This window comes from Shewanella aquimarina (assembly GCF_023349185.1).
GTDB lineage: Bacteria > Pseudomonadota > Gammaproteobacteria > Enterobacterales > Shewanellaceae > Shewanella > Shewanella aquimarina.
The window spans coordinates 1-100,095 of the sequence record NZ_JAKIKY010000016.1 but is presented as its reverse complement, the minus strand read 5'-3'; the positions used below and the strand labels follow the sequence as shown (position 1 = coordinate 100,095).

The 100,095-nt window shown below is 53.6% G+C and carries 87 protein-coding genes, 1 tRNA gene and 1 pseudogene; 39 read left to right on the top strand and 50 right to left on the bottom strand.

Going from position 1 to position 100,095, the window contains the following annotated elements; translation table 11 throughout:
* Nucleotides 1-543, top strand: a 543-nt coding sequence (locus L2731_RS17690; RefSeq protein WP_249254711.1) for a transposase, incomplete at its 5' end; no start/stop codon positions are given.
* A gap of 1,676 nt (nt 544-2,219) precedes the next feature.
* Here the strand turns inward: L2731_RS17690 and L2731_RS17685 are convergent.
* The 3 genes from L2731_RS17685 to amrB all read right to left on the bottom strand — a co-directional run bounded on the left by L2731_RS17685 (nt 2,220) and on the right by amrB (nt 7,989).
* Nucleotides 2,220-5,285, bottom strand: coding sequence for a putative Ig domain-containing protein (locus L2731_RS17685; protein WP_249254710.1), 3,066 nt, complete (start codon nt 5,283-5,285; stop codon nt 2,220-2,222).
* Nucleotides 5,286-6,620: 1,335 nt separating this feature from the next.
* Nucleotides 6,621-7,196 carry an AmmeMemoRadiSam system protein A gene (gene amrA / locus L2731_RS17680; RefSeq protein ID WP_249254709.1) on the bottom strand — a complete coding sequence of 192 codons (576 nt, stop codon included), beginning with the start codon at nt 7,194-7,196 and terminating at the stop codon, nt 6,621-6,623.
* Nucleotides 7,174-7,989, bottom strand: coding sequence for an AmmeMemoRadiSam system protein B (gene amrB, locus L2731_RS17675; RefSeq protein WP_249254708.1), 816 nt, complete (start codon nt 7,987-7,989; stop codon nt 7,174-7,176). Before amrB ends, amrA begins: the two co-directional genes overlap by 23 nt.
* Before the next feature lie 64 nt (nt 7,990-8,053).
* Between amrB and amrS the strand changes: the two genes are divergently transcribed.
* A complete protein-coding gene (amrS, locus tag L2731_RS17670) occupies nt 8,054-9,148 on the top strand; it encodes an AmmeMemoRadiSam system radical SAM enzyme (protein WP_249254707.1) in 1,095 nt (364 codons plus the stop codon).
* Here amrS and L2731_RS17665 read toward each other — a convergent pair.
* The 3 genes from L2731_RS17665 to L2731_RS17655 all read right to left on the bottom strand — a co-directional run bounded on the left by L2731_RS17665 (nt 9,130) and on the right by L2731_RS17655 (nt 11,935).
* Nucleotides 9,130-9,798 (bottom strand): class I SAM-dependent methyltransferase, encoded by a 669-nt coding sequence (locus L2731_RS17665; protein WP_249254706.1) that lies wholly within the window; start codon nt 9,796-9,798, stop codon nt 9,130-9,132. The genes amrS and L2731_RS17665 overlap by 19 nt on opposite strands.
* Nucleotides 9,799-10,008: 210 nt before the next feature.
* The gene (locus tag L2731_RS17660; protein ID WP_249254705.1) at nt 10,009-10,893 is read right to left on the bottom strand and encodes a tetratricopeptide repeat protein; all 885 of its coding nucleotides are present in this window, start codon (nt 10,891-10,893) and stop codon (nt 10,009-10,011) included.
* A gap of 307 nt (nt 10,894-11,200) precedes the next feature.
* Nucleotides 11,201-11,935 (bottom strand): EAL domain-containing protein, encoded by a 735-nt coding sequence (locus L2731_RS17655; RefSeq protein WP_249254716.1) that lies wholly within the window; start codon nt 11,933-11,935, stop codon nt 11,201-11,203.
* A gap of 375 nt (nt 11,936-12,310) precedes the next feature.
* Here L2731_RS17655 and L2731_RS17650 point away from each other — a divergent pair, with 375 nt between their 5' ends.
* A complete protein-coding gene (locus L2731_RS17650) occupies nt 12,311-12,700 on the top strand; it encodes a TonB-dependent receptor (protein WP_249254704.1) in 390 nt (129 codons plus the stop codon).
* Between the two features lie 188 nt (nt 12,701-12,888).
* Here the strand turns inward: L2731_RS17650 and pepA are convergent, their stop codons facing one another.
* Nucleotides 12,889-14,397: a leucyl aminopeptidase gene (gene pepA / locus L2731_RS17645; RefSeq protein ID WP_041510261.1), complete on the bottom strand. Its 1,509-nt coding sequence runs from the start codon at nt 14,395-14,397 to the stop codon at nt 12,889-12,891.
* Between the two features lie 220 nt (nt 14,398-14,617).
* Here pepA and lptF point away from each other — a divergent pair, with 220 nt between their 5' ends.
* Both lptF and lptG read left to right on the top strand, forming a co-directional pair.
* The gene (gene lptF, locus L2731_RS17640) at nt 14,618-15,730 is read left to right on the top strand and encodes an LPS export ABC transporter permease LptF (protein WP_249254703.1); all 1,113 of its coding nucleotides are present in this window, start codon (nt 14,618-14,620) and stop codon (nt 15,728-15,730) included.
* The gene (lptG, locus tag L2731_RS17635; RefSeq protein WP_239849775.1) at nt 15,727-16,785 is read left to right on the top strand and encodes an LPS export ABC transporter permease LptG; all 1,059 of its coding nucleotides are present in this window, start codon (nt 15,727-15,729) and stop codon (nt 16,783-16,785) included. Before lptF ends, lptG begins: the two co-directional genes overlap by 4 nt.
* Before the next feature lie 97 nt (nt 16,786-16,882).
* Here the strand turns inward: lptG and L2731_RS17630 are convergent, their stop codons facing one another.
* The 3 genes from L2731_RS17630 to L2731_RS17620 form a co-directional block, all read right to left on the bottom strand.
* Nucleotides 16,883-17,392, bottom strand: a complete 510-nt coding sequence (locus tag L2731_RS17630) for an RDD family protein (protein WP_144200947.1) — start codon at nt 17,390-17,392, stop codon at nt 16,883-16,885.
* A gap of 61 nt (nt 17,393-17,453) precedes the next feature.
* A complete protein-coding gene (locus L2731_RS17625) occupies nt 17,454-17,714 on the bottom strand; it encodes a DUF2960 domain-containing protein (RefSeq protein WP_239849777.1) in 261 nt (86 codons plus the stop codon).
* Nucleotides 17,715-17,723: 9 nt separating this feature from the next.
* Entirely contained in the window at nt 17,724-18,236 is a 513-nt protein-coding gene (locus tag L2731_RS17620; protein ID WP_239849778.1) for a GNAT family N-acetyltransferase, read from the bottom strand.
* 320 nt (nt 18,237-18,556) lie between these two features.
* Here L2731_RS17620 and L2731_RS17615 point away from each other — a divergent pair, with 320 nt between their 5' ends.
* Both L2731_RS17615 and L2731_RS17610 read left to right on the top strand, forming a co-directional pair.
* Entirely contained in the window at nt 18,557-19,192 is a 636-nt protein-coding gene (locus L2731_RS17615) for a YqiJ family protein (protein ID WP_239849779.1), read from the top strand.
* A 64-nt stretch (nt 19,193-19,256) separates the two neighbouring features.
* A complete protein-coding gene (locus L2731_RS17610; RefSeq protein WP_249254702.1) occupies nt 19,257-21,044 on the top strand; it encodes a flotillin family protein in 1,788 nt (595 codons plus the stop codon).
* A 109-nt stretch (nt 21,045-21,153) separates the two neighbouring features.
* Here L2731_RS17610 and L2731_RS17605 read toward each other — a convergent pair whose 3' ends face one another.
* The 4 genes from L2731_RS17605 to L2731_RS17590 all read right to left on the bottom strand — a co-directional run bounded on the left by L2731_RS17605 (nt 21,154) and on the right by L2731_RS17590 (nt 25,744).
* Nucleotides 21,154-22,653 (bottom strand): carboxypeptidase M32, encoded by a 1,500-nt coding sequence (locus tag L2731_RS17605; protein WP_249254701.1) that lies wholly within the window; start codon nt 22,651-22,653, stop codon nt 21,154-21,156.
* Nucleotides 22,654-22,788: 135 nt separating this feature from the next.
* Entirely contained in the window at nt 22,789-23,421 is a 633-nt protein-coding gene (locus L2731_RS17600; RefSeq protein WP_249254700.1) for a DUF2913 family protein, read from the bottom strand.
* A gap of 158 nt (nt 23,422-23,579) precedes the next feature.
* A complete protein-coding gene (locus tag L2731_RS17595) occupies nt 23,580-24,293 on the bottom strand; it encodes a peroxiredoxin-like family protein (RefSeq protein ID WP_249254699.1) in 714 nt (237 codons plus the stop codon).
* Nucleotides 24,294-24,445: 152 nt separating this feature from the next.
* Nucleotides 24,446-25,744, bottom strand: coding sequence for a DEAD/DEAH box helicase (locus L2731_RS17590; RefSeq protein WP_239849784.1), 1,299 nt, complete (start codon nt 25,742-25,744; stop codon nt 24,446-24,448).
* Nucleotides 25,745-26,062: 318 nt separating this feature from the next.
* Between L2731_RS17590 and L2731_RS17585 the strand changes: the two genes are divergently transcribed.
* On the top strand, nt 26,063-27,262 hold the full coding sequence (locus L2731_RS17585) for an EAL domain-containing response regulator (protein ID WP_239849785.1): 1,200 nt from the start codon (nt 26,063-26,065) through the stop codon (nt 27,260-27,262).
* Nucleotides 27,263-27,331: 69 nt separating this feature from the next.
* On the opposite strand, the gene L2731_RS17580 is transcribed toward L2731_RS17585, so the two are convergent.
* Nucleotides 27,332-29,119 (bottom strand): aminopeptidase P family protein, encoded by a 1,788-nt coding sequence (locus L2731_RS17580; RefSeq protein WP_249254698.1) that lies wholly within the window; start codon nt 29,117-29,119, stop codon nt 27,332-27,334.
* 348 nt (nt 29,120-29,467) lie between these two features.
* Here L2731_RS17580 and L2731_RS17575 point away from each other — a divergent pair, with 348 nt between their 5' ends.
* The 3 genes from L2731_RS17575 (at nt 29,468) to L2731_RS17565 (ending at nt 33,191) form a co-directional block, all read left to right on the top strand.
* The gene (locus tag L2731_RS17575) at nt 29,468-30,664 is read left to right on the top strand and encodes an MFS transporter (RefSeq protein WP_239849787.1); all 1,197 of its coding nucleotides are present in this window, start codon (nt 29,468-29,470) and stop codon (nt 30,662-30,664) included.
* A gap of 160 nt (nt 30,665-30,824) precedes the next feature.
* Nucleotides 30,825-31,613: an ROK family protein gene (locus L2731_RS17570; protein ID WP_249254697.1), complete on the top strand. Its 789-nt coding sequence runs from the start codon at nt 30,825-30,827 to the stop codon at nt 31,611-31,613.
* Nucleotides 31,614-31,952: 339 nt separating this feature from the next.
* Entirely contained in the window at nt 31,953-33,191 is a 1,239-nt protein-coding gene (locus tag L2731_RS17565; RefSeq protein WP_249254696.1) for a M24 family metallopeptidase, read from the top strand.
* Between the two features lie 132 nt (nt 33,192-33,323).
* Here L2731_RS17565 and bamJ read toward each other — a convergent pair whose 3' ends face one another.
* The 4 genes from bamJ to L2731_RS17545 all read right to left on the bottom strand — a co-directional run bounded on the left by bamJ (nt 33,324) and on the right by L2731_RS17545 (nt 36,543).
* Nucleotides 33,324-33,797: a BamJ family beta-barrel-assembly machinery protein gene (gene bamJ / locus L2731_RS17560; protein ID WP_249254715.1), complete on the bottom strand. Its 474-nt coding sequence runs from the start codon at nt 33,795-33,797 to the stop codon at nt 33,324-33,326.
* An 86-nt stretch (nt 33,798-33,883) separates the two neighbouring features.
* Nucleotides 33,884-34,234, bottom strand: a complete 351-nt coding sequence (locus tag L2731_RS17555) for a DUF1294 domain-containing protein (RefSeq protein WP_249254695.1) — start codon at nt 34,232-34,234, stop codon at nt 33,884-33,886.
* Nucleotides 34,235-34,461: 227 nt separating this feature from the next.
* Nucleotides 34,462-35,925: a hypothetical protein gene (locus tag L2731_RS17550; protein WP_249254694.1), complete on the bottom strand. Its 1,464-nt coding sequence runs from the start codon at nt 35,923-35,925 to the stop codon at nt 34,462-34,464.
* 141 nt (nt 35,926-36,066) lie between these two features.
* Nucleotides 36,067-36,543 carry a hotdog fold domain-containing protein gene (locus L2731_RS17545; protein ID WP_249254693.1) on the bottom strand — a complete coding sequence of 159 codons (477 nt, stop codon included), beginning with the start codon at nt 36,541-36,543 and terminating at the stop codon, nt 36,067-36,069.
* Between the two features lie 232 nt (nt 36,544-36,775).
* Here L2731_RS17545 and L2731_RS17540 point away from each other — a divergent pair, with 232 nt between their 5' ends.
* Both L2731_RS17540 and L2731_RS17535 read left to right on the top strand, forming a co-directional pair.
* Nucleotides 36,776-37,714, top strand: a complete 939-nt coding sequence (locus tag L2731_RS17540) for a polyprenyl-phosphate transporter (protein WP_239849792.1) — start codon at nt 36,776-36,778, stop codon at nt 37,712-37,714.
* Nucleotides 37,707-37,889: a hypothetical protein gene (locus L2731_RS17535; protein ID WP_249254692.1), complete on the top strand. Its 183-nt coding sequence runs from the start codon at nt 37,707-37,709 to the stop codon at nt 37,887-37,889. Before L2731_RS17540 ends, L2731_RS17535 begins: the two co-directional genes overlap by 8 nt.
* Nucleotides 37,890-37,924: 35 nt before the next feature.
* Here the strand turns inward: L2731_RS17535 and L2731_RS17530 are convergent, their stop codons facing one another.
* The gene (locus L2731_RS17530) at nt 37,925-38,269 is read right to left on the bottom strand and encodes a DUF3634 family protein (protein ID WP_041510279.1); all 345 of its coding nucleotides are present in this window, start codon (nt 38,267-38,269) and stop codon (nt 37,925-37,927) included.
* A 124-nt stretch (nt 38,270-38,393) separates the two neighbouring features.
* Between L2731_RS17530 and L2731_RS17525 the strand changes: the two genes are divergently transcribed.
* Nucleotides 38,394-38,564 carry a hypothetical protein gene (locus L2731_RS17525; RefSeq protein ID WP_249254691.1) on the top strand — a complete coding sequence of 57 codons (171 nt, stop codon included), beginning with the start codon at nt 38,394-38,396 and terminating at the stop codon, nt 38,562-38,564.
* A gap of 59 nt (nt 38,565-38,623) precedes the next feature.
* On the opposite strand, the gene L2731_RS17520 is transcribed toward L2731_RS17525, so the two are convergent.
* The 4 genes from L2731_RS17520 to aptA all read right to left on the bottom strand — a co-directional run bounded on the left by L2731_RS17520 (nt 38,624) and on the right by aptA (nt 42,756).
* On the bottom strand, nt 38,624-39,343 hold the full coding sequence (locus L2731_RS17520) for a TorF family putative porin (RefSeq protein WP_041510280.1): 720 nt from the start codon (nt 39,341-39,343) through the stop codon (nt 38,624-38,626).
* A 110-nt stretch (nt 39,344-39,453) separates the two neighbouring features.
* Nucleotides 39,454-39,819, bottom strand: a complete 366-nt coding sequence (locus tag L2731_RS17515) for a cupin domain-containing protein (protein WP_041510281.1) — start codon at nt 39,817-39,819, stop codon at nt 39,454-39,456.
* Nucleotides 39,820-39,874: 55 nt separating this feature from the next.
* A complete protein-coding gene (locus L2731_RS17510) occupies nt 39,875-41,365 on the bottom strand; it encodes a CoA-acylating methylmalonate-semialdehyde dehydrogenase (protein WP_249254690.1) in 1,491 nt (496 codons plus the stop codon).
* A 50-nt stretch (nt 41,366-41,415) separates the two neighbouring features.
* Entirely contained in the window at nt 41,416-42,756 is a 1,341-nt protein-coding gene (aptA, locus tag L2731_RS17505) for an omega-aminotransferase AptA (RefSeq protein WP_249254689.1), read from the bottom strand.
* A 246-nt stretch (nt 42,757-43,002) separates the two neighbouring features.
* On the opposite strand from aptA, the gene L2731_RS17500 reads away from it, so the two are divergent.
* The gene (locus tag L2731_RS17500; protein ID WP_249254688.1) at nt 43,003-44,499 is read left to right on the top strand and encodes an aldehyde dehydrogenase; all 1,497 of its coding nucleotides are present in this window, start codon (nt 43,003-43,005) and stop codon (nt 44,497-44,499) included.
* A 240-nt stretch (nt 44,500-44,739) separates the two neighbouring features.
* Nucleotides 44,740-45,600, top strand: coding sequence for a sulfurtransferase (locus L2731_RS17495; RefSeq protein ID WP_249254714.1), 861 nt, complete (start codon nt 44,740-44,742; stop codon nt 45,598-45,600).
* 69 nt (nt 45,601-45,669) lie between these two features.
* Here L2731_RS17495 and L2731_RS17490 read toward each other — a convergent pair whose 3' ends face one another.
* Nucleotides 45,670-46,974 carry an NAD(P)/FAD-dependent oxidoreductase gene (locus tag L2731_RS17490; RefSeq protein WP_249254687.1) on the bottom strand — a complete coding sequence of 435 codons (1,305 nt, stop codon included), beginning with the start codon at nt 46,972-46,974 and terminating at the stop codon, nt 45,670-45,672.
* A gap of 183 nt (nt 46,975-47,157) precedes the next feature.
* Here L2731_RS17490 and L2731_RS17485 point away from each other — a divergent pair, with 183 nt between their 5' ends.
* The 8 genes from L2731_RS17485 to L2731_RS17450 all read left to right on the top strand — a co-directional run bounded on the left by L2731_RS17485 (nt 47,158) and on the right by L2731_RS17450 (nt 55,969).
* Complete coding sequence (locus L2731_RS17485) at nt 47,158-47,706, top strand: cupin domain-containing protein (RefSeq protein WP_041510286.1); 549 nt, start codon at nt 47,158-47,160, stop codon at nt 47,704-47,706.
* A gap of 419 nt (nt 47,707-48,125) precedes the next feature.
* Nucleotides 48,126-48,887, top strand: coding sequence for a gamma-glutamyl-gamma-aminobutyrate hydrolase family protein (locus tag L2731_RS17480; protein WP_249254686.1), 762 nt, complete (start codon nt 48,126-48,128; stop codon nt 48,885-48,887).
* 6 nt (nt 48,888-48,893) lie between these two features.
* A complete protein-coding gene (locus tag L2731_RS17475) occupies nt 48,894-50,243 on the top strand; it encodes a glutamine synthetase family protein (RefSeq protein WP_239884124.1) in 1,350 nt (449 codons plus the stop codon).
* Between the two features lie 278 nt (nt 50,244-50,521).
* A complete protein-coding gene (locus L2731_RS17470; RefSeq protein ID WP_041510288.1) occupies nt 50,522-51,622 on the top strand; it encodes a polyamine ABC transporter substrate-binding protein in 1,101 nt (366 codons plus the stop codon).
* A gap of 99 nt (nt 51,623-51,721) precedes the next feature.
* On the top strand, nt 51,722-52,858 hold the full coding sequence (gene potA / locus L2731_RS17465) for a polyamine ABC transporter ATP-binding protein (protein ID WP_041510289.1): 1,137 nt from the start codon (nt 51,722-51,724) through the stop codon (nt 52,856-52,858).
* A gap of 10 nt (nt 52,859-52,868) precedes the next feature.
* Nucleotides 52,869-53,774, top strand: coding sequence for an ABC transporter permease subunit (locus tag L2731_RS17460; RefSeq protein WP_239849800.1), 906 nt, complete (start codon nt 52,869-52,871; stop codon nt 53,772-53,774).
* Nucleotides 53,771-54,598: an ABC transporter permease subunit gene (locus tag L2731_RS17455; protein ID WP_011864781.1), complete on the top strand. Its 828-nt coding sequence runs from the start codon at nt 53,771-53,773 to the stop codon at nt 54,596-54,598. Before L2731_RS17460 ends, L2731_RS17455 begins: the two co-directional genes overlap by 4 nt.
* 84 nt (nt 54,599-54,682) lie before the next feature.
* The gene (locus L2731_RS17450; RefSeq protein WP_249254685.1) at nt 54,683-55,969 is read left to right on the top strand and encodes an NAD(P)/FAD-dependent oxidoreductase; all 1,287 of its coding nucleotides are present in this window, start codon (nt 54,683-54,685) and stop codon (nt 55,967-55,969) included.
* A 229-nt stretch (nt 55,970-56,198) separates the two neighbouring features.
* On the opposite strand, the gene L2731_RS17445 is transcribed toward L2731_RS17450, so the two are convergent.
* Both L2731_RS17445 and L2731_RS17440 read right to left on the bottom strand, forming a co-directional pair.
* The gene (locus L2731_RS17445) at nt 56,199-57,146 is read right to left on the bottom strand and encodes an SPFH domain-containing protein (RefSeq protein ID WP_239884114.1); all 948 of its coding nucleotides are present in this window, start codon (nt 57,144-57,146) and stop codon (nt 56,199-56,201) included.
* 142 nt (nt 57,147-57,288) lie between these two features.
* Nucleotides 57,289-59,739 (bottom strand): EAL domain-containing protein, encoded by a 2,451-nt coding sequence (locus tag L2731_RS17440; RefSeq protein ID WP_249254684.1) that lies wholly within the window; start codon nt 59,737-59,739, stop codon nt 57,289-57,291.
* 241 nt (nt 59,740-59,980) lie between these two features.
* On the opposite strand from L2731_RS17440, the gene L2731_RS17435 reads away from it, so the two are divergent.
* On the top strand, nt 59,981-63,496 hold the full coding sequence (locus L2731_RS17435) for an ATP-binding protein (RefSeq protein WP_249254683.1): 3,516 nt from the start codon (nt 59,981-59,983) through the stop codon (nt 63,494-63,496).
* 38 nt (nt 63,497-63,534) lie between these two features.
* A complete protein-coding gene (locus L2731_RS17430; protein WP_239849805.1) occupies nt 63,535-64,002 on the top strand; it encodes a response regulator in 468 nt (155 codons plus the stop codon).
* 82 nt (nt 64,003-64,084) lie between these two features.
* Here L2731_RS17430 and L2731_RS17425 read toward each other — a convergent pair.
* The 5 genes from L2731_RS17425 to rpsU form a co-directional block, all read right to left on the bottom strand.
* Nucleotides 64,085-64,161, bottom strand: a tRNA-Ile gene (locus L2731_RS17425).
* A gap of 216 nt (nt 64,162-64,377) precedes the next feature.
* A complete protein-coding gene (rpoD, locus tag L2731_RS17420; protein ID WP_152619144.1) occupies nt 64,378-66,219 on the bottom strand; it encodes an RNA polymerase sigma factor RpoD in 1,842 nt (613 codons plus the stop codon).
* A 125-nt stretch (nt 66,220-66,344) separates the two neighbouring features.
* On the bottom strand, nt 66,345-68,072 hold the full coding sequence (gene dnaG, locus L2731_RS17415; RefSeq protein WP_249254682.1) for a DNA primase: 1,728 nt from the start codon (nt 68,070-68,072) through the stop codon (nt 66,345-66,347).
* Between the two features lie 97 nt (nt 68,073-68,169).
* Nucleotides 68,170-68,613: a GatB/YqeY domain-containing protein gene (locus L2731_RS17410; RefSeq protein WP_041510297.1), complete on the bottom strand. Its 444-nt coding sequence runs from the start codon at nt 68,611-68,613 to the stop codon at nt 68,170-68,172.
* Between the two features lie 6 nt (nt 68,614-68,619).
* Nucleotides 68,620-68,835 (bottom strand): 30S ribosomal protein S21, encoded by a 216-nt coding sequence (gene rpsU / locus L2731_RS17405; RefSeq protein WP_006080725.1) that lies wholly within the window; start codon nt 68,833-68,835, stop codon nt 68,620-68,622.
* Nucleotides 68,836-69,168: 333 nt separating this feature from the next.
* Here rpsU and tsaD point away from each other — a divergent pair, with 333 nt between their 5' ends.
* Nucleotides 69,169-70,182: a tRNA (adenosine(37)-N6)-threonylcarbamoyltransferase complex transferase subunit TsaD gene (gene tsaD / locus L2731_RS17400; RefSeq protein WP_239849807.1), complete on the top strand. Its 1,014-nt coding sequence runs from the start codon at nt 69,169-69,171 to the stop codon at nt 70,180-70,182.
* A 311-nt stretch (nt 70,183-70,493) separates the two neighbouring features.
* Here the strand turns inward: tsaD and plsY are convergent, their stop codons facing one another.
* Nucleotides 70,494-71,105 (bottom strand): glycerol-3-phosphate 1-O-acyltransferase PlsY, encoded by a 612-nt coding sequence (plsY, locus tag L2731_RS17395; RefSeq protein ID WP_239849808.1) that lies wholly within the window; start codon nt 71,103-71,105, stop codon nt 70,494-70,496.
* A 296-nt stretch (nt 71,106-71,401) separates the two neighbouring features.
* Here plsY and folB point away from each other — a divergent pair, with 296 nt between their 5' ends.
* The 5 genes from folB (at nt 71,402) to L2731_RS17370 (ending at nt 74,981) form a co-directional block, all read left to right on the top strand.
* Nucleotides 71,402-71,755 carry a dihydroneopterin aldolase gene (gene folB / locus L2731_RS17390; RefSeq protein WP_249254681.1) on the top strand — a complete coding sequence of 118 codons (354 nt, stop codon included), beginning with the start codon at nt 71,402-71,404 and terminating at the stop codon, nt 71,753-71,755.
* A 4-nt stretch (nt 71,756-71,759) separates the two neighbouring features.
* Nucleotides 71,760-72,251: a 2-amino-4-hydroxy-6-hydroxymethyldihydropteridine diphosphokinase gene (gene folK, locus L2731_RS17385; protein ID WP_249254713.1), complete on the top strand. Its 492-nt coding sequence runs from the start codon at nt 71,760-71,762 to the stop codon at nt 72,249-72,251.
* Between the two features lie 35 nt (nt 72,252-72,286).
* Nucleotides 72,287-73,087, top strand: coding sequence for an undecaprenyl-diphosphate phosphatase (locus tag L2731_RS17380; RefSeq protein WP_239849810.1), 801 nt, complete (start codon nt 72,287-72,289; stop codon nt 73,085-73,087).
* Between the two features lie 34 nt (nt 73,088-73,121).
* Nucleotides 73,122-73,946, top strand: coding sequence for a putative RNA methyltransferase (locus tag L2731_RS17375; protein ID WP_249254680.1), 825 nt, complete (start codon nt 73,122-73,124; stop codon nt 73,944-73,946).
* Nucleotides 73,947-74,039: 93 nt separating this feature from the next.
* Nucleotides 74,040-74,981, top strand: coding sequence for a L,D-transpeptidase family protein (locus tag L2731_RS17370; RefSeq protein ID WP_249254679.1), 942 nt, complete (start codon nt 74,040-74,042; stop codon nt 74,979-74,981).
* Between the two features lie 327 nt (nt 74,982-75,308).
* Here the strand turns inward: L2731_RS17370 and L2731_RS17365 are convergent, their stop codons facing one another.
* Nucleotides 75,309-75,575, bottom strand: a complete 267-nt coding sequence (locus tag L2731_RS17365) for an Lpp/OprI family alanine-zipper lipoprotein (RefSeq protein ID WP_011864811.1) — start codon at nt 75,573-75,575, stop codon at nt 75,309-75,311.
* Nucleotides 75,576-75,784: 209 nt separating this feature from the next.
* Nucleotides 75,785-77,026 (bottom strand): multifunctional CCA addition/repair protein, encoded by a 1,242-nt coding sequence (locus L2731_RS17360; RefSeq protein WP_249254678.1) that lies wholly within the window; start codon nt 77,024-77,026, stop codon nt 75,785-75,787.
* Between the two features lie 188 nt (nt 77,027-77,214).
* Here L2731_RS17360 and L2731_RS17355 point away from each other — a divergent pair, with 188 nt between their 5' ends.
* Nucleotides 77,215-78,963 carry an ExeA family protein gene (locus L2731_RS17355; protein WP_249254677.1) on the top strand — a complete coding sequence of 583 codons (1,749 nt, stop codon included), beginning with the start codon at nt 77,215-77,217 and terminating at the stop codon, nt 78,961-78,963.
* Nucleotides 78,963-80,063 (top strand): general secretion pathway protein GspB, encoded by a 1,101-nt coding sequence (locus L2731_RS17350; RefSeq protein WP_249254676.1) that lies wholly within the window; start codon nt 78,963-78,965, stop codon nt 80,061-80,063. Before L2731_RS17355 ends, L2731_RS17350 begins: the two co-directional genes overlap by 1 nt.
* Before the next feature lie 95 nt (nt 80,064-80,158).
* On the opposite strand, the gene nhaD is transcribed toward L2731_RS17350, so the two are convergent.
* From nhaD to L2731_RS17335, 3 genes are all read right to left on the bottom strand, one after another.
* Nucleotides 80,159-81,406: a sodium:proton antiporter NhaD gene (gene nhaD, locus L2731_RS17345; RefSeq protein ID WP_041510305.1), complete on the bottom strand. Its 1,248-nt coding sequence runs from the start codon at nt 81,404-81,406 to the stop codon at nt 80,159-80,161.
* Nucleotides 81,407-81,910: 504 nt separating this feature from the next.
* Nucleotides 81,911-83,197, bottom strand: a complete 1,287-nt coding sequence (gene hemL / locus L2731_RS17340) for a glutamate-1-semialdehyde 2,1-aminomutase (protein WP_249254675.1) — start codon at nt 83,195-83,197, stop codon at nt 81,911-81,913.
* A 27-nt stretch (nt 83,198-83,224) separates the two neighbouring features.
* Nucleotides 83,225-84,244: an aspartate carbamoyltransferase gene (locus L2731_RS17335; RefSeq protein ID WP_041510307.1), complete on the bottom strand. Its 1,020-nt coding sequence runs from the start codon at nt 84,242-84,244 to the stop codon at nt 83,225-83,227.
* Between the two features lie 422 nt (nt 84,245-84,666).
* Here L2731_RS17335 and L2731_RS17330 point away from each other — a divergent pair, with 422 nt between their 5' ends.
* On the top strand, nt 84,667-85,173 hold the full coding sequence (locus L2731_RS17330; RefSeq protein ID WP_249254674.1) for a 2TM domain-containing protein: 507 nt from the start codon (nt 84,667-84,669) through the stop codon (nt 85,171-85,173).
* A gap of 55 nt (nt 85,174-85,228) precedes the next feature.
* On the opposite strand, the gene L2731_RS17325 is transcribed toward L2731_RS17330, so the two are convergent.
* The gene (locus L2731_RS17325) at nt 85,229-86,938 is read right to left on the bottom strand and encodes a chloride channel protein (protein ID WP_249254673.1); all 1,710 of its coding nucleotides are present in this window, start codon (nt 86,936-86,938) and stop codon (nt 85,229-85,231) included.
* Between the two features lie 75 nt (nt 86,939-87,013).
* Between L2731_RS17325 and L2731_RS17320 the strand changes: the two genes are divergently transcribed.
* Nucleotides 87,014-87,931, top strand: coding sequence for a DUF6776 family protein (locus L2731_RS17320; RefSeq protein ID WP_249254672.1), 918 nt, complete (start codon nt 87,014-87,016; stop codon nt 87,929-87,931).
* Nucleotides 87,924-88,274, top strand: coding sequence for an iron-sulfur cluster insertion protein ErpA (erpA, locus tag L2731_RS17315; RefSeq protein WP_011864821.1), 351 nt, complete (start codon nt 87,924-87,926; stop codon nt 88,272-88,274). The genes L2731_RS17320 and erpA overlap by 8 nt, the downstream gene beginning before the upstream one ends.
* Before the next feature lie 148 nt (nt 88,275-88,422).
* Here the strand turns inward: erpA and L2731_RS17310 are convergent, their stop codons facing one another.
* The 4 genes from L2731_RS17310 to L2731_RS17295 all read right to left on the bottom strand — a co-directional run bounded on the left by L2731_RS17310 (nt 88,423) and on the right by L2731_RS17295 (nt 92,087).
* Nucleotides 88,423-88,896 carry a hypothetical protein gene (locus L2731_RS17310; RefSeq protein WP_415837075.1) on the bottom strand — a complete coding sequence of 158 codons (474 nt, stop codon included), beginning with the start codon at nt 88,894-88,896 and terminating at the stop codon, nt 88,423-88,425.
* A 61-nt stretch (nt 88,897-88,957) separates the two neighbouring features.
* Nucleotides 88,958-89,329: a DUF2750 domain-containing protein gene (locus L2731_RS17305; protein WP_249254670.1), complete on the bottom strand. Its 372-nt coding sequence runs from the start codon at nt 89,327-89,329 to the stop codon at nt 88,958-88,960.
* A gap of 113 nt (nt 89,330-89,442) precedes the next feature.
* On the bottom strand, nt 89,443-90,552 hold the full coding sequence (locus L2731_RS17300) for an anhydro-N-acetylmuramic acid kinase (protein WP_249254669.1): 1,110 nt from the start codon (nt 90,550-90,552) through the stop codon (nt 89,443-89,445).
* A 38-nt stretch (nt 90,553-90,590) separates the two neighbouring features.
* The gene (locus tag L2731_RS17295; protein WP_249254668.1) at nt 90,591-92,087 is read right to left on the bottom strand and encodes a peptidoglycan DD-metalloendopeptidase family protein; all 1,497 of its coding nucleotides are present in this window, start codon (nt 92,085-92,087) and stop codon (nt 90,591-90,593) included.
* Between the two features lie 126 nt (nt 92,088-92,213).
* Between L2731_RS17295 and tyrS the strand changes: the two genes are divergently transcribed.
* Nucleotides 92,214-93,410 carry a tyrosine--tRNA ligase gene (gene tyrS, locus L2731_RS17290; protein ID WP_249254667.1) on the top strand — a complete coding sequence of 399 codons (1,197 nt, stop codon included), beginning with the start codon at nt 92,214-92,216 and terminating at the stop codon, nt 93,408-93,410.
* Between the two features lie 112 nt (nt 93,411-93,522).
* Here the strand turns inward: tyrS and L2731_RS17285 are convergent, their stop codons facing one another.
* From L2731_RS17285 to mtnN, 5 genes are all read right to left on the bottom strand, one after another.
* Nucleotides 93,523-94,002 (bottom strand): nuclear transport factor 2 family protein, encoded by a 480-nt coding sequence (locus L2731_RS17285; protein WP_415837074.1) that lies wholly within the window; start codon nt 94,000-94,002, stop codon nt 93,523-93,525.
* Between the two features lies 1 nt (nt 94,003).
* Nucleotides 94,004-94,624, bottom strand: a complete 621-nt coding sequence (locus L2731_RS17280; protein WP_249254666.1) for a trimeric intracellular cation channel family protein — start codon at nt 94,622-94,624, stop codon at nt 94,004-94,006.
* Nucleotides 94,621-95,010 (bottom strand): DUF2721 domain-containing protein, encoded by a 390-nt coding sequence (locus L2731_RS17275; RefSeq protein WP_160793993.1) that lies wholly within the window; start codon nt 95,008-95,010, stop codon nt 94,621-94,623. The genes L2731_RS17280 and L2731_RS17275 overlap by 4 nt, the downstream gene beginning before the upstream one ends.
* A 115-nt stretch (nt 95,011-95,125) precedes the next feature.
* Nucleotides 95,126-96,109 carry a cobalamin biosynthesis protein CobD/CbiB gene (locus L2731_RS17270; protein ID WP_249254665.1) on the bottom strand — a complete coding sequence of 328 codons (984 nt, stop codon included), beginning with the start codon at nt 96,107-96,109 and terminating at the stop codon, nt 95,126-95,128.
* A gap of 37 nt (nt 96,110-96,146) precedes the next feature.
* Nucleotides 96,147-96,839: a 5'-methylthioadenosine/S-adenosylhomocysteine nucleosidase gene (gene mtnN / locus L2731_RS17265; protein ID WP_249254662.1), complete on the bottom strand. Its 693-nt coding sequence runs from the start codon at nt 96,837-96,839 to the stop codon at nt 96,147-96,149.
* Between the two features lie 522 nt (nt 96,840-97,361).
* On the opposite strand from mtnN, the gene L2731_RS17260 reads away from it, so the two are divergent.
* On the top strand, nt 97,362-97,832 hold the full coding sequence (locus L2731_RS17260) for a hypothetical protein (RefSeq protein WP_249254659.1): 471 nt from the start codon (nt 97,362-97,364) through the stop codon (nt 97,830-97,832).
* Between the two features lie 463 nt (nt 97,833-98,295).
* Here the strand turns inward: L2731_RS17260 and L2731_RS17255 are convergent.
* Both L2731_RS17255 and L2731_RS17250 read right to left on the bottom strand, forming a co-directional pair.
* Nucleotides 98,296-98,478 (bottom strand): annotated as a pseudogene (locus tag L2731_RS17255) (IS4 family transposase); the annotation flags it as partial.
* 444 nt (nt 98,479-98,922) lie between these two features.
* Nucleotides 98,923-99,441 carry a hypothetical protein gene (locus L2731_RS17250; protein WP_249254658.1) on the bottom strand — a complete coding sequence of 173 codons (519 nt, stop codon included), beginning with the start codon at nt 99,439-99,441 and terminating at the stop codon, nt 98,923-98,925.
* Nucleotides 99,442-100,095 lie beyond the last annotated feature (654 nt).

Below are 100,095 nucleotides of genomic sequence, written 5' to 3'. Positions count from 1 at the left end.
ACCCAGCTACTTGAAATGGCAACGATGGAAAAAAATCGTCTCCAAATCATGCCTAAAGAGCTTCATAAATCAATTAATACTTTGCTTAAATCACTTAACCTGCAAATAGATAAACTTACGGAAAAACTCGATAAGCTCGTAGCCCAGGTCAAAGAATGGCGCGTCAAATCGGAAATATTGACGAGTGTTCCTGGGGTGGGGAAAGTGCTTTCCTACACTCTGCTTAGTGAAATGCCAGAGTTAGGAAAACTAAACCGAAAAGAAATTGCCGCCCTAGTTGGTGTCGCTCCCATGAACCGCGAAAGTGGTTCTTACAAGGGTAAACGCAGGATCCGTGGTGGTCGCCACAGAATACGTACAGTCATGTTTATGGCGATGATGTCAGCCATACAGTGTAATCCTGTTTTTAAGCGCTATTACCAGCGTCTCAAAGCGGCTGGCAAAATGCCAAAAGTAGCACTGATCGCCTGCATGCGAAAGCTCATCGTGATCTTGAATACCATGCTTAAAAGCGAGGAGCTGTGGTGCGCAAAAAACGGATAAATATATTGACTAAACACCACAGTCACTTGTTATGTTTGATGCTTAGGTAAAATCGAAGCTTAGTATTTCACCTGTATCGTTTAGCTCATCCCAAACACAGCTTACTTTTGTTTGGCTATTGCAGTTGTTGCATGAAACTTTGCCGGAGGCAGAATATTGAGTTGTATGGTTGCCAGATTGTTCTGAGTCTTCAACTTTTAAGTCAGAGTGACTGAACTCGATCTCTTTTCCACACTCATCATTACTACACGTTATTGTTGGCATATTTTTATCCTTGAGTTTGATTTTAAAACATAACGATCGTGGTTCACGAGCCGAAGGTCTCGTGTAACGGCTTGTTCTTTACTTTCGGAGAGAGGAGGTTATTGCTACTCAATCCGTGAGTTCATATTCCATGCCCTTTGGGCTTATGTTAGGCCCCTGCGGCGTGAGGGAAGCATCGCTTCTTTACTTGAAGTCGATTGCAGGTCTCTTAAAAGCTTCGCTTTACGAGCCTTAGCAAGTGCCTTAAAGCTATCATAAATGAGGCATTTCTTCCATCGCGTTTGGCGCTATCTACTCCTTCGGCGAGACTTAAATGTCACTTCTATTTTTGCTAAAAATCGTCTACCGCAGGTCAAGAACAACTTATCAGTGAGACCTTGCAAGGTACGCTACCTTGTAAGGTAGGAGACCAAGCATGTAAATAAATGGGGCAGAGTAAACTTTTTGAGGGATTTGATTGGCGTATGGTGGTTGGCTTTTTCATTCCCTGAATGGCGTAGTCGATGTTTGATTCGAGTTGGCCTAGCTCTGTCCTTAAGTGGTGATACTTTAATCTAATTGGTTGGTTGTAATCAACATGCTGTGTCACATATTTGCCTGTTTTTTATCGAAAATAATAGTTTGTCTTAGGGATAATTCAGTGAGGTTAAATCGAAGAGACGTTGGATACGGGTGTAAGCACACTTTTGGCTCTCGGCGGCATGGACGCCGCCGTGAAGCCTCCAGGGACGGAACCTCGGCGTGCCAAAAGAGTGCTTGCACATCCCCCGCCGGGCAGGCGTTAGGTTACAGCGAAGGTGCGACCTTCAAATCTCCTGCCAATATCAATGCAGCCAAATGTTGCCTCCTAATCGACAACAATCGACAACAATCGACGCTAAATCGAAGAGACGTTGGATACCGGGTGTAGATACGCCGGTGACCTTCGGTTTCAGGGATGAAACCGCAGAGCGGCCAGGGATGGCGCACAGCGTGTCACAGGTGTATCTGCACAACCCCCGCCGGGCAGGCGTTAGGTAACAATGAAGGTTCGACCTTCAAATCCACTTTGCCAAAGACCACGACGTGAAGCGTTAACACTCAGTTTCTGACATTAACCACAATGTCCTCCATTCCCGCCGGGCAGGCGTTAGATTGCCATGAAGGTTCGACCTTCAAATCTCCCGCCAATATCAATGTGGCCAAAATCTCCTTCCCAATCGGCAACATTGAAGCCAAGTCGAAGAGACGTTAGATACCGGGTGTAGATGCATCTGCGGACGGCGATGATAAGCGGCAAATCCCCCGCCGCGTGTTGTGGCAAAAAAAATCCCCCGGGGTGGTGGGGGATTTGGGTGCCATTCAATCTAGGCAAAGGGAGTGCCTCTAACCTGATGAGCGTCTTGCCATCGAGCTAGAGGCCAAGGTTACCATTAATGGAATTTTCTACGGATGGCCAATGGGAGGAGCAGCAAGACCAGGTATCCCAGGCTACCGCCACCAGAACTCTCTTCTTTGACCTCGATTGAGAGGTTTGCGTTTGTGCTGAGTCCCATGGTGTCGGTGGCCGTGACCACTACGCTAGATTTACCCGAGATCTTGCTGCTACCGCTGAGTTGGCCTTGTGCACTTAGGCTGATACCCGATGGTAGGCCTACGGCTGTAAAGCTCAGGGCATGACCATCGGCGTCGGCAAATGCGCTGGCTAAATCGCGAGAGACGGCTTCGCCAGCTTTGAGTGACACAGCACCCAGCCCTGAGGCTGTTGGGGCTGAATTCACCTGGATGGTAGCAGACACAGAGGCCCTGGCACCTAAGGTGTCTGTAACTGTGGCGAGCACCTGATGTTCACCTGCCTGGGTGAGTTGTCCGTAAGCCATGCCGAGGGCATTTACCTCGAGCGCCGAGCCTTCATCCGTTGTAAAGGTTAAGTCCTGGCCCTCTGAATCGCTTACCGCATCGGCGAGGTTAAAGGTGATATTCTGCCCTGGATTGATCCAATAGGTGTCGATGGCTTCAACGACAGGGGCCGAGTTAGCAAAGAAAGGCAGGCTAATGCTGAGCGTCATATCTTTGCTGTCGGTCACCAGGATGTCGAGTTCGCCCGAGTCATGGCTTGTCGTGTCATAGGTGAGCACGCCCGACTCAGTGAGTTCGGCATCAGAAGGCAGGTTGGCAGAACTAAAGATGAGTTGATCATCATTGTCGGCGTCAAATACGAACTCACTGATATTACGCTCTACTTTCTCCCCTTCATTGGCTAGTAGGGGCATGAGCGCAGAGGTCAAAATTGGACTGGTGGCGATATCGGCCCGCATCAGTAGGTTGTTGGAGTAATTGAGGCTCGCGTTAAAGATCAGGTTCTGTTTTACCGAATCGTCATAGGCTATCTTCCTGGTATTTAAGCCTGACACCCCTAAGTCCTGAGCCATGATGCTCTCTAGCTGTTTCCAGACGCCGCTCTGTCTGTCGATAGCATAGGTGTTCAGATTATTATAATTAGCGTTTACGACGTAATCTTCAGATATGAAGGTTAAGTCATTGGAATAAAGCCCTGAAACAAAAGAGGTCGACATAAATGACAGGCTGAGATCGTCATTAATCTTATAACTCGAGACTGCGGAGTCGTTTATAAAATAGATGTTCTTGCCGTTTGTGATGATCGTTGCGTTGTCGGGGACCGAACCAGAGAGATCTATGCCTTCTTCAAGATCGACGTCCTTGTTCGCAATGTCCACACCGACGAAATAGAATTTAGTGTTTTCTCTGTCCCAGACATAGGGTTTTCCGTCGACGAAGCCTATGCTCCTATAGCTGTAATAGGTATTAAAGAGCGCTGAATCTAAGGTGTCGATAAAGGTCGGATTATTGTCCGCATCCAGGCTAAAGAATGCATAGCCGCCATCTTGTGACAGAAACGCCGCGACTCCACTGCTCGGGTCAAACTGGGCAGAATTACTGTTACTGTGGTAGTAAAATGGATTTCCCGATGCGGTCAGAGGTTTCATCTCTGTCGAAATAACCCCTTTATCATCGACCTCTAGGGCCATAAAGCGCTCATTTTGTGAATTCGGTGTAAAGTTAAAATATCTCCCCGCGAGGAGTATGTTGTTGCCTTTAACGACGACCCTATCTATGGACGGCGATGCACCGTAATCGAAACCCAATTGTTCCCAAGTCGTAGAATAGAGTGGGGTTTGAGCGCTTGCGTCGGCGAGCATTGAATAGATGCCTTGTCTATCAATAGCAACAATGATATCGAGTGACTCGATAAAGGCGATTTGGGTACTTGAATCGCCGAAAATCGGCATATTTTGTTGTCCATCGACTAGGGTATCTTTTTTGACAAAGTCATAAGCCGTGGAGCTGTTGGCAAAGAGTTCGGCCTTTTCATTCTTCATTCTCCAGCCGATTCCATCTGCGACAGTCAGTTGACTCAGGTAGACACTGGTGGTGACTGTGTCTTCCAGTGTAAAAGAGGGCGAAGCACCGTCATTGAAACGATAAATTTTACCAAGACTGTTACTTTTCTGAACAAATAGTTTGCCATCAATTAGTGTGATTGAGTTGCTATTTACATAGGTATTGAAAGTATTGTAGATGGTGTCACTGTAGCTGGCCGTTAACGTCTTATTCGTCTCATCTAAGTGGTAGACGTTAATATTACCACTCTCAGTTATAAATATATTCTTGGTATTAGGATCGAACTGGATGTTATTAATATTTTGATAGGTGCCGATCAGGGGGAGCCGGGCAATTTCAGTTGTCGAGCCATTTGTTGAGTCGAGTTTGAGTGCAATTAATGCAGAGGTCGAATCATAGGTGGTGCCACGGCCAAAAAGGAGTAAAGTTTGGTTGGCTTCATCATATTCAACTCCCGATACGCTCGAAGGGAGTTTATCGCTGTCGACTAGAATAAAGGGGCTTAGCTCTCCGGTGACTTTATCCCTTTTGGCAATAGATAGGTGATTTTGGTAACTATTCCAGCTGAAGAGATAGTTTCCATCATCAGAGATCTGGCTCTTGGTACTATAATCGATAGAATGAGTACCTATGCTGGTATAGGTAAATTTGGTTTGCCACACTTTATTATCAGAATCTAAGCTCATCACCTCTATCTGATAGTGACTGTCTTCCCTTTTCTTTAAATACATAAACTTGGCGTCGGGACTCAGAGAGATATTGTCGCGGTTGTTATAGTAATCCTCTTTTCCGATGCTCTGCTTACCCATATAGCTTATGGTGTTGTCATCGTTAGCAAAAAAAGTATGCAAATAATGATTGTCTACGCCAACGGCTAGTTTGTTCGATGCATAAAATTGATAGATGTCATGAATATGACCTTCATTAATTACGCCTGTATTTTCAACGGCCAGAGCATGCTGCATGTGTTCGGTGATAGCCGTTGTTTGGGCTTCGTTATAGACAACGCCGTAAGATTGAAATGAAGACAATAGGCCGAGAGCAGCCAACCAACAGAGAGGTTTAGTGGTGATCATATGGGGCAACATCCATTTATAGTAAAAATTCCTAAAGCACACCCAAAGTCAGTGTGCTATTTATTCGCCGCTTATATTAGCGTTAGCGATTATTTTGAGCATTTCGCTTTATTGAATTAGTGGAGGAAATGAACAGAATAATTGAGCGAGAAAAATACAGACTTACACACAAAAGTGCAACATTTTTAAATAAACTTGTTAACTTTAGTATTAGCTTAAATGTCTATGTCTCTAAACTCGAAAGGGCTAATTTTCCCTTATAACGCGATATTCCGGCTAAGTAGGTGGGATGGTGAATAACTGGGGCTTGAGCAAACCTTTAAAGGTTTTTATCGATACATGTTGCTAAGTCTTTTCATTCCCAGAATGGCATGGTTCATGTCTGATTCGAGTGGGCCTAGCTCTGTCCTTGATTGGTTGCACATTAAGCGATTGGTCAGGTAGCAATCAACATCTTCGGTGACATTTTTGTACGTTTTTTTCTTAAAAATAATAACTTGTCTCAATGCCACCCAATGAAGCTAAATCGAAGAGACGTTGGATACTCAGTGTAAGCACACTTTTGGCTCTCGGCGGCATGGCCAAAAATGTTCCCTACATTTTTTGGCATTCCCTACATCCATGTAGGTCAGTACCGCCGTGCCAAAAGCGTGTTTGGCTTTTTCTATCGATAACTAATGCAGCTAAATCGAAGAGACGTTTGATACCGGGTGTAGATACGCCGGTGAGCTTCCGAAATAGGGCCGAAAATGTTCCCGACATTTTCGGCATTCCCTCCATCCGTGGAGGTCAGATGATTTCGCAGAGCCTAAAGGGATTTATTCACGGCATCTCACAGGTGTATCTGCACAGCCCCCGCCGGGCAGGCGTTAGATTGCCGCGAAGGTTTGACCTTCAAATCTCCCGCCAATATCAATGCAGCCAAATGCTGCTTCCCAATCGACAACAATGAAGCCAAATCGAAGAGACGTTGGATACCGGGTGTAGATACGCCGGTGACCTTCGGTTTCAGGGATGAAACCGCAGAGCGGCCAGGGACGGCGCACAGCGTGTCACAGGCGTATCTGCACAACCCCCGCCGGGCAGGCGATAGGTTGCCATAAAGGTACGACCTTCAATTTCACCTAGCAAACGACCACAACGCTATGCGCTAACCTTCAGTTTCTGATATTAACCACAATGTCCTCCATCCCCGCCGGGCAGGTGATAGATTGCCATGAAGATTCGACCTTCAATAGTCTTGCCGAGTATCCAATCAGCCAGATGCTAAATCCCCAACCTATGCCAAATCCCAAGCCTACGCCAACTGCTACCTGGCCAAAGCAGCGCCGAAGGTCATGATGAAATGACCTCTGTGGTAAACCGGTGCAGCGTGATGGTGTCACGCCAATAATCTTGTGGCCAGCCGCCTTTCTGTTTCAGGGCATCGACAAAGTCCCTGGGGGCGGGCAGGCTCTGCCATACCGAGGGTAGAAACAGGGCGCGGCGCTGGCCGTCATCCATCAGCAAGCCATCGACATTGGGGCGTAGCGTGGATCGCAGGGCACCTTCGCCCTGATTGTCTATGGGGACGAGTGGCGAGAGGATGGAGATCTCTAGGCTGAGGGCGTCGCGCTCGTCATCTTGTAGCGGGGCAAAGCGGCGATCCTTAAAGGCGGCGCTATAGGCATTTTCACAGGCGCATTGCCACAGGGGATCGCTGGCATCCACCCGGCCTATGCAGCCTCTGAGTTCACCGGCTTTGTGCAGGGTGACGAAACAGGCCGCTGGCGTCAGCAGGGCCTCACTTTCTGGCGGTTGTGGCAGCACCAGGCGCCCTCGGGTTAGTCCCTGGTCTATCACCTGCCATATCAGATCGAGCAGGCAGGCTTTATCGCCGGCGCTGAGTTCAATAGAGGACGAAACTGGCATAGCCGACGACCTCTTCATTGTCTCTGGGGGCGCGATGTTCATTGTGCGCCATGATATCGCCCGAATTTGCGTGGCTGACACATTGGATCTGCCAGCCCTGTTGTTTGCCATAGTCGAGCAGGCCGTTGATGGCATGACAGCCGCAGGCTTGCTGGGACGTCAGGTGGGTGTCCAGGGCCAGAATTGTGCTGCGGGTCTCCTGGTCGAGGCGATTAGCCAGAGGATAGGGGTGGTAGTGGCTGAGGTCGCTGCTGACGACGACCAGGGGCGCGGGCCTATCGGGGGCATAGCTCAGGGTGGCCTTAATCAACTTGCTGATCGCCTCACTGCCAGAGTCGCCGACCACCACGGGCACTAGGCTAAAATCTGATAGGCAGTATTGCAGCAGGGGCAGCTGCACCTCCAGCGCATGTTCCTGCTGATGGGCGGTATCTGATTCTATGGCTAACCTTTGATAGAGTAGGGCCTCGACCAATTCGCGGTCGATGGCGACCTCGCCCATGGGGGTTATAAAGCGGTCGCTGCGGGGCAGGGCGGCGCCGCTGAGACCGACGTAGTGACTCGGCCCTAGTAGCAAGACTTTGTTATAGGCTGGTTTTTTGTTGGCAAGCAGGCGATAGGCGGCTGCGGCAATGGCGCCGGAATAGAAATAACCGGCATGGGGGGCGATGATGGCCTTGGGGACGATAGTGCTATGGTTAGGCTGGTCAAAATAATTGGCGATCTGCTGTATTAAATCACCAGGGTTATCGGGATAAAAACGCCCGGCAACCGCGGGTTCTCTGTACCTCATGGCTCTCTCCCGAGCGGTGCTCAACTATACTTTCAGTGTAGGCCATCGGCAGGGGGATCGCGCCATGAATCAAACGCCGCCGAGATATTTTCCCACCCAATATTGGCATGCCTTAGACGATGGGCGTGTCTGCTGTGATGTCTGTCCGCGCAAGTGCACCCTGCGCGAGGGCAAACGCGGCGCCTGTTTCGTGCGCATGCACCATCAAGGCGAGATAGTGCTGACCAGTTATGGCCGCTCTTCAGGTTTCTGCATCGACCCTATTGAGAAGAAACCCCTGAACCATTTCTACCCGGGCTCCAGCGTGCTGAGTTTTGGCACCGCGGGTTGTAACCTGAGCTGCCTGTTTTGCCAAAATTGGGACATGAGTAAGTCGCGGCAGATGGACACCCTGTGCGATAGCGCCATGCCAGATGAGCTGGCCGCCACGGCTCGCCGCCATGGTTGCAAGAGTCTCGCCTTTACCTATAACGACCCCGTGGTGTTTATGGAGTACGCCATAGACGCCGCCCAGGCAGCCCATGAGCTGGGGCTTAAGAGCGTGGCGGTAAGCGCGGGTTATATCTGCGAGGCGCCGCGTGCCGAGTTTTACCAATATATGGATGCGGCCAATATCGACCTTAAGGCCTTTAGCGAGTCCTTCTATCACAAGATCTGTCATGGTCAGCTGCAACCTGTGCTGGAGACCCTGCTCTATCTTAAGTATGAGACCCAGGTGTGGTTTGAGATAACCACCTTGTTGATCCCCGGCGAGAACGATAGCGACCAGGAGCTCAACGCCATGTGCCAGTGGCTGGTGGAAAACTTAGGCCCGGATGTGCCGCTGCATTTTAGCGCCTTTCATCCCGACTTTAAGCTGCTGGACAAGCCGGTGACGCCCCTGAGTACATTGCAACGGGCGCGGCGTATCGCCCTCAATCATGGCCTGCACTATGTGTATTGCGGCAACGTGCACGACCCAGATTCGGACGCCACCTACTGCGCCAGCTGTCACAAACGCCTTATCGAGCGCGACTGGTATCAGCTGGGGCAATATGCGCTGGATGAGAAGGGGGCCTGTCGCTATTGCGGCGTGCCGCTGCCGGGCCGCTTTGCTAAGGGGCGGGAAGATTTCGGTTCACGGCGCATCGCGGTGCGCATTCATCGCGATGAGGCCTGAGTCTCTTCGGGCTTGCTGCCGGCCTGCCTGGGCTTGAGCGCCACCCCACGTATGGTGGGTCGAGCCAGGGGCATCGCCTTACGCATGCTCTCACGGGTGATCGATTCTATCTGAAAGCCTGCGCGGCGGATCTGCGCCTCCGTCTCTCGGTTGAGGTGGCAGTTGCCCGCGATGCGGCGCCAGATGAAGTTGACCCTGTCTTGCCAGCGTCGCCTGCGGGTGCCCTTTTCTGCGGCGACATGTTCGAGAAACAGCAGGTGACCACCGGGTTTGAGCACGCGCCAGATCTCCGCCAGTGTCGCGGGCAGATCCACCACGGTGCAGCAGACCAAGGATACAAATACCCAGTCGATACTCTCATCCTCGCAGGCCAGGGCTTCCGCCGGGCAGTCCAGCACTGTGATATTGCTATCGGGTAGCTCGGCGACAGAGCGCTCCAGGCGGCGTCTCATGTCCACATCGGGTTCGGTCAGCACCAGCTCGAGCCCAGGCACATTGGGGTAGAGGGGCAGGCTGGCGCCGGTACCCGCGCCGATCTCCAGCACGCGGCCGCCGACCTGGCTGAGCAGGATCCGGCGCCAGTCGATGAGGCAGGCCTGCTCGGGCCCGCGCATGAAACTGTCGTAACAAAAGGCGATGATGCGAGACATCTTGGCCTCCGGTTCACACGCCGCGACCAAAGAGCACGGCGGCGTATCATGAATGACTTATTTAAGTATGGGCCCTGATGTGGAAAAGGCACATCTGTAGTCCACCTTTAGGCCTTTAAGATTATCTTTAGGCCTTTAAGGCTTTCTTTGGACTTTGGACTTTGGGCTTTGGGGCTTTGGGGCGCCGTTGTGCCCGATATCTAGCTGTATTTAGTTCTCGCTGGTGGAGATCAAGAGATCAAACCTTGGGTTGTTTCTCAGGTTGGCGAAGTCATCCTCGTTGGCGGCGACCTCCTTGAAGGAGACGCTGTTTTCGATGGCCTGCTCGAGGTCAGACAGGGCGCGCTCTTCCTGTCCCAGACAGGCGAAGGCGCAGGCGCGCTGATAGAGGGCGTGGGCGTTGCTGCCGTCGACCTCAAGCACCCGGTTACACAGGCTGAGGGCCCAGTTAAACTCGCGCATCTCCATGGCCGCGTCGGCCTTGTAGGTCATGGCCTCGAGATCGCCCGGGCGTATGGTGAGGATCTCGTTATAGACGGCGATCTTCTGCTCCGGGGTCTGGGCGCTCTGGGATTGCAGCCAGAGGGTATGGATCTCGTTGATGATCTCGATCTCGCGATTGTTCTTGGTGATGATGCGGCTCTTACGCTTGAGATCTTGCTCGAGCACCTTGAACTTCTCCTCATATTGCTCGGTGATCGACTGCAACTGTTCGGCGGCGAGCTTGGCGGTGTTGGTCTTGATCTCCCTGAGGGACTGCCAGCCGATGAAGGCGATCAAGGATGCCACACCTGCGATGATGTAGAAGAAGTAGGTGACGGTGACGTTGGCATAGTTGAGGGACTTGTCGGCCACCGCCAGCTCCCGGTCGGTGATCTCGATTGTCAGGCGGCGCTCGAGATCTTGCTGCTCCATCCTAAGGGCCTTAAGCTCGTCGAGTATGTAACGCTCCACCAGCGGCTTGTCTAAAATCGGCTGCTGAGCATGGGTCAAGGCGGGCTGTGGCGGGTCAATCTTGGCCTCGTTGGCCCCCTGGACTGTGAGCGTCGTGGCGAGTGAAATAATGGCGATTAACAGGCAAAGTAAGCGTGGCATAACAGATTTCCGTCTTTAATTTAGGTCGTTAACTTAGTGTGGGTCGTCCTAATCTAGGGTCACACTAACAACATAGGGCGTTTGATGCCAATCTAATTGCCAGACGGAAAAGGTCAATTAGCCGGGCTGTTGGTCCACTAGGCTAGGGCCTGTTTATCTTTCGCGTTCATTTTTGCAGGGTTCGTCTTGAGCACGTTCAACGCTTTGTTACTCGGTTTTTATATAGAATAACTATACTACAAGCCTCATGCCGCGATTTGAACGTGCTCAATTAGAACAAAATTTGTTCTCAAAAGGTCAACAGGCCCTAGGGGAAAGCCACTTCGGGCAGGCATTCGAAGCCCGGCTTCGCAAACAGATAGCCCTGCATAAGCTCAACGCCTGCACCTTTAAGCCATTGCATCTCGCCTGGTGTCTCTATGCCTTCGGCCAGGCATTTTATCTTGAGTTGGTGACAGATACCGAGCAGGTGAGTAACTATGACCTGCCGGGTCTCGTCTCTATCTATGTTACGGATCAGCTCCATGTCCAGCTTGATGAGATCGGTCTGGAAGTTGGCGAGCAGACCTAAGCCGGCATAGCCGGCGCCAAAGTCGTCGATGGCGGTCATAAAGCCAAGTTCCCGGTAGTATTCCACTACGCGTTTGACGTGCCCACTGTCGGTTATTTTTTCGGATTCGGTAAATTCGAACATGATCCGCTCCGTCGGGAAGCCATACTCTCTTGCGGCCGCCAGAGTGGTACGAATACAACGTTCGGGTTGGTAGATGGCGTTGGGCAGGAAGTTAATGCTTAATATGGATTCCAAATTTAGCTTGGCCGCCAGTGCGATAGCCTTGACTCGACAGGATTGATCGAAGGCATAGCGGTTGTCGTCATTCACCCTTGAGATCACCGAATAGGCGGCCTCGTTATTGGGGCCGCGCACCAGCGCTTCATAACCAAATACCTTTTGCTTGGCGATATCGACGATTGGCTGGAATGCCATAGTGAAATCGAAGTCGAGAGCAACATTTTTGCTACACTGCTGACATCCTTTCATTGTCAATTGCGATTGTACAGCTTCCATTGAGTCATCCTTTAGCGCGCACTGTCTATCGTCCAATTTGTGACTCAAGGTCGTCCTTTGGCCACGTTTTTTAGACGTTAATTAGCTCAGTATAGTTATCATTTTTAGATTTAATATGTCGGGATCCATTTGAAGCCTTCGCAAGACGGCGGCAGGCCACCAAGGATATCGCCGAGTTTATCTTTCGCCTAAACATCTCAACCCATTGTAATAATTAAACTTGTCGCCTCACCAGTCAAGGGGCGTCTATCTATTTCAGGTTACCCTGAGGAGGTGACCTTGCTGGCTTTGGCCTACACTGGGTAGATAGCCAAAGATTGTAATTCAGCACTCTGGGGGAGTGTTCTCATGGATAAACGATATCTCTTAACGGCCTTTAGCTACGCCCTGCTCGGGCTGATGTTAGGCCTCTACATGGCGGCCTCCCATGACCATGGGCAGCTGGTGACCCACGCCCACATCATGATGATAGGTTTTCTGATCTCCTTTAGTTACGCCCTCTGTTATCGCTTGTGGCTAGAGGAATCCTCGGGGTGCCACAAGGGGGGATTAGTCACGGCGCAATTTTGGCTTCATCAGCTGGGCACCCTAGGGGTGGCCATCGGCCTGTTTCTGCTTTACGGCGAGTTTGTAGCGCTGGAGGTGGTGGACCCCTTCCTGGCGATCGCTTCTTTTAGTGTGTTTGGCGGCGTGGTGTTGATGATGGTGCAGCTGCTTAAGGCCAAGCAGGCGGGCTAAGCAGGCGGGCTATGCAGGCAGGTTAAGTCGGCGGACTCAGCTGGCGGGCCAAGCTGGCGGGCCAAGCAGGGGACTAGGCTTCTAAATAAACCCATTTAGGAAGAGTAAATCCCATAAAAAAAGGTGAAGCAATTGCTTCACCTTTTTTGAGTTAAACATGCCATGAGGCAGTGTTTAAGGGGAGTGCATTACTCGCCCTGTTCAACGCCTGCGCGGTTGATCAGGAACTGAGTCAGCAGCGGCACGGGGCGACCGGTTGAGCCCTTGTTGGCGCCACTGTTCCAAGCGGTACCGGCCACATCCAGGTGCGCCCAGTTGTACTTCTTGGTGAAGCGCGACAGGAAGCAGGCTGCGGTAATGGCACCGGCAGGACGACCGCCCAGGTTGGTCATGTCGGCAAACGGGCTCTCCAGATGCTCCTGATACTCATCCCATAGCGGCATGCGCCATGCGCGGTCGCCACTCTGCTCGCCGGCGTTGAGTAGCTCGTGCGCCAGCGGGTTGTGGGAGGAGAAGAGGCCTGAGGCGTGTTTACCCAGGGCGATCACACAGGCACCGGTAAGGGTTGCAGTGTCGACGACCAGCTCAGGGTCGAAACGCTCTACATAGGTCAGCACGTCACACAGTACCAGGCGGCCTTCGGCGTCGGTGTTGAGCACTTCTACCGTCTGGCCCGACATGGTAGTCAGGATATCCCCTGGACGATAGGCGTTGCTCGACGGCATGTTTTCACAGCCAGCCAATACACCTACCACGTTGATCGGCAGCTTCAGTTCGCACAGGGCCAGCATGGTACCGATAACGCCTGCGGCGCCGCCCATGTCATATTTCATCTCATCCATGGCTTCGCCTGGCTTGAGTGAGATACCGCCCGAGTCGAAGGTCAGGCCCTTACCCACAAGCACGATAGGCTTCTCTGTGCTGTCTACCGCGCCCTTGTATTCCATGACGGTCATGACCGACTCGTTATGGCTGCCGCGGCCGACGGCCAGGTATGAGTTCATGCCCAGCTTGGCCATCTGCTCTTCGCCAACGGTAGTGACTGTGAGGTTTTCATGGTTCTCGGCAATTTGACGCGCCTGAGAGGCCAGGTAAGCCGGGTTACAGATGTTAGGTGGCATGTTGGCCACGTCGCGACACAGCTGGGTACCTGTCGATACGGCCATGCCGTGCTCGATGGCGCGCTCGCCTACCGTGAGTTCGCGGCGAGTCGGTACATTGAATACCAGCTTGCGCAGCGGACGACGGGTTTCGCCCTTGCGGGTCTTGAGTGCGTCGAAGCTGTATAGGCTGTTTTGAGTCGATTCAACGGCTTCGCGTACTTTCCAATAGGTGTCACGACCCTTAACGTGCAGCTCGGTCAGGAAGCAAACGGCCTCCATAGAACCTGTGTCGTTTAAGGTGTTGATGGTCTTAGTGATGATCTGCTTGTACTGGCGTTCGTCTAGTTCTCGTTCTTTGCCACAACCTACAAGAAGGACGCGTTCACTCAACACGTTGGGTACATGATGCAAAAGTAGCATCTGACCTGGCTTACCCTCTAAGTCGCCGCGGCGAAGTAAGTTGCTAATGTAGCCTTCACTGATTTTGTCCAGTTGCTCAGCAATACCAGAGAGGCGTCTAGGTTCATAGACACCAACGACAATACAGGCCGAACGTTGTTTTTCCGGGCTGCCGCTCTTAACGCTAAACTCCATGAGCTCTCCTAGATTCTTAAAGACAAATATTATTATTTATTAGATAATGTCTGCTTGTGTCCAAAACGGACCTAAAATTGGTACACCAATGTTAATTTTTCAGGTGTTTTTCTGCCATTTTTAGTTAAAGGCTGGTCACAAAACTACCAAAAGTAGACAGTCTACATGAAAAGTGGGCTGATACCAGCATAAATATAAGTTTAGGGACTGGATCCTGCCTGTGATTGTATTTAGATACTTGATTCGTGAAGTTTTAAAAGCGCAGATGGCAGTGCTTTTAGTACTGTTAGCTATTTTTATTAGCCAACATTTTGTTCGTGTACTCGCTGATGCATCCGATGGCGAGTTTCCCGCCTCTCTGGTGATGACCCTACTCGGGCTCAATCTTCCCTATCTTGCCGTGCTTGTGGTCCCCCTGAGTCTGTTTTTGGGGATTCTGGTGGCCCATGGCCGTATGTACGCCGAAAGCGAGATGGTGGTCTTTCATAGCGTCGGCGTGAGTGAATGGTATGTCACCCGGGTGACCCTGCTGCTCGCCGTCGTCAATATGCTGTTTACCGGTTTTCTATCTATCTATGTCACTCCCTGGGCGGAAGAGACGCAAAACCGCGTGCTGGAGAATGCCCAGTCGGAAGCCGGTTTAGCGGCGCTGACCCAGGGACGTTTTCAGACCAGCCCTAACGGCCGCGCGGTACTCTTTGTCGAGCGTATCGGCCGCGACAATCAACTGGATAAGGTTTTCGTGGCGCAACTGCCCGACCCGGAAGATGGCGCCAGCCAGACCAATATCGTGGTGGCCCAAGGGGGCCGGGTGATCGAGGACGATAGCGGTGAGCAGCGCCTGGAACTTAACGACGGGATTCAGTATCAGAATAAGCCGAATCGTCTCGACTATCAGGTGGTCGAGTTTGCGGGATACGAGATGCAGATCAAGGAGCAGGAGGTGGATCAGCGTCGTCGCAAGTTGTCTGCCCTGCCTATCGACCAGCTGCTCGACACCGAGGGACCCGAGGCGGTGGCCGAGTTCCACTGGCGCCTGGCCATCCCGCTGGCGATCCCCTTCATGACGCTGATCGCCGTGCCCATGGCGCGAGTCAATGTTCGCCAGGGCAAGTTTGCCAAGATGTTCCCGGCCATCTTGCTCTATCTGGGTTATTTCGGTCTGATGATCGCCGGGCGTAAGGCGCTGGAGGATGAGGTGATCCCCGCCTACCTCGGCATGTGGTGGATCCATGCCTCGGCGCTGTGTTTGGGTATGTTACTCCTGAGTAAGGAGCGCCCAACAGGTGCCAAGCTTTCTGGCTTGATCAAGCGTAAGAAGGTGAATGCATGAGAATCTTAGACTTCTATATCGCCCGCGTCCTGGTCAGCACCTCGGCCCTGTGTTTGCTGGTGTTAACCGGCCTGTCTGGCATCATCAAGTGGGTGGATCAGCTGCGTCTCGTCGGCCGTGGTACCTATACCATGGTGGATGCCGCCATCTATGTGCTGTTTCTGATCCCCCGCGATATCGAGATGTTTTTCCCTATGGCCGTGCTTTTGGGGGCATTGATCGGTATGGGCATGCTGGCGTCGAACTCTGAGCTGGTGGTGATGCAGTCGGCGGGCCTTTCCCGCTTTCAGATCACCCTGTCGGCGATGAAGACGGCGGTGCCCCTGATGATCCTGGTGATGGCGCTGGGTGAGTGGGGCGCACCCGTGGCCGAGCGTCACGGTAAGGAGCTGCAGGCGGTCAAGCTTTCGGGCGGTAGCCTGTTCAAGTCGAGCCGAGGTATCTGGGCCAAAGATGGCGATCTGTTCGTCAATATCGGCGAGATAGAGGATATCAAGAGCCTGCACAATATCGTGCTCTATGAGTTCGATGACCATCTGAACCTGGTGGGGACCATAGAGGCGCGCCGCGGCGTCTATTCCAAGGATCATTGGCGTCTGCTGGATGTGCGTCAGACCAAGATCACGCCAGAACAGGTGAGCCTGACGGATCTGACTCTGTATCGCTGGGAGTCGACCCTGACGCCGGATAAGCTCAGCGTGGTGTCGGTAAAACCCGAGGCCTTATCGATTCAGGGCTTGGTGGATTATCTGGAATACCTCAAGGTGAACAACCAGGATTCTGGTCGCTATGAGCTGGCGCTGTGGCGCAAGATCTTACAGCCGATCACCGTGGCGGTCATGATGCTGGTGGCGCTCTCTTTCGTGTTCGGTCCGCTGCGTACCGTGACCATGGGCGCACGAGTGCTGCTGGGCGTGGTGGCGGGCTTCAGCTTCTATATCTGTAACGAGATCTTTGGTCCCATGACCTTGGTTTACGGCCTGCCAGCCGTGCTGGGCGCCGTCATGCCGCCGCTCATCTTCAGTAGCGCGGCCATCTATTATATACGCCGCTAGGCCATTCTTTAGGTCTAAGGCAGTGAGAAAAGAGCCCATTAGAAATGAGCTCAATAAAAAAGGACCCTTAGGGTCCTTTTTTATGTCTGGGTTTAGCTTATACGCCGTGCCAGTTACGCATCTGGTTGGCTTCTTTTGACAGTACTACCACTTCCGAGCGAGTCATCATATCCTGTAGTGCCAGCTTATCGCCGTTGATTAGGATCCAAAGGTTGCCTATGCCAAGTAGCGACCATACTAGGCGGGCCGTGGCGGTGATCATGCTCAGGCTCTGGCCGTTGGGGTGCTGGATCTTCAGGCGCCAGGCGCGCATGCCCAGTGTCTGGCCGCCGTAGCTCCAAAACAGCACATAGAAGAGGCCGACGCAGAAGGTGATCCACAGCTGATACACGCCCTTGTAGAGCGGTGTGCCGTTCAGCAGATCTGAGACATGCTCAAAGCCATTCATGGCCAGCAGGCCACTGCTGGTGAGGGCGGTAAAGATACCGAAGCCGATGGCACCGGCCACCATGTAGACGGCAACGGCCAGTAGCAGGTCGTACACTATCGCGCCCAGGCGGCGAAAGAAGCCGGCTCTGGGAAAATTGGCATGTTCAATATTAGACATTTAGGGCCTACATCATCTGGTAAAAGGTGAAAATGGGTGGCTTATTCTAGCTAACTTGGCCTTAGCTTTCATCCTGAGCGCTTTCATCTCGAATAAAGTGGATGTCGCTAAAGCCAAAGCGGGCGAACTCCTTCTGGCGATAGTCTTTCACCGCCTGGGAACCCTTGGAAGTCATGGCGACCTGAGCCTCCATGGCGTGATAGCGGGTCAGATCGATCCCTTCGGCCGCGGCCACGGCTTCATAGATGTCATGAAACTTGTCGTAGACGAAGTTGATCTCTTTGTATTGATTTTTAAAGGTATAACCGACTCTGCGGGCCATAGTAATCTCTTATTCTTGAAGTGAGGCGCCGGAGGCGTGCGCAGCTATGGCATACACCATATAACAGGCATCTTCCGGGTAGCTGTCCAGGGATTTGTCGATTATACGCGATTTAAAGCCCATACGTTGCCAATATGTGTGGGCGCCGCCCACGGCCACTAGAGAGATGCTGTCTAGCCCCTTGTCTTGCGCCCGCTCGATGAGGCGGCTAAACACGGCCGCCCCCGCACCTAGTCCCCGAGCCTTGGCGGAAAAGGCGATGTCATGAAGATATAGCGTTTCCTGCAAAGGTGCCTGCTCAAGTACCTGCTCCAGGCTCGGCGGCAGATCACGTTGCCAGGGATGGGCCAGGCAATAGCCGATCACCGAGTCGTTCTGGGTGACCACATAGCAGGTATCGGGGGAGAGCATCGCCTTGCTCTGCAGGGCGTCGAGGGATTCGGGCTCGATATTGGGATAACACTCATCCTGAATGTGTAAAATGCTTGGCCAGTCCTGGGCCTGAATAGCTCGTATTTGCATCGCTAATGTTTCTAGTCGTAAGGGTAAAGGTAGATGGGGCAAAGGCTAGATGTTCGCACAGCTTTCAGGCCTTATCAATGGTGTTGGCCAGGGCGTTAAGATTAGCAAAAACAAATGTGAATATTGGCTATTTACTCAATTATTCAGTCTGTTATTCTCTAATCTCGGTGGCTCGCCTACCTTGGCAAGTCGTATCTTGTCTGAGCCGCCCAGTTAGCCATTTTTTGGATAGGAACAGGCGTATAGCAATATACGTGCGCGACATTAAGCGGGCCTTAAATCCCCCTGGGGCAAGAGGCATTTTCTCATGGAGAGAGACTGTGGATTTTTTACTGCTTACCGATAACTTACCCTACAGCCTGGCGCTGGCCTTAGTGATCCTCCTTGGCCTGGTCGAGGGCTTCTCTATGGTATTTGGCCTCAGCCTGTTTGGGCTGCTGGACGATCTGACCCCCATGGAGATGGACGCCGATGTAGACACTGGCGTCTCGGGTGTCACAGGTGTCGCCGGCTGGCTCTGCCTTGACCGTCTGCCCCTGCTCATCTGGCTGGTGCTGGCCCTGACCAGCTTTGCCATCGCAGGCTTTAGCATCAACTATCTGGCGCTATCGATTGATACTGCCTTGCCAGCTTCTTTAAGCATTCCGCTCGCCATAGTGCTTGGCGCACTCTCCTGTCGATTTCTCGGCGCCCGTCTCGCTAATCTGCTGCCCAAGAACGAAACGTCGGCGATCTCTGTGGATGACCTCAGCGGCCTGGTTGGGGTGGTGACCCTGGGCTGTGCCCGCAAGGGATTTCCCAGCGAGGCCGTGGTGAAAGATGCCTATCAGCAGAAGCACTATGTGTTGGTCGAGCCTGAGCTGGCCGGGGAGGCCTTCTCTCAGGGCACCTCTGTGGTGCTGTTAAACCGTAATGGCCAGGTCTGGTCTGTGGTGCAATTTAACAATGAAATTTAGTCTTTGGCAGCCTTAAGGTTTGCCGGAAAACCTGCTTACAACAAGCTTAGATTAAGGATGAAACATGAATGAAGTGGAAGGAATAGGCGTGTCATTGGGTGGCAGCTTTGTGTTTGTCGCCGCGGGCGCGGCGTTAATTGGCATCTTGGTGATCGGCCTGATATTTGCCAAGTTATATCGACGGGCCTCGAAAGAGACCGCCTTTGTGAGAACGGGTTTTGGCGGTGAGAAGATCATCAAAGATGGCGGCGCCATAGTGCTGCCTGTGCTACATGAGACGATCGCGGTGAACATGAACACCCTGCGTATCGAGGTGGAGAAGATGCAGAAAGATGCATTGATCACCAAAGATCGTATGCGGGTGGATGTGCGCGCCGACTTCTATCTGCGTGTCGCGCCGAGTGTGGAGGGGATCTCCATGGCCGCGCAGACCTTAGGTACCCGTACTACCCGGGTTGAAGAGGTGAAGAAGCTGATGGAGTCTAAGTTTGTCGACGTACTGCGTGCCGTAGCGGCCGAGATGACCATGACAGAGATGCATGAGCAGCGCGCCGACTTCGTGCAGCGGGTGCAGAACAACGTTGCCAACGATCTGGAGAAGAACGGTCTCGAGCTGGAGTCTGTCTCTCTGACGGGCTTCGATCAGACCGACCTGCAATTCTTTAATGAAAATAATGCCTTCGATGCCGAGGGTCGTGCTCGCCTGGCGAAGATCATCGAAGAGAAGCGCAAAGAGACCAACGACATCGAACAGGAAAACCGCATCAAGATAGAGCAGCGTAACCTGGAAGCCGAGAAGGAGTCGCTGGAGATCGAGAAGGCCGAAGAGGAAGCGCGTCTGGTGCAGCAACAGGCACTGGAGTTTAAGCGTGCCGAGCAGAAGGCGGAGATCCTCAAGAAGCAGGAACAGAAGAGCCGCGAAGAGAAAGAGGCGGAGATCGCCAAGGAACGTGCGGTAGAGACGGCGCAGATCGAGAAGACCAAAGATATCGAGACCCGAGAGATCGAGAAGCGGAAGGCGATCGAACAGTCACGCATTCAGCAGCAGCGCGATATCGAGGTGGCAGAGCAGGACAAGCAGATCGCGGTCGCCGAGAAGTCGGAAGAGGAATCAGCCGCGCGCGCCAAGGCCGCCGAGGCCGAGAAGCTTAAGGTTGAGAAAGAGGAAGCGGTTATTACCGTGCGTCAGGTGGCCGAGGCTAACCGTCGCAAAGAGATCGAGGTGATCGACGCCCGTAAGGAAGCCGAGCGTGATGCGGTGGGCGTGACGGTCGAGGCGGAAGCCGAGAAGCGCGCTGCCGAGGATAAGGCCAGCGCGATTCTGACCGAGGCGAAAGCGGCGGCGGATGCCAAGAAGCTTAAGGCCGAGGCCGATGAGAAGGTATACGCGGTCGAGGCGGCCGGTAAGCAGGCGCTGCACGAGGCGGAAAACGTGCTCAGCAGCGAACAGATCGAGCTGCAAAAAGCGTTGGCCATGCTCAAGGCCTTGCCGGAAGTGGTGGCCCAGGCGGTCAAGCCGCTGGAGAACATCGAAGGGATCAAGATACTGCAGGGCTATGGTACCTCGGGGGGGACCCAGGGTAACGGCGAGGCGGTATTGAGCCAGGGCGGCATCGCCGAGCAGGTGACCTCTGCGGCGCTGAATTACCGCGCCAACGCGCCCATCGTCGATGCCATGCTCAGAGAGCTCGGCATGGTCGATGCCCAAAAAGGTGGACTCAACGACCTGCTTAAAGGCCACAACATGATCACCCAAGAGATGCTGGGCGCCGGCGAGATGAGTGACGAGAGCCAAGGGGCGCACTCTCCCTTGAACGGTAAGACCCCGCGTGAGGGTGATGCGGCCAACTAGGCGACATGACGATGACGAGTCAGCTTGCAGAATAAAGCTGTCGGTAATAGAAGGGAAAAGGCTAGCGCATTGCGCTAGCCTTTTTGTTTGTCAGTAGGTTTAACCTAACTTACCTTAAGTAGCGCTGCTCCAGATGACGCCTAAAGTGGATCGGGTTGAGCACCTCGCCGGTCACTTGAGTCACCAGCTCATCTGTGGTCAGTCGCGAACCCTGTGACCAGATGTTCTGCTCCAGCCAGTTCATTAGCTGGCCGATATTGCCGCCCTTTATCAGGCTGTCGATATCACCGAGGGTCTCTACCATGCTAGCCTTAAACTGGGCCGCGTACATGGCGCCCAGGCTGTAGCTGGGGAAATAACCCAGCTCGCCCACTGGCCAGTGAATATCCTGCATGCAGCCGTTGCGATAGTCTCCCTTGGTAGAGAGGCCCAGCAGGCTTTGCATCTGATTGTCCCAGAACTCGGGAAGGTCGGCGACCTCTAGGCTGTGGTCGATAAGGCCTTTCTCTACCTCATAGCGCAGCATGATGTGACAAGGGTAGGTCACCTCGTCGGCATCGACTCGTATGAGGCCTGGGGTGACCCGCTGCACCAGGTGTGTCAGGGACTCCTGAGTGAGTTGGCTGCCCAGATGATGATTAATCTTCTCTGTCAGCAGGGCGAGCATCGCCGGGCTTCTGGCCAGCTGCATCTCGAAGAACAGGCTCTGACTCTCATGGATTGCCATGGAGCGAGCCAGTCCTACCGGTTGACCGCGCCAGTCGATGGGCAGTCCCTGCTCGTAGCGGGCATGGCCCACCTCGTGGATGGTGCTATAGAGAGAGGTGACAAAGTCGGCCTCATCGTAGCGGGTGGTGATGCGTACATCGCCGGGCACCCCGCCAGAGAAAGGGTGGCTGCTGGTGTCCAGGCGTCCCTGATTAAAATCAAAGCCGAGTAGCTTCATCACATCCAGGTTGAGCGCCTGCTGCGACGCCGCGCTGCTGTGGGGGATGACCACCTTCTGCCAGCTCTGCTGCTTGGCTTGTACCTGCTGGATCATCTCTGGCAGCCAGGTCCTCAGCTCGCCAAATACCTTGTCCAGGGCCGCCGTTTGACAACCTGGTTCAAACTTATTGAGCAGGGCGTCATAGGGGGAGAGACCCTGCACCTCGCCGAGGATCTGCGCCTCTTCGCGTACCAGGGCGATCACCTTCTCCAGATTTGGCCTAAATCCCTGCCAGTCATTGTCTTTGCGTTGCTGACGCCAGGCATGCTCGCAGGCATAGGAGAGCGCCGTCTTCTGCTGCACCAGCTCGCCGGGCAGGGCGGTGGCCTGCAGCGTGTGATAACGCATCTCTCTTAGGTTGGCCTTCTGCTGCGCGGTTAAGTCCTCTTCGCCTGCCGGGGCTAAACCATCCACCAGAGCGGGGGCCGTCTTGAGTGTGTGAATATGCAGGGCCAGCTCGGCCATGGCCTCGCCCCTTCCTTGGCTGCCGCCGCTTGGCATCATGGTGGCCTGATCCCAGTCGCCCAGGGCCCTTAGGTGTTCGAAGTGGTGGATCTGTCTAAATGCGGCGCATAAGGCGTCGTAGTGTGGCGTCGCCGAATCTTGCTTGTCTGCTGTCATAGCCTCTGTCCATAGTGTCTGTCGATCTTAAGTTAATGGCTGACATGCTAACACGAGAATGGCCGGAAACGAGTGTCGATAAGCAAGGCCGTCTTGGTTAAGACGGCCTGTAACAGAAGGCGAGCTAAGGCGTGTTTAGGCTTTCAGCAGCGCCAGCGCCGGCTGGCGGTTGCCAGGATAGAGGCGATAGGCCTTGTGGTGCTTGATGCTGCTGGCTTTTTTGTCGCCCTGGCTGAGCAGCAGCGCATGCTTAACGGCGTGCTGGGCGATGAGCTGCTCGTCGGCGCGAATAAAGAGGGTGATGGGCTTAACCAGCTTGTCGTCCACCAGGTGCTGCTCATACTGCTCGACCGAGATCACTAGGCTATTTTGCCCGTCGCTGTCGAGCCTGAGCTTGCCGCTCACCTCACAGTCGAGGATGACCAGCCAGTCTTGGGCTTCAAGTTCGGCGATCAGCGCGCGCAGCGATTGGCCCACCTGGGCGTTTTCCATCGCGGGCAGGTATTGGCTTTCGATGCGCGCTAGTAACAGGGGTAACTGCGCGCCAGCGCCCTTGCTGCGTCCCTCTCTTATCCAGCGGGTCAGATCCTCTGCCACCAACTTGGAGAAGCGTCTTTCCTTGAGTGACTGTACCATCCAGTTGCAGAGGAAATGGCTTTCCGCCGCAGCCGTCTTGATGCTGCCAGGGTTGTCGTTGCGTGTCTTCAGGGCGGCGAGTCCCGCCTGGGCGAGTGCCACTAGGGCTTGATTGTAGCTTTGCTCTGTCATTGCGTCTCCACGCAAAAGAAAAAAGGGATGCGGCGCTGAGTATACCCTATCGGCGCGCTTATCAATATCGGCAGGATAAAGAAAACCGCCGCAGTCGCTTCAAATGCGGTGGTTTGTTGAGCCTGGCTTGGAGTTTTATGACTGGAGTTGGTTGATTGCTACTGCCTGATGAGGCTGGCCGCGGTGAGGATAAGCTTAGGCTCGGCGCGCACCTTGTAGTTAGGGTTGATGTATTGAAAGTGCACCAGTCCCGTCTTGTCTGTGATATAGACGGCGGGCACCGGCAGCACCAGGCGAGACTCGCCGGCGGCGTTCTTCCACAGCTTATTTTTCAGTTGCATCTTGGCCATGTATCTATCCGATATGGTCTGACTGGTGAAATAGGCCAGGCCGAAGGCGCGCATGGCGTTGAGGTCTGCATCCGAGACCAAGGTGTAGTTGAGATCGTTCTTGGTCATGGAGGCGCGCAGCTCCTCTGGTGCATCGGGCGAGATGCCAATCAACTGAAAGCCCATCTTGAGGAGATCGCCTTCGATCGCCTGCAGCTGACCCATCTGGGCGTTACAGAAGGGGCACCAACCGCCACGGTAGAAGAAGATCACGCTGGGTTTTCCCCTAATCAGCTGCTGTAGATCTATGTTGTCACCATTAAGTGCTTTGACTTGAATCGAAGGCACCTCTTGGCCGTTGAGTAGCGGTGAGATTGCCGTTGGGCTCTCAGCGATGGCCTTGGCAGCTATGGACTTATCGGTAACGGGCTGAGCGTTGGCAGACTCTGCCGCGAAGAGATTTGCTGCAAATGGCAGGCTCAATAATGTAAAAATCAGGGCGCTCAACAGCGCGCGCGTGGAGGAATTATTCGTCTTGGTCATAGGCTGGCCTTCTCGTGATTGTTTTAGGTGTCGAACAGACCCAGGTGACCGCGTTAATCTTTCACCCCGATGTAGAATTAATCGATGCGATCAAAAAAGACACTGTTAAGTGCCTTATTTGATTAGATAATAATTTTGTGACCGTACGTCGATTATTTTTGCTTCTTTATTTTCGCGTTGGATGAGTTCTTCACCTTCACCCGGCGAGTACCCATGTTCTTCTCGGCGATCACCTGAGCGCCCACGTTGTCGCTGCGCTGCTGCTTCTTGGCGAAGCTGCGGCGCTTCTGCAGCTGTTTGATCAGGAGGTCACGGCTGCCCACCTCGTAGCCTGGGATGGTGATCCGGCGGATCTTATTGCCGATCAGCTTCTCGATATCGGCCAGGGTGCGCTCCTCTTCACGGCTCACCAGGGAGATGGCGACGCCACTACGTCCGGCGCGGCCGGTACGACCGATACGGTGCACATAGTCTTCTGCCAGGAAGGGCAGGTCGAAGTTGACCACATATTCCAGTTCGGGAATATCCAGACCACGGGCGGCGACCTCGGTGGCGACCAAGGCGCGTACCTTACCCTCTTTAAATTCGCGCAGCGCGCGGCGGCGATTGCCCTGGGCCTTCTCGCTGTGAACCACGGCAGAGGGGATGCCATCGAGGTTGAGTTCTTTCACCAGGACGTCGGCGGCCTCACGGGTGGCGGTAAATACCAATACCTGTTGCCAGTTCTTCTTGCCGATAAGCTCGGAGAGGAGTTCACGCTTGCGACGCTGCTCTACCGGGTAGACCACCTGGCTGACGGTCACCGCCGTGGTGTTCTGTTTGTCGACGGCGATCAGCTTAGGCTTGACCAGCATCTCGTTGGCCAGTTGCTTAACGGCACTGGAGAAGGTCGCCGAAAACAGCAGGTTCTGACGGTCGCGATTGACCTGCTGCAAGATCTTCTGAATGTCGGTGATGAAGCCCATGTCTAACATGCGATCGGCCTCATCCAGTACCAGGAAGTCGACGTTAGACAGGTTGAGGTTACAGGCTTGCAGGTGCTCCAGCAGGCGACCCGGGGTGGCCACTATGATGTCGGCGCCCTTCTTGACCTTGGCCGCCTGGGTATCCATCTTGACGCCGCCATAGACTGTGAGTACCGAGACAGGCAGGTAACGACTGTACTGCTTGATGTTATCGGCCACCTGGGCCACCAGTTCACGGGTGGGGGCCAAGATCAGGGCGCGGGTGTTGGAGCGCTGGGTATCGCTTGGGGTGTCGAACATCTTCTGCAGGATAGGCAGGGCGAAGGCCGCCGTCTTGCCGGTCCCCGTCTGGGCGCTGGCCAGCACATCCTGTCCGCGGCGAATCGCCGGGATGGCCTCTTTTTGAATGGGCGTCATTTTTTGGTACCCACATTCTGAGATGGCATGCAAAATCTCGGGTGCAAAACTGAAAGATTCAAATCTCATTGGGATATCCTGTTGTTTACCTTTAAAATAACGACATATCAAATTGAGTTTAGTCCAGACTCGAGCCGTACCTTAACCCATAACGCCTCTGGGTCACAAAGGCGGGCGCGGAGTATAGCAAAATTTTCGGTTAAAACCTGCACTTTTATCTGCCGTGATTCACATGTCTCTCAACCTATTGGGTTTATTTGACACCTAAGCGCGCTGAACTAACCTTATTAAGTTAACGTTTGGAGGTTGTCACAGGCATGGAGGCTTAGGTGTATCGTTATTTGCCCCAACTGCAAGGCAGCAACCTGCTTTGGAAGAGGGGATGAGATGTCGATAAATGTCTTGATCGTCGATGATTCGCTGAGCGCCTGCCGGGTGCTCAGTCGTCACTTTTTGCTACTGGATGTGGACAAGGTCGAGTTCTGCCGCGACGCCCGTAGCGCCATTCGTACCCTAAGCAAATATAGCGATGACTACCAGATAGTGGTGGTGGACCTGCATATGCCCGAGGTGGATGGCATAGAGTTTCTGATGCGCCTGAGCAAGATGGAGTTTAAGGGAGGCATCATCATCGCGTCGGGCATGGAGTCGCGCATCGTCGAGGCGGCTTCCCAGCTGGTGGAGGCCTCTAAACTCAGGCTGTTGGGGGCCCTGATGAAGCCGGTGACTACGGAGCAGCTCAGGGTCTGTGTAGAGCGCTATCGTCTGATGTCTTTCCAGGTCGCCGGTGTGCGTCACAAGGGACAGATGAGCATCGATGAGATCCGCCGCGCCATCAACTCTAACAAGATCATCCCCTACTATCAGGCGCAGGTGGACATCGCCAGTGGCAAGATAAAGGGCTTCGAGGTGCTCTGTCGCCTACAGCAGGGCAACCGCCTGCAGCTGATCACCCCGGATAAGTTTATCGATGTCGCCGAGTGCAACAACGCCCTCAACAGCCTGACGACTAAGTTGCTCAATAATGCGATCCCAGAGTGGGCGCTGATCAGCCAGTTCGAGTCGTGCAAACAATGCCATCTGTCGATCAATCTGACCCCAAAGCAGCTCAATCAGAGTGGCTGGCATACCCGGCTGTTGCAGTACTGCGAGCAAAACCTGGTGTCGCCCTCACGGCTGACGGTGGAGATCACCGAAAATCAGGTGCTGGACAAGCAGCGCCAGCATTCGACCATCAGTCAACTGAGGATGAACAGTATCGGCGTCGCTATCGACGATTTCGGCACAGGCTATACCAATCTCTCCCAGTTATGCACCCTGCCCATCAGCGAGTTGAAATTGGACCGTAGCCTGGTGCATGGCATACACAAAGATCCCGTCTCCCAGACCATACTGCGCTCTATGCAGGCGATCAGCGGCAAACTCGGCATTCATCTGGTGGCCGAAGGGGTCGAGGATATCCATGATCTTAACTACCTGGAGCAGGTTAAAGATATCTCCTTGCAGGGCTATCTCATCTGTCGCCCTAAACCCTACAGTGAGCTGGTGCGTTGGCTAAAGGCGCGGGAGCGTCTGGTTCAGGCCTAGAAAAACAGCACCCTGGGGTGCTGTTTTTCTAATGGTTTTTTTATGCTTCTTTTTATGGCTTTTTAAGGGTTAGATGGCCTCAGTCGCCTTGAGCAGCCAGTCTAGCTCAGCGCCCTGCATCAGCGGGCTCAGGGTCTCCCTGACTCTTTGATGGTAGGCGTTGAGCCAGTTGACCTCGGCGTCCGTAAGCAGCTGTTTATCGACCAGGCGGGTGTCGATGGGGATCAGGGTGATGGCATGAAACTCATAGATCTCACGCTCGGCGCCGGCCAGCGCTTCACAGGCCTGCACAGCGACAAGGTTTTCGATGCGGATACCGAAGGCGTCGGCCCGGTAGTAGCCTGGCTCGTTCGACACCACCATGCCCGGCAGCAAGGCGACGCCATTGCTGTTTTTGGCGATCCGCTGCGGTCCCTCGTGTACGCTGAGAAAGTGGCCCACGCCATGGCCCGTACCATGGTCGTAATCGAAGCCATGTTGCCACAGATATTGACGGGCGAAGCCATCGAGCTGCTGACCCGTGGTGCCTTTAGGGAATTTGGCCTGATCAAGGGCGATATGCCCCTTGAGTACCAGGGTGACCATCTTACGTTGCTCGTCGGTGACCTCGCCGATGGCGATGGTGCGGGTGACGTCTGTGGTGCCATCCAGATACTGGGCGCCCGAGTCCACCAGGTAGATGCTGTCCATGGTCATCATGGCGGGAGTGCCATTGTTGTGGTTGTAGTGACACATGGCCGCGTTGGCGCCAGTGGCCGAGATGGTATCGAAGCTTGGCTCGCGATACTGAGGATCTTCCAGGCGGAAGCTCTCCAGTTTATCGGCCAGGGTGCCTTCGTCATAGAGACGATTTGCCGCCACTTCAGCGTCGAGCCAGGCGAGGAAACGGCTCACGGCAACGCCGTCACGAACATGGCAAGCGCTGAGCCCGGCAAGCTCAGCCGGGTTTTTCTGTGCCTTGGGCAGGGCAACCGGATCTTGACCGGCGATAAGCCTTGCACCAGCCTGTTGGGCCGTTAACTGCATCCAGGCATTTGCGCTGTCAGGGTCGGCCAGCAACTTGACGCCATCGAGCTGAGACAATACGCCTTCGAGTTCAGACTCGGCCTTGAAGCTGACGCCGTCACCCACATGAGCCTGAATTCCCTCAGGCAGCTTGGTCAGATCGGTAAAGAGTGTCATCTCACCATTTTTATGCAGCAGGGCGGTACCTAGCACCACGGGCAGGCGCGGCACGTCGTTGCCGCGAATATTCAGTAACCAGCAGAAGGAGTCCAGTGCGCTGATCAGTGCCACATCGGCACCCGCTGCGGCCACGGCCTTTCCTATCTCCTCACGTTTCACTGCGCTGCTGACGCCGGCGCTCTGCTCGCTAAACAGGCTAATAGGGGCGCTGGATGCGGCCGGTCTCTCTTGCCAGTGGCGATCGATAGGGTTTTCTTGGACGGCAACCAGCTCGATGCCGGCGCGCTGGCACTGAGCCTCGGCCTGCTGCTGCCAGCTCAGGGGATGCAGGCGTGGGTCATAGCCGATGCGGGTGCCTTCACCTAGCTCGGCGATAAGCCAGGGGATCTGTGGGGTATCGTGTAGGCTCTGATAATCGAACAGGCTATTGTCTACCTGCTGCTTAACCTGGACTGTGTAGCGACCATCGACGAAGATGGCGGCGCGCTGTTTGAGCACTATGGCCATGCCCGCCGAACCGGTAAAACCTGTGAGCCAGTGGAGTCTTTCATTACGCTCGGGGACATATTCGCCCAGATATTCGTCGGCCCGCGGGACGATGAAGGCATCGAGTGTTTGGCTGAGCATGTCGCTTCTTACGGCGTGTAGACGTTGTGCGGTTACAGATGTCATGAAGTCTCCTTTAGTACCCACTTGCGGGGCCATCTAATCGTGGCCTTCTGGGGTTAAGCGAATAGGCTTGGCTCTGTCTCTACAGATTGAGATATGGCCGAGTTGTCGCCGATTATCGCAGCTCAGGGAGGGAGTTGGAAGGGAAGCGCGAAAAAGCCCAGGGGCGACGCCGTAAAGTCTGACCAGCCTTTGAGGGGATGTGAGTCAGAGGGAGAGGATTTATTGAGGCGATTGAATCAGATAGCGGCGAAGGGGAGGGATGAAATCCCCAATAACGGCGTTCAAGGCTGGTAAATTTCGTCATGAGTCAGTATTTTGCTCGTAAGTAAAACATTTGTGATTAATTTTATGCCTAGAAATGTATGGGTGTTAACCCTGGCCCAGGCCTTTGCCATGAGTGCGACCCCCATGATGATGTTGCTCGGTGGCCTGATTGGCGCGGAACTGGCGCCAACACCCGCCCTGGCAACCCTGCCGATAGCCATCATGGTGATTGGGGTGGCTGTCTCAGTAGTGCCGGTCAGCCGTTTGATGCGCCGCTTCGGCCGTAAGAAGATCTTTCTGCTGGGGACGGGCCTGGGGGTCTGTGCCGGCGCTCTGGCGGCCTTTGCGACCCAGGCAAAGCTTTTTGTGCCTTTCTGCCTCAGTGGGCTACTGCTTGGGGCCGCCGGGGCGATAGTGCAGCAATACCGCTTTGCCGCGATGGAGTCGGTTGACGCGCTCGATAGCGCCAAGGCGGCGTCACGGGTCTTGGTCGGTGGATTGGTGGCCGCCATCGTGGGGCCTGAGCTTGCGGTGATGGGTGAGAACCTGTTCGCTACGCCCCACGTGGGCGCCTTCCTGTTTCTGATCTGTGTCTGCCTGATGGCGGGACTGGTGCTCTGTTTCTATCAGGATAATGATCAGGACAGACCCGCTCATGTAATCTCGCATCAAGGCGTACGTCCCCTTGGCAACATCTTGCTGCAGCCCGCTATCTGGACCGCCATCGGCGCCGCCACCATAGGCTATGGCATGATGAGTTTCATCATGACGGCGACACCGCTGCACATGCATCATATGGAGCACTATTCCCTGGCCGATACCAAGTGGGTGATCCAGAGCCACATCATCGCCATGTATTTTCCCTCGTTGTTTAGTGGATACCTGGTGGCCAAGTTTGGCACCAGCCGCATGATGCTGGTGGGGCTGGCGGCCTATGGCGTGACCATCACGGTGGCCTTGCTCGGGCGCGAGTTGCTTAACTACTGGACGGCTCTGGTGCTCTTGGGGATCGGCTGGAACCTGTTGTTTGTCGCCGGCACCGTCTTGTTGCCTCGTCACTATCACAGCGAAGAACGCTTTAAGGTTCAGGCCTTTAACGATGCCTTCGTCTTCGGCTCCCAGGCGATAGCCTCCTTGAGCGCCGGCTGGGTATTGCACTGGTTAGGCTGGGAGGTGATGTTGCTCACCTGTATCCCTCTGTTGGCGATACATCTGCTGTTGATGGCCTGGGGCAGGGTGCCGCTGAAGCTGGCAGGCCAACAGAAAGTGGATGAAACCTGATGGCCTTTGGTGGAAATTCAATCAAAGCAAAGTGTTAGTCGCATTTTATATAGTATCAGCCGATGCTTTTTGTGATAAAATTTAGCGATACACAACTCTCTCTACTCATGGCATCGAGAAGCGTCTTGCTGCAATGAGCGAGGCGGCTACGGAGCTCGATATGCAATCCCTGACCATAGATATTGGCGCGACGACCGCCCTGTTCGAAATTGAGACTCAGGGGCGCACCGAGCAATACAAGATAGCGACGGGTGAGCACTTTACCCTGGACGATCTCAATGGCCATATCGCCGATATCGAAGCCGACTACGACCTGAGTGACTATGCCCTCGGGGTAGCGGTGCCCGGGTTGGTGAAGCAAGACACACTCATCGCCTGTAAGGCGGCGCCTAAGCTCAACGGCCTGTCGCTGGCACAGCTCAAGACGCGGGCACGTTTTAGTCTGCTCCATAATGATATCGATGCCGGCATGCTGGCGGTATGCGAGACCAAAAACGCCTGCGAGCTGCTCTTGATGAGCGGCGCCGGCATAGGTATGGCGATCGCCATCAAGGGCGAGCCTTTTCTCGGTGCCGGTGGCGTCGCCGGTGAGCTCGGTCATTGCCGGGTGATGACCGAAGGGGGGGAGTACAGCCTGGAGCAGCTGGCCAGTGGCGAGTCGATTAGGATACGCGGCCTCAAGAGTCCGCAGGAGCTTTATCGAGCCGGCAGCTACCTGGGAATGGGGATTGCCTGGACCATCAACCTGCTAAATCCAAATCGAATCTGGCTTGCGGGCCCCATGATGAACCAACCCGACTATTACAAGGGCTGTGTCGAGTCTCTGAAACAACTGGCCTTAACCTCGCCGCTCGGTGATGTGAATATCGCCCGGGTCGACGATATGGAGACTCTGGTGTGTCGCGGCCTCAAGGTACTGCTGGCTAAGCATGCTCAGTACGGCGAGTAAGTGTTTGGGCTTATAAGCCAGTTAGGCCTTTATCCTGCACTCTGTGATAACAGGCTTTATCGAGAGCGAACGCTTAGCTCGATAGTGCCAGGTTTGTTTACATGCTAAGGGCCCTTTGGCTTCCTACAACGCTAAGGGCTCTCTTTCAGGCTAAAGACTCTCTTTCAGACTAAGGGTTTTCACGCCAAGCTGATTGCCGAGTTTTGGTGCATCTTGAAGATTTTTCTTTCTGCTAGCTACTGCTTTTTTGTATACATTATGCTAAAAAGGCTGCCTGTCATTCTTCTTTTCCATGGTGGTTGCTGGGATGCCCCGCGACTGCCGTCAAAGGTGTTAACTATGAGTGTAAATACCACGAGTGAGTTTGCCACTGTGGGCGTGGGCGGTTCGAGCCCTGAGCAGGAGCTGGCTAAGCTGTCCGATATGACCCAAGGGGTCGAAGGGATCACGGCGCAAGAATACAGGGCGCGTATCGACAAGGCGCAGCAGCTGATGCGTCAGCAGGGGATCGCCGCTATCTATCTTAATGCGGGCACTAATCTCTACTACTTCACCGGCACACGCTGGTACGCCAGCGAGCGTATGGTGGGGGCTATTTTGCCGGCCGAGGGTGAGCTTGAATATATCGCTCCCGTGTTCGAGCTAGACACCCTCAAGGATTACATGGTGATCGAGGGGCGGGTTAACTGCTGGCATGAGGATGAGAGTCCCTATGCGCTTTTCGTTAAGCGCCTGGGTGAGCTAGGCATTAGCCAGGGGAAGCTGGCGATGGATGAGTCGGCGGCGTTTTTCATCTTCGATGGTGTGCGTCAACTGGCGCCGGCCCTTGAATTTGTCAATGGTAAGGCGGTGACGGCGGCTTGTCGTATGATCAAGTCTGAGACTGAGCTGGCGCTGCTACAGCGTGCTAAGGATATGACTCTGGAGGCGCACAAGGCCGCCGCGCGTATCCTGCGTGAAGGGATCACAGTCGGCGAGGTGGAGAGCTTTATTCACCAGGCACACAAAGCCGTGGGCGCTCCCGCGGGCTCCTATTTCTGTATCGTGCTCTTCGGGGAAGACTCGGCCTATCCCCATGGGGTCAAGTCGCCTAAGGCGCTGGAGCTGAACGATACCGTGTTGATCGACACCGGCTGTCAGCTCCATGGTTACAACTCGGATATTACCCGCACCTATGTCTACGGCACGCCGAGCGAGCGTCAGCGTCAGCTATGGCAACTGGAGCAGGATGCTCAGCTGGCGGCTTTCGAGGCTGCTAAGGTGGGCGCGCCATGCTCAAGTGTGGATCGCGCCGCCCGCGACGTACTCGAACAGGCGGGTTTCGGCCCAGGTTATGCGCTGCCGGGTCTGCCTCACAGGACCGGGCATGGCATAGGGCTGGATATCCATGAGTGGCCCTATCTGGTGTTGAATGATCACACGCCGCTGGCTCCAGGCATGTGTTTCAGTAACGAGCCCATGCTGTGTGTGCCGGGCGAGTTTGGGGTGCGCCACGAGGATCACTTCTATATGACCCAGAGTGGCCCCAAATGGTTTACCCAGCCTGCTCACTCTATCGATAATCCCTTCGGATATTGATATCAATCGTAATAAATAATTGATCATTCTAGCTTGTTAAAACGCTATTTTTGATCACGAAATTACTGTGATTGGTATGAAACTAAAAACGCGCCCTAGGGCGCGTTTTTTTATGCTGTCAGCGTATAGGCATTATTTATCTATACTGATCAGCTCCACATCGAAGACAAGCACAGAGCCGCCGGGGATCTTACCTGCGCTGCGATTGCCATAGGCCAGGCTGCTAGGAATAAAGAAGCGGGTCTTTTCGCCTTCGACCATCAGCTGTACCCCTTCGGTCCAGCCCTTGATGACGCGATTAAGTGGGAAGGCGATGGGTTCGCCGCGCTCGACCGAGCTGTCAAACACAGTGCCGTCGATCAGCGTGCCATGATAATGCACCGTCACGGTATCGCTGGCCTTGGGATGAACGCTGCCGTCGCCCTCTGCCAGTACCTTATACTGGAGCCCCGAGGCGGTTTCGATAACACCTTCCTGAGTCTTGTTCTGGGCTAAAAATGCCTCGCCCTTGGCGATGTTTTCCTTAGCCGCCTTCTGGTTATTCATGTTGGTAAAGAAGTAAAACAACACGCCGGCGATCACTACGACTGCTAATATCATTCTCATCATTGATTTTCCTGAAAAAGTGCGGCCTTCATCATAGCCAATTGCGTCTCTTGGGTAAACGCGTAGGGCTCATTTGAATCAATAGGCTAGTTAACCCCGAGCCGTGTCAGCAAGGCCTGTCCCTGGGGAGAAATTACGGCGCCTAACAGGCTGAGATTGATGATGACAGTCAACCAGAGCACCAAACGAAAAGCCCGCTTGCTGGACTTGTGCCTCAGGTGTTGCTGGCCCAGCATGGCGCCCGGCCATCCCCCCAGTAGGGATAACCAATGCAGACGACTCTCTTTAATGCGCCAGGTGTCTTGCCTGGCGGCGCGTTTGTCGATGGCGTAGCTGGTAAAAGTGATGAGGCTTATGACGACGTAATAGATGAAGACTGCTATTGGTAGTCGTTGCAACAGACTAGCAAGTAGTAGGCCGATAAACAGTGCCATCATCAGCAGGAGGCGTAGTTTATCGGCTAGGGTCCATCTCGTCCCTTTTTGTCTGATCTTTCCCCCGTGAGGGCGCTTGGAGCCTGATGCCTTGGGGCCTGTTGTTTTTCCAGGCCCGCTTACGCTTTGCCTAGGTTTTGCGCTATGCCTAGGTGCTGCACTGTGACTGTTAGGACGATTCTGTCTCATTGATGCTCTTGCGTTAATTTGGGCAGTGGGCTTTATATCACTTAGAAATAGGTGATCTCCAGTTCGTATAGCGTCGCGTCGTCATCATAAGAGTCATACTTCGCCACCAGAGAAAAGTTTTTTTCATAAATATCGACGCTGTCGAATTCATCGTTAGCCTGTTCAAATTGCGCAAGCAGCTTATCCTTTTGCGATGGAACCGCCATCTTATCGTATAGCACGGCGAGATCCGCATCGTCTGCTTGTGGGTAGATGCCTGAAGCCAGTCTAACCCTATGTAAGGTGTCGCCATCAAACTTGAGTTGTAGATGGTTGCCCAGCAGCCACCACTCACCATCATTCGAGATAGCTAGCTTAGCCATGGAGGGGTAGGTTTTCTGCAGCTGCTGCAGTTTAGGCCGCTCGCCGGAATAGGAAGGCGTGAGCTGTTTAAGCAGCGGCGAGAGGGCTTTCTTGCCGGGTTGTTTGCCTTGTAACGCCAGCTTTGTCTTGTCTTGATAGAGGCTAAAACCGGTTAACTGGGATTCTGGCCTTGCCTCGCTGCCCTGGTGAAAGGTGTCAAAGTTCAGTGTGAGGCGACGATTGCCGTCACTCAGTTTGAGCTGGTCACCCTGTAGTCTTGCTTGGTTGGCGCCCAGGGATTGGCGCACCTGAGAGAGGGGCGCGCGGTAGCCTAGCTCGCCGTTAATTAACCAGGGGGCACCATCGAATCCGTCGCGATATTCGATAAGATTCAGACCTGTATTATTCATTGGGCTGAAGTCGGTAGAAATGGCACTGAGAAGTTGGTTGGTAAACACAAACCAGAGCTGTCTGCCGTAACCCCAGGCAAAATCTTGTGCCGAAAGCGGTAACTCTATGCTTGCGGGTCCCAGTAACTCGTAGAGCTCTTCGGGGCTCATGCCGAGTTTTGCGCCATAGACCCCATTGTCTAACGATACTATGGCCGGAGGCAGTGTCTTGGCCGCTGCGATCTTAGCCGCGGACTTGGGCATGATCGGCTCGAAGGTGTATTCAAAATTCGACTTGCGGATCTCGTAGCCTTTGCTGTCGTAGGCTGCAGACTCATTGGATAGGCTCTTGTCATCCTCGCATAACTGGTAGAGTTCGGCCTCCAGTTGAGTGCGCAGTTGGTAAGTCTTAACCATCTCTTGGGTGGAGCGTTGAGACAGTTTTTTCTGTTTCACCTTGCTGAGGATATGGTTACTCACCTGGGTAAGGAGTATGGCTTCGGCGCCCTTTTCCGTGGCGGTTTGTTTGAGTTGGGCTAATACTGCCGCAAAGGCTTCACTTTCCAGTGGTTTGGTCTCACTGGGGTACTTCTTGCTGGTCACCGAGAGGGTAATGGGCTCTAGGGTGGTTGCGATACACTTGGGTTTCTTATCTAGTATCTTCGCGCCTTGTGGCTGCGGGCTAGTATCACTGTTTGCAAAAACCGTTGCGGCAAGGCCGAGGTGTCCAAATAGGAGAATGCCGCTCGAGAGAGTCTTCAATGTTGGTGTCATATGGCGCGTCCCTGTTGCCAAATTAGAGTCAGTCTCTAACATGAGAGACTCAGCCAAAAATGTCAAATTTTCATGGGATTATGCAATTTTTCATTATTCTCCTGTGTGAACAAGCGACCTAAAACCGCCGCTTGTTACCGGCTAAGCCTTGGCAGGCTTGAGGGAGATCCACAGCTTGATGTGCCCCTTGACGACCACTACGTCATTTTCATCCAGTGCGGTAACAGATACTAGCATATCGCCTTCGACCCACTGCTCAGGCTTTACTTCGGCGATACAGCGGATATCGCTGCCGGCCTTGGCGGTATAGTCGACGCTCATGCCTTTGGGGATCCAGCGTAAGTGAGACGGAATCGAGGCCTCGGCCATGGTGCCCATGGCCATCTCCAGGCCATTACAGATGGCGATCACGTGTACAGTGCCGATATGGTTTTGTACTGACTTGCGTTTACGTACCAGCACCTGGCAGTAGTTGGGTCTGAGCTCTGTGATGAGGGGCTTAACGGTAGCGAAGTAGGGCGCCATGCGAGACACCATAACTGAAAAAATTTTATGGCCGAGTGGCCATTTGGTCACGCGGCGGTAGAGTGCCATCACTCTTGTCGGTTTGTTAGTCATTGGCTTACTCGTTAGTCGAAACTGTTCTTTCTTAATAGAAAGCACTTTGGGTTTAATAGAAAATTCATCTGGTCTGATGAGTTGTTAGACTAGCCCAATAACAAGCGGTTAACAATAGCGGTGTGAATCGCCTGTCTAAAGTAAACTTCATTTTCCTTTGTTTGTGCTGGGCGCGTATAATCGGCCCCTGGGGCTTTTGGCCCATAGAAAATCATTAACTTAAGGATTTTGAGTGAAATATCTGCTGACTTATTTCAAAGGAATGGCCATGGGCGCCGCCGACGTGGTACCCGGTGTTTCCGGGGGCACCATCGCCTTTATTACCGGTATTCTCGACCCCCTGCTCGATAGCATACGCAGGGTTAACCCTAGCCTTATCGGCATCATACGCCAGCAAGGCGTGAAGGCCGCCTTTATGCATATCAATGGGCCTTTCCTCATCGCCGTGTTTGGCGGCATCCTTACCAGCATCTTTACCCTGGCTAAGTTGATTACCTATCTGCTGCATACTCAGCCGATCCCCGTGTGGTCCTTCTTCTTCGGCCTCATCATCATCTCTGTGGTGCATATGCTTAAGCAGGTGAAGGGATTCTCCATGGGACGCCTGGTGCTGTTTGCCCTCGGGGTAGCCTTCGCCTGGGGGATCACAGTGCTGCATCCAATCGACATGCAGATGACCTACCTCAATGTGTTCATTGGCGGCAGTATTGCCATCTGCGCCATGTTGCTGCCGGGGATCTCAGGCAGTTTCATCCTCTTGCTACTTGGCCTCTACACCTCGGTGCTGGGCGCGGCCAAGAGTCTGGATATCCCGGTTCTTCTGACCTTCGCCTGTGGCTGCGTGGCTGGTTTGCTCTCGTTTAGTCACCTGTTGTCGGCGCTGCTGCGTAAATACCATGATGCCACGCTGATCTTCCTCACTGGTTTGATGCTCGGCACCCTAGGTAAGATCTGGCCCTGGAAGCAGGTGCTCACCTGGCGTGAAAACTCGGCGGGCGAGCAGGTACCCCTGTTGGAACAGAACCTGTCGCCCATGAGTTTCGAGCAGCTAACCGGGCAGCCGGCGCAGCTTGGTCTGGCGATTAGCGCCATGTTGGTGGGTATCGCCCTGGTATGGGCGCTGGAATACTTTGCAGGCGATAATGCAAGTGTGGGTAGCAAAGATGAATAAGTGGATACTGCTCATTGCACTCGGCTTGAGTGCCTGCTCGAGCGGAATAAGCATGAGTGTGAGGACTGAGGCAGAGCCTGAAGGGGATCCTCTCATAGTGAAAGATCCCATGTCACAGGACAATCAGCGCATCATAGATGATGCCAAGCAAGATGGCCGCCTGAACAAGGATTAACGGCGGCCAGAGCTTATGATTCGCGAAAGGTGGGCTTAGCCAGCCTGACGCGAATTATCGACGGTTTTCTTGTCGTAGTATTCGAAAGGAAATTGGTTGCGGATTCGCTGAATGATAGCATCGCTGACATTGGCCGACACATGCAGCCTGACGCTGCCGCTCTTCTCGGCGCGCACGACACAGGTCAGTTTTTCACTCTTGGCAATCGATTTACATTCCCGCTGAAACTTCTCTGGTATCTTGCCCTTGTGGGAGATGAGCCGACCATCTTTAAAATGCATCTCAAAGAGGGTCAGGCCGCGTTTGCCCGAGAAGATCAGCTTGTAGATCAGAATCAGGCCCACCAGGATAAAGGCGATTTTAAATAGGGTTTCGGTCATAGTCACTCCTTAGCGTTATAGTTTGAAGATACTCCCAGCTAAGGGTTTTTCCTAGCGGCTTAGATCAAATTTTAATAAACTGGTTATACTCTCCAAAGGAGTATCACAGGTTAAGGAAAACACTATGCATCTGTCTAATGCCCGTCGCTGGGAAAAACTCTGCCATCAGCAAGCCAATATACTACAAGGGTTGTCACAAACCTTTCCCGAGCGCGCTAAGGCGCATCAGGAGTTAGTCAACTATTGGCGGGGATTGGCCGAGCGCGTCCGCCGAGGAGAGAGCCTGAAGCTGTAATAAAAAACCGCCAATATTGGCGGTTTTTTTACAATCACTTGGTTGGGGAAGAAATGGGGTTAGAAGGCGTAGCTGGCAGTGGCCAGTATGGTGCCTTCGTTCTTCCATGGGCCATCGCTGATCTCGTTGTCGCTGCTCAGGTTAGTGTCTAACCAGGCCAATGACAGGCCGACACCAGCCACCTCGGTGGACACGCCGATAGAGTAATCGACATAGTTCTCACCCCAGTCCAGATCGGCACCGTCGCCATAGTTATAGCCCACGTGTGCATCTATGCTCCAGTTCTCGGCAAACTCATAGGAGTAATTCAGCTCACTGTAGTGCATGGCAACATCGGCGTTGGCATAGTCGTTGGTGTACCACTGAGCGAAGTGGAAGTCGGCAAAGTAGAAGCCCAGTGAGGCCTCGAGGTACTTAGTGCTCTCATCCTGTCCCGGGTAGGTGTAGTAGGTCAGGGTGAAGTCATATTCCACCGCATCGTCTTCGCCGAAGGCGCCGGCGTAACCGGCATAGAAGTCGACTTCGACATCGGCATCATAACTTTCATCATCGACATTACTGCCCCAGGCACCGATGAAGAAACCACTTTCCATGCTGTAATCTATGCTGGCTTGAACGGCAAAATCGCCTGCGGTTTGTGAGATACCGCGGAAGCGGTAATCGTTGGTGACGCCAATTTCTCCTGAGACTTCAGCCTGTGCCAAAGGTGTGATTAGCGCAGTTGCCAAGGTTAAGCCAGCTAGCTGGGCTATCCGTTTCTTATTAAATTTTTTATACACGGTGGTTTCTCCATTTCACTTGGTTGACACCGATCCACATAGCAAGCTACATAGATCAGATTAAGCCAAACAACAGCTGAACAGCTGAGACGACATGGCAATGACTTTGGTTATTTTTGTTCAAATACGACGTAAACCTTGCGGCACTCCTGCAGCACTTTCCATACGCCTTTAAAGCCGGCGGGGATGACGAAGCGATCGCCCTTGGTGACCGTCAGGCTTTTGCCTGCCTCATCAATGATCTCGCTGCTGCCCGATAAGATCTCGCAATATTCATGTTCGCTGTAGTTGACCTTCCAACTGCCGACCTGGCCCTGCCAAATCCCGGCGTGAAATTGATCGCAGGGACTGGAGTAATGATTTTCCAGCTGCTGCTTGGGATCCCCGCTGAGGATCTTTTCCTGTGCCACCTCATAGTGTTCCGCCTTAACCTTATGCTGGCCAAAGTTGATGATGGCATCGATCGTCTGTGTCATGTCGGCTCCAAAATACAGATAGACTTAAGGCGCAGCGCGGCGCCCTAAGCTTAGTTTATTTCATGGTAGGCATCACAAATTCTGCTTGGCCGCTGTTACCCTTAGGCCAGCGGGCGGTGATCGCCTTGCGCTTAGTATAGAAGCGTACGCCATCCGGGCCATGCATGTGCAACGGGCCGAAGAGGGAGCGTTTCCAGCCGCCAAAGCTATGGAAGGCCATAGGCACAGGGATGGGCACATTGACCCCAACCATGCCAACCTGCACATGGTGGCAGAAGTGTCTCGCCGCCTCGCCGCTCTGGGTAAAGATGGCGGTGCCATTACCAAACTCGTGCTCGTTAATCAGGGTCAGCGCCTCGGCATAATCTTTTACCCGGACGATGGCCAGCACGGGACCGAAGATCTCTTCCTTGTAGATGGTCATCTCTGGGGTGACATGGTCGAACAGACAGCCGCCGAGGAAGTAGCCCTGCTCGTGATCGGCGACCGTGAGTTGACGGCCATCGGCCAGTAGGGTCGCCCCCTCGCTCACGCCTTTGTCCACATAGGAGCGCACCTTCGCCAGATGCTGCGCCGAGATCAGCGGCCCCATCTCCATCTCACCCTCCAGGCCGTTGCCCACCTTGAGCGCCTGGATCTGTGGCAGCAGTTTCTCTACTAAGGCATCGCCCACATCGCCGACGGCGAGCACTACAGAGATTGCCATGCAACGTTCGCCGGCGCTGCCATAGGCGGCGCCCATCAGGGCACTGACCGCCTGGTCGAGATCCGCATCTGGCATCAACAGCATGTGGTTCTTCGCGCCGCCCAACGCCTGCACACGTTTGCCGTGGGCCGCCGCGGTCTGGTAAATATATTCGGCAATTGGCGTCGAGCCGACGAAGCTCACCGCCTGAATGTCCTTGTGGGTCAGCAGGGTGTCTACCGCTTCCTTGTCGCCGTTGACCACGTTAAACACGCCGTCCGGCAGGCCCGCCTCGGTGAGGAGTTCGGCCATGCGCATCACGGAGGTCGGATCCTTCTCCGACGGTTTCATGATAAAGGTATTGCCCGCGGCAATGGCGATGGGGAACATCCACATTGGCACCATCACAGGGAAGTTAAAGGGGGCGATGCCGGCCACTACGCCCAGGGATTGGTTGAGTGTCCAGGCATCGACGCCACCACCGACCTGTTCTGTGTGCTCGCCCTTGAGTAGATGAGGGATGCCGCAGGCAAACTCCACCACCTCCAGGCCGCGGACGATCTCGCCCTTGGCATCGTCGAGTACCTTGCCGTGTTCGCGGGTGATCATGGCGGCCAGCTCATCCATGTTGGCTTCGACCAGGGCCTTAAACTTAAACAGAATGCGTGCGCGGTTTAGTGGGGTCATCTCTGACCAGGGGCCGTGGGCCTTCTTGGCCAGCTCGATGGCCGCATCTACCTCGAGTGCGCTGGCCAGGGAGACGTTGGCCTTGTGCTCGCCGGTGGCGGGTTCGAAGACGGCGGCGTTGCGGGCGCTGGGCTGTGTGTGCTGGCCGTTGATGTAGTGGTTTATCTGCTGCATAGCGCGTAATTTCCCTGCAAAAATCTCTAATGTGTCTTGGTTATTCTGGGTTAGCCAACTGTGGTGATGGCATCGCTTAGTGTGTTGACCATCTGGTCTATCTGGGTCTCGTCGACAATCAGTGGCGGCGATAGGGCGATGGTGTCGGCCGTTGCCCTGACCAGGGTGCCGTTCTTGAAACAGGTCTCGAAGATGCCGAAGCCCCGCTTGCCTATGCCCTTATCACTCGGACTAAACTGGATACCGGCCACTAGGCCAGTGTTACGAATGTCGATAAGGTTCGGCAGGCCCTTGAGGCTGTGTACTGCTTTTTCGAAGTAGCCTTCCAGCGACTTGGTGCGCTCGAACAGCTGCTCCTGCTGATAGATATCTAAGGTGGCGATGGCGGCAGCTGCGGCTACCGGATGGCCCGAATAGGTGTAGCCATGGTAGAGCTCGATGGCGCCCTCTGGGGCATCCATGCTGGCATCATAGATGGCATCGTCGATCAGCACGGCGCCCATGGGGATGGTGCCGTTGTTGAGCGCCTTGGCTGTGGTGATCATATCCGGTGTAACGCCCCAGCGCTGGCTGGCGAAGGCGTCGCCCACACGGCCAAAGCCGGTGATCACCTCATCGAAGATCAATAGGATGCCGTACTTGCGGGTGATTTCACGCAGGCGTTTGAGATAGCCCTGAGGCGGTAGTATCACCCCGGCCGAGCCCGACATTGGCTCGACGATCACCGCGGCGATATTCTCGGCGCCATGTAGGGCAACGAGCTGCTCCAGCACCTCGGCCTTCTCTGCGCCGGTTTCCGGTAGTCCCTTACAGAAGGCGTTTTGCTGGATATCCAGAGTATGGGGCAGGTGATCGACCCCCTGCAGTAGCTGCTGGCTGAAGGTGCGGCGGTTACCGCCTATGCCACCGACCGAGATGCCGCCGAAGCCGACGCCATGGTAGCCAAGTTCACGACCGATGAAACGGGTACGGGTCGCCTCACCACGGGCCCTGTGGTAGTTGAGGGCGATCTTCAGCGCGGTGTCGACCGACTCAGAACCTGAGTTGGTGAAAAATACCTTGTTGATCTCTTTGGGGGCGATGGCGGCGAGACGCTCGGCCAGTTCGAAGGCCAGTGGGTGGCCCATCTGGAACGAGGGTGCGTAGTCCATCTCGTGGATCTGTTTGCTGACCGCTTCGGAGATCGCCTTGCGACCGTGTCCGGCATTACAGCACCAGAGACCGGCCGTGCCATCGAGGACGGGGCGGCCGTTGACATCCTTGTAGTACATCCCCTCTGCCTGCGCGAGGAGGCGGGGACTTTGTTTAAACTGTCTATTGGCGGTAAAGGGCATCCAATAGTGTTCCAGCGTGCCTGTTGCTACCTGGTCAGCTTTATTAAAATCTTCCATATCATCTACCCTGGTTCTGTGTAATTGTTGTTTTATTGAGTGGTTGATATTCGCTATGCTATGTCAGAAATAATGAACATGAAAGCTTTTTGTTCATTATTTATAGCAAAAAATAACTTTTTGTAAAAAATATTGAAATTGATTGAGGGTTGAGCGTAATCTAGGGCAGGCACAGTCGCGCCAGAGAGGGCGTGGACGTGCATTAGCATTGACGCTAGAGCAATTATCACCCGTTAAGAGGTCAGAATGAGTACTCCACAAAATCGCGAACAATGGCAAGAGATGGCGGACAACCTGGTGATTCAGGGCCAGGCATTTATCAATGGCGAATACTGCGCCGCCGATTCGAATGACACCTTCGACTGTATCAGCCCTATCGATGGCAGGGTACTGACCCAGGTGGCCAGTTGCGATCTGGTGGATGCCAACCGCGCCGTTGCCAATGCCCGAGAGGTGTTCGAGTGCGGCGACTGGTCACAGCTGCCACCGGTGAAACGCAAGCAGGTGATGATTCGCTTTGCCGATCTGCTGGAGGCAAACAGGGACGAGCTGGCCCTACTGGAAACCTTGGATATGGGTAAGCCTATCCGTTATTCCGGCGCCGTCGATGTGGCGGGCGCGGCTCGCGCCATACGCTGGTCGGGTGAGGCGGTGGATAAGATCTACGATGAGATAGCCCCAACGGCCCATAACGAGATCGGCATGATCACCCGCGAGCCTGTGGGTGTGGTGGCTGCTATCGTGCCCTGGAACTTCCCGCTGCTGATGGCCTGCTGGAAGCTGGGGCCCGCGCTGGCCACAGGCAACAGCGTGGTGTTAAAGCCCTCAGAGAAATCACCCCTGACCGCCATTCGCATGGCGCAGCTGGCGATAGAGGCGGGGATCCCTAAGGGGGTGCTCAACGTGTTGCCTGGATTCGGACATACCGTGGGTAAGGCGCTGGCGCTGCACATGGATGTCGACACCCTGGTGTTTACCGGTTCGACCAAGATTGCTAAGCAGCTGATGATCTATGCCGGCGAATCCAACATGAAGCGTGTCTGGCTGGAGGCCGGGGGCAAGAGCCCGAATATCGTCTTCAACGACGCGCCGAACCTTAAAGAGGCGGCCATCGCCGCGGCCTCGGCCATCGCCTTCAACCAGGGCGAGGTCTGCACCGCGGGTTCGCGTCTGCTGGTGGAGTCGGGGGTGAAGGAAGAACTCATTAACCTTATCGAAGCCGAGATGCAGGCCTGGCAGCCGGGACACCCGCTGGATCCTGCCACCACCTGTGGCGCCGTGGTGGATCAGCAGCAGCTGGAGAATGTGCTTGCCTATATTCGCGCCGGGGTGGCCGAAGGGGCGCAGCTGCGTCAAGGTGGTCAGCAGGTGCTAGCCGAGACAGGCGGTGTCTATGTGGCACCGACCATCTTCGCCAACGTGAAGAATGAGATGACCATCGCCAAGGAAGAGATCTTTGGCCCCGTGCTGTCGGTGATCACCTTCGATGGCATGGAGGAGGCGATCCGTATCGGTAACGATACCATCTACGGCCTGGCGGCCGGTGTCTGGACCTCTGATATCAGCAAGGCCCATAAGACGGCCAAGGCGCTGCGTAGCGGCATGGTGTGGATCAACCACTATGACGGTGGCGACATGACGGCGCCCTTTGGTGGCTATAAGCAGTCGGGTAACGGCCGCGACAAGTCCTTGCATGCCTTCGACAAGTATACCGAGATCAAGGCCACCTGGATCGCGCTATAGGAAAGCCTTTCAGGGAAAGCCACCGTCTTAGCGGCAAGCAACCCGCTTATACAAAACGCTTTAATCACAGCCCTTTAGCAATAAAGGGCTTTTTTTATGCCAGTTTGTTAGCAGGGTTAAAATAAGTCACTTGTCCTTGGCCCCTCCCATCGTATATTGTCTTTACAGATAAGCGTCATACGATTGATAAGAGGGGCGGGCAGATGCTGATTAGCCCCCACATTGGGAGTCACTATGGAATTGGAATACCCGTTAGTTACCACCGCCTGGCTTGAGGCGAATCTGTTTGAGTCGAATCTGGTATTACTCGACGCCAGTATGCAGAGCGTGGTGGGCAAGGAGCCCATTTTATACGATGAGTTCATCTGTATTCCCAGAGCGCAGAAGTTTGATATCGAACGGGTGTTTTGCGATACCACTTCTTCGCAGCTGCACGCCATGCCGACCCCTGAGCAGTTTGAGCAAGGGGCCACGGCGCTGGGTATCGACAGAGACAGCCTGGTGGTGATCTACGATAACCAGGGGATCTATAGCGCCCCCAGAGCCTGGTGGATGTTTAAGCTGATGGGGCACGAAAACGTTTATGTGCTCGATGGCGGCCTGCCCCAGTGGCTCAGCGAGGAGCGCATGACCAGCGAGAGCTATCAGCTCACGGTAATAGATGAAGAGTCTGTGCCCTATGTGGCGGATTTCCAGCCCGAGCTTATCTGTGATGCCAACTATGTGCTCGAATCTCTGGGCAGCGACAGTGTTATCTTGGATGCGCGGGCAGCGGGGCGTTTTGCAGGCGAGGTCAGCGAGCCTCGACCCGGCGTGCGCTGCGGTCATATTCCCGGCTCGGTAAACCTGCCTTTTGGCGAGCTGCTGCGCGAACATAGGATGAAGCGGGTCGAGGACCTGCAGGCCATGTTTGAGCAGTTGGTAGGAGAGCAGGTGGGTGAGCAGGAAGCAGAGCGGATCTTCAGCTGCGGCTCAGGCATCACCGCCTGTATCCTGATCTTAGCCTCTGTGGCCTCGGGACATGACAAGGCGGTGCTCTATGATGGCTCCTGGGCCGACTGGGGCAGCAATGCCGACTTGCCTATTGAGCAGGGGGCGTAATCGTTACTAACAGAAAAGGTGCCTAGGGCACCTTTTTTTTATGCTGACTGTTTTATTTTAGTTTTTAGGCTAAAACAGGTCTTTCAGCCTGTGATACAGCATGCCCGCCGCCAACATGGGGGAGCGGAATCTCGGCCCGCCGGGGAAGGTCATGTGTTGTACCCTGTCGAAGATATCGAACCTTTCGGCCTGAGTCGTCAGGGCTTCGCCGATAAGCCTGGCCGCCATATGGGTGGCATTGACGCCGTGACCGGCATAGGCCTGGGCGTAGAGGATGTTGGGGCAGTCCGGCAGCCGACCTATCTGTGGCAGGCGGTTGGCGCCTATGCCTATCATGCCGCCCCATTCATACTCTATCTTCACCCCCTTGAGCTGGGGGAACACCTTCTCCAGGTTGGGGCGCAGCGCCGCGTCGATATCCTTAGGATCTTTACCCGAATAGGTGCACAGGCCGCCAAACAGCAGGCGATTGTCCTGGGAGAGGTGGAAATAGTCGAGATCGATACGCATGTCGGCGAAGGCCATGTTTTGCGGGATAATCTCATCGCACATCTCCTGGGACAGTGGCTCGGTGGCCAACAGATAACTGCCGGCAGGCAGCACCTTACCACCTATATAGCCGTTGAGTTCATGGCCGATATAGGCGTTACCGGCGAGGACCAGATAGCGACAGTCGACGCGGCCATGCTCTGTATGTACGCAGGGGCGCTCGCCCTTGACGATTTTGGTGGCGGCGCTGTATTCGAACATCTTGACCCCCAGGCTGCGGGCCACCTTGGCCTCGCCCAGTGCCAGATTGAGGGGATGCAGGTGGCCGCTGTTCATGTCGACCAGGGCGCCGCAGTAGAGATCTGAGCCAATCACTTCGCCAAGCTGGTGCTTCTCCAGCAGCTTAAAGCCCTCACGGCCCTGGTGGAGCATCTCCTGATAGTCGGCGGCGAGCTCCTTCATGTGTCTCGGCTTGGTGGCCAGATCGCAGTAGCCCATCTGCAGGTTACAGTCGATACTGTGCTTGGCGACGCGGTTACGCACTATCTCGACCGCCTCGAAGCCCATCTGCTCGATGGCCGCGACGCCTTCTGAGCCTATCTCGTTGCGAAACTGATCGACATTATGGCCTATGCCGCGGATCAGCTCGCCGCCGTTGCGGCCAGATGCGCCCCAGCCGATCCGTTTCGCCTCCAGTAATACTACCTCGAAGCCCTTCTCGGCTAGCTCGATGGCGGTATTGATGCCACTAAAGCCGCCGCCGACGATGCAGACATCGGCGCTGATCCGTTCGGTGAGTTGAGGTAAAGCTTCCAGGGCATTGGCGGTGGCATGATAGTAAGAGTCGGGATATTGGTCACTGTGGACAGGGCGCTTGGTGGTCATTTTGGCTCCGAGTGAGGGTTTTATTCTTGTTATTCGACTAAATTGGCCAGAGTAAGTATACTTTTGACCCTTGAGTTGGTTATAATTCACACCTGTTGATTATATTTAACATGCTTTTTAGTTTGATACAAACTAGTATGGAAAATTGTTTCTTCCGGGGTCTTGTTGAATAGGAGATGTTTTTTGGATATAGGCGCAAATCTCAAAGCTGTTCGTAAAATGAAAGGGTTATCGCAACGCGAGTTGGCCAAGCGTGCCGGCGTGACCAACAGCACCATCTCTATGATCGAGAAGAACAGCGTCAGTCCTTCGGTGAGTTCCCTGAAGAAAGTGTTGTCGGGTTTGCCCATGTCGCTGGTGGACTTCTTCTCTATCGAGGAGAGCATGCCCAGCGAGCAGAAGGTGGTCTACCGCTCTGGCGAGCTGCTGGATATAGGCGATGGCAACCTGGACTACAAGTTGATCGGCAGAGACTACCCCAACCGCGCCATGTCTGTGATGAACGAGGTCTATCCCCCTGGGTCTGATACCGGCGAAGAGATGCTACAGCATGAGGGTGAAGAGGCGGCCATGGTGATCGAGGGCCAACTGGAGATCACCATAGGCGACGAGGTCTATGTGCTCAGCGAGGGCGATAGCTACTACTTCAACAGTGAGTTGCCCCACAGGTTCCGCAATCCTTTCGACAAGCCTTGTCGCATCGTCAGCGCCACGACGCCGGCAAACTTCTAACAAAATATTAGTAGGCCGGGTATCGCCCGGCCTATCCATCCTTCCCCCTCTCTATTGTTTCCCTGCCCATCTCGGTATGTCTATGCCCATATGGCTGAGCCATTGCACGCTCGATTATGTAAATAATTTTGTCCATTAAGGCCATAGGGCCCATTTCTGAAGTTGGCTTTTCTGTGGGAGCTGGTTCACAAAACCCTTGGCGTGATTTTCGCCTGTTTTCGGCTTTACATTAATTTTATTTCTCTTTTAATGTTGTTTTAATTGAGTTTTATTCTAATTGTTATTCTGTTGTATATTTTGTTTTCTGCGGGCTATTGCCTCGTCAACTATTTCAGTGTAGTGTGTGAAAAAATGAACATTGGTTGAAGTCTGTTCATTGTTATAACTATAAGAAGACGCAACAAAGCTAAAGGTGAACTATGTCCGATGAAGGACTTGCTGTTATCGGTGTCACGGCCTGTAATCAACAGGTAGGCCTGCACCCATTCAATATCGTTGGCGAGAAATACCTACTGAGTATTGCCGATGCCACCCAGGGCTGGCCCTTGGTGATCCCCGCACTTGGCCATTGCCCGGCCGAGACGATATTGCCCAGATTAGATGGTCTGCTGTTCACCGGTTCGCCCTCCAATATCGAGCCCCATCACTATGACGGTGTGGCGAGTGACCCAGATACCCTACACGATCCCAAGCGCGACGCCACCAACCTGCCGCTGCTGAAGGCAGCGATCGATGCTGGTGTGCCTGTGCTGGCCATCTGCCGGGGATTTCAGGAGATGAATGTAGTATTTGGTGGCAGCCTGCATCAGAAATTGCATGAAGTTGGCGATTATATTGAACACAGAGAAGACAAGACGGCTGACGTCGAGGTGCAGTACGGCCTGTCTCATCCGTTGAAGATAGAACCGGGGGGATTACTCCACGAGGCTTGGGGCCGCAATTTGGCAGAGGTGAACTCTGTGCACACTCAAGGTGTTGACCGTTTGGGTGTTGGATTGCGGCCAGAAGCCTATGCCCCCGATGGATTAATCGAGGCGTTTTCGGTCAAAGAGGCGAAAAATTTCGCGCTGGGGGTGCAGTTTCACCCCGAATGGAAGGTGTTAGAGACCCCTTTCTATCGCTCAATTTTCAGTGCCTTTAGTCAAGCCTGCCAAGCCAGAGCAGCTCAACGCAAGAGATAGTGAAGCATGAAGAAGTTAATCGATTATTTGAAAGCCAATAAGATCACCGAGGTGGAGTGTGTCATCAGCGATATGACGGGGATCGCCCGCGGTAAAATCGCCCCGGTGGATAAGTTTATCGACGAGAAGGGGATGCGCCTGCCTGAGAGTGTGCTGCTGCAGACAGTGACCGGCGACTATGTGGATGACGACCTGTATGACAGCCTGCTGGACAAGGCGGATATCGACTTTGTCTGTGTCCCAGATGCGAACGCGGTATTCATGTTGCCCTGGACGGTCGAAGCCACCGCCCAGGTGATCCACGACACCTTCGACAAGATGGGTAACCCCATAGAACTGTCGCCCCGTAACCTGCTCAAGAAGGTGCTCAAGCTCTATGAAGACAAGGGCTGGAAGCCAGTCGTCGCACCCGAGATGGAATTTTATCTGACCCATAGAAACTCAGATCCCGATATTCCATTGATTCCGCCCGTGGGCCGCAGTGGCCGCAAGGAGTCGGGTCGTCAGTCTTTCTCAATCGACGCCGCCAACGAGTACGATCCCTTATTTGAAGATATGTACGACTGGTGCGAGGCTCAGGGACTGGATATCGATACCCTGATCCATGAAGAGGGCACGGCCCAGATGGAGATCAACTTCAGCCACGGCGACCCTCTTTCGCTGGCGGATCAGGTGTTTGTGTTTAAGCGTACCCTGCGTGAGGCAGCGCTCAAGCATGACGTGTGTGCCACCTTCATGGCCAAGCCTGTCACCGATGAGCCGGGCAGCGCCATGCATATCCACCAGAGTGTGGTGGATATCAAGACCGGCAAGAATGTCTTTACCAACGAGGACGGCACGAAAAGTGCTAAGTTCCTGAGCTACATAGGCGGCCTGCAGAAGTATATTCCCGAGCTGCTTCCCCTGATGGCACCCAACGTAAACTCTTTCAGGCGTTTCCTGCCGGGCACCTCGGCGCCGGTCAACCTAGAGTGGGGCGATGAGAACCGTACCTGTGGCCTGCGTATTCCCGAGTCGTCGCCACAGAACCGCCGCATCGAAAACCGTATCGCCGGTGCCGATGCCAACAGCTACCTGGCCATCGCGGCCACCTTGCTGTGTGGTTACATGGGCATGGTGGAAGATGTGAAACCCTCCACGCCTATGCATGGACGCGCCAACGAGAATCGCCAGGGGATCAGCCTGCCGCTGACACTCGAAGAGGCGCTGGCGGTGATGTCGGAAAGCTCGGCGGTTAGGGAATATCTGGGGGATACCTTCACCACAGGCTATATTGCGGTGAAACAGGCGGATCTGGAAAACTTCCGCCGGGTGATCAGCTCATGGGAGCGCGAGTTCCTGCTGCTGACCGTCTAGGGGCTCTGCACCACTCTGGGGCAGGGTTGGCGACAAAATGAAGCAAGATTGCCGGGGGGATTAACCCCCTGGTTGAATCATGGATAACTAACCGGTGTAAATAGATATAAATTCATATTGATGGTGGATATGTTCGATTTTACACTAGCGATGAATGTTAAACAGGTTCGATGCAGTTGTAAGCTGTAGCATTGGCAATAATAACAATGAAAGCCGTCACAAGCGGCAATGCAATGGCAGTAATCATCAGACTACTGGCAAGCTAACAAGGAGATAGCATGAAGCTTTTAAAGAAAATGACAACACTCGCTCTGGTCACCGCCGGGGTATTTGCAAGCTCTGTCGCCAGCGCCGAAGAGGTGGTTAGAGTATATAACTGGTCTGATTATATCGCCGAAGATACCCTAGCCAATTTTGAGAAAGAGACGGGCATCAAGGTGGTCTACGATGTGTTTGACAGCAACGAAGTGGTCGAGGCTAAGCTGCTATCGGGTCGTTCTGGCTATGATATCGTGGTGCCGTCAAACAACTTTCTGGCAAAGCAGATCAAGGCAGGTGCCTTCCAGAAGTTGGATCAGTCACAGCTGACCAACCACAAGAACCTCAATCCTGAACTGATGAAGCAGCTGGAAACCGCCGATCCACGTAACGAGCACGCCGTGCCTTACCTGTGGGGCACTACTGGCATAGGCTATAACGAGGCTAAGGTGAAGCAAGTATTGGGTGAAGACGCGCCGGTCGATTCTTTGGAGCTGGTCTTTAACCCTAAGTATGCCGAGAAGATCTCTAAGTGTGGCTTTTCGCTGCTGGACAGTGCCGACGAGATGCTGCCGATGGCGATGATCTACCTGGGGCTGGATCCTAACAGCACTAAGAGCGAAGACTACGCCAAGGCGGGTGAGGTGATGGCGAAGATCCGTCCCTTCGTGACCTATTTCCACTCATCACGCTACATTACCGATCTGGCCAATGGCGATCTCTGTGTGGCATTCGGTTACTCGGGTGATGTCTTCCAGGCCGCCGCACGCGCCGAAGAGGCCGAGAATGGTCAGGTGATTGGTTATGCAATTCCGAAAGAAGGTTCAAATCTTTGGTTCGATATGTTGGCGATTCCTGCCGATGCTAAGAACGTGAAGAACGCTCACACCTTTATTAACTATCTGCTGCGCCCCGAGGTGATTGCACCTATCACTAACTATGTGGCGTACGCTAACCCTAACGTGCCTGCTCAGGAGCTGGTGGATGAAGAGATCCGTAACGACGCGGCTATCTATCCTACCCCTGAAGTGCTGTCACGCCTGTATGTGGCCGATGTGCGTCCGATGAAGGCGCAGCGTGCCATGACTCGTGTGTGGACTAAGGTCAAATCTGGCATGTAATGCCTGTATTAGAGGGCAAGGTCGCTTGCCCTCCTTTCTTTAAGATCATCTTAACTATTGCAGTAGGTGCCTTACTGGTGCTTTTTGTGGAGAAGTATTATGGCTAGCAATTCGGGCGTCACCAACAAACCGACAACAAAGACGCAAGGAGAGGTGTTGCTGAAGATCGAGAGAGTCAGCAAGCTATTTGACGATGTTCGCGCCGTGGACGACGTCTCGCTAAATATTAATCGTGGGGAAATTTTTGCATTGCTTGGCGGCTCAGGTTCGGGGAAATCGACGCTGCTTCGCATGCTGGCCGGCTTTGAGAAGCCGACCGAGGGACGCATCTATCTCGATGGCCAGGATATTACCGACATGCCGCCCTATGAGCGCCCCATCAATATGATGTTCCAATCTTACGCCCTGTTTCCGCACATGACGGTGGCGCAAAATATCGCCTTCGGTCTCAAGCAGGACAAGATGCCCAAGGATGAGATAGAGCAGCGTGTCAAAGAGATGCTCAAGCTGGTTCACATGGAGCCTTATGCCAAGCGTAAGCCTAATCAGCTTTCCGGTGGTCAGCGTCAGCGTGTGGCCCTGGCGCGTTCGCTGGCCAAGCGTCCAAAACTTTTGCTACTGGACGAGCCTATGGGGGCGCTGGATAAGAAACTGCGTACTCAGATGCAGCTGGAGGTGGTGGACATTCTCGAGGCGGTCGGGGTGACCTGTGTGATGGTTACCCACGATCAGGAAGAGGCCATGACCATGGCCGAGCGGATCGCCATCATGAACGATGGCTGGATCGCTCAAACCGGTTCGCCAATGGATATCTACGAGAGCCCGGCTAACCGCATGGTGGCCGAGTTTATCGGCAGCGTGAACCTGTTCGAGGGGGATATTGTCGAGGATGAGGTAGACCACGTGGTGATCAATGTGGCCAACATTCCTCAGCCCTTCTATGTGGGTTACGGTGTGTCGACCAGTGTGGACACCACCCAGGTGTGGGTGGCGATTCGTCCCGAGAAGACTCACATCAGCCGCGAGCAGCCAGGCGAGGCACGCAACTGGTGCGCCGGTAAGGTCGAAGATATCGCCTACCTGGGGGGCATCTCGGTTTACTATATACGCCTGTGTAACGGACAGCTCATTCAATCTGTGATGACCAACAGTGACCGCCGCGCCGACTCGCCCACCTGGGAAGAGGATGTCTTCGTCAGTTGGGAAGCGACCAGTGCCGTTGTACTGAGATCTTAACGGGGGCGTTATGAAGAAGTCATTGAAGTTTCGTTTGCCCAAGGGACAGTGCTGGACGATAGGCGTGCCCTACTTCTGGCTGCTGATGTTCTTTGCCTTGCCGTTTGCCATCGTATTGAAGATCAGTTTGTCGACGCCGGCCGTGGCGATCCCGCCCTACGAGGCGCTGTATCAATATGCCGACGAGTCGCTGCAGATCATGCTCAATCTGGGCAACTATATCCTGATCTTCGAAGATCATCTCTATATCAATGCCTATCTGGGCTCGCTCAAGATGGCGTTTGTCACCACCTTCGGCTGTCTGCTGATTGGTTACCCCATGGCCTATGCCATCGCCAGGGCACCTAAGCAGCACCAGACTGTGCTGATCCTCTTGGTGATGTTGCCATCCTGGACCTCGTTTCTTATCCGGGTGTATGCCTGGATGGGGATACTGAGTAACAACGGGGTGGTCAATAACCTGCTGATGTGGCTGGGAGTGATCTCTGAGCCGATTCAGATGCTCAATACTAATTTCGCGGTTTATATCGGTATTATCTACACCTATCTGCCCTTTATGATCTTGCCGCTGTACGCCAACCTGTCGCAGCTCGATGGCAGTTTGCTCGAGGCCGCGGCAGATCTCGGCTCACGCAGTCTCAATACCTTCTGGAAGGTGACCCTGCCGCTGTCGAAAGGCGGGGTGATTGCAGGGTCTATGCTGGTGTTTATTCCTGTGGTCGGGGAGTTTGTGATCCCTGAGCTATTGGGCGGTCCCGATTCGCTCATGATAGGTAAGGTGTTATGGCAGGAGTTCTTCAACAACCGTGATTGGCCGGTCGCTTCGTCGCTCGCCATCGTGATGTTGGCACTCTTGATCATCCCTATCACCCTATTCCATCGTTATCAGTCCAGAAGTATGGAGAAGACGATATGAGCAACAGACTAAGAAAATTGAGTTTCTCCACCCTGATGCTCTGGGGTGGGATGTTTTTCCTCTACGCGCCCATGTTCATCCTGGTGTTCTACTCTTTCAACGAGTCTAAGCTGGTGACGGTTTGGGGCGGCTTCTCGGCCAAGTGGTATGGCGAGCTGTTCCGCGACGATCAGATCCTCGATGCGGTGGCGACCAGCTTAAAGGTGGCGTTCTTCGCCTCCACCATGGCGGTGATCCTCGGCACCATGGCGGCCTTCGTGATGACACGCTTCGCTCGCTCCTGGGGCAAGATGACGCTGTCGAACATGATCACCGCGCCCCTGGTTATGCCAGAGGTGATCACGGGTCTGTCGCTGTTGCTGCTGTTCGTGCACATGGCGGATCTGCTGGGCTGGCCCGCCGAGCGTGGCATGTTGACCGTGTGGATCGCCCACTCGACCTTCTGCGCCGCCTATGTGGCCGTGGTGGTCTCATCCAGGCTGCGTGAACTGGATATGTCTATCGAGGAGGCGGCTCAGGATCTGGGGGCGACGCCACTCAAGACCTTCTTCCACATCACTGTGCCCATGATCTCTCCGGCGCTGATCGCGGGTTGGCTGCTCTCCTTCAGCCTGTCGCTGGATGACCTGGTGATCGCCAGCTTCGCCTCTGGGCCTGGGGCAACGACCCTGCCTATGGTGGTCTTCTCCTCCGTGCGTATGGGGGTATCACCTAAGATCAACGCGTTGGCGACCTTGATCATCTTAATCGTTTCGCTGATTGCCTTCATCTCTTGGTACCTGGCCCGCCGCGCCGACAAACGTAGCCGTATGGTCAGCGATTAGGCTCGCAGCGATAGCTCTAGATAGCAGGCGCCCCGCGGCGCCTGTCAACCCAAGCCATTATTATAACGATTCAGGGTGAATGATATGACCTGTACACCTCATGCAAATTCCTATTATGCGGCGTCTGCCAACACCAAGACGCTGCGCGACAAGTTAAGCGATAACATAGAGACCGACGTCTGTATCATAGGCGCGGGTTATACCGGCCTCTCGTCGGCGATCCATCTGCTGGAGGCGGGCTTTAAGGTGACTGTGCTGGAGGCGGCCAGAGTAGGCTTCGGCGCATCCGGACGCAACGGCGGCCAGATAGTCAACAGCTTCAGCCGGGATATCGACACCATAGAAAAGGTTGTGGGCACAGAGCAGGCCAAGTTGTTTGGTCAGATGGCCTTCGAAGGCGGCCGCATTCTCAAGGGGCTGGTGGCTAAATACAACATCCAGTGCGATCTGAAAGATGGCGGCGTGTTTGCGGCGCTGAACAAGAAACAGATGGGCCATCTCGAGGCGCAGAAGACGCTGTGGGAGAAGCATGGTCATCTGGGGCACTTAGAGCTGCTGGATGAGAAGGGCATTCGCGGCGTGGTGGATACCGAGCGCTACGTGGGCGGCATGTTAGACATGAGCGGCGGCCATATTCACCCGCTAAATCTGGCGCTGGGTGAGGCCGATGCGGTAGAGTCCTTGGGCGGACAGATCTTCGAAGACTCGGCGGTGATCCGCGTCGATCAGGGCGACAGCCCTGTGGTGCACACCCAGGAAGGTTCGGTGAAGTGTAAGTTCGTTATCGTGGCCGGTAACGCCTACCTCAAGGGGCTGCTGCCTGAGCTGCAGGCCAAGTCCATGCCCTGTGGTACTCAGGTGATCACCACAGAGCCGCTTGGTGAAGAGTTGGCGCACTCGTTGCTGCCGCAAGACTATTGCGTCGAAGACTGTAACTATCTGCTGGATTATTTCAGGCTGTCTGGTGACAAGCGTCTAATCTATGGTGGTGGTGTGGTCTATGGCGCCCGGGATCCTGCCAACATCGAGGCGATCATTCGTCCTAAGATGCTGGCGACCTTCCCGCAGCTCAAGGATGTGAAGATAGACTTTACCTGGACGGGTAACTTCCTGCTGACCCTGTCGCGTCTGCCGCAGGTGGGCCGTATCGGCGGGAACATCTATTACTCTCAGGGCTGTAGCGGCCATGGGGTGACCTATACCCATCTGGCGGGGCAGATACTGGCCGAGACCATCAATGGCCAGGCGAAACGTTTCGATGCCTTCGCACAACTGCCCCATTACCCCTTCCCGGGCGGTCACCTGCTGCAGGTGCCTTTCTCGGCTATCGGTGCCTGGTACTACACGATGCGCGACAAGCTGGGCGTCTAGCCAAGTTATTGCCATTAAAAAAGCCCGCGCGATGCGGGCTTTTTTGTGCCTATGAATCAGGCCGGTATAGCTAGCTTACTGCTTCTTATACCAATCACAGTAAATATATGATCAGAAATAGCGCAGGAAAAATGCTTGAGAACAAAGCAGGGTTTTTAGATAAGTAGTTATTCTACAATTAAAAATACTAATGCAGTTATCGAGCGTTTTAACAAGCTAGAATGATTAATCATTTATTACGATTGGTATTACTGGTCATGTTCCACAGCACGCTCTGGTCGCTGCCCATGATGGTGGTCGGCATCTGGCCATTCCACTGCTGGGCACGCACATAATCCACCAGAGTCTGCGATTCTCTCAGCGCCTCGGCCTTCTTCTTGATCGCCTCTGCTTCGGCGATACCCTTGAGGCGAATCGCTTCGGCTTCGGCAATTGCCTCGGTCTGAATGGCGTAAGCCTTACCGTCGGCGGTGGCCTTGGCGGCGTCACGCTTGGCGTTGGCCGTGTTTACTTCACGCTGGGCCTCCAGATTCTGTCTTTCAAGACGATGCTTCTCGGCGGCCGCCAGGTTTTTCTCTGTCTGTTTAGTCTCGATAGACTGGATATACTTCTGCGGCAGGCCGAGGTTTTCCAGCTGCGCCGAGTCGAGCTTGACCGGGTATTCCTTCATCTCTTCGATGAGGAAGTCTTCGATCTGGGCGATCACCCGGCTGCGGTTTTGGATGATCTCCTCGGCCTTATAGCGCGCAAGGGCATCCTTGGCGGCCGATCTGAGTTTTGGATCCAGAATACGAGACTCGAACTGGCTCAGGCCACCATAGCTCTTGAACAGATCGAAGGCCTGGTCACGATTGACGGTCCAGTTGATCGACACCTCGGCGGTGACCGGCATCTGCTCGTGGGTCGAGGCATTGAGCTTCTCGACGTTCTTGCGAGTACGTATCTCTAAGATCTCTACCTTATCGACAAAAGGGATCTTGATGTGCAGGCCTGGGTTGACCTGCTCTGTCGCTTGACCGAAACGCTTGATGATGCCCACATGTCCCTCGTCAACCGTGTACATGGTCTGGCTGAATAGAATCAGGGCGAAAAGTAAGCCGGCGACCAAGACAATGGCGCCTTTGCCTTTGCTCTTTATGGTCGATAGGTTGGCGATATCCTTGGGTAGTGTTGTCATGCTCTCTCCTTCGTGACGGTATCTCTAGGCCTCAATTGTACGCATGAGTAACGAGTGTTACACACTGGTTAAGGCGCTGAGGATGTTACGTTATTTCCCCTTAGAGTCAAGGGAAGAGGAGAAAGGGAACAAGGAAGGAGGGTTAGCGAATAAAGCGTTGATCAAATTCTGTTAGGGGGAGTGGCTTGCTGAACATATAGCCCTGGCCCTGTTCACACTCAAGTGAGACCAGTTTTTGCAGCTGCTCGGCATCTTCTATGCCTTCGGCGATCAGTTTGAGCTTGAGGGATTTGCCCAAATGGATCACCGCCTTGACGATATCCAGGCTCTGCTCATCTCCCATCATATCCTTCACGAAAGATTGATCGATTTTTAAGGTATTTACCGGGAAGAACTTGAGGTAGCTGAGACTCGAATAGCCGGTGCCGAAATCATCGATGGCGATGCTCAGCCCAAGTGAGGAGAGGGTGTTGAGTACATTGAGCGCCTCATCGAAATCATACATGAGGGAGCTTTCCGTCACCTCAAGTTCCAGGAAGCTGCTGTCGAGCCCAGTGAGTTCAAGCACCTTGGCCACAGAGTCACAAAAGTCAGGGTTGTTAAACTGCTTGGCGGCGATATTGACCGCTATTTGCAGTGGTTTGCCTTTATCCTGCCATGCCTTAGCAGCCATGCAGCTCTGCTTTAAGATGATCTCTCCCAGTTGATGGATCAGGCCTGTCTCTTCCGCAAGGGGGATGAAATCCAGGGGGGAGATCAGCTTGCCGTTGGGATCGTAAAGTCTGGCGAGGGCTTCGGCGCCGATGATCTCCTTGGTTTTTAGATCTACCTTAGGCTGGTAGTAGACCTCAATGGCCTCTGTATCGATGGCGTTTCGTAGCAGGGTGACCAGTTCGTGACGTTTAACCAGTTCCTGCTCCAGATCTTCAGAAAAATAGCAGAAGCGGTTACGGCCCAGGTCCTTGGCGCGATACATGGCGGCATCCACATGGGTCATCAGCTCCTCGGGCCTGAGGGCGTCCGAGGGGTAGATGCTTATGCCGACGCTGACCGACAGGGTATATTCCTGACCATCGATACGAAAAGGCGTGTTGAGGCTTCTCACGATATCCGTAGCGATAGAGTCAACCTGGCTGGTGGCGCTCAGAGAGGGGAGCAGCAGGATGAATTCGTCACCGCCAATGCGCCCCAGGGTGGCGCTGGGATCGATGAGAGACTGTAATCGTTTCGATACCTGCTTGATCACCTGATCCCCATAACTGTGACCTAAAGAGTCGTTGAGGTATTTGAAGTGGTCTATGTCGATCAACATTAGGGCGACGCTTGTGTCGTAGGAGTCGGCCACGGAGCAGGCATGATTGATCCTGTCATGTAACAGGATGCGGTTAGGGAGGTCCGTGAGTTGATCATGATTCGCCAGATGGCTCATCTTTAGCGACATGGCCACGGACTCGCTGCAGTCATGGAACACCATGATGCCACCAATGACCTCGCCCTCGCTGTCGGTAATGGGTGCCGCCGAATCTTCTATCTGAAATATGGTGCCATCTAAACTGGTGAGCTGACAGTTGAGCGCCATGGCGACGTTGCGCTTCTCATTGATGGCGATGGTGACCGGATTGGGGCTACGGTATTTTGTCTTGGCATCGCAAAGATCCATTACCTGCTCGATATGCAGGCCGATGGCGTCACGGCTTACCCAGCCGGTAAGGCGTTCGGCGATAGGGTTCATAAAGGTTATCTTCGCCTTACTGTCGGTGGCGATGACAGCGTCGCCTATGGTATTGAGCATGATCTTCAGGCGGCGATTCTCCATATCCAGCTGGCTCTTGGCCTGCTTGATGGAGGTGATATCCGTCAGGGTCAGCAGCAAGCCTGCGATACGGCCCTCGTGCTTTCTTATGGTGAGATGGGCCTGGGCATACTCGATCTTGTCTGGCTTATTTTCCAGGGCAATCTCAAATTGATGCTTGAGTTTGTTGCTGGCGATGCGCGTCAATACCTCTTCATACAGTGCCTTGGGTAATAGGCTCGAGGCCGGTTTGCCCAGCGCGTCCTGGGGGATAGTGCCGAACCACTTGCCGTTGTAGTCGTTATGGAAACGGTTGAGCAGATCCTTGGACCAATAGGAGATGTATGAGGGGATCTGATTGACCAGGGCCTGCATGTCCTGGCGTGCCTCTATGATGGTCTGCTCCTGACGCTTGAGTAGCAGGTGGTTCTTGACACGCAGGCGGCAGGTGGTGAGATCTATGGGTTTGTGGATGAAGTCTATGCCACCTGAGCTGAGGGACTTATATTCGAAGCTGCTCTCGCTATGGGCGGTGACGAAGATCACCGCGCTGTTGCAGGTCTTGGGGTTGTTCTTCAGACGCTTGCACATCTCGAAGCCATTCATATGTGGCATCTCGATATCCAGCAATATGATGGCGGGTTGATGCAGTTCTGCCTTGTCCAGCGCGTCCTGACCGCCTGTGCTACAGATGATCTCGGCCAGATCGGTAAGGGACTGTTCCAGAAGATGTAGATTTGCACTCTCATCGTCGACAACTAATATTTTTTGCCGAGCCTCTACATCGTTGCCGAAAAGCATAAAAGAATTCCTTTTCAAATCTGCCGCCTACATTTAGCTTAGCCGACTATAATCAGTTTGCTTAGGGATTTTTAATGCTAAGTGGTGAAATTGCGTTTGATTACAACTTTTGAGTTAGTAACAGCCGTGAAATGGCCATAACTTCCGATAGAGTACTGCGCAGTGCGTCGCTTATGCTTAAAGAGTATCGGTTTAATAACAGTGTGTTACTGAGGTTGGATATTAAAAGGAGTTAAAGTCCATGGTGCGACAGATTTCACGCTTATCTTCTCTCTTTGGCGGACGTTCATTGCTGCTAATCGCCTCATTGTTAGTGCTGGCGGTGGCATTGATCATCGTCGCCAGTTTCGAGTCTCAATTAAACCAGAATATCGTCGACAGTCTGCGCGCCGATCTTGAGGCTCAAAGCGAGCAGGTCAATAACCAGGCTCAGCACAGACTCAACTCTTACTTTAATAACTTACGTTTTCTGTTTGAGACGCCACCCATCTCGGGCTTGTCGCGGGCGAAAAACAATCAGGGAATCGATCCCGTGGATGAGACCCGCTACGAGCAGTGGCGTCATCGTCTCGAAACCATTTTTGTCGCGTTTCTGCAGAATAATAGTGAGTATGAACAGCTACGCATACTAAGTGCCGATGGCATGGAGCTGATTCGGGTTGACCGGCGCGGCGGCTCGGTGCAGGTGGTTGAAGATATCAACTTACAGGACAAGCAGGGGCGGGACTACTTTCAAGCCAGCAAAGCGTTGCAACAGGGGGAGATCTATACCTCACCCATCAACCTGAACCGCGAGTTTGGCAAGATTGATTATCCATACCGTCCCATGCTCCGCCTAGCGACCCCGATTTTCGACGACGGCGGGGGCAGATTTGGCCTGCTGATCGTCAACATCAATGCCGGTGAACTGCTTGCCTCCTTTAAACGCTTAGTGCCAGATCCTATCGACCTGGTGTTGACCGATGGTGAAGGCTATTTTCTGGTGCATCCCGATGAGGAGATGCGCTATAGCCGAGATCTGCAGCCCGAGTTGGTGTGGGATAAACACTATCAAGTGAGTAAGACCCTTAAACGCAATTTTGAGCTGGCGCTGGATAGCTATCATGACAATAGACCTTATTATGCCTATAGGCGCACAATTACACTGTCAAACGAAGCACAGAGTGGTCGGCTTACCGTCACTTTGATGGCTCCCAAACAATATGTGCAGGAGATGGCGGTATCTCGTCGTATAAGTGTCTACACCTTTATGTTGGCCATTGGCTGGCTGTTTCTATTTGTGGTCATTATCCTGGGGCGCAGTGCCCGCAATAGTCAGGCGCTCGCCAAGGAAAAGGCGCAATCTGCGGCCATCATAGATGGCTCCAAAGATGCCATCATAGGGGTGGACACCAGTGGGGTGGTTAATAATTGGAACCGCGCCGCCGAGTTGTTGTTTGGCTATGACGCCGATTATGCCAAGGGGCACTTTATTAGCGAGCTGGCGCTGCTGCCCGAGGTCAATCTGGCCGAGTTGGTGAGCAAGGCTAATCAGGGCAATAAGACGCTTAACCTCGAGGCGGTTCTGCCGATGAACGAGGGACGTAGTGCGGATCTCTCTGTGTCGGTTTCCCCCATCTTAGGAGAAAATAAACTTGCCCTAGGCGTGGCCGTCATCATGCGTGATGTCTCCATCGAGAAGCAGGCGGCTAAGAAGATCCAATTGGTCAACACCGAGTTAGAGAAGAAGGTGGCCGTCAGGACTCAGGAGCTGCAAAAGGCCAGCTATGTGAAGAGTACCTTCATTTCCAACATCAGCCATGAGATGCGCACACCGTTAAACGGTATCGTGGGCACTCTGAATCTGGTTCGTAAGGAGTCACTGAGCGAGCGACAGGAGCGTTATCTGGAGATGGCCGAGGTGAGCGTAAATGCCCTGTCGGCGCTGATCAATGATGTGCTTGATCTCTCTAAGATAGAGGCGGGAAAGTTAGATCTGGACATCAGTACCTTCAGCCCGCTCAACCTGGTTGAGAGTGTCTGCAGCAGCATGGCGGTGAAGGCGCAGGAGAAGGGGGTCGAGTTTGTCATCGATGTGGTCGATCTTCGTTGCCAGAGCATAGAGAGCGACGCCCATCGACTCACCCAGATCCTGACTAACCTGGTGAACAATGCTATCAAGTTTACCGAGCAGGGATATATCAAGGTGAGGGCCTATAGTCGTCTGCGAGAGACGGGAGAGCTCGAGTTTACCTGTCAGGTGTCTGATACCGGCATAGGCATTGCTGAGGAGAACCAGGCCAAGCTCTTTACCGCCTTTTCCCAGGCGACCTCTAGTATTGCGGGGCAATATGGCGGCACAGGTTTAGGGCTTTCGATCTGTAAGGAACTCAGTGAGCTATTAAACGGTAAGATGAGTTTTGAGTCTCATCAGGAGCAGGGGAGCAGCTTCACCTTCACCATGGTGTTGCATCAGGGCCAGTTTAAGTTGATGGCGCCCGAGGCGCTGCTTCATGAAATGACCTGTAGTGTCTTGCTGGTCAACGAGGCGCAGCAGGCCTGTGTCGAGGGGGCTGTCGCTCGCCTAGGTGGTAAGTTACTGCCTGGCGCGCCTATTCGTGACTGGCTTAATCAGGATGCCCCTGTTCCAGAGGTGCTTCCTCATGTGTTGATTGTCGAGCAGCGTCACTCACTGCTTACGGATCTCGATAGCCTCTGGCCGACGCTGGCGGCGACCCATAAACGCTTGCCTAGGGTGCTGGCATTTCAAAAGAGTGCCGACGGTAATAAGTCACTGCAGAATATCGAGCTTGAATATTTGAACAACCCGCTGCTGTTTTCCGAATTTATGCACAAGTTCGGCGCACAGAAATCTGCCACAGGTGTTGAATCGAGCAAGAGTAAACGTGCACTGGCGATCAGCGACGAGGAGGCTCTCTGTGTCAAAGGCGCACGTGTGCTGGTGGTCGATGATAACGAGATCAACATAGAGGTTGCTCAGGGCATCTTGTCGGAACTGTCGCTGGAGTTTGTCAGAGCCACCAATGGGCAGGAGGCACTAGCCAGGCTGAGGGAATGCGAGCAAGAAGGACTGACGGTGCAGGTTATCCTGATGGATTGTCAGATGCCGATACTCAATGGCTATGATTGTACCCGGGCGATCCGTGCTGGGGAGGCGGGAGAGGCGTTTGTCGATACCCCTATTATTGCCATGACGGCCAGCGCCTTGATGGGCGAGCGTGATAAGTGTATCGAGGCGGGCATGAATGACTATATCACCAAGCCTATCCTGGCTGAGCGTCTGCAGGAGAAGGTGGTCGACTGGTTAGTGTCGGTCTGTGAGAAAGCCGATCAGGAGGTCATGCTGGAATCCCAGCCCCATGAGGAGATCCAGGTTAACGATGAAGATTATGTCTGGAATCGCAAGCTGGCTCTGAGTCGGCTGATGGACAATGAGGTTTTGTTTGCCGAGATTTGTCAGATGTATCATGAGACGACGCCAGGGCAACTCAGGGAGCTTGAAGATGCGATAGCTGCCGAGGATTTTGAGAAGGTTCGCCAGCTTAGTCATGGGCTCAAGGGGCTCTCCAGTAGCTTAGGCGCTATACAATTGCAGGAGCAGTTTCTGAGCCTGGAAATGGAGGCTAAGATGAAAAACTGTGACAAGTTGAATCTACTCTTCGGGGTGATTAAGCCTTGCTATGAGAAGTTGATGGAACGCCTGCAGGAGACGCTCGAAAACCAGGATGAGGTACAAAATGCCTCAGCCCAAACTTAACGCATAAATTTTAACGATTAAAGGTCGATAGGTAGTTAATGGAACAGAATAACGAATTGTCTCCATTAGTTTTTTCTCGTAAGGGGAGAATACTGATCGTCGATGATATGCAGGTCAATATCATCATTCTCAGGCAGCTATTGAGCAAGGAGTATGAGATCGCTTCGGCCCTGAGTGGCCAGGAGGCTCTTGCCCTGTGCGATAGCTTTAAGCCGGATCTGTTGTTGCTAGATATCGAGATGCCGGGGATGTCGGGTTTTGAGGTCTGTCGGCAACTGAAATCTCAGCCTGATACTCAGGAGATTGCAGTGATCTTTGTCTCGGCACATCATGACGAAGAGCAGCAGGTGAGTGGCTTTGAGTTGGGAGCGGTAGATTTTATCCATAAACCGCTCAATGCGGTGATCGCCCAGGCGAGGGTTAAGAACCAGATGCAGCTGAAACGTCAGTCGGATCTCTTGCGCTTTATGTTGCAGCAGGAGGCTAGACGCAAGGTGCCGAGTTAGTCTTGGGCATGTTAAGACTTAGGATGAGGCGATACAGATAACAAAAAAGCCTACACAGGGTGCAGGCTTTTTTGTTTTAAATTGGTGGCCCCTCACAGACTTGAACTGTGGACCTAACGATTATGAGTCGTGTGCTCTAACCAACTGAGCTAAGGGGCCGACTTAAGATAGTCGTCACTATCGAAAGCGCAAAGAAGTATACGAGGTTTAAAAGCGCTTGTCACCATCGATTTGGCAAGAATTCTGAACTTTGAATTCAACTGCTTATCTGTTGTGCAATCGGCTTGTTAGGCGGAGACAAAAATAGAAAAGCCAGCACTATGGCTGGCTTTTCGGCACTGTTTTAGCTGTCTGTCTTAGCTGCTTTTAGCGAGTCTATTCATCCAGGAAAGATTTCAAGATCTCTGAGCGAGACGGGTGACGTAGCTTACGCAGTGCCTTGGCTTCGATCTGACGGATACGCTCACGGGTTACGTCAAACTGCTTGCCCACTTCCTCTAGGGTGTGGTCTGTGTTCATATCGATACCGAAACGCATACGCAGTACCTTGGCTTCACGTGCAGTCAGGCCGGCAAGTACTTCGTGAGTGGCGTTCTTCAGGCTCTCGCCGGTCGCGCTGTCTAATGGCAACTCGAGGGTTGTATCCTCAATGAAATCACCTAAATGCGAATCTTCATCATCGCCGATAGGGGTTTCCATTGAGATAGGCTCTTTGGCAATCTTGAGTACCTTGCGGATCTTGTCTTCCGGCATCAACATGCGCTCGGCCAACTCTTCCGGTGACGGCTCGCGTCCCATCTCTTGTAGCATCTGACGGCTGATACGGTTGAGCTTGTTGATGGTCTCAATCATATGTACCGGGATACGGATGGTTCTCGCCTGGTCGGCAATCGAACGCGTGATCGCCTGACGGATCCACCAGGTCGCATAGGTCGAGAACTTGTAACCACGACGGTATTCAAACTTGTCCACCGCCTTCATCAGGCCGATGTTACCTTCCTGGATCAGATCCAGGAACTGTAGGCCACGGTTGGTGTATTTCTTGGCGATAGAAATTACCAGACGCAGGTTAGCCTCAACCATCTCTTTCTTGGCGCGGCGAGCCTTGGCTTCACCGATAGACATGCGACGGTTGATGTCCTTGATGGCGGCAATGGCCAGGCCAGTTTCATTCTCGATGGCATCGAGCTTGGCGCGGCAGCGTTGCACGTCTTCGGCAACCATCTCCAGCCCTTCGGCATAAGGTTTCTTGGCGGCAATCTCTTCGTTGAACCATTCGATGCTGCTTTCGTTAGAGGTGTAGACCTTAACGAAGTTCTTCTTCGGCATCTTGGCCTGCTCGACACACAGCTTCATGATGAGGCGCTCTTGAATACGCACCTTGTCCATCATTTCACGCATGTTCTTCACCAGGCGGTCGAACTGCTTAGGTACCAGACGGAACTCTTTAAAGATCTCGCCAATTTCGAACAGGGCGGCCGTCGACTCAGGGTGTTCACGACCCTTAATCTCGATGATCTTTAAGGCTTTTTCATGTGCTTCACGCAGCTGTGTGAAACGCTCGCGCGCTTCTTCCGGATCTGGGCCTTTTGGCGAATCGTCTTCATCGCCGTCATCATCCTCGTCATCGCCCTCATCATCTTCGTCGTCGAGATCGTCGTCCGACAATTCAGAGCCGATGTGAGTCGCCGTTGGCGCCACGTCTTCGGCATTGGGGTCAACAAATCCAGAGATAATGTCCGATAGTCTGACTTCTTCAGCTTCGTAGCGGTCGTACTGCTCAAGGATCATGGCGATCGCTTGAGGGTATTCGGCTACAGACGCCTGAACCGTGTTGATCCCTTCTTCGATACGCTTGGCGATAACGATTTCGCCTTCGCGGGTCAGAAGTTCTACCGTACCCATCTCGCGCATGTACATACGCACGGGATCTGTGGTACGACCCAGTTCAGCTTCAACCGTAGCCAGTGCTGCGGCAGCTTCTTCGGCAGCATCTTCATCGGTGCTGTCTTCAGACATCATGATCTCATCGGCATCCGGCGCCTGCTCATAGACGCGAATACCCATGTCATTAATCATCTGGATAATATCTTCGATCTGATCAGAATCGACCATATCTGCAGGCAAGTGATCATTCACTTCTGCATAGGTTAAATAACCTTGCTCTTTACCTTTGGCAAGCAACAATTTGAGTTGCGACTGCGGAGTCTGCTCCATAGATATCATCCAAGTTGGGTAACTGTTACAACGACGGGCAATGTGTGCCGCGCAAATCGTCAATTATAGCCGTGTGCACTGTGCTGTGCTAGTCCAAGTGTTTACTTTATGAGACAAATTTTGCTCTAAGCTTGCCCTTGGATCACTGCAATGAGCTTTTTAAGTTGCATCCGCTCTTCTTTAGTATGGTGCTGTTTTAAGCTCAATTCCTGATAACGTTGCTCAATATATTGATTGTTCAACCAAATCAGGGCTTTTTTGAACTCTTGCTGAAGGTTTTCATCCGCCACTTGATGCTCCCATTGGGCTAATTTTTTCAGGGTGTCTAATTGTTGATCACCCCTGAACTGTTCAAGTAGTTGTGCGCTGTTGACCTTCTCGGCGCGAGTTCTGTCGAGTAAGAGGCTGAGCAAATCTATGCCAGCCATCTTGATATGTTTTAGCGCAGGCTGCACCGGCAGGTTATTGCCAAGGTGCGGATGCTGTACCAACAGGGCGATGGCCAGTCGCAATGGAGTACCGCGTCCCTTTAGCGCTTTGTTTTGCAGAGGCTTATTTGCGTCAATGCGTTTAAAGCCGAGTTTACGCTGCAATTCTTCTGCACTGTTCATGCCGAGCTTGTAGGCTAGATTCTCCAGCAATAGGCTCTGCAGAACTGTGTCTTGTACTTTCTCTATCAGGCCCATGGCTTGTTTAGCCAGGGTGCCTTTGTCCGTGCCATAGCGGTTGGCTAAGGTATCGAACAGAAATTCCGGTAGTAGCTTGGCCTCGGCAATCAGCTGCTCGAAGGCCGGTTTGCCTATCTGGCGCACCAGAGAATCGGGATCTTCCCCCTGGGGCAAGAACATAAACTTCACTTGGTCGCCGGGCTTGAGCAGGGGCAGGGCAGTTTCCAACGCCCGCCAGGCCGCCTCGTTACCCGCCTTGTCGCCGTCGTAACAGCAGACCACCTCTTTGGCGCTGCGGAGCAATAGCTGGAACTGATCCGCCGTGGTCGAGGTGCCTAGGGAGGCGACGGCATAGTCGACGCCAAACTGAGCCAGGGCCACCACGTCCATATAACCTTCGACAATCAGGATCTGATTGGGATCCCTGTGTCTCTGTTTGAGTTCATACAGGCCGTAGAGTTCATAGCCCTTATGAAATATGGGCGTTTCCGGCGAATTCAAGTATTTCGGTGTACCGTCACCCAAGACTCTACCGCCAAAGCCAATGACCCGGCCGCGACGATCGCGGATAGGGAACATGAGGCGGTCGCGAAACCTGTCGTAACGCTTGCCGCTGTCGTTCTCGATCACCATGCCCGCGGTGAGTAACTTGTCCTGGGCATCTTGGTTTTGGCGATAACGTCCCAGCAGACCATCCCAGCCATCGGGCGCAAAGCCGATGTTGAAGTGTTCGATCACCTCATCGGACAGTCCTCGGTGGGCGAGATAGTCGATCACCTTCTGCTTGTCCGTGTGCTGTTTCAGTTGGTTCTGAAAGTAGCGGCTAGCCTCTTCCATCAACTGATAGAGGTCACGGCTTAGCCCCTCGTCGCGACGTTTGCCCGTGCCTTGTTCTCTGGGCACTTCCAGACCTAAGCGGCCGGCGAGTTCTTCGATGGCATCTACAAAGTCTAGCCTGTCATATTCCATGACGAAATCGATGGCATTGCCGTGGGCGCCACAGCCGAAGCAGTGATAAAACTGTTTGTCTCTGCTGACGGTAAAGGAGGGAGACTTTTCGCTGTGGAAGGGACAACAGGCAGAGTGATTTTTGCCCGCCTTCTTCAGGGGGACCTTGGCGTCGATGAGATCGACAATATCGGTGCGAGCTACAAGCTCATTAATAAACTCACGAGGTATCGCCATTGCTGTATAAATGCCGCCTTTTCGCGAAATTAAACCGAAAGAGTAGAAACAAACAAGCCGTGCGTAGGCACGGCTCATTCATACATCGAACTTAAGGTTACTTGAGTTTTGCCTTGATCAGAGCGCCAATTGACGCCATGTCGGCTCGCCCTTGTACCTTAGGTTTCAATGCTCCCATTACTTTGCCCATATCCGCCATGGATGATGCTCCTACCGCTTGGATAGTAGCATCTACTAGCTCGGCAACTTCTTCTTCAGAAAGAGGCTTAGGCAGGAAAGTCTCGAGGACTCGAATCTCTCCGGCTTCTGCTTCTGCTAGCTCGTTGCGACCCGCCGCTTCATATTGAGCGATAGAGTCGCGACGTTGTTTAACCATTTTGGTTAAGACAGCTATGGCTTGATCATCATTTAGCGTCTCGCGGTTATCCACCTCGATCTGCTTGATGGCAGCCAGTGCCATACGAATTGTTCCCAGACGCACCTTATCTTTGGCGCGCATGGCTTCCTTCATCTGGTCTTTTAGCTGATCAACTAGGCTCATAAGAGATTAGTATAAACGTACGCGACGCGCGTTTTCGCGAGAAAGCTTCTTAGCAAGACGCTTAACTGCAGCAGCTTTAGCGCGCTTACGTGCAGTAGTTGGCTTCTCGTAGAATTCACGAGCACGAACGTCGGCTAAGATACCAGCTTTTTCACAAGAGCGCTTGAAACGACGTAGAGCTACGTCAAATGGTTCATTCTCACGTACTTTAATAATTGGCATACGCCATCACCCCTTAGGTGTAGTTTGTATTGAGTTAATTTCTTAACCCAAGTTAATTTAAAAATGGTGCGGAATTCTATACCGACTGTCGACCTTTTGTAAACCCCTTATGGCGATCCTTTCGGGATCCTTTATTGGAGCAACATCCTTAAGTTTAGCATTTCCTTGTGTCCCTATCATGACCGACCAGGTGAAGGTGCCTGGTGCATGCTCCATGGCATCTGGGCTTGGCCTTTATAAGTGGGTGAATCGACAGGGGCGCGCAATCCATTGGTATTTCCGCGGGCAAGCAGGTAAAATTGGCCGCCACTTTATTTAGCTTGATGAGGAAAAATGCGAGTTTTAGGTATAGAGACATCTTGTGATGAGACAGGTATCGCCGTCTATGATGACGAAAAAGGCCTGTTATCTCATGCACTTTACAGTCAAGTGAAACTGCACGCCGACTACGGCGGCGTAGTGCCTGAGCTCGCATCGCGCGACCATGTGCGCAAGATCATCCCGCTCATCAGGCAGGCCCTGAAAGAGGCTGGTTCGACCCAGGATGATATCGACGCCATCGCCTATACTAAGGGGCCTGGTTTGGTGGGCGCGCTCTTAGTGGGCGCCTGTGTGGGGCGCTCGCTGGCCTTTGCCTGGGGAAAACCTGCCGTAGGCGTACATCATATGGAAGGCCATCTGCTGGCGCCTATGCTCGAAGAGGATGTGCCCGAATTCCCCTTCCTGGCGCTACTAGTTTCTGGCGGCCACTCTATGATGGTGGCAGTAGAAGGCATAGGTCGTTATCAGGTGCTGGGTGAATCTGTGGATGATGCCGCCGGTGAGGCCTTCGATAAGACGGCTAAGCTGATGGGACTGGATTATCCAGGTGGCCCAAGACTGGCTAAGCTGGCCGCCCAAGGTGAGCCAAACTGCTACCGCTTTCCGCGTCCGATGACGGACCGTCCAGGCTTGGATTTTAGCTTCTCTGGCCTGAAGACCTTTGCGGCCAACACCATTGCCGATGAGCCGGACGATGAGCAGACCCGTGCCAACATCGCTCGCGCCTTCGAAGAGGCTGTGGTCGATACCTTGGCCATCAAGTGTAAACGCGCCTTGAAGCAGACCGGCTATAATCGCTTGGTGATCGCCGGCGGTGTGAGTGCCAACAGTCGTTTGCGTGAGAGTCTGGCGGAGATGATGCAGGGACTCGGCGGCAGGGTCTATTACCCCAGAGGAGAGTTTTGTACCGACAACGGCGCCATGATCGCCTATGCCGGCATGCAGCGCCTCAAGGCCGATCAGCTTGAGCCGCTTTCCGTTAAGGGGATGCCACGTTGGCCGCTGGACTCGCTTCCGCCTGTGTAATCTAATACCAATCGTAATAAACAATTGATCATTCTAGCTTGTTAAAACGCTCGATAACTGTATTAGTATTTTTAATTGTAGAATAACTACTTATCTAAAAATCCTGCTTTGTTCTCAAGCGTTTTTCCTGCGCTATTTCTGATCACATGTTTACTGTGATTGGTATAACGCTTTATTCTTGCCTTTAAGCCCTTCGAGAGAAGGGCTTTTTGTTGCGCCTTGCTTGGAGTCTGTGAGGTCTGATTGAGCAAGAGGTATGTTCTAGAGGTCGAAGCGGAACAAGGAGGGAGAAGGGGGAGGCGTTCTGCCGCTTAGCTGCCGTCGGTGCGCTTCTTACGTGAGACCTTAGACTCTTCGCCCTTAAGCAGGCGATGAATGTTTTCCTTGTGACGTATGATGATCAGCAAGGAGAGCATGGCCACGGGCACAGTAAAGCGCTCGTCGAAATACCAGGTATAGGCCGGGGCGAGTAGGGCCGTGACTATGGCGGCGAGTGAAGAGTAGCGACAAATCAACACCATAACAATCCAGGTGGCGATCAGCGCCAGTGACAGGTCGGCACCGATAGGCGCCATGGCGCCAAAGGCGGTAGCGACGCCCTTGCCGCCCTTAAACTTAAAGAAGATGGGGAAGATATGGCCCAGACAGGCGGCGATGGCGATCACCCCCAATGAGACGGCGTCGACGCCGAGACGGAAGGCGACATAGGCGGGTAGCGCGCCCTTTAGCATGTCGAACAGCAACACCATGGCGGCGGCGCTGGCACCACCTATGCGCAGCACATTGGTTGCCCCTGGATTACCTGAGCCTTGGCTACGAGGATCCGGTAATCCTCTGAGTCGACAAACTAGCACGGCACTGGATATCGAACCCGCAAGGTAAGCGGTCAATATCATCGCTAGAGTCAGCAGCGTTAAGCTCAAATTGGTTTCCTTATCCTTCTTAAGGTATTATCCCGCCCTAGTTATTGAGGCGGCTGATTAAACCTTGTATTTTACGCACTGGTTGATTGGCCATGTAATGATAACGGGCGATTTGGCATCCGTTTTCTAATCCCTGATTCGTTGTCATTACAGTCGCTTATCCTACTTGGGTTTTCGGCTGCACGAAAGGGGTAATCACAGATTATCTGTGTGATCCGAGGCATTATAACCATATTGGTCGTTGTAGCTTATTAGACCTCTTTTATTACCTAATTTTTTGCCTATCGGGAGGCATCATGGACAAGGTACTTATTTCACAGCTTAAAGTCGAAACAGTGATCGGTATTTATGAGTGGGAAAAGCAGATCCATCAAAACCTGTTGATCGATCTTGAGATGGCCTGGGACAACAGCCTGGCGGCAGCCAATGACGACTACCAACAAGCCCTGTGCTACGAAACCGTCTCTAACCGGCTCACGGCCCTGATCACCGAGAAGCCGATAGAACTCATCGAAACGGTGGCGCAGATCTGCGCCGATTGCGTGATGGATGAATTTAATGTGCCTTGGGTAAAGGTTAGGGTGATGAAGCCCGGCGCCGTCCCCAGTGCCCAGGCGGTGGGTGTCGAGATTGAGCGAGGTCATCTGTAACCTTATGGCACGCATCTTCATCAGTATTGGCAGTAATATATACCCCGAGGGCTACTTCAATGCCGCCCTCAAGGCCTTAAGTGCGCATTTCGATAACCTGTGTCTCTCCAGTGTGTTTGAGAGTGAGGCGGTCGGTTTCGACGGCAGCAATTTTCTCAACATGGTGGTTGCCGCCGATACCCAGCTTGGCATCGCCGAGGTGGTGGCCTTGTTCAAGCAGATAGAGTCAGACAATGGTCGTTTGCCGGGGGCCAAGAAGTTTAGTCCCCGCACGCTGGACCTGGATCTGCTGCTCTATGATGACCTAGTCACAGACTCCCCAATCCCGCTGCCGCGCGCCGAGATCACCACCAACGCCTTCGTGCTCTGGCCGCTGGCGGAGATCGCCCCCGAGCGGGTACACCCGGTGGCGCAGCTTTCCTACCAGACCCTGTGGGACAATTATGATAAGTCGCAGCAGAAGCTGTGGCCTGTCGAATTTCAATGGTCTTATTAATTTTTCTTACCCGACCCAAATCTTAAAGGATAATCATGGATATTTTTCAGGTAATTGTTTTGGCCCTGATCCAAGGCCTGACTGAGTTTTTACCTATCTCAAGCTCCGCGCATCTCATCTTACCCGCTCAGTTGCTCGACTGGCAGGACCAGGGGCTGACCTTCGACGTGGCGGTGAATACCGGATCCTTGTTGGCCGTGGTGATCTATTTTCGCCGCGAGCTCTTCTCCATGTTTACCGCCTGGACCGGCAGCCTGGTGACGCGTAAGCAGACCCAGGAGAGCAAGCTGGCCTGGTGGATCATCCTGGCGACCATTCCTGCGGTGATCTTTGGCTTTACCGCCAAAGACTTTATCTCGACGCATCTGAGAAACATCGAGGTGATCGCTACTACGACCATCGTCTTCGGTCTATTGCTATGGTGGGCAGATAAGTTAAACCGTGAAGGCTTTAGTGAGTTTCAGGTAGGCTGGAAGAAGGCCCTGCTTATCGGTTTTGCACAGGCGATGGCGCTGATCCCCGGCACCTCACGATCGGGCGCGACCATTACCGCGGCCTTGGCGCTGGGGTTGAGCCGCGAGGCGGCGGCGCGTTTCTCTTTCTTGATGTCTGTACCTGTGAGTCTGGGCGCGGCTATCTTAGTGGTGAAAGACTTGCTATCCAGCCAGGAGGCGATCGATTATCAGGCGCTGGTACTGGGCACGGCGCTGTCATTTGTGGCCGCCTATCTCTGTATTCATTACTTCTTGAAGATCATCAGTCGCATGGGGATGACGCCGTTTGTTATCTATCGTCTCGTCTTAGGGGCTATCCTGTGTGTGGTGATTTTTGCCTAATGGTCGATAAGTCAATCTTACTTAAGAGAGTCCTATGAAGAGTCATTACTTGTGTCCCCTCTGCCAGGCGCCGATGAATGTGCATCAAGACTCTCAGGGTCTGCACTGCGCCAATAAACACCATTTCGATAAGGGGCCGCAGGGTTACTGGGTGTTCAGCCAGCCGAAGAAGCCCCATATCGATTCGCGCCAGCTGATGCGCGCCAAACATTTCTTGTTGGAATCGGGGATCTTCACGCCCGTTATCGAGGCGCTGCAGCGTCAGCTAGGTGAGCTATTGCCGAGGGATGCCAGGCTGTCGCATCTGGATATCGACAGCGGAGAGGGCTATTACCTGCGCTCCCTCGATGGCGTGTTTAAGGCATTAGGCCTGGCTGTCGAGCAGACGGGGGTCGCCGAGGCGGATAACGCCCTGTTCGTGGCGGCGAAGGCGCAGCCTGAAGCCCGCCTGATCCAGAGCCAGCTCAAGACCTTGCCCTTCATGGATGACTGTTTCGATTTGGTGAGCCTGTTTGACAAGCCGCTCAAGGGCAAGGAGCCCCTGCGGGTGCTTAAACCCGGCGGCACATTTGTGTGGTTATCGCCGGGCCCCCGTCATCTGTGGCAGATAAGAGAGTTTATCTATCCAAACCTAACCGAGAAGGGCGGGGAGCCGCAGCAGCCTAAGGGGGTAAGCCTGGTGGCGAGCGAACGTATTAGCTACTCCCTGGCACTTAGCGGCGAGCAGGCGCTGACCCTGCTGGAGATGACCCCCTTTGCCTGGCGGGCCAATGACAAGATAAAGCGTCAGATCGCTCAGCAGAATTTCGAATCGCTTGAGATCGATCTCTATCTCACCCTGGCGACGAAAGACGCTTAGGTGAAAGTACAATTATTCACCACTAGAAAATCCCGGCGGCTCGGGTTACCCTTTGAGCCAAACCTTTAACTCGATTTTTGGAAATCCGTTTCGATGATGCGTAAATTGCTGTTGCTCATCTTGAGTCTCGCGCCATTGCAGTTACTTGCCAATGTCTACTCCCTGCCAGCCAACGGCGGTCGCCTCGTCGGCGAGTTGCAGACCCATGTGGTTCAGAAGGGGGACTACTTCAAAACCATCGCCGATAAATACAATATCGGTATCTTGGAGTTGATGGAAACTAACCCAGGAGTGGATCCTTTCTTGCCGACACCCGGCACCGAGTTGGTGATCCCCACCCAGATGCTGCTGCCAGACGTGCCCCGCAAGGGCATAGTGATCAACCTGCCAGAGCTGCGTCTCTACTATTTCCCTAAGAATGGTCGTGAGGTGCATGTTTTTCCTGTGGGCATTGGCCGTATCGGTCGTGAAACCCCAGAGATGACCACTAAGATCAAGGCGCGTATTCCTAATCCGAGCTGGACGCCGCCGGCGAGCCTGCGCGCCGAGCACCTGCGTGAGCGCGGCGAGGTATTGCCTCCCGTGGTACCCGCTGGCCCTGATAACCCGCTGGGTAAGTATGCCATGCAGCTCTCCTATGGCGATGGTAGCTACCTGATCCATGGTACAAACAAGGATTTCGGTATCGGCATGCGCGTCAGTGCCGGTTGTATCAGGCTTAATCCTGATGATATCGAGTGGCTATTCCACCAGGCCAAATATGGCGATAGCGTAAGGGTGATCAATCAAACGGTGAAGATTGCTACCGAGCCCGACGGCCGTCAGATCATCGAGGTGCATTCGCCCCTGTCTAAGACGGAAGATCAGCCCCGTGAGAAGGTGATCAGCCTGAGCAGCAAGGTGGTGAAATTCATCAGCCAGGATAGCGTCGATAACACCAAGGCAAACGATGCCCTGCTGACCCAGAACGGCATCCCCATGGTGATCTCACATCCACCGCTGACGGCGGCTCAGGATTTAGAGATCACTCCCTAGATTTTAGAAGCTTAGATTAGCAGCTTAGGTTTGAGTGACCGTTCAGTATCACTAAGGCGTCCATTGGGCGCCTTTTTTGTGGGCGCTTTTTTAGCGGAGGTCTGGAGTGAGTGTCGCGAATAGGCGCGCGTGACTAGGTGCTACAGGCCAAAACGAAAACTAAGATACAGTCGGTTTAGAAAGCTTAGAGGAAAAGCTTAGAGGATGAGCTGAGTCCGAGAAACTTGAGATGAAGAGTGGGGGATGACGAGTTTAGGAGAGAGTTGAAAGTTAATGCTGTGGGGGAAAACATATCGGCAACACAGGTGTGTTGCCGATACAGACACATTACTTCTTGTAAGAAGAAGCGATGTTGTCGATGCGGTCGTTAGCACGCTTAGCTTCTGCTTGTGCGTCCATCGCAGCAGCTTTTGCATCTTTAACGTCAGCAGCAAGAGCACCTTGCTCAGACTTCAGAGAGCTAACTTCAGCAGATAACTGGTCAACTTTGTTGCCTAGGTTAGCAACGCTTTCTTCTAGAGCAGTAGTGTTTGCGCAACCACCAAGAAGGGCAGTCATTGCTACGCCAGCAATCATCAGTACTTTTTTGTTCATTGGGAAATCCCTTTAAATAAGTTGGATTGAAATGGAGCAGCCGAAAAGTACAACTGCAACTGGTTAATTATGTCATAGCCAATTTATATTGCTATGAATTTTCACCCTAAGGTCGTAATACAATATCTCATGATTGTGCAAAATCAAGCCTGTCGAGGGTTTTTGCTCAAATTTTGGCTTATGATCACTAAAACTTAACGAACACTTAGCTATGGCTTTGCATTTAAGGCGGTTTTTCCCTTGTACTGGGCGATGGCCTCGACCCTTTGCTTGTGTAACTGCGCCTTGATCTCGGCGCCCTTAAAACCCGCTTCTATGATAGGTTTTATCGCCACATTGCGTGCCAGTTCAAAACAGTGCTGTACATAGGCCCCTTGGGGGTAGGGACTGTCCTCTAAACCTGTGCGTCCCTTGCTGTCGGCTTCGCAGGCCAGCAGGAGTTGCGGCAGTCTCTCGGGCTTACGCCAGAGATCGGCCTTGTCGAACAGCTTGACGATAGTCTCGGCTCGTAGCTCGAAGGCGTTATGGATATTCTGATGTTGGTCACTCACCAGGAGAGCCAGATCCCGATAGTCGTTGGGGACGCGAAAACGCTCGCACAGGGCGCGGATCAGCGGCAGGCCTTTTTGGCCATGGCCGTGATGTTTCGGCAGATGCTCCTTAGGCGACAGCGCCTTGCCAAGGTCGTGCACCAGGGCGGCGAAGCGCACCTGCTTATCCTGGCTGAGTCTGGCGGCTTGCTCTAATACCATGAGTGTATGTATGCCAGTGTCTATCTCTGGGTGGTACTGCTCGGGTTGGGGGATGCCAAACAGCGCCTCGATCTCGGGAAATAATATGGCCAGGCCGCCGGCTTCTCTGAGCACCTCGAAGAACACCTGCGGCGCCTCGGTGGCAAGCGCCTTATCCAGCTCCTGAAATACGCGCTCTGGCGTTAGCGCCTCAAGCTCACCGCTTGCGGCAATTTCTTGCATCAGCACCATGGTGTCCGGGGCTACCCTGAAGCCCAGCGGCTGAAAACGGGCGGCGAAACGGGCGACTCTGAGCACCCGCAGCGGATCTTCTACGAAGGCGTCGGACACATGCCTGAGCAGGCGCCGCTCGATATCGGATTTGCCGCCATAGGGGTCGAAGATCTGCCCCTGTTCATCCTGGGCGATGGCATTGATGGTGAGATCGCGCCGCAGCAGGTCCTCCTCCAGGGTGACATCCGGCGCGGCGTAGACGCTAAAGCCGCCATAGCCGACGCCTGTCTTGCGCTCGGTGCGCGCCAGGGCATACTCCTGCTGCGTCTTGGGGTGGAGAAACACGGGGAAGTCTTTACCCACCTGGCGATAGCCTTTATCGAGCATCTCTTGCACTGTAGCGCCCACCACCATGTAGTCACGATCTTTTATGGGAATATTGAGTAACTGGTCGCGGACGGCGCCGCCAACTAAATAGATCTTCACGTCTCACCAAGGGATAACTTTATATTTGGCCTAAGCTTATCATGGCAAGTCGTCGGGCCGCATCCTTTCGCCACCTCGATAGCTGGCTTTAGGTGCTGCTGTGGCGCAATTAAATGGGGGGAAGTTTTGACAACGTCTCCCCTAGGGATTAATTTGAATCGTCATTATTATTTTGGGACTGAGGCGGCATGTACAAGGCGTTTTACGGACTAAGCGATAACCCGTTTTCGATCGCACCCAACCCTCATTATCTGTTCTTGAGCGACAGACATAGAGAGGCGTTGGCACATTTAACCTATGGATTGGGTGAAACCGGTGGTTTTGTCTTGTTAACCGGCGAGGTGGGCACGGGGAAGACCACAGTGTCGCGTTGCCTGCTCAACCAGCTGCCCGAGAATACCGATACCGCCTTCATCCTCAACCCCTCGCTGACCGAACTCGAGTTGCTTGCCACCCTGTGTGACGAGCTGGGGGTGCATTATGGTGAGTCGCCTACCCTGAAACAGCTCACCGATAAGCTGAGTCAGTTTCTGCTGGCCAACCATGAGAAGGGGCGCAATACCGTCCTTATCATCGACGAGGCGCAGCATCTCCGGGCCGAGGTGTTGGAACAGCTCAGGCTGCTGACCAACCTGGAGACTGATACCAAGAAGCTACTGCAGGTGATCCTTATTGGTCAGCCCGAGCTGCAACAGCTGCTCAAGCGTCAGGAGCTCAGACAGCTGGCCCAGCGCATCACCGCACGTTATCACCTGCTGCCATTGACCCAGCAGGAGATTGCCCTCTATGTTCAGCACAGGCTACAGGTAGCCGGACGTCACGAGCCGCTGTTTCACCGCAGCGCCATCAAGACGCTCCACCAATACAGTGGCGGCATCCCGCGACTTATTAACCTCTTGTGTGAACGTGCCCTGATGGCAGGTTATGCCCAGTCTAAGGTGCCTATCGACGCCAACATGGTGAGAACCGCCGCCAGCGAAGTCCTGGGCGAGGAGCTCAAGCAGCGCAAACTGCTGTGGCCAGCGACGGCCGCAACGCTTATCCTGGCGACCTTTGCTGGCGCCTTCTACTTCTTTAACCTGCAGGGGCAGGGCGGTATAGCTCAGGCAAACACAGCTCAGGCAAATATGGCCCAGGCCGGCACAATGCAGGCCAATGAGCCGACAGCGACAGGTGCGCAGCAGGCCAATCAGAACCATTCACAAGCCGTCCAGCAACAAACTCAGCCCCAAACTCAAACCAATCTGGCAAGCCGCCAAGTCGAAGAGAGCAATGCCAGCCTGAGCGCCGATCAGCGCATATTGCGTCAGGCGATCAATCAAAGCCGCAGCATAGACACCGCCTATGCCGCCATACTCGGCCTGTGGGATAAGGCACCTTATGTTGGCCTGACCGCCTGTCAGTCGGCCAAGCAGCAGGGGCTGGATTGCTTCCAGCAGCAGGGTAACTGGCATTCCTTGGTACGCCTCAACTATCCGGCCGTGGTCTATTTGCAGGATGAGCGCGGCGAGCCCTTCTACGGCACAGTCGTGTCTCGCCAGGGCGAGCAGCTGTTGCTGCAACTGGCGGAGCAGCAGCTATGGGTCGACAGAGACTGGTTTACCCGCCACTTTGCCGGTACCTTCGAGCTATTGTGGCAGGCACCAAGCTATCAGCCTAAGGAGATAGGCCGAGGCTCGGCGCCGGCGCAGATCCAGTGGCTGGAGAATGCCCTGGCGCAGATCCAGAACAAGCCCGCCCGTCTGGTCGACTATTTCGATGCCGAGCTGGAGCAATCCCTGATGGACTTCCAGCGTCAGCATGGCCTGCGCGCCGATGCCATCGCCGGTAGCCAGACCTTAGTGCAGCTCAATCTCTACCTTAGCGATAAGGGGCCGAGATTGCAGGAGCAGCAAACAGGATTGCAGGGAAGAGTGCAAGGCGAGGGACGCTACTGATGTCTATCCTTCTCGATGCGGTGACCCGCGCGAAACAGCAAGATCAACAGCTAGACCCTGTGATCACCCCAAGGGCCCAGTATGAGGCGATGCAGCCAAGGTGGCCTCTGGTCGTCAAATTAGGTTTGTTGGGCACGGGTCTTGGCGGGGCAATCGCCCTTGCCTGGGTGCTGAGTGGTCAGGGCTCTCTCGCCAATCAACGGCAGGCTGATTCTTTATCTGCAGGGCAAGCTCAGGCAGTTCAATCCAAGGCTGTTCAGCCAAAGGTCATCGAAGCAAGGGCCGTCGAAGCAAAGGACGTCAAATCAGAGACTACTCAGCCGCTTGTAAGCCAGAGTTCTCAGTCGGGCAATGATGCCAGCAATGGGACAGGCATCAAGCTGGCGGGCAAGGTCGCACTGCCCGTGCCGGTGGAACGCCCAAGCCTGCGGGCCGAGGCGAGCAACCCCGGGACTGTCGCGCCTCAGCCAAGGCGCCAGCCGGCCGAGATACAAAGCGTTGCCAGGAATAAGGCGCTAGGCAATGACGATGTGAACGCTCAAAGCAGCGAGGAGCCGATTATCCTAGGTGCTAACGCTAATCAGCGTGGCCGCGATCTACTCAGCTCTCTTAAGGCCCAGGTGGATGAAGCGGCTGCAGATGTCGGCCTAGAGTCGGCCTATGTGGCAGAGCAGGGCTCGGAGCAGGCATTAGATCAGATGTCGCAACAGCTCCCAGAGCCTGCTGCTCAGCAGCGCCCAGTGGTGAAGGATACCAGCAAGCTGGTGGCCGCCTTCGAGGCCGCGCTTAAGGAGGTGGAGAAGGAGAACGCCGTTGCCGCTCCTGTGACTGAGCCTAAGTTAGATCCCATTCCCGCGCCCCAACCTGATGAGCTGCCAAAGTATGGTCAGTTGCCGGCAGGGATCCAGCTACAGGTGCCCGAATTCAACATTCTGGCTCATGTCTATGCCAACGATCCTAAGAACCGCTGGTTGAATGTGGATGGCGCCGAGTTACAACAGGGTGACATGATTGGCGGTAAGCTCAAGATAGTCGAGATACGCCCAAGAGACGTGGTGTTAGAGGTGGCGGGCACAGAGTTTAAGGTGCCGGCTATCTAGCGAGCATTATGCGCGACTCGTGAGCACTTTTGATGATACAAAAAAGGCGATGAATCATTCATCGCCTTTTTCATGTTTGGCTGTCGCCAACACCTCTAGCCGTAAAATTCGTAGGCCAGTAGCAGGGTCAGGCCGTAACCACAGGTATAACACAGCGCCAGCGCCGGTACGTACTTGAGGTAGGTGACGAAGGTGAGCTCTTTCACCTTACTCATGGCGATGATCCCCGCCGCGCTACCTATCACCAGCAGCGAGCCACCCACGCCCACCGAGTAGGTGAGTCCTAACCACTCTGGGGTGTTAAGCACAGGTTCTGCTTTGAGCAGCGCCGCGGTCAGGGGGACGTTATCCAGAATCGCCGAGCCGATACCCGTCACGAAGTTAGAGATGTTAGGATCAAACTTGGCATACACATCGGTCAGCAGATGCAGGGTACCAATCTCTTTCAGCATGCCCACAAGCAGCAGGATACCCAGGAAGAAGAGCAGGGTATCGAACTCCACCTGACGGATATATTCGAGGATCTGTAACTCCTCCTTGTTGCTGCGCTGCAGTGTGCCCATCAGGAACATCACCGAAAGGCCCGACAGGAAGGTCAGTACAGGCGGGATACCGAAGAAGATATTGAGCACCATGGTCATTATGATGGTGATCAGGAAGATGAGGGCAATAAATACATCCAGCTTGCTGTATTGACGCTTGATGGGGGTGGTGCTCACATGGCCTTCCGCCTTTAGCGAGAAGAGTACCGCCAGCAGCATGACGCTGATAGCCGCCGGAATAAATAGCAGGAGTAGCTGCGAGATATGGACATGGCCGCCGAGGAAGATCATTAGGGTGGTCACGTCGCCGGTGATCAGCGCCACACCGCCCGAGTTTACCGCGAAGATGATGAGTACCGACATGCGGCGCTTCATCTGACTCTCGAGTTGGAAGGTGGTCAACAAGCCCAGAGAAACCAGGGTCGCGGTCACGTTATCACAGATGGCCGACAGCACCAGGGAGAAGAGGGCCACCTGTATCATCAGCATGCGCACAGAGACCTTCTGCGGAAACAGCTTCTGCACCAAGATCTGAATCATGCCTTTGGCGTTTAGGTAGGCCACGAAGGTCATGGTCGACATCAGGAAGAGCCAGAGCGTCGCGATTTCCAGCAGGTTGTGGTCCAGCTCCTCTGCCACTAGATGCTGGTGGCTAGGATCCCGCGCCGCAACAAACAGGGTGATCCAGGCGATACAGCCGAAAAAGAGGGTGGTTTTAGCCTTATTAATGTGGGTAACTTCCTCAAAAATAATGCTTAATAGCGCTAGCACAGCAAGTGTGATCAGGAAAATGTTGAGCATACATTTGTTCCTACGGCTGATAGTAAATCTCGCCCGGCAGAGTAGAGGCGGTATGATTTACATCAAGGTTTGGTTAAGGTTGTTGTGTTAGGCGGCGATCTGACCATAGGATGAGATAATACGCAAGTGTTACCTTAGTCTAATTTCGCTGAAAAATGCGATCTCGCGCAGACCTAGCCTTTTGAACTAGCGGAATATTTTTTGATTTCTTGAATCTGTGGTGAAAGGTGCTGAATTCTCATCAGTCACCGCTTACCCCTTGGTTAATCCTGCTGATAATTTCTCATGTCGCGATAGTCTCTACTGTCAGCGACTGATCGAGTGGAATAAATTATTTACGAACGGCAGCTGGCCAGGTTTATCGAGTAAAGGCTATGTGATCTCGGGGGAATTGATCTCGGGGGAATTGAGCTTGAGCATCGCATGAATCGCCGGGTAACAAAAAAGGACGCCTGGGCGTCCTTTTGGTCATTGTCACTCTTATCACTTCACTCGCGGCGTGAGTTATTTTGCCATACGGGCAAACACACGGTCGGCAGCGGTTAGTGTCTCTTCCAGCTCCTTCTCGCCGTGTGCCATAGACAGGAAGCCTGCTTCATAGGCGCTAGGTGCCAGGTAAACACCCTCGTCCAGCATGCCGTGGTAGAAGGCGCGGAAGGCGTCTGCATCACACTGAGTCACCTGATCGAAGCGGGTAACCTTTTCCAGTTCGGTGAAGAAGAAGCCGAACATGCCGCCCACATAGTTGATGCTTAGTGGAATACCATGCTTGTTGGCCGCGGCCTTGAAGCCTTCGGCGATCCGCTTGGTCTTAGCGGCTAGCTCTTCATACAGGCCTTCGGCGCATAGCTCTTCCATCTGCGCAAGACCCGCCGACATGGCAATAGGGTTACCCGACAGGGTACCTGCCTGATACACGGGACCGGTAGGGGCGATGAACTGCATCACCTCTTTACGGCCGCCAAAGGCACCGACTGGCATACCGCCGCCGATCACCTTACCCAGTGTGGTCAGGTCAGGCGTAATGCCGTAGTGGCCTTGTGCACCACTCTTAGAAACGCGGAAGCCTGTCATCACCTCGTCGATGATCAGCAGAGCGCCATACTGGTCACACAGGGCGCGTAGACCCTCGAGGAAGCCAGGAATAGGCGGAATACAGTTCATGTTGCCGGCAACTGGCTCAAGGATGATACAGGCGATCTCTTCTGGGTACTGCTCGAACAGCGCCTTAACAGACTCCAGCTCGTTATAAACCGCGGTCAGCGTGTGCTTAGCGAAATCTTCTGGGATGCCCGGTGAGCTTGGTTGACCTAGCGTCAGGGCGCCAGAGCCAGCCTTAACCAGCAGGCAGTCGGCGTGGCCGTGGTAGCAGCCTTCAAACTTGAGGATCTTGTCGCGATTGGTAAAGCCGCGTGCCAGACGGATGGCGCTCATGGTGGCTTCGGTGCCTGAGCTCACCATACGAACCTGCTCCATCGAAGGCACCATCTCGATCACCTTCTCGGCCATACGCACCTCAAGCTCGGTTGGCGCGCCGAAAGAGAGACCATTTTCTACCGCATCTAACACGGCCTGGCGGATCTTTGGATGATTATGACCCAAGATCATCGGGCCCCAAGAGCCAACATAGTCGATATAGGCCTTGCCGTCGGCATCATAGATGTAGGCGCCGTCGGCTTTTTCGATAAAACGTGGTGAACCACCAACGCCGTTGAAGGCACGCACGGGTGAGTTTACGCCACCAGGGATAGTTTTCTTAGCCTGCTCAAATAGGGTTTCAGAACGGGTCATTCTAGATCCTTTAAAGTCGTTGCCAGATTAAAAATCGGCTTTTTGTGAATACCAATTTACCGGACATTCGTGCTGTTCCAACTGTGAATCAACACCTAATGTCAACGCAAACAGCGCCATGCGGATAAGCAATCCGTTGTCTGCCTGTCTGAAGATGGCCAAGTTTGGATGACTGTTGAGGTCGTTGTCCAGCTCGTTGGCCTGTTCTCTCGAATCGCGAGGCAGCGGATGCATGATCACTGTATTCGATTTGCAATGCTGTGTGTAAATATTGTGGTTTAATCGGAACTTACCACGATACTTGTTGGCCTCTTCCTGTGAAGGAAAACGCTCTTCTTGAATACGCGTCAGGTAGAGTATATCAGCCTGATCTAAATTGCCTTCAAGTTGATCTGTTATTGTGATCTTATGCCCAGCATTTTCAATGTCATCGATCACATAGTCTGGCATTGCCAGCTCTTTGGGGGAGATCAGGGTGAAGCTCACATCCTTGTACATGCACAGCAGGCGCGACAGCGAGTGTACCGTACGGCCAAACTTGAGATCGCCCACCATGGCAATGTGCATGCCGCTGATGGTGCGGCCACCGGCGGCCAGCTCTTTCTGAATGGTGAACAGGTCCAGCAGTGCCTGGGTCGGGTGCTCGTTGGGGCCGTCGCCACCGTTAATCACGGGCACACGACTGCCTTCGGCAAACTCTCTGACCGAGTAAGCATCGGGGTGGCGCATGGCAATCACATCCGAGTAGCTCGACAGCACGCGAGCGGTGTCGTAGAGCGACTCGCCTTTCGACAACGACGAGGTGCCTATACCAACTGTTTCGTTGACCTTGCCGCCCAGCAGGTTAAAGGCGCTGCCGAAGCTGACTCGGGTGCGGGTGCTGGGTTCGAAAAACAGATTACCCAGAATCGCGCCATCGAGTACCGTGGTACGTTTTTGTCTGAGGGCATAGGGAGTCATTCGCGATGCAACGCTAAAGATCTCTTGAACGGCATCTAGATTGAGTTGGTTTACCGAGAGGATGTGTGAACCTTGAAACTGAGTCATCAGCCTTTATTTCCAATTTCGGGGGGCAAAATGGCCGAAGCAGATGGTCATTTCGCCCTAAGTTATGTAGGGTGGCTGAGGCGACACTATACCAGACATAGCGAGGCGGTGGAATAACTTGCCGAGCATATTTGCGTGTTGGCCCAAGCTTTGCTGGGCCAAGGCTTGCGGCCAAAGCCCTTCGGGCCAAATTGGCCATCAAGCAGGGGCAAGCAACTGGCCATCGCCCCGCTTGGTAAATCCTGTTTTTCCATCGTGCGCGGCTTGCCTCCTGTTTATAACTTATTGAAAATAAATGAGTGTCATAGGCGTGTCGTGCTTATGTCGTGTAGCAGTCGTGCTAAAGTCGCTTAGGTGCCGTGGTGGGACAAACCGGCAAGGACTAAGCTGGCATCTCCAATTTAACGAGGTTAAGGAAAACAATGATCATTCGTAAATTACGTCTTCAGCGGGCCTGGTCGCAGGAACAACTAGCGCAGCATTCGGGCCTTAACGTGCGCACCATACAGCGTATAGAGCGTGGTCAGAAGGCGAGTCTCGAATCATTGAAATCTTTAGCCGCAGTATTTGAGGTGCCACTGGAGGCGCTGCAACAGGAGATGGATATGAATACGACAATGGATAAGCAAACCAAGGACGCAACTGAGGAAAGATTGCAGCCCGTGAGCCATGATGAGCGCGCCGCCATCGAGTATGTCAAAGAGCTTAAAGGCTTCTACAGCAATCTGGTGACCATGGCGATTGTCTTACCACTGCTTTATCTGCTGAATCTGATGATAAGCCCGGGTTATATGTGGGTCTGGTGGGTCCTGCTGGGCTGGGGCGGCGGGGCCGTGCTGCACGCCATCTCGGTATTCGAGCCCTTTAGCCTGTTTGGCGCGACTTGGGAGAAGCGTCAGATAGAGAAGCGACTCAAGCGTAGACTGTAATTATTTAGGTCTTTAGCAGGTGCCGCTATGCCTGGTTTATAAAAGCTGGCGCCTGCTATATCTGCCCCTGGTTGATCTCTTTTTGTAGCATCACCCAGCTGATCACCCCTACTACATTTTCACGCTTGTCCTGATAGATAAAGACCTCGCCGCGACGCTCCTTGGACAGAATATCGTACACCTCCTTCAGGGTAGCTGTGTCGACAACGCCTTCGATAGGATGGCGGGTGAGTGTGCTCATCTCCTCGGAGACCTGCAGCTCCAGGTGCAACATCTCCATCTGGCCCTGATTATTTTGCATCAATACCGAGCGGCCCTCGGCGCGTTTGAGCACTTCCAGCAGCAGCTCGTCGTTGTCTCTTACAATCACGAAGCGCTTGTCCATCACGGCGCGTACCCCCTTCTTCTGCAGGCCGAGCTTGACCGAGGAGACCTTATAGTCCAGTCCCATCAACTCTATCTGCTTGTAGAACAGCGACTTGGTATTGAACGCCTGATGGGCTATTAGAAACGCCGGAATAGTCACGAACATAGAGGGCAAGATGATGGCGGCGTTATTGGTCAGCTCCAGTAGGGCGACCAGTGCCGCCAGAGGCGCACTGAGGCAGACCCCCATCATGGCCGTCATGCCTATGATGGTGTAGAGGCCCACATAGGGGGTGATGGTGGGAAACAACATGGCGCTGACCACGGCCAAGATGGCGCCAATCAGGGCGCCGATGCCAAACAGCGGACCTATGATGCCGCCGGGAATGCCCAGGCCGATGGCGGCTATGGTGGCGATGATTTTCCCCAGCAACAAGCCGACCAGCAGCGCCAGGCTGGGGTGTTCGCTAATGGCGTGGCTAATGGCCAAGTCGCCGCTGCCCAGCGCCTGGGGCAGGAAGAAGCCTATGATGGTGGTGATAAGCCCGGCGAGGAGCAGGCGTAAGAGCAGAGGATGTTGCTGCCCCTTGGCGGTGACTTTCAGCAGGGTGTGATTAAACAGGGCGGCAATACAACCTAAGGTGACGCCACTGAGTGCCAGCACTGGATATTGCGACAGGGGAATACTGCTGACCCCTATCTGGTCATATTCGTGGATATTGCCAAATACCAGCTGGCTGGAGAGGGCACCGCAGATGGCCGAGAGCATGATGGGGAAGAAGTAATGTACCTTGTATTCCCTCAGTATCACCTCGAAGACGAAGATCACCGCCGCTAAAGGGGCGTTGAAGGTGGCGGCGATGCCGGCAGCGATGCCGCTGGCGCACATGATGCGCACGCTGTTGTCGGGCAGCTTAAACTTCTCCGCCATCACGCTGGCACTTACCGCACCCAGGTGAATCGCCGGGCCTTCGCGGCCTACGGAGAAGTTGGTCGCCAGGGCAAACAGTGCCTGGAAAAATTGCCCAGGGGCGGACTGCAGGGGGATCTTGCCGTAATGCAGTTTCATCCTTTGCATCACATAGGCGATCCCCATGCGTTTGTAGCGCTTAGATCCCAAAATGGCCACAAACCAGATTAAGATCGCCCCTAAAAGTGGCAATAGGACTCGCCAGTCACCTAAGTTGCCAGTAAACTGCCACTCTTGGGTCTGAGTGAGGTGGTTAAGCCACTGCAGCAGAAGTCGAAAGAGGATGATCACGCCAGAGGCCACCAGGGCGAAGGCGAGGGCGAGGCCACAAAGCTGAACGCTGATCTTGGCCTGGGCCAGTTTGTCTTTGAGGTCGGTATTCAGGTATTTCTGGCATTGCTGTATGGCGCTGTTTATTCTGAGCTGCACAGTAACCTTCCGGATCAATCGTTAGTAACGCTTCGCGGGGCGAATGAAGAAATTATCATAAGGGGCTAGTACTTAATGCCAAATTATCATCGCTGGGTCGATCGCATGCAAGTGCTCGAACGAAAAATTAGACCTTCGAGTGTTTATCTGTTTTGTTTAGTGATCGTCGCCTTCTTACTCGGCGTGTTAACCTGGGACCTCTGGTCAGCCAATCATTCTGTGACACCGACGCATTCCACCGCGAAAGAAGCCGAGCTACGCCAGGCGCTCAAGGAGCAGGCCGAGGTATTGGCCTCGCGCAATCTCGAGCTGTCCCTGGAGCGTGAAGCCAACAGCAACATGCAGAAGATGTTTCTCGAGCAGCATCAGAAACAGAAGTCGCTGGACAGAGAACTCGCCTTCTATCGCAGCATCATGGCGCCCGAGCATCAGGCCGATGGCGTCGCCATCCACGGCCTGGAGATGACCCCGGGCCCGCTGGCCAATCAATTTCAGGTCAAGTTAGTGCTCACTCAGCTGCAGAAACGCAAGCAGGCGTTGAAGGGCCAGGCCAAGCTGGCGTTCGTCGGCGTGCAGCAGGGTAAGATGGTGAATCTGCCACTGTCGGCGTTAACCGATGCCAAGTTTGCCTTTAGCTTCCGCTATTTCCAGACCCTGGAGGCGCAGATCACCCTGCCGACCGGCTTCGAGCTGTCCCGGGTTGAGACAGAGGTGGTAGTGCCCGCCAGCCGTTGGAGCAAGGGCGCCAAGGCGCAGCAGAGCTTTACCGCCCAGGAACTTCTTGCCACACCAGAGCCAGATAGCGAGGTGGGCGCACGCTCCGGCGGCGAGCCCAACGCGATAGAGGAGCCCCATGCGGACGAGGCTTACGCCCCCGCCGAGGAGGGCGAAGGGTCACAGATTTCAACAGAGCCACGACTATTACTTGAACAAAATAGTCAGGTATCGGATAATTCCGCTCAGCAAACCGATGTAAGAGGTAGTAATGACTGAACAAGCTGAAGATACAATGCCAATTCGTTTTACCGACGCGGCAGCAGCCAAGGTAAAAACCTTATTGGAGGAAGAGCAAAACGATGCGCTTAAGTTACGTGTATACGTGACCGGCGGCGGGTGCTCAGGTTTTCAGTATGGCTTTACATTCGATGAGAAGGTCAATGAAGGTGACTTTACCGTTGAGAAACAAGGGGTTCAACTGGTTGTTGATCCTATGAGCCTGCAATACTTGGTAGGCGGTGAAGTGGATTACACCTCTGGACTTGAAGGTTCACGTTTCTTCGTGAAGAACCCTAACGCCACCACCACCTGTGGCTGTGGTGCCAGCTTCTCGGTTTAAGCCTCCCGTAGCGAGAACCGAATGCCGCCGATGAGCGCATAAACAAAAAGCCAGCATAGCTGGCTTTTTTGTGTCATTTTTATACCAATCGTAATAAGGATTGATCACTGTAAATACTGTGATTGGTATGAGCCCAATACCGATTGGCCTATTTCATGATATTCATGCTGTTCTTGATATGGCAGTAGGCCTTCACCTTAGGGGTAAAGGCTATCCACACCTGCACCAACGCGAGCAGTATCAGTACAGTGAATACTAACCAATCTGGCAGCTTGCCCTGCCAATCGCCCAGATGAAAGGTCGACGGACCGGCCACCAGGTTGTCGGGGTCGTATAAGATCACCGGCAGCAGGCTCACCAGCGCGAGCTGGATAATGGTGTAGCCCCTTAGCATATAGAGTCCGGCTTTTTGCCGGCCCAGCACGGCAATCACCATCAGCAGGGTCAGCATGCAAAACAGTACTCCTTGCTTGGCCATCAAGCCGCTGACAGAGGCCAGGGTCAGCAGACTCAGCAGGGCCAGCAGACGCTTGGGCAGCTTAGCCTTCACCGGCTGCTGGTTAGCGGCGTTTGTGAGTTCAACGGCTTGTGCCTTGTCAGCCTGGCCGTTTGTCTCAGTCATCTCTGGCATCGACACCTTATTCTCTTCCATTATCTGAACCGATAGCTTTAACGGCGGCCGGTTAGTGACGCGGCTTAGGTGTCAGACGCTGCTCAAGCTCATAGGGCGGGATCACCACGCCTAGATCGTCCTGTACCGGGAACACGGCGACAAACAGGTCATCGTCCTGCATGCCTGGCACCCAGCGTTCCAGCCACTCGTCCAGCGGGATGGCCAGTGGGATGCAGTCGGCCCAGTCGTCGACGGCCCACTGCTTGGCGGATTCTTCACTGGGCCACATAGGGATGCAGTCTTCATCTTCTGTGGTCAGCATGACGCAGCCGTCGACATCCTGCAGCGTCCACAGTGTCTTGGTGGCCTTGGCTTGCTCGACGAGGTAGTCGTAACGGGCCTCAGGGGTCATCTGGCTAGCATCTTTTGCACTCTTGGTCATTGCAGTCTCTTCATTTATTTGTGGCAGGGCCGATTGGCGCTCATGATAACATCGCTTGCGCCCCTCGCTAACCGTTTTTTACGTGGGCTAGGGCGCAAGTTAGGGCATCATGCTTAGTTGCCGGGGAACAGGCCGCCGAGCACAGTCCCACGGCTGGCGCCCGTGACCGCAGGCAGGTTACCGGGCAGGCCGAGCTTGTGGCGCATGGCGAGCCAGGCGAAGGCGATGCCCTCTACCCATTGAGGATCTATCCCTAGGCTGGCGGTGGTATGTACCTGATAGCTGGGCAGCAGCTTGGCCAGGCGGCTGAGCAGCTCGGTGTTAAAGGCGCCGCCACCGCAGACATAGAGCTCGGCCTTATCGGTAAGCTTAAGGCAGTCGTTGGCGATGCTGTGGCAGGTGAGATCCAGCAGGGTAGATTGAATATCCGCCTCATGCAGATAGCCGAAATCGGCGGTCTGCTGCTCCAGCCAGGCCTGGTTAAACAGCTCGCGTCCGGTACTCTTGGGGGCGCTTAATGAGAAATAGGAGTGCGACAGCATCTGCGTGAGCAGTTGCTCGTCTGTCTTGCCGCTGGCCGCCCAGGCGCCGTCCTTATCAAAAGCCTCGCCCTGCATCTGCTTTATCCAGGTGTCGATAAGCGTGTTACCCGGGCCGTTATCGAAGCCGATGACCGCGCTGGCATCCCCCGGCAGATAGGTGATGTTAGAGATGCCGCCTATGTTGAGGATCATCCGCTGATGGCCGGTGCGGGCAAACAGCTCCTGATGGAAGGCTGGCACCAAAGGCGCGCCCTGACCGCCCAGGGCGATATCTTTGCGGCGAAAGTCGGCTATGACATCTATGCCGGTGAGCGCGGCGATGGTGTTGGGGTCGCCAATCTGTAAAGTAAAGCCCAGCTCCAGGTTAGGCATGTGGCGCACCGTCTGGCCGTGGCTGCCGATGGCCATGATCTGGTGTCTGTCTATGTCGCTCTTGGCCAGTAGGCCTTCGACGGCCTGGGCAAACAGCTTGCCGACGCTGCGGTCCAGTATGCCCATGCGGTTGATCTCGTCGGATCCCGACTGACACAGGCGCTGTAGTCCGCTCAGCAGATGGCTGGGTAGGGGCTCGGTATGGGTGTCAACTAGGGTGATCTTATCGTCGGTGAAGTCGACCAGTACGGCGTCGACGCCATCCATGCTAGTGCCCGACATCAGGCCGATATAGTAATGTTTACTCATCTAGGTGTCCTGGGGCCTGTTGACCCAAAAAGAGAGACTCACTGGGAGGCCAATTGCACTTGCTTATTCTGTTCAAGTTTAGCCATCAATTGCTTACTCAGGGCGAGGAAGCTGGATTTTTCCTTGCGATCTATGGGCAGAGACTGTGGCAGCTTGACCGTGCGAGGATTGCGGTGCACGCCGTTGACTATAAATTCGTAATGCAGGTGGGCACCTGTGACGCGACCGGTGGAGCCCAGGGTGCCGATGATCTGTCCCTGTTTCACCGTCTGTCCCTGCTTGACCTTGCGCTTCTTGAGATGAAGATACTTGGTGGTATAGGTCTCATTATGCTTAATGAAGACATAGTTACCATTGTATTGGTTGTAGCCGGACTTGATCACCCGGCCCTTACCCGCGGCCTTGATGGGGGTGCCGACCGCCGCCACATAGTCCACTCCTCTGTGGGCCTTGACCTGACCCGTGACCGGATGGAGGCGACGCGGATTGAAGCTTGAGCTGACATACTTAAAGTCCACCGGCGAGCGCAGGAAGGCCTTGCGCATGCTGCGCCCCTCGTCGGAATAGTAGTTGCCGTCCTTGTAGCGCACCGCCGTGTAGCGATCGCCCTGGTTGTAGAACTCGGCGGCCAGGATATTGCCGTTACGCAGGAACTCGCCGTCGGCATACTCCTCTTCAAACAGGATGGCGAAATTGTCGCCCTGGCGCAGATCCAGGGCAAAGTCGATATCCCAGCCGAAGATGGTGGCCAGCTGCATGATCTGGTTGGGGGTTAAACCCGCGCCGACGCCGGCGTTCCAGAAATTGCTGCTGATGGTGGCGCTGGCAAATTTGGTGCGGCTTTCCACCGTCTTCTTGATAATCTCTTCGCTGTATCCCTTATCGTCCTTGCAGATCTTCAGGGTCGAGATGGGGTCAAGATGGTAGACCACTCGCTTGAGCTGACCGGCATCGTCTTTGACGATACTGATCTCTTCGCCGGGCAGGATCTTTAACAGGTTCTTCTTGGCCTTGGGTAGCTGAGTGATCTCATACACGTCGCGGGCGCTCAGGCCGGCGCGCTTAAACAGGGCCGCTAGGGTGTCGCCGCTGCGCACGGTAAAGTCTTCGCTGGTCTCCCGTTCCTCTTCGGGCTCGGCGACGACTGGGGTCGCAGCTACCTGAGTCAGGGCGCTCTCATTTAGGTCGAGACTTCCATTAAGGTCGAGATTGCCGTTAAGGTCTAGGCTGCCGCTCTCTTGGGTATTGCGGGCAATCTCATCGGCGCTGGGTGGCTCAGGCGTACGAAAGGCCAGCGGAATGGGGTAGGCGTTGCCCTTGGTCTTGATGTCATTGTCTGAGTCTTCGCTGGACGGGCCGTTACCGGCCTGCTCGCCGAGGCGGATCTTGCCCGACAGTGCCGTCTTGGTGTTGCGCGATGCCTCGGCATCTTCGGAGGGGAGAAATATCACGCCTATGGTGATCATCACTAAGACACTCAATACGATTTGATGCAATCTGGGTAACAGTTTTAAGAGTGTGATGATCTTTCCCATTGACTCCGATACCAATTTCTAACACTTAAGCCGATCCTGTTAGTGTACACTCTTTCATTTGTGCTGGCTAACAAGTAACATTAGTCCCCATTATTTACCTATCGGCTCTTAGGAGTAGCTGCCAAGATGGCTAATTTAGACCAAGCATTAGCAGAAATTAAACGTGGTACCGACGAGATCTTGCTCGAATCGGATCTGCTGGAAAAATTAAAAGAGGGACGTCCTCTGCGCATCAAGTTGGGGGCCGACCCAACCGCGCCGGATATTCATCTTGGCCATACTGTGATCCTCAATAAGATGCGTGCCTTTCAGGAGCTGGGACACGAAGTGATCTTCCTGATCGGCGACTTCACCGGCATGGTGGGTGACCCGAGTGGTAAGAACAGCACGCGTCCGCCGCTGACCCGCGAGCAGGTGCTGGCGAACGCCGAAACCTACAAGGAACAGGTTTACAAGATCCTGGATCCGGCCAAGACCCGCATCGAGTTCAACTCGAGCTGGCTGGAAGAGCTGGGCGCGGCGGGCATGATACGTCTGGCCTCACAGCAGACAGTTGCGCGCATGATGGAACGTGACGACTTTAAGAAGCGTTATGCCTCGGGTCAGTCGATCGCCATCCACGAATTTATGTATCCACTGCTACAGGGCTATGACTCTGTCGCGCTGGAAGCCGACGTCGAGCTTGGCGGTACGGATCAGAAGTTCAACCTGCTGATGGGCCGTGAGCTACAAAAAGCCGCCGGTCAGAAGCCACAGGCGGTGATCATGATGCCGCTGCTGGAAGGTCTGGACGGCGTGAAGAAGATGTCTAAGTCTGCCCACAACTACATAGGTGTCAGCGAGCCAGCCGGCGAGATGTTCGGCAAGATCATGTCTATCTCAGATGACCTGATGTGGCGCTACTTCGAGCTGCTCTCTTTCCGTCCATTGGAAGAGATCGCTCAGCTCAAGAGCGACGTCGAAAACGGCACCAACCCGAGAGATGTGAAGATCGCCCTGGCGAAAGAGATCATCGCCCGTTTTCACGACGAGGCGGCTGCCGAGGCGGCGCATCAGGAGTTTATCAATCGCTTCCAGAAGGGCGCGATCCCGGACGATATCCAAGAGATTGAGATTGCTGCCGGTGACGGTATCGGCATCGCCAACGTGCTCAAAGACGCAGGCCTGGTGAGCTCGACCTCTGAGGCGATGCGTATGATCAAGCAGGGCGCCGCTAAGCTTGACGGCGAGAAGATTGAAGACAGCCGTCAGCAACTGAGTGCCGGCCTGACAGGCGTGTTCCAGGTGGGTAAGCGCAAGTTCGCCAAGATCACCCTGGTGTAATGACCTGGCTAACCCCTCGGGGGTTAATGCTTAGATGAAATCGATAAAAAGGCCTGCAGATGCAGGCCTTTTTATCGATCAATATAGCGGGCAGAAGGCAGGTGGTACTGTATTACTGGGTGGCGAGCTGGTCTTGCATGGTCTGATAGTCCATCAGATCTTCATGTTCCTTGACCCTGTGATTGGCCAGATCCAGCTTGACCGTGGTCACCCCAGGGATGGCCAGTTCGATCACCTTACCTGGCTTGCCAAACAGGCTGCCCGGGCCGCGATAGTGATAGTTGCCTATCATCACCACCAGAGAGCCCGAGTTGTACATGTGCTCTATGTTGAAGTCATACTCCAGCACGCCCCTATGGGCACGCTCGAAAAACTCTATGATGTTGCGCCTGCCCGTGTAGGTCTTGCTGGCGGTGCGATCCTTAAACACGCTGTCGCGGTTGTAGAAGGAGGCCAGGGTGCGATAGTCATGATCCGTCAGCGCCTGAATATACTTGATGGCCATCTGCTGCTCGGCAGGCATGTCACCGGGCCCAGCCTGGGCGGTGAGCGGCAACATCATCAGAATGCTAATTAAGAACTGCTTGATCATCTTATGTTTTCTTTAATTCAAACGCCGGAAGTCTTAGGTGCCACTTGATGGCCGCCAGTCGTATGACCAGCGCGCTTATCATGGCGATGGCCAGAGCCACCTTATCGGCCAAGCCCCAGGTGATGGCACAGGTATAGCTTATTCCACCAAATATCGAGGCGGTCGCATAGATTTCGGTGCGCAATATCATGGGGATCTGGCGACAGAGTATGTCTCGAATAATGCCGCCTCCGACGCCAGTTATCAAGCCCATCACCACGGCAATCATGCCGCTGAGGCCAAGATTGAGTGCCTTTTCGGCCCCGATCACGGTAAACAGCGCCAATCCGAAGGCATCGGCCACAGGTAGCGTGTACTGGGGCACCTTCTTGGGCTTGCGAATAAAGATAAGCGCGAGCAGCACGGTAGCCAATATCACTATGATGTAGTTGGGGTCGCGGATCCAAAATACCGGTGTGGTGCCCAGTAGGGCGTCGCGTATGCTGCCGCCGCCGATGGCGGTGACCGAGGCCAGCACTATCACTCCAAAGGGATCCATGCGGTGACGCCCGGCGGCTAAGGCGCCGGAGAGGGCAAATACCGCGGTACCGCAGAGGTCGAAGAAATAGATCCACTCCTTCATTGATCTAGCTCTTGCAGGTGGTAGTTGAGGGCATCGACCGAGATGCGGATCTCAAGCACAGAAAGCACCAGGGAGTAGAGCAGGAGCAGCAGGCTGGAGCCGAAGATGATGGAGCCCGTCTTGTTGAAGCCGACATAGATGAAGATCATGCACAGGACGCACAGGGCAAAGCTGGAGACGCCGGCCTCCTGCATGCGGCGAATGATGACGATGCGGCGACGCAGGTTTTTAAGCTGGCCCGAGTGCACAGGTTTACCCTCGGCGCTCAGGCTGCGGATCAGCGCCGCCAGCGAGAAGAAGCGGTTGGTATAGGCCAGGAGTAACAAAGAGATAGCCGGAAACAGCAGCGCCGGTGTGGTCAGGGAAATGTGAAGATTCTCAAACAAAGTGTTATGCCTATTATGTCGATATGTTGCCGCCAGAGGGGGAATAATACCAAGCGGTTTTGGCTTGTCTAGTTAAAAGGCGCCAAGCCAGAGGCGGCGTGACACAGAGTGGCGATTAAGCGTGCGCCAGCAGCCGCAGCATGGCCCACAGGCAGGGGATGAGCAGTACCGAGAGCACCCAGATCCCCTTGCTCAGGCGCAGCAGTTTCAGCGCCGCCGAGATGGTGTGAGGCGTGGGCTTGGGGCCAGTGCCGATACGGGCGATATCGACCCTCTTACCGGCAAATTTTTGCGGGCCGCCCAGCTCGGTGTCGAGCACTTTTGCCGCGAGGGCGCAGGTGGTTAGGTGATTGTTTATCGGCAGCGGGCTCTTGACGGGTCTTAACATCTGCACCAAGGCGCCTGGGCCACCCTGGATCGCCAGGGTGAAGTTCCAGGCCAGGGTGGGCAACCAGTAGATGAGGTAGCTCAGCAGATAGGCGGGGCGGCCGAACTCACGATATTGTGGGTTGAGGGCCGGCCAGGTGTATTCCAGCTGCTTGATCATCCGCGCGCCCAGTACCAGGGGAGCGCCGCCGACGGCGTAGAAGAGGATGGTGGCGACCGTGCCATAGATGGAGGTGGTCATCAGCTTCTCTATGGTCGTCTTACTCATGCCCACCTCCGAGAGTTCTCGGGTGTCGCGATAGACCCACTGGCTCAGCAGGCGACGGGCGCGCTGCTTGTCCTGGCGCTCCAGTGCCTGGCCTGTCTCCTCCGCCACCTTGTGAAACTGCTCGTCGCACAGGCAGAGATAGAGAAACAGACACTCGAAGAACCAGGGAAAGGCCGCCAGTTCCAACAGGAAGCTTAAGATCAGCCAGAAGGGCAACACGAGCAGCAGCACAGACAGGCTACCGGCCAGGCGCTGCTGGCCTGGGGAGCGATCAGCTCTCGCCACCTTGGCCGACAGGCTGTGCGCCAGCTGAGAAAACCAGTAGAAGGCCTGGTATTCCCTGGGTAGCGGTGCCAGTAGCGCCATGAAGATGGCCACCAACAAGATGGCAGCCCCCTGATAGAAGGGGCTGTCGAGCAGTAGCTGTTGGATGAGATCGTGCATCGCGTCGCGGTCTGTGTGCCGTCCCTGAGTCTGACAGTTACAGGTGTTTCAGCAGCGAGATCACCATCAGTGCCGAATGATGGCCCGCCTTCACTAGGTAGCTGTCAAAATCTACCGGCGAGTCGTTGTTGGCGTTGTCAGACAGCGAGCGGATCACCACGAAAGGCACCTTGAACTGGTGACACACCTGGGCAATCGCCGCGCCTTCCATTTCGCAGGCCGCCATGGTCGGGAAGTTACTTAGCATCACCTTAGTGCGCTCAGGGTCGCAGATAAAGCTGTCGCCGGTGCAGATAAGCCCTTCGATAGCCTTCACTTCGCCCAGATTCGCAACCGCCTTCTTAGCGGCCTCGACCAGTGTTCTGTCTGGCATGAAGGCTGCCGGTTGCTGAGCCATCTGACCTATCTCGTAGCCAAAGGCGGTTACGTCCACGTCATGGTGACGCACCTCAGAGGAGATAACGATATCGCCGATGGCCAGGCTGTCGACGAAACCGCCCGCCGAGCCTGTGTTGATCACATAATCCGGGGCATATTTCTCAATCAGCAGTGTGGTAGCGACACTGGCGGTGACCTTGCCGATGCCAGAGCGGGTGACTACCACCTCTTTGCCCTCAAGCTGCCCGGCGACAAACTCTATGCCGGCGATGGTCTGGGTCTGAGTGTCTGTCATAGACGCGATAAGATGAGCGACTTCTGGCTCCATGGCGCCGATAATACCAATTTTCATTGAATACCCTTTATGGTCTAGGTGGATCTGGCCGCGCCAAGGCGCAGCCTGTCTTAGATAATGGGCGCTAATATAGCAATAAAGTGGTTCGGTGGCGAGGTTGCGGATCGCAAGCTAGCTTGTTGGAAAACAAGTTAAGAAGTTTCTTTGCTGGTGGCCGTCAGCGTATGGCTTTGTATTCGCAGGTGGCAGCGTTGATCTTTATTTCTTTGAATAGCCTGCGGCAATTCTATTTTGCTATTTGAACTCTACCCGACTTGGTATTTGAGGTGTGGCTTATAACCATGACGTCAAGGTTTATCTATTGCCTGCGGCAGGCTCACGTGCAGATACGCCTGTGAGACGCCGTGAATACATTCCATGTAGGCTCTGCCGAAACATCCCTGTTTCGGAAGCTCACCGGCGTATCTACACCCGGTTTTCCATCTCTTCGATTTGACCTTGTGGGTGTGAGCAGGCAGAGTTTTAAGTGGTTGCGCTTAGTGTTATTTTTACAGCGTTTATAAAATTAAGGATGATTTGATGACAAATTTTATTAGGTTGCTGCTTCTATTGGGTTTTCTATTAGTGCCTCTAACGATAACTAAGGCCGTTGAGGCTGCCCAGCCCCAAACTTGGAACATAGTAAAAGATTGTGAGGAATTACGTGGAGAGTATCAAAATCCACAAGCTTTTAAGCGTATAGTCGAAAAGGGCTCCTCTTTAAGTGTTTGTTTTATAATCAGTGGTCAATCTGATGGTGCTTTTTTACAACTAAGGCGATTAGCGGTAACAGATAATGACAGGATGTTTATTTCTGGAATTAACAAGCCTTGGGTTGGTGACAATCCCGAGCCGCAACATGATTTCCCTCAAGTTAATACGTCGTCAAACTACACTGTAATGTATATAGATTTGAACGCAGAATTGGGTGTCACAGCGTCTGAAGAGCTAGCAATAGTGATTACTTCAAACATCGCCGACCATAGAAAGGGAGTTTTTAATTTTCTATGACGAAGACATAGATGGTGCATTCCTAGGCTCACTATTCCTTTCGACGACAGATAAAACTAGACAAGGTGGTGTTAGGAAGTAGGCGAGTCACACGTGGAGACATCAGGCGTTATTTTGAATTGCTTGCGGCAATTCGGTTTCGCTTCTTTAGCATCTACCGTAAATAGTATTTGAAGGTTAATTTATAATCATTTCTTCACGTTTTACCTATTGCCTGCGGCAGGCTCATGTGCAAACACGCTTTTGGCACGCAGCGAGTCCATCCTTGGATGCTCTGCGAAATCATCCATGATTTCGAAGGCCAAAAGCGTGTTTACACCCGGTTCTCCATCTCTTCGATGTGACCTTATGGGTGTGAGTAAGGGAGTGTCTTTTGGTCGTTTGGATTTGCGTAAGTTACTTTTGCATTGAACTTCATTGCTTTGAATTGCCCGCGGGAGGTGCTGTGCACTGAAGGAGCCTCTCATAAATCCGCCAGTGCATAGCCATCTTTTAAGAGTTGCTCAGCTAAAACCACTGCCGCAGCTAAGAGCTGTTGAGTCATAATCTCGTAGTTTGGTCGCCTGAGGACTTCCATACCTAATTGAATGGTAGACAGGACATTGCGATTTCTAACTGTATTTGCTTGAAAGTGCCTGTCCCATCCTTAGTTCTCGCATAGTTAAAAAACGACCCAATCGTGCGTTTTTGTCAGAAGGGAAAAGAGGAAATACCAACTTTTAATATATGTAGCAATCGATTAGTAACTTTGTTACTAATAAGCCTTTAGGATAAGTGAGCTATATGGGTGAGAGAGTGTAAAAATACCTGTGTAGGTGACATTATTAATTTCTTAAAAGGAATGCAGAATGCCAATAATAGACAAACTTATCGATCAGGTACTCGTTGGTTGTAATTCTCAAAATGACATTCTCGGTGAAGCTAGATTGTTTTAATAAACAGCCGCTTACACAAAATGTCTTACAGTATCTGTTTTTACAAAAGTTTATTCTTCTTCTACTAATTTAGAGTTTAATTCATTTGCGTATGCCACTTGTGCTAACAATTCACTTTTATTAGTCTTTGAAATTTTTTCGTTTCTCTCTTTGTGTTATTTTCTATAGAATATTTTCTTGTATAGTGTGGAATGCAAAGAACCAATCTCACTTGCGTTTAACTCTTTATCGTAGCCACGAGGACAGCTATCACCTTCATTCTGCCCTAGAATATTTAGTTCAGCTAACCATCCTTGACTGTTGAATAGGCTGATAGACTTACCTAATAACTTGCCATCACTCTTTCTAATAACTGATGTTTCTAAAGAGTAAACAGGCCCTATTATCGAAAGAGGAATAGACTCTTGATAATCACTAAAGATATAATCCTTTTCTAATAACTCTCTATTTATCATAAGCGAGCTATCAACTACAAAGTGAAAATTAACTTCTCTAGGATCTTTTGGGATAGATAAAAAATACTCTTCTCCCAAACCGACACGTTCATAGATATACTGACCAGTACGACCCTCTTCACTACAGTAGTTTTCAAACAAAAGGTTTGAAATAACTCTATCGCCATAACAACCTATAAAGCTACCGGCGATCAGCATGAAGCCAATAAATATTTTCATTAGTTTTCTCTACAATTGGTAAGCTAACGCTTTCGCGGCCCTTTATTCACGCCTCGGATTAATGGTGCTAGTAAAAACTTCATCAGTCGGCGGGTACCAGTATTAACTTCTACAGTGACTGACATCCCAGGTTTTAGTTTGACCCAATTTCCATTAACATTGATTTTATTTGTCGCCAAAGATGCTTTAGGCGGAAACAACAAACCAAGCTGCTCGTGCTCTATCGCGTCGGCTGAAATATTGCAATAAGTTGGGTCAGAGTAAAGTTTCATGAGCTAGAGTGGGCACAATTTATATTGGCTTCATCTTCCCTAAAAGGCGTGCTCGATGGTTGAAGTCGAGTTTGCCTAGCTTTGTCCTTAAGTGGTCACACTTTAATCCATATTGTTGTCTGAATTCAATATGCTACGTTACTTTTTATTTGATTTCTTCTTTACAAATAATAGGTTATATCTATCACGTACCAAATGAAGTTAAATCGAAGAGACGTTAGATACCGGGTGTAGATGCATCTGAGGACGTCGATGGCAGGGATGCCATCGCCGAGCCTCCACGGATGATGAGATGGACACCTCTTGTGAAGTCGGCGTCAAAAGCGCCATATTGAATTTGCACGTTCAATATCAACAAAAGGTGTCCACTATGAAAGTTACT

Coding starts and splice junctions, on each gene's coding strand:
- L2731_RS17685 (WP_249254710.1), bottom strand. CDS start 5,285: ATGATCACCACTAAACCTCTCTGTTGGTTGGCTGCTCTCGGCCTATTG.
- amrA (WP_249254709.1), bottom strand. CDS start 7,196: ATGCCAGTTTCGTCCTCTATTGAACTCAGCGCCGGCGATAAAGCCTGC.
- amrB (WP_249254708.1), bottom strand. CDS start 7,989: ATGAGGTACAGAGAACCCGCGGTTGCCGGGCGTTTTTATCCCGATAAC.
- amrS (WP_249254707.1), top strand. CDS start 8,054: ATGAATCAAACGCCGCCGAGATATTTTCCCACCCAATATTGGCATGCC.
- L2731_RS17665 (WP_249254706.1), bottom strand. CDS start 9,798: ATGTCTCGCATCATCGCCTTTTGTTACGACAGTTTCATGCGCGGGCCC.
- L2731_RS17660 (WP_249254705.1), bottom strand. CDS start 10,893: ATGCCACGCTTACTTTGCCTGTTAATCGCCATTATTTCACTCGCCACG.
- L2731_RS17655 (WP_249254716.1), bottom strand. CDS start 11,935: ATGAAAGGATGTCAGCAGTGTAGCAAAAATGTTGCTCTCGACTTCGAT.
- L2731_RS17650 (WP_249254704.1), top strand. CDS start 12,311: ATGGATAAACGATATCTCTTAACGGCCTTTAGCTACGCCCTGCTCGGG.
- pepA (WP_041510261.1), bottom strand. CDS start 14,397: ATGGAGTTTAGCGTTAAGAGCGGCAGCCCGGAAAAACAACGTTCGGCC.
- lptG (WP_239849775.1), top strand. CDS start 15,727: ATGAGAATCTTAGACTTCTATATCGCCCGCGTCCTGGTCAGCACCTCG.
- L2731_RS17630 (WP_144200947.1), bottom strand. CDS start 17,392: ATGTCTAATATTGAACATGCCAATTTTCCCAGAGCCGGCTTCTTTCGC.
- L2731_RS17625 (WP_239849777.1), bottom strand. CDS start 17,714: ATGGCCCGCAGAGTCGGTTATACCTTTAAAAATCAATACAAAGAGATC.
- L2731_RS17620 (WP_239849778.1), bottom strand. CDS start 18,236: ATGCAAATACGAGCTATTCAGGCCCAGGACTGGCCAAGCATTTTACAC.
- L2731_RS17610 (WP_249254702.1), top strand. CDS start 19,257: ATGAATGAAGTGGAAGGAATAGGCGTGTCATTGGGTGGCAGCTTTGTG.
- L2731_RS17605 (WP_249254701.1), bottom strand. CDS start 22,653: ATGACAGCAGACAAGCAAGATTCGGCGACGCCACACTACGACGCCTTA.
- L2731_RS17600 (WP_249254700.1), bottom strand. CDS start 23,421: ATGACAGAGCAAAGCTACAATCAAGCCCTAGTGGCACTCGCCCAGGCG.
- L2731_RS17595 (WP_249254699.1), bottom strand. CDS start 24,293: ATGACCAAGACGAATAATTCCTCCACGCGCGCGCTGTTGAGCGCCCTG.
- L2731_RS17590 (WP_239849784.1), bottom strand. CDS start 25,744: ATGAGATTTGAATCTTTCAGTTTTGCACCCGAGATTTTGCATGCCATC.
- L2731_RS17585 (WP_239849785.1), top strand. CDS start 26,063: ATGTCGATAAATGTCTTGATCGTCGATGATTCGCTGAGCGCCTGCCGG.
- L2731_RS17580 (WP_249254698.1), bottom strand. CDS start 29,119: ATGACATCTGTAACCGCACAACGTCTACACGCCGTAAGAAGCGACATG.
- L2731_RS17575 (WP_239849787.1), top strand. CDS start 29,468: ATGCCTAGAAATGTATGGGTGTTAACCCTGGCCCAGGCCTTTGCCATG.
- L2731_RS17570 (WP_249254697.1), top strand. CDS start 30,825: ATGCAATCCCTGACCATAGATATTGGCGCGACGACCGCCCTGTTCGAA.
- L2731_RS17565 (WP_249254696.1), top strand. CDS start 31,953: ATGAGTGTAAATACCACGAGTGAGTTTGCCACTGTGGGCGTGGGCGGT.
- bamJ (WP_249254715.1), bottom strand. CDS start 33,797: ATGAGAATGATATTAGCAGTCGTAGTGATCGCCGGCGTGTTGTTTTAC.
- L2731_RS17555 (WP_249254695.1), bottom strand. CDS start 34,234: ATGATGGCACTGTTTATCGGCCTACTACTTGCTAGTCTGTTGCAACGA.
- L2731_RS17550 (WP_249254694.1), bottom strand. CDS start 35,925: ATGACACCAACATTGAAGACTCTCTCGAGCGGCATTCTCCTATTTGGA.
- L2731_RS17545 (WP_249254693.1), bottom strand. CDS start 36,543: ATGACTAACAAACCGACAAGAGTGATGGCACTCTACCGCCGCGTGACC.
- L2731_RS17535 (WP_249254692.1), top strand. CDS start 37,707: ATGAATAAGTGGATACTGCTCATTGCACTCGGCTTGAGTGCCTGCTCG.
- L2731_RS17530 (WP_041510279.1), bottom strand. CDS start 38,269: ATGACCGAAACCCTATTTAAAATCGCCTTTATCCTGGTGGGCCTGATT.
- L2731_RS17525 (WP_249254691.1), top strand. CDS start 38,394: ATGCATCTGTCTAATGCCCGTCGCTGGGAAAAACTCTGCCATCAGCAA.
- L2731_RS17515 (WP_041510281.1), bottom strand. CDS start 39,819: ATGACACAGACGATCGATGCCATCATCAACTTTGGCCAGCATAAGGTT.
- L2731_RS17510 (WP_249254690.1), bottom strand. CDS start 41,365: ATGCAGCAGATAAACCACTACATCAACGGCCAGCACACACAGCCCAGC.
- aptA (WP_249254689.1), bottom strand. CDS start 42,756: ATGGAAGATTTTAATAAAGCTGACCAGGTAGCAACAGGCACGCTGGAA.
- L2731_RS17500 (WP_249254688.1), top strand. CDS start 43,003: ATGAGTACTCCACAAAATCGCGAACAATGGCAAGAGATGGCGGACAAC.
- L2731_RS17490 (WP_249254687.1), bottom strand. CDS start 46,974: ATGACCACCAAGCGCCCTGTCCACAGTGACCAATATCCCGACTCTTAC.
- L2731_RS17480 (WP_249254686.1), top strand. CDS start 48,126: ATGTCCGATGAAGGACTTGCTGTTATCGGTGTCACGGCCTGTAATCAA.
- L2731_RS17475 (WP_239884124.1), top strand. CDS start 48,894: ATGAAGAAGTTAATCGATTATTTGAAAGCCAATAAGATCACCGAGGTG.
- L2731_RS17470 (WP_041510288.1), top strand. CDS start 50,522: ATGAAGCTTTTAAAGAAAATGACAACACTCGCTCTGGTCACCGCCGGG.
- potA (WP_041510289.1), top strand. CDS start 51,722: ATGGCTAGCAATTCGGGCGTCACCAACAAACCGACAACAAAGACGCAA.
- L2731_RS17460 (WP_239849800.1), top strand. CDS start 52,869: ATGAAGAAGTCATTGAAGTTTCGTTTGCCCAAGGGACAGTGCTGGACG.
- L2731_RS17455 (WP_011864781.1), top strand. CDS start 53,771: ATGAGCAACAGACTAAGAAAATTGAGTTTCTCCACCCTGATGCTCTGG.
- L2731_RS17450 (WP_249254685.1), top strand. CDS start 54,683: ATGACCTGTACACCTCATGCAAATTCCTATTATGCGGCGTCTGCCAAC.
- L2731_RS17445 (WP_239884114.1), bottom strand. CDS start 57,146: ATGACAACACTACCCAAGGATATCGCCAACCTATCGACCATAAAGAGC.
- L2731_RS17440 (WP_249254684.1), bottom strand. CDS start 59,739: ATGCTTTTCGGCAACGATGTAGAGGCTCGGCAAAAAATATTAGTTGTC.
- L2731_RS17435 (WP_249254683.1), top strand. CDS start 59,981: ATGGTGCGACAGATTTCACGCTTATCTTCTCTCTTTGGCGGACGTTCA.
- L2731_RS17430 (WP_239849805.1), top strand. CDS start 63,535: ATGGAACAGAATAACGAATTGTCTCCATTAGTTTTTTCTCGTAAGGGG.
- rpoD (WP_152619144.1), bottom strand. CDS start 66,219: ATGGAGCAGACTCCGCAGTCGCAACTCAAATTGTTGCTTGCCAAAGGT.
- dnaG (WP_249254682.1), bottom strand. CDS start 68,072: ATGGCGATACCTCGTGAGTTTATTAATGAGCTTGTAGCTCGCACCGAT.
- L2731_RS17410 (WP_041510297.1), bottom strand. CDS start 68,613: ATGAGCCTAGTTGATCAGCTAAAAGACCAGATGAAGGAAGCCATGCGC.
- rpsU (WP_006080725.1), bottom strand. CDS start 68,835: ATGCCAATTATTAAAGTACGTGAGAATGAACCATTTGACGTAGCTCTA.
- tsaD (WP_239849807.1), top strand. CDS start 69,169: ATGCGAGTTTTAGGTATAGAGACATCTTGTGATGAGACAGGTATCGCC.
- folB (WP_249254681.1), top strand. CDS start 71,402: ATGGACAAGGTACTTATTTCACAGCTTAAAGTCGAAACAGTGATCGGT.
- folK (WP_249254713.1), top strand. CDS start 71,760: ATGGCACGCATCTTCATCAGTATTGGCAGTAATATATACCCCGAGGGC.
- L2731_RS17380 (WP_239849810.1), top strand. CDS start 72,287: ATGGATATTTTTCAGGTAATTGTTTTGGCCCTGATCCAAGGCCTGACT.
- L2731_RS17375 (WP_249254680.1), top strand. CDS start 73,122: ATGAAGAGTCATTACTTGTGTCCCCTCTGCCAGGCGCCGATGAATGTG.
- L2731_RS17370 (WP_249254679.1), top strand. CDS start 74,040: ATGATGCGTAAATTGCTGTTGCTCATCTTGAGTCTCGCGCCATTGCAG.
- L2731_RS17365 (WP_011864811.1), bottom strand. CDS start 75,575: ATGAACAAAAAAGTACTGATGATTGCTGGCGTAGCAATGACTGCCCTT.
- L2731_RS17355 (WP_249254677.1), top strand. CDS start 77,215: ATGTACAAGGCGTTTTACGGACTAAGCGATAACCCGTTTTCGATCGCA.
- L2731_RS17350 (WP_249254676.1), top strand. CDS start 78,963: ATGTCTATCCTTCTCGATGCGGTGACCCGCGCGAAACAGCAAGATCAA.
- nhaD (WP_041510305.1), bottom strand. CDS start 81,406: ATGCTCAACATTTTCCTGATCACACTTGCTGTGCTAGCGCTATTAAGC.
- hemL (WP_249254675.1), bottom strand. CDS start 83,197: ATGACCCGTTCTGAAACCCTATTTGAGCAGGCTAAGAAAACTATCCCT.
- L2731_RS17335 (WP_041510307.1), bottom strand. CDS start 84,244: ATGACTCAGTTTCAAGGTTCACACATCCTCTCGGTAAACCAACTCAAT.
- L2731_RS17330 (WP_249254674.1), top strand. CDS start 84,667: ATGATCATTCGTAAATTACGTCTTCAGCGGGCCTGGTCGCAGGAACAA.
- L2731_RS17320 (WP_249254672.1), top strand. CDS start 87,014: ATGCCAAATTATCATCGCTGGGTCGATCGCATGCAAGTGCTCGAACGA.
- erpA (WP_011864821.1), top strand. CDS start 87,924: ATGACTGAACAAGCTGAAGATACAATGCCAATTCGTTTTACCGACGCG.
- L2731_RS17310 (WP_415837075.1), bottom strand. CDS start 88,896: ATGACTGAGACAAACGGCCAGGCTGACAAGGCACAAGCCGTTGAACTC.
- L2731_RS17305 (WP_249254670.1), bottom strand. CDS start 89,329: ATGACCAAGAGTGCAAAAGATGCTAGCCAGATGACCCCTGAGGCCCGT.
- L2731_RS17300 (WP_249254669.1), bottom strand. CDS start 90,552: ATGAGTAAACATTACTATATCGGCCTGATGTCGGGCACTAGCATGGAT.
- L2731_RS17295 (WP_249254668.1), bottom strand. CDS start 92,087: ATGGGAAAGATCATCACACTCTTAAAACTGTTACCCAGATTGCATCAA.
- tyrS (WP_249254667.1), top strand. CDS start 92,214: ATGGCTAATTTAGACCAAGCATTAGCAGAAATTAAACGTGGTACCGAC.
- L2731_RS17285 (WP_415837074.1), bottom strand. CDS start 94,002: ATGATCAAGCAGTTCTTAATTAGCATTCTGATGATGTTGCCGCTCACC.
- L2731_RS17280 (WP_249254666.1), bottom strand. CDS start 94,624: ATGAAGGAGTGGATCTATTTCTTCGACCTCTGCGGTACCGCGGTATTT.
- L2731_RS17270 (WP_249254665.1), bottom strand. CDS start 96,109: ATGCACGATCTCATCCAACAGCTACTGCTCGACAGCCCCTTCTATCAG.
- mtnN (WP_249254662.1), bottom strand. CDS start 96,839: ATGAAAATTGGTATTATCGGCGCCATGGAGCCAGAAGTCGCTCATCTT.
- L2731_RS17260 (WP_249254659.1), top strand. CDS start 97,362: ATGACAAATTTTATTAGGTTGCTGCTTCTATTGGGTTTTCTATTAGTG.
- L2731_RS17250 (WP_249254658.1), bottom strand. CDS start 99,441: ATGAAAATATTTATTGGCTTCATGCTGATCGCCGGTAGCTTTATAGGT.